Raw genomic sequence first — 113,787 nt, forward strand, 5'->3', positions numbered from 1 at the left:
GTCCGTCCGAGCGGCGAAGCCGAGGTATCCGGCCGGGACGAACTTGCCGGGGACCACCTCGCCGTTGGAGTCCTTCTCGGCCACCGAGTTCTTCTGCAGCACGGCGTGGAGGGTCTTCTCCTGGCCGTCGCGCTGGACGGTGATGGTGGCGGGGCCGATGGTCTCGCGGATCCGGTCGGAGAGGGTGGCCCAGTCGTCCACCTTCCGGCCGTCGAAGGCGACGATCTTGTCGCCCTTCTGCAGTCCGGCGGCCTGCGCGGGCGAGACCGGGTCGCTCTTCTTACAGGTGTCGCGCTTCTCGCTCTGTGCGATCACGCACTTCTGGACACCCGCGACCTCGGTGGTCTGGGTCTGGAAGCCGAAGCTCATCGCGACCCCGAGGAAGATCGCGACGGCCAGGATCAGGTTCATGAACGGTCCGGCGAACATCACGATCACGCGCTTCCACGGCTTGCGCGTGTAGAAGAGACGCTTCTCGTCACCCGGTTCGATCTCCTCGAAGGCGGCCTCTCTGGCGTCCTCGATCATGCCGCGCCACGGCGAGGTGGAGCGCGCTTCCAGCCGCCCGTCCGGACCGGGCGGGAACATGCCGATCATGCGGATGTAGCCACCGGCCGGAATCGCCTTGAACCCGTACTCGGTGTCGCCCTTCTTCCGCGACCAGACGGTCGGTCCGAAGCCGACCATGTACTGCGGGACGCGGATGCCGAAGAGCTTCGCGGTCGACAGGTGACCCAGCTCGTGCCAGGCGATCGAGAACAGCAGGCCGATGGCGAAGACGACGATGCCCAGAATCGTCAACAGGACCGTCGTAATACTCATGCGCGCGCCTCCGCTGTCGCTTTCGCCGAGAGTTCCCGAGCCCGGGCCCGCGCCCAGGTCTCCGCTTCCAGGACGTCTGCGACCGTGAGTGAAGTTCCCCTCGGCGGTGTGCCGTGTTCGGCCACCACCGCCGTGACCGTATCCATGATTCCGTTGAACGGCAGCTGTCCTGCCAGGAAAGCGTCCACGCACTCCTCGTTCGCGGCGTTGAACACCGCCGGGGCGGTGCCGCCGAGCGTGCCCACGTGCCTGGCCAGTCCCACGGACGGGAAGGCGTCGTTGTCGAGCGGGAAGAACTCCCAGGTGGAGGCCTTCGACCAGTCGAATGCGGGTGCCGCGTCCGGGACGCGCTCCGGCCAGCCGAGGCCGATGGCGATCGGTCCGCGCATGTCCGGCGGGGTGGCCTGGGCGAGGGTGGAGCCGTCGGTGAACTCCACCATGGAGTGAACGTACGACTGAGGGTGGACGACGACCTCGATCCGGTCGAACGGGATGTCGTAGAGGAGATGAGCCTCGATGACCTCCAGCCCCTTGTTGACGAGGGTGGCGGAATTGATCGTGATGACCGGGCCCATGGCCCAGGTCGGGTGCGCGAGGGCCTGCTCGCGCGTGACGTTCGCCAGCTCGCTCTTCGTCCGTCCCCGGAAGGGGCCGCCGGAGGCGGTGACGACAAGCTTGCGCACGTCGGCACGGGTGCCTGCGGCGAGCGCCTGGAAGAGCGCGGCGTGCTCGGAGTCGACCGGGATGATCTGGCCCGGCTTGGCCAGTGCCTTCACCAGCGGGCCGCCGACGATCAGCGACTCCTTGTTGGCGAGGGCGAGCGTACGGCCCGCCTCGAGCGCGGCGAGCGTGGGGGCGAGGCCGATCGAGCCGGTGATTCCGTTGAGCACGGTGTGGCAGTCGCTGCCGGCGAGCTGCGTGGCGGCGTCGGGACCCGCCAGGATCTCGGGCAGCGGCTCCCTGGCCCCGTACTGCTCGCGCAGCGCCTCGCGAAGGGCCGGCACGGCTTTCGGTGCGGCGACGGCCACAGTGCGCACCTTCAGTCGCCGCGCCTGCTCGGCGAGGAGGGCAACCCGGCCGCCTGCGGCGGAGAGCGCGGTGACGCGGAAGCGGTCGGGGTTGCGCAGCACCAGGTCGATGGCCTGGGTGCCGATGGACCCGGTGGAGCCGAGGATGACGAGATCCCGGCGGCCGTCCGCTGCGTCGAAGACGAGATGCGGGTCGGCAAGGGGGGCAGGGCTGTCGCTCATGCCCCCCATTGTTGCCGCATCGGCCCAGCGGGTTGACAGCGCGTCCCGGAGAATTCCGGGCGGAGCAGCTCCGGCGGCTTTCCTGTGAATGTCGGCAGCCGCCGGGCCACGGCCCACCGGGCCCGGTCCGCGAGGAGTTCGTCGCGCTACTGCACGAGCCGGGCCGGCCGGACAGGGGCGATCGCCTACGGGGCGTTCCGGAGCGCCTGGGCGAGCGCGCCGATCACGCTGCGCGGAACTTGGTCCACTGCGCGGTCATGATCTCCTGGGGGATGCCGCCGATGTCCTTGGTGCCGGGGATCTCGCCGCGGAAGGCGAGGGTGGTGGAGCCGGAGCGGACGACGGTGAGGTATTCGTACAGCTTCAGCTTCCCCTTCACGTCGAGGACGGTGAAGCGGTAGGCCTTGGCCTCGTCGGCCTCGGCCGCGAAGTCGGGTGCCTCGGCGGGCTCGACCTTCAGATACTTCGCGCTCGCAAGGGCCCGCTCCTCGGTGAATCCCCCGGCGCAGTCCTTGCCTGCCTTGGCGAGCGCCTTCATGACCTCGGCCGCATCGCCGTTCGGGTACGACCGGAGGGTGACATCGACGGTGATGCCGAGCATCTCGTCGGGGATGTCGACCTTGCGTTGGACCTGCGCGGCGGGGTCGTGGTCGCTGACATCGCCGGCGAGACTGACGAGCGGCTGGCAGCCGGCGGGATCTGCGGTGTAGGCGTCGCCGAGTGGACCGTCGAGGGTGTACTCGGAGGCCGTGTACTTGCCGACGGTCTGCCCGTCGGTGAACGAAGCCGCCTTCAGCTGTGCCTCGCTGAGCGCCTTGGGCCCGTGGGCCGCCGCCGAGGGCTTGTCGTCCTTCCCTGAGCCCCCGGACCCGCCCGGACCACCCGAACTGTCCTTGTCACTGCTGCACGCGGTTGCTCCCAGAGCCATCACGACTGCAATCGTCATGGCCGCGGCCCGGCGCCACTGTCCGCGCTGGATACCCACCCCGAACATCCCTGCCCCCATTTCGCTGTTGGTGATGCTGGTTCTTCTGCAGGCTCTGCAGGTCGTGCCGGAGTCCGTCGTTCTCGACCGACGCCCGATTGTGCTGCATGCCCACTGCGTGCCCGCGGTTCCGGTCCCGCCGAGCACGCCTACTTCGACATCGGGTGCGCGCACAGGGCCTTGTTCCGGGCGCTGTATTCCAGGTACAGCAGCCAGTCCTTGCCCCAGCACTTGTCTCCGTCCGAGATCCAGAACTCGGCCTCGGACGAGCTGCATCCGACCTCTTCCAGGTCCTGGTCGGGCCACTCCGCGTTGTTACGGACACAGTCTCCGGCCGTGAACGTGGGCCGGGTGTCGGGGATCAGCCCGGGTACGACGGCAGTGGCGAGCGCCAGGACCAGGACGGTCATGATGGCGAGCGCGGGCGGGCGGGCCAGGACACGGCGGCCGGGGGCGAGTTGAGGACGCAGATTCCCCACCGGGTGCGGCAGGGCGCGGATCCGGGAGCGGGCACCGATGTTCATCACCATGGTGACCGGAGCGGCGAACACGGACAGCAGGCCCCACCAGCCCTGCCACAGGGTGTCGGACGTCATCCGGCGGTAGGTCGCGGTTCCGCAGGTACGGCAGAAGGCGCCTTCCTCGGTCAGGAAGCGGAGCGTGATGACGAGACCCTGGTGTCCACGAACGACGGTGTGGACGGCGGGTATCGCACCGCAGATGTGGCACGACACGACGGATCCGAACGAAGGAAGCGGGTGGTGGGGCGGCGTGGACATGAGAACTCCCGGGGACGGCGTGGGCCCAGGAACCCTAACGGTTCGTGAGTTCCGCGAACTCGGCGAATGCCTCGTGAAACTGCGGGAACGTCTTCCGTACGCAGCCGGGATCGTCGTAGGTGATGCCGGGAACCCTCAGACCCGCGACGGCGAACGACATCACGATGCGGTGGTCGCCGTGGGTGGCGATCTCGGTGGGGCGCGGTGTACCGGGGTGGATCCGGATCCAGTCCGGACCGGTCTCGACGGTGATGCACATCCTCCGGAGGTTCTGCGCACAGGCCTCCAGCCGGTCGCACTCCTTCACCCGGGTGTTGCCGACGTCCTCGATGCGTACCGGGCCCGAGGCGAAGGGCGCGAGTGCGGCCAGCGTCGGCATGGTGTCGGAGATGTCGCGCATGTTGACCGTGAGTCCGCGGAGCGTGCCACTGGATCGGACGGTGGTGGAATCCGGGGAGCTGTGCACATCGGCGCCCATCCGGCGTAGTACGTCGACGAACCTCAGGTCGCCCTGGAGCGCGTCCTTGCCGAGGCCGGCGACGGTGACCTCGTGGCCGGTGAGGGCTGCCGCGGCGAAGAAGTAGCTCGCGGTGGATGCGTCGGGTTCGATGGCGTAGGGCGTGGCCCGGTAGCCGCCGGGCGGCACGGTGAAGACGTTGCTGTCATGGCCGCCGCGGGTCACCTCGACGCCGAAGCTGCGCATCATCGCGAGGGTGATCTCGATGTACGGAGCGGAGACCAGGTCGGTAACGGTGATCCGGAGCCCTTCCGCCGTCAGCGGCCCGAGCATCAGCAGTGCGGTGAGGTACTGGGAGGACTCCCCTGCGTCCAGGGTGAGTTCGCCGCCCTTGATCCCGGACGCGGTGACCGTCAGCGGATGGTGGCCCTCGGCTGCCTCGTGGCGCAGATCGACGCCGAGCGTGCGCAGGGCCTCGGTGAGCGGGGCAAGGGGCCGGCGGCGCATCTGCGCGGAGGCGTCGAAGCGGTACGTACCGGAGGCTGCGGCCGCGGCGAGGGTGGGCAGGAAGCGTGCCCTGGTGGCGCCGTCGCGGCAGTAGACGTCGGCCTCGGTGGCGGCAGGTCCGGCCGGGCGGCCCTCGATGTGCCAGCGGTCCGCTTCCTTCGCGACGTCGTAGCCAAGGCGCGCAAGGCCCTCGGCGAAGCCCTCGGTGTCGTCCGAGCACAGGGGACCTACGAGGGTGCTGGTGCCTTTCGCGGCAGCGGCCAGGAAGAGGGCGCGTGCGGTGACGGACTTGGAGCCGGGGATGTGGATGACGGTCACGGGTCCCCATCCTGCCGTGCGGCGCACCGCCGGGCGGGGTGCGTCCAGCGAGTGGACGCACCCCGCCCGGCCGGCCCGGCTGTCCGACGGTCAGCGGATGGTGCGGTGAACGTTTTCCCTGGTGGCCGGGCCGGGGGTGGCGTCGGCGATCCAGGGGCCTTCGCCGCTCGGGTCGACGACCCCCTCCTCCAGCCAGGTGTACGCACCGTTCAGGACGGCATCGACCACACGCCGGTCGAGGTCGTCCGTGTTGGACCAGAGACGGTTGAAGAGTTCCTCGGTCCGGATGCGGGACTGGTGACAGAAGGCATCGGCGAGTTGGTAGGCCTCTCGGCCGTGATCACCGGTGGTGCGCAGGTGTTCGGCGCGGACGCAGGCGGCGCTCATCGCGAAGAGTTCCGCTCCGATGTCGACGATCCTGCCGAGAAAGCCCTGCTTGGTCTCCATGCGGCCCTGCCAGCGCGACATCGCGTAGAAGGTGGAGCGGGCCAGCTTGCGGGCGGAGCGTTCGACGTATCGCAGATGGGTGGAGAGGTCCGGGTAACCGGACGGATGGAACTCGTTGTAGGTGCCCGGGAGTTGTCCTGGGCCCGCGATCAGTTTGGGCAGCCAGCGGGCGTAGAAGCCGGCCGCGTTCGCTCCCGCCTTCGCCTTGGCGGAGAGCGGTTTGTCGGGGTCGATCAAGTCACCCGCGACCTTCAGATGGGCGTCGACGGCCTCACGGGCGATCAGCAGATGCATGATCTCCGTCGAGCCCTCGAAGATCCGGTTGATCCGCAGGTCCCGAAGGAGTTGTTCGGCGGGGACGGCACGCTCGCCCCGGGCGGCGAGGGAATCGGCGGTTTCGAAGCCCCGGCCGCCGCGGATCTGGACCAGTTCGTCGGCCATCAGACAGCCCATCTCGGAGCCGTACAGCTTGGCCAGGGCCGCTTCGATCCGGATGTCGTTGCGGTCTTCGTCCGCCATCTGGGAGGCGAGATCGACGACGGCCTCCAGGGCGAAGGTGGTGGCGGCGATGAAGGAGATCTTGGCGCCGACTGCTTCGTGCCGGGCAACCGGCCTGCCCCACTGCTCGCGGACCGCCGACCATTCGCGGGCGATCTTCAGACACCACTTCCCGGCGCCGACACACATGGCGGGCAGGGACAGCCGTCCCGTGTTGAGGGTGGTGAGGGCGATCTTGAGCCCGGCGCCTTCGGGGCCGATGCGGTTGGCGGCGGGGACCCGGACGCGGTGGAAGCGGGTCACGCCGTTCTCGATCCCGCGCAGCCCCATGAAGGCGTTGCGGTTCTCCACGGTGATGCCCGGGGCGTTCGCCTCCACGACGAACGCGGTGATGCCGCCCTTGTGGCCGACCGACTTCGGGACACGGGCCATGACGACCAGCAGGTCGGCAACCACACCATTGGTCGTCCACAGCTTCACACCGTCGAGGATGTAGTCGGGACCGTCCGGAACGGCCGAGGTGGCGAGCCGGGCAGGGTCGGAGCCGACATCCGGTTCGGTGAGAAGGAACGCCGAGATGTCGGTACGGGCGAGCCGGGGCAGGAACGTGTCCTTCTGCTCCTGGGTGCCGAAGAGCTTCAACGGCTGCGGTACGCCGATGGACTGGTGGGCGGAGAGCAACGCGCCGATCGCCGGGTTGGCGGAGCCGACCAGGGAGAGGGCTCTGTTGTAGTAGACCTGGGTCAGTCCCAGGCCGCCGTACTTCGGGTCGATCTTCATCCCGAGGGCGCCGAGCTCCTTGAGGCCGTTGATGACCTCGTCGGGGATCTTCGCCTCACGCTCGATCAGGGCGCCGTCGATCTTGGTTTCGCAGAAGTCGCGCAACCGGGCGAGGAACGCCTCGCCGCGCCGGACGTCGTCGGCGGCCGGCTGCGGATGCGGATGGATCAGGTCCAGCCGGAAGCGGCCGAGGAAGAGTTCCTTGGCGAAACTGGGCTTGCGCCAGTCCTGCTCGCGTGCGGCTTCGGCCACTTGGCGCGCTTCACGCTCGGTGACCTTGGGCGTGTTCTTCGGAGCGGATGGTGCGGTCATGAGGAGCTCACCTCGCCGCGTTGTCGGTGGGCGGACCCGGCCGGTCCGCGCGGAGCGCGCATGCGCGCGCCTGCCGAGGCACACCAACCGGTGCTACTCGTCCGTATGTACCCGATTCCTGCCGCCCTCACCAGCCCTCGGACGCCGATCGGGTCGCGAGCCACTCCAGTGGCACGTTCAACGAGCGTCCTGCGGCCGGGCCCGGGCGAGGGAAAGGAGCCGTCCCCGGTGCGGACCACCCAGGAGTACTCCGCGCGTCCGGGGACAGCAGCCGGAACGCGTCCTGGTACCCGGCCGCACCTGGGCCGGTGCAGAACTCGCGTACTCCCAGTCCTGGAAGAAGAACCGGTGCCGCGGGGAGTGGTCGGGCTCCAGGACGTGAAGTCACCGGTGTCAGCCGAACGTGAAGGAGTGGACCTTGAGCCCTGGCGTGAGGGTCAGGGTCAGGAGACCCTGCCGAGGCTTCGTACCGCTCACCAGCCGGTGGATGTTGGGTGCTCCGGAGATGGTGTGGGTAGTGGTCTTCCCGTCGAGGGTCGCGGTGATGGTGCCGGTGCCGCCGACGTCGATGTGGACCTCGCTCGCGGAGAAGTTCAGCTTGATGCCCGCGTCGGGCCCGCTGGTCACCGACTCCCGGTCGGCGCTCCAGGTGCCGTCCAGGGCGGCCTCGCCGGACCCGATCTCCGCCGGGAAGGTGAAGGTGTCGGTGCCCTCGTCCAGGGATCCGTTGGCGACGGGGCCGCTGCGCCCGGCGCCCAGGGCGACCTCCCGGGTCTGGTTCGGGTCGGTCGGAGTGGCGTCCGGGAGACCGGTGGGGGGCGGCAGGGCGATGCCGGGGCGTGCGTCGGCCAGCAGTTTCCGGATCAGCGACTCGCGATGGCTGTAGTTGCCCTCGCCGACGGCAACGTGCCGCACCTGGCCCCTGGCGTCGATGAGGTACTCGGTCGGCCAGGCGTAGTTGTCGAAGTTCTCCCAGGTCCTGAAGTCGTTGTCCAGCGCGACCGGGTACGTGATGTCGAGCCGTTCGGCACCGGCCCTGACGTTCCCGGGCACGTGCTCGAACGCGTACTCGGGAGTGTGCACGCCGATCACCTCCAGGCCGGCCGATCGGTACTTCTCGTACCAGGCGTTGACGTGCTGGATGCTGCGGTGGCAGTTGATGCAGGAGTAGGCCCAGAAATCGACCAGGACGACCTTGCCGGCCCGTGCGCTCTCGGTCAGCGGCGCGCCCTGGGGCGTGTTGAGCCACTGTTGGATTCCGGAGATCTCCGGCGCGGTGCCGCAGTCGAGCAGCCCCGATGCCGGCTCTGCGGCGCACCGACGCAGCGACTGGTTCCGGTTCGCGTCGAGCGCCTCGGCGATCCCCGAGTCCGCGATCGCCTTGTTGACGCGGGCGGTGTAGTCGGGGACGGAGCGCTGCAGGACGTCGGTGACGTTGAAGGTGAGGCCGAAGGCCAGGAGTACGAAGGTCAGCCCGGCAACGAACCGCACGCCCCGCTGCCGGTTGCGGAACGCCCGCACCCGCTCGCCGATGCGCCGGCCAGCCAGCGCGAAGAAGAGCAGGGGAATCGCGGTGCCGATCGCGAAGGCGACGGCGAGCGCGGCCGTCCGGACCCCGATCCGCTGCGTGGCGCCCGCGACGGTGATGGCGGCGAGGACGGGTCCGGCGCAGGGCACGTACACCGCGCCCAGAGCCAGTCCCAGGACGAACCCGCTGCGCCTGCCACCGATCTGCCGTTGGCCGATGCGTGCGAACGGGCGCTCCAGCAGATCCTGCACCGCCGGGAACATCATCGCGACGCCCAGCAGGAGCAGCACCCCCAGACCGACCCACCGGATGATGTCCTGGGGCAGCGGCAGGGCCCCGAGCACCAGGGTGCCGAACAGCGTGATCAGGCTGAAGCTGACGACCAGCCCGCCCATCACCGCATAGGACCGGCCCTTGTGCGCCGGCCCTGCTGCGGTCCCGGAGGCCGGAACCCCGCCGGAGAGGAAGATCAGGGGCAGCACGGGCAGGACGCACGGCGAGACGGCGGTGACGAAGCCGCCGACCAGTCCGATGAGTATCAACGTAAGCAATACGACCTCCAGAGAACGAAGCCGCCCGAACAGCCACGGTTCGCCATTTCCTCGGGACCTACACCGGCGGCGAGGACCACCGGGCCAGGGACGTGCGCTTCGGGCCGGTTCCGCGTGCAGCTCCCGAGACGTCACCTGTCTCGCCGGTGACTCTTACATGCGGCGAGTCACCTGTCAAACCGGTGACGCAAGCTAATCGGCCGGGACGACGGGGTCTACACCCACACCCGATGGGCGTTCTGAGCGAACGGGCCGCCCCGGTGAGGGGGCGGCCCGTTCGCGTTCTGCTGTGCGTGTGCGTGTGCGTGTGCGTGTGGTCAGCCGACCGGCTCGGTCTCGACGAAGCCGTCGAGGTCACGCAGGATGGCGGCCTTCGGCTTGGCGCCGACGATGGTCCTGGCGACCTCGCCGTTCCGGTACACGTTCAGCGTCGGGATGGACATGACGCCGTACTTGGCGGCCGTGGCCGGGTTCTCGTCGATGTTGAGCTTGACGATCTCGATCTGGTCGCCGTACTCGGCTGCGATGGCCTCCAGCGACGGGGCGATCTGGCGGCAGGGGCCGCACCAGGCAGCCCAGAAGTCCACCAGGACGGGCTTGTCGCTCTGCAGAACCTCGGCGTCGAAATCTGCGTCGGTGACGTTCTTCAAGGTGCCGGCCACAGCGGCCTCCTTCTTCCGGGGGGGTGGGGTGTGGGGTGCGTCAGCTCTCGTCGGGCGTCAGCCGCAGCGAGACGCTGTTGATGCAGTACCGCTGGTCGGTCGGGGTGGGAAAGCCCTCACCTTCAAACACGTGCCCGAGATGCGATCCGCACCGGGCGCACCGGACCTCGGTCTGTACCGTGCCGTACGACCGGTCCTCGGCCAGCTCGACGGCGTCCGTGTCCTTCGGGTCGAAGAAGGACGGCCAGCCGCAGCCGGAGTGGAACTTCTCCGTGGAGGTGAAGAGCTCGGCGCCGCAGGCACGGCAGGAGTAGACGCCCTTGGTCTCGGTGTCGGTGTACTCGCCGGTGAACGGCCTCTCCGTGGCAGCGCGGCGCAGAACCTGGTATTCGTCAGGGGCCAGCTCCGCGCGCCACTGCTCGTCCGGCTTTTCGATGTCGTACGCCATGAGGCTCAGCCCCTCGTTGGTGGTGGGAAGAGGGGTGCGGGAAGGGCGGTCGCCTCGCGGAGGAGGGCACTGCAGGGCTTCAGCCGAACGATCTTCCACTGCAGGCTTGTGGTTGGGCCCGGGGACATCGTCCCTTCCCGCACCCACACATGCATGAACCTTCAATCAAACCGGAGTGTTCCCGCCACCCCGGCATGACCTGAACCACAGCGACCCCGCCCCTTGGTGTTCCCACTACTGCATGGGAATCGGCCAGGATTTGGTCCTTGGCCCAGGTCGGAGGCTGGATGAAAACGAACGGCCGGAGCCCCCGCACAGTGGGCTCCGGCCGTTCGTCCGCCGCCCGCTGTCGTGCTGTCCAGGCGGATTACAGGCGGCTGTGGTGGATCGGTTCGATCCTGCTTACGGACTACAGGGCGAGGCCGGTGAGGACCAGCACGCGCTCGTAGGTGTAGTCGTCCATGGCGTAGCGAACACCTTCGCGGCCGACGCCGGACTGCTTGGCTCCGCCGTACGGCATCTGGTCGGCGCGGTAGGACGGGACGTCACCGATGATGACGCCGCCGACCTCGAGGGCGCGGTGGGCGCGGAACGCGGTCTGTAGGTCGTGCGTGAACACACCTGCCTGCAGGCCGTACTTGGACGAGTTGACGGAGGCGAAGGCCTCGGCCTCGCCGTCCACCTTCTGAACGGTGAGCACCGGTCCGAACACCTCCTCGGAGGCGAGGGTGACGCCGTCCGGGAGCTCCGTCAGCACGGTCGGCGCGTAGGTCGCACCGTCCCGCTTGCCGCCGGTGAGGAGCTGGGCGCCGGCCTGCACGGCCTCGTCGACCCAGGACTCGACGCGCTTGGCGGCGTCCTCGTTGACCAGCGGGCCGACATCGGTCGCGGCGTCGGACGGGTCACCGGTGACTTGGGCCTCGACGGCCGCGACGATCTTCGGGACGAGCCGGTCGTAGACCGCGGCGTCCGCGATGACGCGCTGCACCGAGATGCAGGACTGGCCGCCCTGGTAGTTGGAGAAGGTCGCGATGCGGGTCGCGGCCCAGTCCAGGTCCTCGTCGGAGGCGTAGTCGCCGAGGACGACAGCCGCGCCGTTGCCGCCGAGCTCCAGGGTGCAGTGCTTGCGCGGCACCGACTCCATGATCGAGTAGCCGACCGCGGCCGACCCGGTGAAGGAGATCACGGGCAGCCGCTCGTCCTGCACGAGGGCGGGCATGCGGTCGTTGGGCACCGTGAGCACGGACCACGAACCGGCCGGAAGGTCCGTCTCGGCCAGCAGCTCGCCGAGGATCAGCGACGAGATCGGGGTGGCCGGGGCGGGCTTCAGGATGATCGGGGCGCCGACGGCGATGGCCGGGGCCACCTTGTGGGCGCTCAGGTTCAGCGGGAAGTTGAAGGGCGCGATACCGAGGATCGTGCCGCGCGGGAAACGGCGGGTCAGCCCGAGGCGACCGGTGCCACCGGCGTCGGTGTCGAGGCGCTGGGCCTCGCCGCTGTTGAACCGGCGGGCTTCCTCGGAGGCGAACCGGAACACGGAGACGGCGCGGCCGACCTCGCCGCGGGCCCACTTGATGGGCTTGCCGTTCTCGGCGGAGATCAGCTGGGCGATCTCCTCGGTGCGCTCCACGAGACGCCGTACGACGTGGTCGAGCGCGGCGGCGCGGACATGGGCGGGCGTCGCGGCGAACTCCTCCCGCACGGCGTGCGCGGCCGCGACGGCCTCCTCGATCTGCGCGTCGGTCGGCACGCTGACCGTGCCGACGAGACGACCGTCCCAGGGGTTGGTGACGTCGAAGCTGTCCTCGCCGGTGGCCTGGCGGCCGGCGAGCCAGAAGGCGTGGGTGGAAGTCATGGAGGTTCCGGCCCTTCGGAGTCGTGGGGTGTCCTGCTCCCCCACCGTAGGGCCGTACGGTCGGCCTGGCGTTTGTCCGGTGCGGAGCAGAAGCGGGAAGGCATGCGCCGGTTTGTCGGATGACCCGGACCGCTGGAACGGTTCACCACGACCGTCCGGCAAGCAGTTACGTGCCCAGCGGGCGGACGGGCTTCATCTCACGGCGTCGTCGGGGAGCTCGTGGCCTTCAGTGCCAGCCACAGCTCCATCCGCACATCCGGGTCGTCCAGGGAGCGGCCCAGGATCTCCTCCACCCGCCGCATCCGGTACCGCAGGGTGTGGCGGTGCACACCCAGGTCGGCCGCGGCGGCGTCCCACTGGCCGTGGTGGCTGAGCCACGCGCGCAGCGAGGCGACCAGGTCGCCCCGGCCCTTCGCGTCGTGTTCGCGCAGGGCGCGGAGCATGCCGTCCGCGAAGGCCCGGACCGCGTCGTCCGCGAGCAGCGGCAGGACCGAGCCGGCCGCCAGCTCCTCGTGCTCGACCATGGCCCTGCCCCTGCGGCGAGCGACCGAGAGTGCCTGTTCGGCCTGCTTGTACGCGGCGGAAACAGCGGTCGGGCCCGCCGGTGCGGACAGCCCGACGACCACCTCGGTGTCCGCCGGCGCCGCCTGGTCCTGCGGGGTTCGCTCCTCCTGGGCCTCCGCGTATGCCGCGCAGGCCGCGACGGCCGCACCGCCGTCCGCCGCGAGGACGACGAGCCGTTCTCCTTCGGGGACCATCAGCAGGGCCTCCCCGGACCGGGCGGCCGCCGACTCCATCGCCTCGCCGAGCGGTGCCGGTGTCGCCGGATCGGACGCCTCCGCGATCAGCAGGCGGAACGGGGCGTCGAGCAGCCCTCCGTACAGGTCTCCGGCAACGGCCCGCGCATGGTCCGGCTGGCCCGCGAGGAGCATCCGGAGCACCGCAGCGCCCAGCCGCTGTTCGGCGCCCTGGAGGGCGCGGGAGCGGGCGGTGGTGAGGGTCAGCAGGGCGACCGCCGAGTGCACGGCGTAACGCTCGGCGGTGCCGAGGGCGGACCCGGTGCCCACCGCCAGTGCGCCGCGGGCCCGGCGGCCCGTGCCCAGGGTCTGGAGCTCGACCCGGTCGTCGGTGTCACCGACGACGACGCTCGCCGGGGCGGGGCGGTCCCGCAGGCGTTCCACATCGGGGGTGAGCCGGGCCGCTCTGCGGGCGGCCCAGTCGGGGGCGGCGGCCACGACGGCGCCGGAGGCGTCGTACAGCGCGGCCCAGCCGTCGACCTGGGCGGCGAGCCGGCTGAGGAGTTCGCCGGGGCCCTCCCCGGCGAGTGCGGCCTTGGTGAGATCGCGCTGGGCCTCGAAGCCCGCTGTCACGGCCCGGTACTGGTCGGCGGCGATCGCCGAGGAGACGGCCTTGGCGATGGCGAGGAAGGCGGTGCGGCGCGGGACTTCGAGGAGCGGCAGTCCCACCTCCTCGGCGGCGTCGATCAGCGGCTGCGGCACCTCGTCGTAGTTGACGCCCACGGCGAAGCCGAGCCCGACGACTCCGGCGTCGGCCAGCCGGCGCACGTACCGGCGCATCGCTTCGGGGTTCTCGGCGTCGAGGTTGGTGGCGGTGATGAGGAGGAGTTCGCCACCCTCCATGTACGGGACGGGGTCGGCCAGCTCGCTGGCGTGCGCCCAGCGCACCGGCGCGTCGAGCCGGTCCGCCCCCGCACGCACCGTGAGTTTGAGTGCCGAATGCTGGACGAGCGAGGCGAGAGTAGGGGGCATGGGGACCGCGGGACCTTCGGAGTCGATTTCGCCGTCCCGTACGAACGGCTCCTCCCGATTCTGCCAGGACGGCAGGGTCCGCCGTAACCACTCTCAGTGATCCGGCACCGCCGCGGCCCACCGGATCCGCTGCGGTGGACCCGGCCCGCACGTCATGGCCGCCCGGCCCCGGTTCAGCCGTTCAGGTTCACCAGCAGGGGCGGCGCGTGCTCCCCTCGTACCGTCGTCAGGGACAGCACCGCGTGTCCGGCCGGGACGCGATGGGCCAGTTCGGAGGCCGACCAGCGTTCGCGCTCGACCTGGCGCACGGTCACCGCGTCCGTGGTCACCGCCTTGCCGGTGACCAGCTTGCGGAAGGCGTGGATGGCCCGGGTCATCGGCTGGTCGGCGAAGACCGTGCGCTGGGTGACGTCCCGGGTCTCGACCCATTCCGTACCCCATGCCTCGGCGAACCGCTTGCCGTCCCAGGTGGTGATCCCGGAGAACGCCATCCGGCAGCCGACCGCACCCAGCAGCGCGGTGTGCAGGCTCTCCGGGACGTCGTCGAGGGTGCGCAGCGTGAGCACGGCCCCGGCGTGCGCGGAGCGCAGCCGCTGGATGCCGCGGACGGTGTCGGGGGTCAGGGTGCGGGTCGCGTCGTCGAGGACCAGGCAGGCGAAGAGCGAGCGGTCGGCGCGGGCGGCGGCGCTCGCCGTGAACTGGGCGAGGACGAGACGGGCCAGCATCCGCGACGCCTCGGCGTGGCCGCGTTCGGGCAGGTCGATGCGGACCCGGAGCGGGTGCTCCAGGGCCCGCAGGGAGAAGGGGCGGGCCTTGCCCGTGGTGTCGAAGAAGTCGGCGAACGCGGGCCGGTCGAGCAGCGCGACCCGGTCGGCGAGTGCGGGCCCGGGGTCTCCGGGAGCCCCGGACTGGCGGGCACGGGCGTCGAGTTCGCGGTGCATGCTCTGCCCGCCCGCCGCGTCGACGGCCTCGCGCAGGGCCGCGAGCGCGGCCGGGACACCGTCCAGCAGCTCCCGTAGCTCGGGAACCGAGGGAAAGCGGCCGTGGGCGGCGCGGTAGGGGCCGAGGAGCTGCGCGAGGGCGGTGGCGGCTCGTCTGCTGTCCACTTCGGGGAGGTCTCCGACGAGCCCCTCGGCCAGGACGGCCGCGGCTTCGTCGGGGTCGGCGGTGCCGCCGTAGATGTCGAGATCGTGGACGGAGGCCGGATCGCCGAGCTTGACCACGACGTCGAACCCCTCGTCGGCGCCGAGCTGGGTGCCGGTGGCGCATACCGCGACTACGGCGGCCCGCCCGGCGAGCGCCTGAAGGGCGAGGGATTCGACGACGGGCCGGATCAGTGCGCGGCTCTTGCCCGCCCCCGGCGGTCCGACGGCGAGCAGCGAGGTGCCGAGCAGCCCGGGGTCGAGGGCGATTCCGCTGCCGCGGCGCGCATAGGGGTTGCGCTCGTTGTCGTCGACCGTGCCGAGCCTGACCTGGTCGACGAGCAGATCGTGCCGGGCCGAACGGACCGGGAGATCGCGCGCGCCGGAGGGATGGGTGCAGGCGGCGGCGCCGTTGCGCAGCACGGTGTCGGTGAAGGCGGGCAGCCGGGTGCTGTCGGCACGTACGGAGGTCCAGGCGCGTCGGATACGGGCGTAGTCGACGTCGTTCATCCGGCCCGACCGGGCCTCCTGGGCGAGCCTGGCGGCGGCCTGGTCCTGTCCGGCGGCGCGCAGGTCGGGCCACTCGGCCGGATCGTCCGCGCCGCCCGCCGCCCGGGCCTCCGCGTCGTGGCCTGCCTCGCGGGCCGTGCCCCGGTCCGCGGTTCCGCGCGCGCTCCCCGGGGTGCCGGCCTGTGCCGTCGGCTGCTGCGCACCTCCGGCGTTCCTGCGGCGCAGCCGGGACCATCGGCCCAGCTTCGCGAACGGCCACACGATCACCAGGGTGATCAGGGCGTACAGCGTGTACGTGACCACGGTGGTCAGGGTGCGGTCGGTGCCCATCCACGGGCCGGCCACGAAGCTGAAGGTGAGCTCCATGCCGGGCACGGTCCCCGTCCACACGAGGATCCAGACCAGCAGCGCGCCGGCAGCCGCACCCGCCGCGCGGGCGCCGGGCCCTCGGCCGGCGACCGAGCGTTCGAAAGCGGCGGGCCAGTTACCCAACCGGCCGAACCCGTAGACGATGGCTCCGATGATCAGCAGGCGGTAGACCTCGAGCGCGCGTACCGCCCCATGGGTCAGCGGCTGGTGGTCGAACGGTCCCCACCATTCGTGGGGGGTGAAGAGTGTCAGCGGGACCCGCCAGTACGGGATGTATCCGTTGCGCCAGAGCGACCAGACGAGGATGCAGGCAAGGAGCGAGATCACCGCTCCGCTGAGCAGCGTGCGGTCGGGCGTGCGCTCCGCCTCCTCTGCGGGCCGGTCGCTGTGTCCGGACCGCCAGACGCCCGGTTCCGCGAGGGGCCTGGGGATGCGCAGCCAGTCCCCGAGGGAGGGGCCGGTGGCCGGTGCGTGGCCCGGCATGGGCGGCAGTACAGGCGGTGGCGGGCCGGCCGGGCGCGGCACCGAATGACCGGAGCGGGTGCCGCGTGAGTCGTACGTGCCCTCGGTGTCCATGTGCTGTCCCTCGTCCCCTGACCAGCGCCGACCGGTAACCACGGGCGCAGGCGCCCCGATCCCCTCAATCTAGTGCCCAGTAGCACCCCGTCAGACGCTGTCCGGCGGGAAGTCCCGCCACCGGTCGCCAGGCCGTCGCTATGTCCGTGACGGACAACCGCGTCGGGCCACTTCTCCCGAACGGAACATGCCGGACCCCCGGCCTCGCCCCTAGCCTGCAGACAGAGAAGCGTCCGAAACACCCCCAGGAGCCCCTCATGACCGCAATTCCGCAGGAGCGCCGCGTCGTCACTGCCATTCCCGGCCCGAAGTCGGTGGAGCTGCAGGCCCGCCGTCTCGCGACGGTCGCCGCAGGTGTGGGCTCCACCCTGCCGGTGTTCACCGCCCGTGCAGGCGGCGGCATCATCGAGGACGTGGACGGCAACCGTCTGATCGACTTCGGCTCCGGCATCGCCGTGACGTCGGTCGGCGCCTCTGCCGAGGCCGTCGTACGCCGCGCGTCCGCGCAGCTCGCCGACTTCACCCACACCTGTTTCATGGTCACGCCGTACGAGGGGTACGTCGAGGTCTGTGAGCAGCTCGCCGAGCTGACGCCGGGCGACCACGCCAAGAAGTCCGCGCTGTTCAACTCGGGCGCCGAGGCCGTCGAGAACGCCGTGAAGATCGCCCGCGCCTACACCAAGCGCACCGCGGTCGTCGTCTTCGACCACGGCTACCACGGCCGGACGAACCTGACGATGGCGCTGACCGCCAAGAACATGCCGTACAAGCAGGGTTTCGGTCCGTTCGCGCCCGAGGTCTACCGGGTCCCGGTGGCGTACGGCTACCGCTGGCCGACCGGTGCGGAGAACGCCGGTGCCGAGGCATCCGCTCAGGCCATCGACCAGATCACGAAGCAGATCGGCGCCGACAACGTCGCCGCGATCATCATCGAGCCGGTGCTCGGCGAGGGTGGCTTCATCGAGCCGGCGAAGGGCTTCCTCCCGGCGATCGCGCAGTTCGCCAAGGACAACGGCATCGTCTTCGTCGCGGACGAGATCCAGTCCGGCTTCTGCCGTACCGGCCAGTGGTTCGCCTGTGAGGACGAGGGCATCGTCCCCGACCTGATCACCACCGCCAAGGGCATCGCGGGCGGTCTGCCGCTCTCCGCCGTGACGGGTCGCGCCGAGATCATGGACGCCGCGCACGCGGGCGGCCTCGGCGGTACGTACGGCGGAAACCCGGTGGCCTGCGCGGGCGCGCTCGGCGCCATCGAGACGATGCGCGAGCTGGACCTGAACGGGAAGGCGAAGCGCATCGAGGAGGTCATGAAGGGCCGCCTCGCCGAGATGCAGGCGAAGCTGCCGAACGGCGATGTCATCGGTGACATCCGTGGCCGTGGCGCGATGATCGCGATCGAGCTGGTGAAGGCCGGCACGAAGGACCCGCACCCGGAGGCCGCCGCGACGCTCGCGAAGGCCTGCCACGCGGAGGGCGTGCTCGTCCTCACCTGTGGCACGTACGGCAACGTGCTGCGCTTCCTGCCGCCGCTGGTGATCGGCGAGGACCTGCTCAACGAGGGCCTCGACGTCATCGAGCAGGCTTTCGCCCAGATCTGATCCGATTCCCTGGCACCGATCCTGATCGGGTCCACGTGAGGGCCTGTGAAGAACGTGTGGGGGGCCCATGGCGGGATCCGGTTCCCGCTGTCGGTCCCCCGTCGGCTGCCGTACGGTTCCTGCAGATGAGAGAACCACCCCGCTCGCAGGGGACTGCGGGTGATACCGGGTCGGAGCATCCCCAGCACCGTCCTGGTCGTGCCATCGCGCACACCACTGGAGCCTCCGGCTCCGGAACTCCTCACCGATCGGATGGCCGCTCGCCCCAAACCCCCCGGGGCGCGCGGCAAACCGATCACGGCGGCCGCCCCGGAACCACCCCCCCTGTTCCGGGGCGGCCGGCTCCTCTCCTCTTCCTCGTGCCGCCGCTTCTCGCGGTCCTCGCACTCCTCACCTGGCAGGTCGCGGCCGACGGCCCGCTGCGCAGGCTGGACGAGCGGATCGGCCGGAGCGTCGCCGGGCACGGCCCCGGCCGCCTCACCGAATTCCTCGCCGATCTCGGCAATATGCAGGTCGCGCTCCCGGTCCTGGGCTGCGCGGTCGCCTACGCCCTGGTGCGGGGCGCACGCCGGGTGCCGCTGTACGCCGTTCTCGCCATGGCCGCGGTGCCCGCACTGGTCGTCCCGCTCAAGGACTGGATCGGCCGGACGGGACCACTGACCGGCGAGACCGGTTACTACCCGTCGGGCCACGCGACGACGGCCGCGGTGGCGTACGGGGCGGCGGCGCTGCTGATCGCGTACCGCACAACGCCTGCAGAACGGTCCAAGCGGTCATGGATGATGCCCGTCGCCGCTGTCCTGCTGACAGTGGCGACGGGCATCGGTCTGGTGCTGCGCGGCTATCACTGGCCGCTGGATGTGCTCGCCGGCTGGTGCCTGAGCGGGCTGTTGCTCGTGGCGCTCAGCTGGTCGAGCGGCCGATCACGGAGACGTCAGCCGCCGAAGTAGGCGTCGAAGTTCTTCGAGAACTCCCCGTTGTTGAAGCGGTCCCAGTTGATCGACCACGTCATCAGTCCGCGCAGTCCGGGCCAGGTGCCGTGCGTCGCGTACGAACCGCAGTCGGCCTTCTTCGTCAGGCAGTTCAGCGCCTTGTCGACCTCGCTGGGTGAGGTGTAGCCGTTGCCCGCCTGGGTGGAGGCAGGAAGCCCGATGGAGACCTGGTCGGGGCGGAGCGCGGGGAAGACCCTGGTGGTGTCACCGGCCACCGGGAAGCCGGTGAGCAGCATGTCGGTCATGGCGATGTGGAAGTCGGCGCCGCCCATCGAGTGGTACTGGTTGTCCAGACCCATGATGGAACCCGAGTTGTAGTCCTGGACATGCAGCAGAGTGAGGTCGTCCCGCAGGGCGTGGATGACCGGGAGGTAGGCGCCGGCGCGCGGGTCCTGGCCGCCCCAGGGGCCCGACCCGTAGTACTGGTAGCCGAGCTGCACGAAGAACGTCTCGGGGGCCATGGTCAGCACGAACTTGTCGCCGTACTTGGCCTTGAGGGTCTTCACCGCAGAGATCAGGTTGACGATGACCGGGGTGGTCGGGCTACGGAAGTCGGTGTCGCCGGTGTTCAGCGAGAGCGAGTGGCCCTCGAAGTCGATGTCGAGACCGTCCAGACCGTAGTCGTCGATGATCTTGCTGACGGAGGAGACGAAGGTGTCACGGGCGGCCGTGGTGGAGAGCTGCACCTGACCGTTCTGGCCGCCGATGGAGATCAGCACCTTCTTGCCCGCGGCCTGCTTGGCCTTGATGGCCGCCTTGAACTCGGCCACGGACTCGACGTTCGGGCACTCGGTGACCGGGCAGAGCGAGAACCGGATGTCGCCCGAGGTGACGGAGGTCGGCTCGCCGAAGGCCAGGTCGATGACGTCCCAGGAGTCGGGGACGTCCGCCATCCGCGTGTAGCCGGAGCCGTTGGCGAAGCTGGAGTGCAGATAGCCGACGAGCGCGTGGGTGGGGAGGCCGGAGCCGCCGCCGCCTCCGCCGCCCGCCGTGGTGGTGGCGGTGACAGCTGCGGACTTGGCGGACTCACCGGCGGAGTTGGTCGCGGTGACCTGGAAGCTGTACGCGGTCGAGGCGGCCAGACCCGTCACGGTGGCGGACGTCCCGGTGACCGAGAGGACCTTCGTACCGCCCTGGTAGACGTTGTAGCCGGCGGCTCCCGTGGAGCCGGTCCAGGAGAGGGCGACGGAGGACGAGGTGATCGTGCCGGCCCTCAGTCCGGCGGGGGTCGCGGGGATCGCGACCGGGTCGCCGCCGGGGCCGACGAGGGTGAGGTCGTCGGCGTAGTAGGTGGGGGTGCCGTACCACCCGTGGGTGTAGATCTTCACGGACGTCGTGGCGGCACCGGTCCTGAACGTGGTGGTGAGCTGCGTCCAGCCGGGAGAGGACGGCGTCCAGGTCGACACATCGGTGGTGCCGGTTCCGGATGCGCCGAGGTAGACGTAGCTGCCCTGCACCCAGGCGCTCAGTGTGTACGTGGAGTCCGGCTTGACCGTGACGGTCTGGGAGCACTCGGCGTTGTCACTGCCGGCCGGCGTCGCCTTGAGTGCGGAAGTGCCGCCGTGGGTGGGTGTGCTGACGACGGCTCCGCTGCCGCCCGTACAGCTCCAGCCGTCCAGACCGGCCTCGAAACCGCCGTTGCGCGCCAGATCGGTGTCGGCAGCCGCGGCGGCCGGCGCCGAGGCTGCCAGGCCACCGACGACGAGCAGAGCCGCCGAGAGGGCGGCCAGAAGTCCGGAAAATCGGGCGGGGGGTCCCGTGCGTTCCACAACGGCCTCCGTGCAGGGGGGAATTGAGTGTGGCGCCACAACATGGTCCAGACCAATCAGGTTGTCAAGACCTCTGGCGCCATCCCCGGCCCGCCGCACCTGCTGTCAGCCCCACCGCCCCGCCCCGGCGCACCGTTCACCCAATCGTGGCCAACTGCGCCAAAGCAGCTCGCGCGCCCGGCAGTTGTGAACCCCGAGCCAGTCATGGCCGGCCTCCCGTTCCGTGTGCACCGACGGTGCGTCCACACGGCGAGAGGGGGTTCGGCCCGGATCTACGCGAGTCGGGGGCACCAGTCGGAAGTGAATCGGGTCACACCCCGACCGGCGTCTCCCGGACCCGGGTCAGCTGTCGAAGCCGAGCCCCAGCCGGTCCATCGTGCGCAGCCACAGGTTGCGCCGGCCCCCATGACTGTCCGCCCTGGCCAGGGACCTCTTCGTGAGTTCGATCCCGGCCCAGGCGAACGGCTCCGGCGGGAACGGCATCGGCTTGGTGCGCACCATCTCCAGACCGGTCCGCTCGGTCCGTTCGCCGGAGAGCAGATCGAGCGTCACATCGGCGCCGAACCGGGTGGCCCCGACCCCGAGGCCGGTGAATCCGGCGGCGTAGGCGACCCGCCCCTGGTGGGCCGTACCGAAGAAGGCGGAGAAGCGGGAACAGGTGTCGATCGCACCGCCCCAGGCGTGACTGAAACCTACCCCTGCCAGCTGCGGGAAGCAGTCGAAGAACTGGCCCGCGAGCTTGAGGAACGTCTCCGGCCGCTGGTCGAGATCGGCGCTCAGCCGGCCACCGTACGGATAGATCGCGTCATAGCCGCCCCACAGGATCCGGTTGTCCTCGGACAGCCGGAAGTAGTGGAACTGATTGGCGCTGTCGCCCAGTCCCTGCCGGTTCTTCCAGCCGATGGAGGCGAGCTGGTCGGCGGTGAGCGGCTCGGTCATCAGCGCGTAGTCGTAGACCGGGACGGTGTACGGGCGCACTCGCTTGACCAGCGACGGGAAGATGTTCGTGCCGAGTGCGACCCGGCGGGCGAGGACCTTGCCGTACGGCGTGCGGACCGCCATCCCGGTGGCGGTCCTGGCCAGTTCGAGGCCCCGGGTGTGCTCGTACACCCGTACCCCCAGATCGAGGCAGGCCCGCTTGAGGCCCCAGGCCAGCTTGGCGGGGTGCAGCATGGCGACTCCGCGCCGGTCCCAGAGTCCGCCGAGGAAAGTCGGTGAGTCGACTTCCGCGCGCAGTGCCTCCCGGTCGAGGAATTCCACTCCGGTGAAGCCGAGTTTCTCGGCTTCCTGGTGCCATTCCCGCAGCTCTTCCAGCTGATGCGGTTCGGTGGCGACATCGATTTCGCCGGTGCGCTCGAATGCGCAGTCGATGGAGTAGCGGGCGACGGCCGCCTCGATGGCGTCGAGGTTCTGCTCGCCCAGCTCCTCCAGCTTCTTGATCTCGTCCGGCCAGCGTTCCAGGCCGTTGGGGAGGCCGTGGGTGAGGGAGGCGGCGCAGAATCCGCCGTTGCGGCCCGAGGCGGCCCAGCCCACCTCGTGCCCCTCGATCAGTACGACGTCCCGTTCCGGATCGCGTTCCTTGGCGATCAGCGCGGTCCACAGTCCGCTGTATCCGCCGCCGATGACGAGCAGATCGCAGTGCTCGTCGCCGGTGAGCGCGGGAAGCGCGTCGGGCCTGCCGGGATCGTCCAGCCAGAACGAGACCGGTCGTGCGCCGGAGAGTGATTGTGCAGCAGTACGCATGGCAGCTGGGGCCATGGTTTCCAACTCCTTCAGGACTTTCAGGGTCGTGCGCTGTTTTTTCGCCGGTTCGTGATGAGTTGGCCGGCGACAACCACCAGAACGGCAATGACGAACATCGCCGTGCCGATGACGTTGATCTGCACGGGTGTGCCGCGCTGCGCCGAACCCCACACGTACATGGGGAAGGTCACGGTCGAGCCCGCGTTGAAATTGGTGATGATGAAATCGTCGAAGGAGAGCGCGAAGGCGAGCAGCGCTCCCGCGGCGATTCCGGGGGCGGCGATCGGCAGGGTCACCCGGACGAAGGTCTGCACGGGTCCCGCGTACAGATCGCGGGCCGCCTCCTCCAGTCGCGGGTCCATCGACATCACGCGCGCCTTGACCGCCGTCACGACGAAGCTCAGGCAGAACATGATGTGTGCGATGAGGATCGTCCAGAAACCCAGTTGGGCGCCCATGTTGAGGAAGAGCGTAAGCAGTGAGGCGGCCATGACGACCTCGGGCATCGCCATCGGCAGGAAGATCAGCGAGTTGATCGCGCCGCGCGCCCGGAAGCGGTAGCGGACCAGCGCGAAGGCGATCATCGTGCCGAGCGCGGTCGCGCCGATCGTCGCCCAGGTGGCGATCTGGAGGGAGAGCGAGAGCGAGCCGCACATGTCGGCGACGCCGCAGGGGTCCGTCCAGGCGTCCAGCGAGAAGCGCTGCCAGGCGTAGTTGAAGCGCCCGTTCGGCTTGTTGAAGGAGAACACCATCACGACGATGTTCGGAAGAATCATGTAGGCGAGGGTCAGCAGACCCGCGATGACGATCAGATGGCGGCGGAGCCAGCGCAGTACGGGCATCAGACCAGGTCCTCCGTCCCGGAGCGGCGGATGTAGACGGTCACCATCAGCAGGACGACCGCCATGAGGATGAAGGAGAGCGCGGCGGCCATCGGGTAGTCGAGGACGCGCAGGAACTGGGTCTGGATGACGCTGCCGACCATCTTGGTGTCGGTGGAGCCCAGCAGTTCGGCGTTGACGTAGTCACCGCTGGCCGGGATGAAGGTCAGCAGCGTGCCCGAGACGACACCCGGCATGGAGAGCGGGAACGTCACCTTGCGGAAGGTGGTGGCGGGGGTGGCGTACAGATCGCCGGCCGCCTCGTGCAGCCTGCCGTCGATCCGCTCCAGCGAGGTGTAGAGCGGCAGGATCATGAACGGCAGGAAGTTGTACGTGAGACCGCAGACGACAGCCATCGGCGTGGCCAGCACCCGGTTGTTCTCGGTCCAGCCGAGCCAGCTGGTGACATCCAGGACGTGCAGGGCGTTCAGTACGTCGACGACCGCGCCGCCGTCCGCGAGGATCGTCTTCCAGGCGAGGGTACGGATCAGGAAGCTGGTGAAGAAGGGCGCGATGACCAGCACCAGCACCAGATTGCGCCAGCGGCCCGCCTTGAACGCGATGAGATACGCGAGCGGGTAGCCGAGCAGCAGGCAGAGAATCGTCGCGGTGCCCGCGTACAGCAGGGACCGGATGAACTGCGGGTAGTACTCGGACAGCGCGACCCAGTAGGTCTGGACGTGCCAGGTGACCTCGAACCCCTTCTCCAGGGATCCGGTCTGTACGGAGGTCGATGCCTGGTAGACCATCGGCAGGGCGAAGAAGACGACCAGCCAGAGGATGCCGGGGAGCAGCAGCCAGTACGGGACGAGCCGCTTGCGGGTGGAGGCCTTGCGTACGGGGAGTTCGGCGGGGTCCTTGGGCGGCGCGGGCGGCGCTTCGGTGACGGTCACGTCGCGTCCTCCACCGTCTCCACACCGGCGTCGATGTCCTGGGCCGCGTCGAGGCCGAAGGTGTGCTCCGGGTTCCAGTGCAGGACGACCTCGGCGCCGCGGGTGAGTCCCGCGCGATGCCCGACGTTCTGCTCGTACACCTGCAGTGCCTTGCCGGCCGGGCTCTCCACCACGTACTGCGTGGAGACGCCGATGAAGCTGGAGTCGACGATCCGGCCGGTCACCCGGTTGCGTCCGGCGGCTATGGTGTCGGCTTCGCCGGCAGATGCGAGGGAGATCTTCTCCGGGCGGATGCCGACCAGGATCCTCCCGCCGAGGGCGGTGGGTGCCGAGCATCGCCCGGCGGGCAGTCGCAGAGTGCTGCCGCCCACGCCGACGAGGATGTCCGTGCCGGACTCGGTGATCTCGCCCTCGATGAGGTTGGAGGTGCCGAGGAAGTTGGCGACGAAGGTCGTCTTCGGGTTCTCGTACAGATCGGCGGGGGCACCGAGCTGCTCGACGCGGCCCGCGTTCATCACCGCGACGGTGTCGGCCATGGTCATGGCCTCCTCCTGGTCGTGGGTGACATGGATGAACGTGATGCCGACCTCCGTCTGGATGCGCTTGAGCTCGAGCTGCATCTGGCGGCGCAGCTTGAGGTCGAGGGCGCCGAGCGGCTCGTCGAGCAGGAGCACCTGCGGGTGGTTGATCAGGGCTCGGGCGACGGCTACGCGCTGCTGCTGACCGCCGGAGAGCTGGTGCGGTTTGCGCTTCGCGAAGTCGCCGAGCTGAACGAGCTCCAGCATGTCGTCGACCTGCTTCTTCACCGACTTGACGCCGCGCCGGCGCAGACCGAAGGCGACGTTCTCGGTGATGTCCAGGTGCGGGAAGAGCGCGTAGCTCTGAAAGACGGTGTTGACGGGCCGCTTGTACGGGGGCAGGTCGGTGATGTCCCGGCCGCCGAGCGAGATGGTGCCGGTGGTGGCCTCCTCCAGCCCCGCGATCATCCGCAGGGTGGTGGTCTTGCCGCAGCCGGACGCTCCGAGCAGGGCGAAGAAGGAACCCTGCGGGACGGTCAGGTCGAGCGGCTGGACGGCGGCGAAGGAACCGTACATCTTGCTGATCCCGGTGAGGCGGACGTCGCCGCCTTCTGTCTGCTGCTGTGTCATGGGTCGCAGTCCCAGTGGTGTCAGGGGGAGATCGGGCGAGGGGGAAAAGGCACGGCGGTCAGGCGCCGATGAGCTTGGCGAACTTCTCCTCGTACGCCGTCTCTTCCTTGCTTGTCAGCGAGCGGAAGGCGTGCGATCGGGCCGCCATCTCCTTGTCGGGAAGGATGAGTGTGTTGGCAGCCATCGCCTTGTCGATCTTGGTGAGTTCCTCGCGGACACCGTCGACAGGACAGACATAGTTGATGTAGGCGGCAAGCTGGGCGGCGACCGGCGGCTCGTAGTAGTAGTCGATGAGCTTCTCGGCGTTGGTCTTGTGCCGGGCCTTGGCGGGGACCAGCATGTTGTCGCTCGACGTGATGTAACCGGCGGCCGGGATCGCGTACTTGATGTCCGGGTTTCCGGACTGGAGCTGGATGATGTCGCCGGCCCACGCGATGCAGGCGGCGATGTCACCCTTGTCGAGGTCCGCGGTGTAGTCGTTGCCGGTGAAGCGGCGGATCTGCTTCTTGTCGACGCCCTTCTGGATCCGGCCGATCGCCGCGTCGAAGTCGGCGTCCGTGAACGTCCCGGGGTCCTTGCCCATGTCGAGCAGGGTCATGCCGACGGAGTCACGCATCTCGGAGAGGAACCCGACCCGGCCCTTGAGGGAGGGGTCGTCGAGCAGCTGCGTGATGGAGTCGACCTTGCGTCCGCCGGTCGCCTTGGAGTTGTAGGCGATGACGGTCGGAATGCCGGTCCAGGGGTACGAGTAGGCGCGGCCCGGGTCCCAGTCGGGGGTGCGGAACTGGGACGAGAGATTGGCGAAGGCGTGCGGCAGGTTCACCGGGTCGAGCTTCTGGGCCCAGCCGAGCCGGATGATCCGCGCGGCCAGCCAGTCGGTGACGATGATGAGGTCCCGGCCGGTGTCCTGGCCCGCGGCCAGCTGCGGCTTTATCTTGCCGAAGAATTCGACGTTGTCGTTGATGTCCTCGGTGTACTTGACCTTGATCCCGGTGCGTTTCGTGAACGCCTCCAGGGTGGGCCGGTGCTTCTCGTCCTCACTGACGTCCATGTATTCGGTCCAGTTGGAGAAGTTGATCTGCTTCTCCTTGGCCGAATGGTCGTCCGAGGCCGCTGCGGCGTCCCCTTCCCGCTTCGCGGGCGGAATACCGCATGCGCTCAGCGTCCCCAGTCCGCCGAGCGCGAGCGCGCCCAGACCGGAGGCGCGGATGAGTGAACGCCGGGTGAGGGCGCCCCTGCCGCTGGTCAGACTGCGCCGCATCGCGGCCAGCTGCGCTGCAGAGAGGTGCTCCGGCTCGTACTGCTCCATGCGCGTTGCCCTTTCGGGTGGGAATGGCCGTGGTCGGCCGGGCTATCGGTCCCCGAAGATCGTGCGGTGCCAGTCCTTGCGGGCGACCGCGGTGTTGTCATACATCACGTGCTTGACCTGCGTGTACTCCTCGAAGGAGTACGCCGACATGTCCTTGCCGAAGCCGCTGGCCTTGTATCCGCCGTGTGGCATCTCGCTGATGATCGGAATGTGGTCGTTGACCCAGACGCAGCCCGCCTTGATCTCGCGAGTGGCGCGGCCCGCCCGGTACACGTCCCGGCTCCAGGCGGAGGCGGCGAGTCCGTACGGGGTGTCGTTGGCAAGAGCGATGCCCTCGTCGTCGGTGTCGAAGGGCAGCACGACCAGGACCGGGCCGAAGATCTCCGACTGGACGATCTCGCTGTCCTGGGCGGCTCCGGCGACCAGCGTCGGCCGGTAGTAGGCGCCGTCCTCGAGGTCGCCGCCGGGCGCCTCGCCACCGGTGACGACGGTGGCGTACGCACGGGCGCGCTCGACGAATCCGGCGACCCGGTCCCGCTGGGCGTGGCTGATCAGCGGGCCGAGGTCGGTCGACGGGTCGAAGGGGTCGCCGAGCCGGACGGTCGCCATCAGCTCGGCGACCCCATTGACGAAGGCGTCGTAGAGCGGGCGCTGGACATAGGCGCGGGTGGCGGCGGTGCAGTCCTGGCCGGTGTTGATGAGCGCTCCGGCGACCGCGCCGTTGACGGCGGCGTCGAGGTCGGCGTCGTCGAACACCAGGAAGGGGGCCTTGCCGCCCAGTTCGAGGTGGAGGCGCTTGACGGTCGCGGTGGCGATCTCGGCGACCCGCTTGCCCACCGCGGTGGACCCGGTGAAGGAGGTCATCACGACGTCCGGGTGGCCGACCAGGTGCTCGCCCGCGTCCTTGCCCGCCCCGGTGACGATGTTGATCACGCCGTCCGGGATGCCTGCCTCGGTGGCCGCCTGCGCGAACATCAACGAGGTCAGCGGGGTGATCTCGGCGGGCTTCAGCACGATCGTGTTGCCTGCCGCGATCGCCGGGAGGATCTTCCAGGCGGCCATCTGGAGCGGGTAGTTCCAGGGAGCGATGGAGCCGACGACACCGATCGCCTCACGACGTACGTACGAGGTGTGGTCGCCGTCGTACTCGCCCGCGGACCTGCCCTCCAGATGGCGGGCGGCGCCCGCGAAGAAGGAGGTGTTGTCGATGGTCCCCGGCACGTCGAACTCGGTGGAGAGCTTGATCGGCTTGCCGCACTGGAGCGACTCGGCGTACGCGAAGTCGCCGGCCTGCTCGGCGAGTACGGCGGCGAAGCGGTGCATCGCCTCGGACCGCTCGGCCGGTGTGGCGCCGGACCAGCCGGGGAAGGCTTCCCGGGCGGCGGCGACGGCCGCGTCGACATCGGCGGTGCCCGCCAGCTCGTAGGTGTAGACGGTCTCGCCCGTCGCCGGGTTCACGACCGCGTGACTGCGTCCCGATGTGCCGGACCGCAGACTTCCGCCGATGTACTGCGCGCCGTCCGCGAAGCGGTCCTGCACCTGGAAGCCGTTGCCCATGACGCTCTCCTCCGCCGCTGTTCCCGTCGACCGGGGCGGCGTAGCTTCTGCTCGAATTGAGTGCCGATCCTGACAGAGGACACTGAGCCCAACAAGTGATTCCGTTGTTGCCTTTTGGTTACGCGACGGAATCTGTCGACCATGTGTCGCGTCGATACGGAATTCCCCGTACGGAGTGTCAGTGGCGGATGCCACACTCGCATGTCATGGAGCACATGAACGATCTTGTGGCGCGGACCCGTCGCGGCGAGCAGGTGAAGTACCTGCGGTTCTGGGGACACCGCCCGCTCCCGGACGGGCGGATCGGTGCGAGCTGTCTCAGTCAGTGGTGGCCGTCGCCGTTCACCGTCGACGGCGTGGCGTACGCGTCGGCCGAGCACTGGATGATGGCCGGCAAGGCGCGGCTCTTCGGCGACGAGGAGGCGGAGCACCGGGCCGTGTCCGCGAGCAGTCCCGCTGCGGCGAAGAAGACGGGCCGGCTGGTCCGCGGTTTCGACGAGTCCGTGTGGGAGCGGGAGCGGTTCGCTCTGGTGGTGGCGGGCAGCGTCCACAAGTTCGGCCAGAACGCCGAGCTGCGGGAATTCCTGGTGAACACCGGGGACCGGGTGCTCGTCGAAGCCAGCCCCGTGGACCGGATCTGGGGCATCGGGCTGGCGGCGGACGATCCGCGTGCCGAGAACCCGGCGCGCTGGCGCGGGCTGAATCTGTTGGGGTTCGCGCTGATGGACGCGCGGGCGGAGCTGCGCACGCCATGAGGCGGCCCGGATGCGCGACGGCCGGGCGGACCGGAGCCCGGCCCGCCCGGCCATCGGGTGGGATACGCGGCACCGGTCCCGCAAGGTTCCGGTACCGCCGCCCGGCATCGCCTATCGCGTGACGTCGACGACCAGGGACGAGGAGTACGGGTCGTCGTTGTAGGTGTTGTCGTCGAACTCATCGGCATGGGTGACGAACAGCCAGATGAAGAAGCCGATGATCGCCACCCCGAGAACCATGCCGATGGACCCCATGATGATCCCGGCGAGCGCCTGACCGCTGTTGGTCGCCTCGCCGCGCTGCACCCGCTTACGGCCCAGGATGCCGAAGATCAGGGCGAGTGCGCCCAGGATCAGACTGGGTATCCCGTAGATGCAGAACAGGCAGACGGCCAGGATGCCGAGCACCATGGCTGCCGTACCCATGCCGTTGGAAGGCGCACTGCCCCAGGACGTCTGGCCGTAGGCGGAATACCCCGGGTAGCTCCCGTACTGCGCGCCCGGCGCGGCCGGGTAGCCGTACTGCCCCGCGGCCGGCGGGACCTGCTGGCCCGGTCCGTTCGGTGCGATCGGCGGCGGCGGTACCTCCCCGGGGCCGGAGGCCGGCGCCGGCCCCGTCGGAGCTCCCGGACCGAACCCCGGTCCGGTGGCAGGTGCGGACCCTTCCCCCACACCCGGCATCGAGGTCACGGTCGGCTGGTCGTGCACAGCAGGCGGACGAGGATCACCGGACGGCTTCTCCAGCGGCACTCTGCTGTCCGGCGGAGCCCATGGGTCGCGTGGCTCCGCCCCGCCCCCTGGCTGCTCTGTGTTGTCTGACATGGGCCTCCCCCATCGTGGTCCCGTCATGCTACGGCCCGCTCCCGCCGGTCCGGCCCCGGCCTACGATGATCCCCGTCCCGCCCCGGGCCGCAATGCGCCCGGACCGCTCGAACCGCACGTTCCGGAGGATCCGATGACCGATCTGCACCCCTTCATCGCGGGGCTGCCCAAGGCCGAACTGCATGTCCACCATGTCGGATCCGCCTCGCCCCGCATCGTCGCCGAACTGGCCGCCCACCACCCGGACTCCAAGGTCCCCACAGACCCCGAGGCGCTGGCCGACTACTTCTCCTTCACCGACTTCGCTCACTTCATCGATGTCTATCTCTCCGTCGTGGACCTGATCCGCACCCCGGAGGACGTCCGGCTGCTGACCTTCGAGGTCGCCCGTGACATGGCCCGCCAGAACATCCGGTACGCGGAGCTGACCGTCACCCCGTTCAGCTCGACCCGGCGGGGGATCCCGGAGCAGGGCTTCATGGAGGCCATCGAGGACGCCCGCAAGGCCGCCGAGGCCGAGCTCGGGGTCGTACTGCGCTGGACGTTCGACATCCCCGGCGAGGCCGGACTGGAAGCCGCCGAGGAGACCACCCGGCTCGCGGTCGGACTGCGGCCCGAGGGGCTCGTCGCGTTCGGGCTCGGCGGTCCGGAGATCGGCGTGCCCCGCCCGCAATTCAAGCCCTACTTCGACCGGGCGATCGCCGAGGGCCTGCACTCCGTCCCGCACGCCGGGGAGACCACGGGCCCGCAGACCATCTGGGACGCCCTCACCGAGCTGCGCGCCGAGCGCATCGGCCACGGCACCAGCGCCACCCGGGACCCGAGGCTCCTGGACCACCTCGCCGAGCACCGGATTCCGCTGGAGGTCTGCCCGACCTCGAACATCGCGACCCGCGCCGTCACCGACCTCGACCGGCACCCGGTCAAGGAGATGGTGGACGCCGGCGTTCTGGTCACCATCAACAGCGACGACCCGCCGATGTTCGGCACAGACCTCAACAACGAGTACGGGGTGGCGGCCCGTCTCCTCGGCCTGGACGAGCGGGGTCTCGCCGCACTCGCGAAGAACGCGGTGGAGGCCTCGTACCTCGACCCGGCCGGCAAGCGGACGCTGGCCGCCGAGATCGACACGTACACGACGAGCTGGCTGGAGCGCACCGGCCGGTGACCGGAGGCGGTGACAATGGCCCCATGGCCACCTCTGTCACCGCCGTGGCTCACCGCGGCGATCCGTACCGTGTCCGCGAGAACACCCTCCCGTCGATCCGCTCCGCGATCGAACGGGGGGCGGACGCGGTCGAGATCGATGTCCGGGTCACCCGCGACGGGGTGCCCGTCCTGCTGCACGACTCCACGCTGGAACGGCTGTGGGGCCACGATCGCAGGCTGGACGGGCTCACCCATCAGGAGCTCACCGAAGTGACCGGGGGCGGTGTGCCCACGCTGCGCGAGGCGCTGCTCGCCGCCGGAACGCATCGCCTCATGGTCGACCTGCCCGGCTCCACCGACGATTCGGTACGCAGGACAGTCGGTGTGGTCCGCGAGTGCGGGGCCGGGGAGCGTACGTACTACTGCGCGGGCCCCGAGGCCATGCTCCGGGTGCGCGCAGCCGATCCGTCCGCCGAGATCGCCCTGACCTGGACGTCGCTCGCCCCGCCCCGTGCCGGTCTGCTGGAGGCGGTGAAGCCGCGCTGGCTGAACTACCGGTTCGGTCTGGTGAGCCAGGAGTTGACGGACCGTGTCCACCGGGACGGGCTGCTGGTCTCGGCCTGGACAGCCGATACCAGGCGCACCATGCGCCGCCTGATCGCGCACGGCGTCGACTCGATCACCACCAACCGGGTCGACGCCCTGCACGGCCTGCTCGCCAACTCGACTGTCACTGAGCTCCCTTGATCGATCCGGCATGATGGACGGTGCCTCATCGATCGCGATGTCGCCCCCGGCGCCGGAGGAGCAGATGTGACTGATGTGACCGATCCGCGGAGCAACCCTCTTTCCCCCCGTGTCCGTTCCGACATCGCGCACAACGCCCGGGTCTGGAACCACTGGCTGGGCGGCAAGGACAACTACCCCGTCGACCGTGCGGTCGGCGATCAGGTCACCGGCATGTACCCGAGCATCGGCGAAGTGGCCCGCGCCGACCGGGCCTTCCTGGGGCGGGCGGTGCGCCATCTGGCCGGCGACGCGGGAATCGGCCAGTTCCTGGACATCGGCACCGGCCTGCCGACGGCGGACAACACCCATGAGATCGCGCAGCACACCGCGCCGGACGCGCGCATCGTGTACGTCGACAACGACCCGATCGTGCTGGCGCACGCCCGCGCGCTGCTCACCAGCTCGCCGGAGGGTGCGACCACCTACATCGACGCGGACGCCCGTCACCCGGAACGGATCCTGCAGGCGGTCGAACCGACCCTGGACCTGAAGAAGCCGGTCGCGGTGATGATGCTCGGCATCCTGAACTTCGTTCTCGACACGGACGAGGCGCGGGGCATCGTACGGAAGCTGATGGCCGCGATGCCGTCCGGCAGCTATCTGGTGCTCACCCACCCCACGCTCGAGCTGGGCGGCGAGGGCAACGAAGCGGCGATGCGGTTCTGGAACGAGAACGCCACACCCCCGATCACCGCCCGCAGTCGCACCGAGTTCGCCTCGTTCCTGGAGGGCCTGGAGCTCATCGGTCCCGGCATCGTGTCGTGCGCCCGCTGGCGCACCGGCCCGGCCGCAGTGGGGGCCGAGGTCGCCCAGTTCGGCGCAGTGGCCCGGAAGCCGTAGTGGGCATACAGAGGGTGTGGGCGCGCGCACGCGCACTCAGGGGGGCCGGTCCCCGGGCGACGGACATCGGAGTCGCTCTGCTGGTGCAGGGCGCGGTTTCGGTGCCGTGGATCCTTCCCCGGGACCCGCGTCTGGAACCGGCGACCCTGGCGGCGTATCTGCTGACCACCCTCACGGTGCTGCCGCTCGTGTGGCGCCGTCGGGCGCCCGGCCGCGTGCTCCTTGCCGTCATGGCAGCGCAGGCGCTGTACGGACTCGCCGTCGACGGCCCGGGGCAGACCCTTCCGTACACCGGTCTCGTCGCCCTGTACACGGTGGCCGCGCTCTCGCCGTCGCCCACCCGTCAGCTCCTCGGCGCGCTGACCCTCGCGGTCGTCTTCCCGTCGGCGGCACTGAACACGGGCGAGGCCCGTGAGCTGGTGTTCTCGTTGATGGTCTTCACCGCGGCGTACTCCTTCGGCCGATTCACGCATACCCGGCAGGCGTACACCCGCGCGGTGGAGGACCGGGCCCGGCAGCTGGAACGGACGCGCCTGATCGAGGCCGAGCAGGCGGCGGCCCGCGAACGGGCCCGGATCGCACGGGAGATGCACGACGTCCTCTCCCACGCGGTGAGCCTCATGATCGTGCAGGCGGAGGCCGGTCCGGTGGCGGTGCGTACGGCGCCGGAGCGGGCCGAGGCGGCGTTCGACGCGATCTCGGAGGCGGGGCGGGACGCCATGGCACAACTGCGCCGGATGCTAGGCGTGCTGCGCGACAACGAGACCGGCCGGGCTGCTCCGCGCGAACCGCAGCCCGGCCTGGCGGAGCTGCCGGGGCTGGTCGAGCGGGTGCGCCGCAGCGGACTGGGGATCACGTACGCGGCCACCGGGTCGGCCCGGACGCTGCCGCTGGACACCGGGGCGGCCGTGTACCGCATCGTGCAGGAGGCACTGACGAACGTCGTCAGACATGCGGCCGCGCACACCGTCTCCGTACGACTCGCCTACGGCCCGGACGAGTTGACGCTGACAGTGACCGACGACGGGCGCGGTCCGGGAAGCGGGCATCGCAGCGGGCACGGACTGGCCGGTATCCGTGAACGCGCCACCGCCCACGGCGGAACCGCCCGAACCGGCCCGGGCCCTGGCGGCCGCGGGTTTCAGGTCCGCGTCACCATCCCTCATGTCATATCGACGGTGGAGGTGGGGAGTTGACGATCCGCGTAGTGGTGGCCGACGACCAGGAACTGGTCCGCAGCGGCTTCGCGATGATTCTGGACGCGCAGCCGGACATCGAGGTCGTGGCCGAGGCGGGTGACGGGGCAACGGCGGTCGACGCGGTGCGCCGGCTGGATCCCGAAGTGGTGCTGCTGGACATTCGCATGCCCGTGATGGACGGCATCGAGGCATGCCGGGCGATCAGCGCACAGACGTCCTGCCGGACGGTCATGCTTACCACGTTCGACTCCGACGAGTACGTCTACGAGGCACTGCACGCCGGCGCGAGCGGCTTTCTGCTCAAGGACGTCCGCCGCGACGATCTGGTGCATGCGGTACGGGTGGTGGCGGCCGGCGACTCGCTGCTCGCACCGTCCGTGGCCCGCCGCCTGATCGCCGAGTACACCGCACGCCCGGTCGCCTCGGTCGCCGTGTCGTCCGCACGGCTCGACATCCTGACCGCCCGCGAGCGCGAGACTCTGCTGCATCTGGCGCGCGGCCTGTCGAACGCGGAGATCGCAGCAGCGCTGGTCGTCAGCGAGCACACGGTGAAGACGCATGTCGGCCATGTGCTGTCCAAGCTGGGCCTGCGCGACCGCATCCAGGCAGTCATCTGCGCCTACGAGGCGGGGCTCGTCGCTCCCTCGCCCGGGGGAGAGCCCGCGCTCCTCTCCCCCGCGCAGGCGAGAGAAACACCCGACGAGGACCGCTCGCTCCGGTGATCCGCCGGCGCCGCGTGATCAACAAGATGGAGTCCATCGGAAAGCGACGGCCGGAATCCGACCGGCTGTCACGGATTCCACGCCCCGGAGGCACCACGATGAACGTCCGCGCCCGTACCGTCCTCGCCGCCGCCCTGGTCCTCGGTATCGCTGCCGGTCCAGCGGCCCCGGCTCTCGCCGCCGCCCGCACGGCTGCGGCCGCCCCGATGTACGACGTCCCGGACGCCGAGACGCTGAAAGCAGTCATGTCGGGGCTGCCGAGCAAGGACGCAACGGCCGCTCTGGTACGGATCGGGGGCACCGACGGCAGCTGGCGAGGCAGTTCCGGCGTCCACGACCTCAGGTCGAACCGCCCGGCCGATCCGGATGCCCGGTTCCGGGCGGGCTCGGTGACCAAGGTCTTCACCGCGGCCACGGTCCTACAGCTCGCCGCCGAGAAGAAGGTCGATCTGGACCGGCCGGTCCGCGCCTATCTGCCCGGGCTGATCCCGGCGGCGTACGCGAAGGTGACGGTGCGCCACCTGCTGAACCACACCAGCGGCCTGCCCGCACCCGACTTCCCCGGCACGACCGTGGAGGAGTGGTACGAGAACCGCTTCCGGATCCACACGCCGCGCGGCATGGTCACCTCGGCGACGGCGAAACCGGCCGAGTTCCCGGCCGGGACGCGACAGCATTACCTCAACATCAATTACACCGTGGCCGGACTGCTGGTCGAGCAGGTGACGGGCCGCACCTACGAGAGCGAGGTCGGCCGCCGCATCCTGCGCCCACTGGGGCTGCACGGCACGTCGTTCCCCGGAAGTGACCCGCGCATCCACGGACCGCACAACCACGGCTACCAGACCATGACGTCGGCGGACGGCTCCATCGGGCTGCGCGACGTCAGCGTCTGGGGCGCGACCGACGGCTGGGCGGCGGGCGACATCATCTCGACCACCGCCGACCTGGAGCGCTTCGTCACCGCCCTGTTCCGCGGTCGGGTGGTGCGCGGCCCGTGGCTGGAGGAGATGTTCACACTGCCCAGCCCTTCGGTGCGCGACTACCTGACGGGCCAGCCCGCCGCCTACAGCGCGGGACTGACCTCGTGGGAACTGGGCGGCCACCAGGTCTGGGGCAAGACCGGTGGCCGCTGGGGCTACAACGCGGGGATCGGGGCCTCACGGGATCTCTCCCGCACCATGGTCTACAGCGTCAATTCCACGGACGCGAAGGGTGCGGACACGAACGATGTGGTGATGGGGCTGGTCGTCGCCGCGTTCGGCCGTCCGTCGGAGAGCTGAATCAGCCGGCCGATGCAAGTTCCGGGGCCCCCGCCGGCTCCGGCACCTGCGGCAGGGTCTCCAGCCGCTTGATCATCCGGCGGACGACGAGCAGCGGGATCACCCCGATGACACCGAACGACATGTCGATGACCGACCACCAGAAGGGGATCCCCCGGACCGGTCCGCAGATCAGCGCGAGCGGGATGATCCCGGCGCACGCGATCATGCCGAACTCGATGACCCAGATGTTGCGGACCGGGTCGCGGTACGGACCGTAGAAGGCGACGGCGATGACGAGATGCGCGAAGGCCAGCCAGTCGGTGCCGTACAGCACGAAGGGGTACTTCGCGTCGGCCTCGTCCAGACCGGTCCGGACCCGGGTGATCCACTCCATCAGAGCCGGGAAGTGCTCGGGAACGGGCGAGGCCGAGGACTTCAGCAGGTCCTCGGTCCAGTGGAGTTCATGGACGAGCGGGAAGGCAGTGAGCCCGCTCAGCACCAGGCAGACAATAAAGACGACCAACCACACGCGTATGCGCCTCAGCAGGGCTCTTCGCTCGCTCATGCCCGCAGCGTAAGCCCGGGTTTACGCGCCCTTTACGCCGCCCCGGCACCTCGCTCAGAGACCGACGATGGAGTTCCATTTCTTCGCGAACTCGGTGCGTTCCTCGGACGTGATGTCGCGGGCGATCGCCAGCCGTGCGCGCATCGCGTCGTCGGGGAAGATCAGTGGATCCTCGGCGAGGGCGGCGGTCTCCTCGTCCTTGGCCGAGGCCAGCACCTCGCGGGCGGCCGGGACGGGACAGACGTAGTTGACCCAGGTGGCGAGTTCCGCGGCGACCTCGGGCTCGTAGTAGTAGTCGATCAGTTTCTCGGCATTGTGCTTGTGACGGGCGAGGTTGGGGATCATGAGCGATTCCGCCCAGAGCTCGGCCCCCTCCTCGGGCACCACGAACTCGATCTCCGGGTTGTCCGCCTGGAGTTGGATGACATCGCCCGAGTAGGCCTGGCAGGCGAGCACATCGCCGGTGGACAGATCCTTGATGTAGTCGTTGCCGGTGAAGCGGCGGATGTGCTTCTTCCTCACCAGCTTCTCCACCTGGTCGCACGTCGTGTAGAAGTCGTCCCGCGTCCAGCGGGTGATGTCGACGCCGTTGCCCTGCATCAGCAGGGCGAACGACTCGTCGAGCCCGGACAGCAGCGTCACCTTGCCACGCAGGTCGTCCGCCCAGAGATCGCTCGTGTGCTTGATCTCGCGGCCGAGCTTCTTGCGGTTGTACGCGATGCCGGTGATCCCGGACTGCCAGGGGACGCTGTGCATCCGCCCCCGGTCGAAAGCGGGCGAACGCAGCTGCGGGTCCAGGTACTTGGCGACGTTGGGCTGCTCGGTCCGGGCCATCTCCTGCACCCAGCCGAGCCGTACGAACCGGGCGGCCATCCAGTCGCTGATGACGATCAGGTCCCGGCCGGTCTGCTGGTGGTTCATCAGCGCCGGGCTGATCTTCCCGAAGAACTCGTCGTTGTCGTTGATCTCCTCGGTGTACCCGACGGAGATCCCGGTGCGCTCGGTGAACGTGTCGAGGGTGGGCCGCTTGGACTCGTCCTCGTCGTCGGTGTCGATGTACAGCGGCCAGTTGGCGAACCGCAGCGTGTGGTCGGTGGAGGAGAAGTCGCGTCCGGCGCGGTCACCGGGCTGCACATACGCGGCGGGCACTCCGCAGCCGGCCAGCGTGGCACCGGCCGCTCCCGCCCCGAAGGCGCGCAGCAGGGACCGGCGGGACATGGGGTGGTTCGGGATCGCTCGCACCTGCGCAGGATGCCGGTCGGCGGGTTCGGCGGACAATGGACCATTCGTCCAGCGGCATGCACTCCATCCGCACACCCTGTCGATGCCCCGTCAGAAGCGGGGCACGGAAACGGCCCCGGGCCGGAGCCCGGGGCCGCCACCGCATGCACGGAAGGTCAGTCGTCGAGAGACGTCATGACGTGCTTGATGCGCGTGTAGTCCTCGAAGCCGTACGCGGAGAGGTCCTTGCCGTAGCCGGACTTCTTGAATCCGCCGTGCGGCATCTCGGCGACGAGCGGGATGTGGGTGTTGATCCACACGCAGCCGAAGTCGAGGTTCTTGGACATCCGCATCGCCCGGGAGTGGTCCTTGGTCCATACGGAGGAGGCGAGGGCGTACTCGACGCCGTTCGCGTACTCCACGGCCTGCGTCTCGTCGGTGAACGACTGGACGGTGATGACCGGACCGAAGACCTCGTTCTGGATGATCTCGTCGTCCTGGCGCAGGCCGGAGACGACGGTCGGGGCGTAGAAGTAGCCCTTGTCGCCGACCCGGTGGCCGCCCGCCTCGACCTTCGCGTGGGCGGGGAGCCGCTCGATGAAGCCGCTGACCTGCTTCAGCTGGTTGGCGTTGTTCAGCGGGCCGTACAGCACGTCCTCGTCGTCCGGCTGCCCCGTCTTCGTGTCGGCGGCGGCCTTGGCGAGCGCGGTGACGAACTCGTCGTGGATCGACTCGTGGACGAGGACGCGGGTCGCGGCCGTACAGTCCTGGCCGGCGTTGAAGAAGCCCGCGACGGAGATGCCCTCGACGGCCTTGGCGATGTCGGAGTCCTCGAAGACGACGGCGGGCGCCTTGCCGCCGAGCTCCAGGTGGACGCGCTTGACGTCCTTGGCGGCGGACTCGGCGACCTGCATGCCGGCCCGTACCGAACCGGTGATGGAGGCCATCGCCGGCGTCGGGTGCTCGACCATCGCGCGGCCGGTGTCCCGGTCGCCGCAGATGACGTTGAAGACGCCCTTGGGCAGGATCTGGCCGATGATCTCGGCGATCAGCACGGTCGACGCCGGGGTGGTGTCGGACGGCTTGATGACGACGGTGTTGCCGGCGGCGAGCGCCGGGGCGAACTTCCAGACGGCCATCATCATCGGGTAGTTCCACGGCGCGACCTGTGCGCAGACGCCGACCGGCTCGCGGCGGATGATGGAGGTCAGGCCCTCCATGTACTCACCGGCCGAGCGGCCTTCGAGCATCCGCGCCGCACCCGCGAAGAAGCGGATCTGGTCCACCATCGGCGGGATCTCTTCGGTACGGGTGAGTTCGAGCGGCTTGCCGGTGTTCTCGGACTCGGCGGCGATCAGGTCCTCAGCGCGCTCCTCGAAGGCGTCCGCGATCTTCAGCAGGGCCTTCTGGCGCTCGGCGGGCGTAGCGTCGCGCCAGGCGGGGAAGGCGGCGGCCGCGGCGGCCATGGCGGCATCGACATCGGCCTGGCCGGAGAGCGGCGAGGTCGCGTAGACCTCTTCCGTCGCCGGGTTGACCACGTCGATGGTCCGCCCGTCCGCGGCGTCCCGGAACTCTCCGTTGATGTAGTTGCGCAGACGGCGCACCTCGGTGGTCACAACCACCCCTCCTGTCGACACGTCCAATGGGTGAGATGTCCAGCCTAGTCGCTGGGGTAACGCTTTCGACATACCCAACCGCCGTGAACTTCGGATTCAGTTAGATCAAGGCCTTAAAACAACGAATTTCATCGATTCGGGGTTGCCAGACAGACGAGTCCCGGTGCACAGTGTGTCCGTGGCCAGTCGCAGCGCAGACTCCAGGACCGGGAACGGATCGTCACCAGCGGTCGATGCCGTGTCCCTCGCAATCATCGAGCAGCTCCAGGAGGACGGGCGTCGTCCGTACGCCGCGATCGGCAAGGCCGTGGGCCTCTCCGAGGCGGCTGTACGGCAGCGCGTTCAGAAGCTGCTCGACCAGGGCGTGATGCAGATCGTCGCCGTCACGGACCCGCTCACCGTGGGGTTCCGGCGGCAGGCGATGGTCGGCATCAATGTCGAAGGCGATCTCGATCCCGTCGCGGAGGCGCTGTCGGCCATGGCCGAGTGCGAGTACGTGGTGATGACCGCGGGCTCCTTCGACCTGATGGTGGAGATCGTCTGTGAGGACGACGACCACCTGCTGGAAACGATCAACAAACGCATCCGGGCCATCCCCGGCGTGCGCTCCACCGAGAGTTTCGTCTACCTGAAGCTCAAGAAGCAGACCTATATGTGGGGAACCCGATAGCCGTGAGCAAGGACCTCAGCCGAACCGCGTACGACCACCTGTGGATGCACTTCACCCGCATGTCGGACTACGAGAACGCGCCCGTTCCCACCATCGTGCGTGGCGAGGGCACCTACATCTACGACGATCAGGGCAAGCGCTACCTCGACGGCCTGTCCGGCCTGTTCGTGGTCAACGCAGGTCACGGCCGTCACGAGCTCGCCGAGGCGGCGTACAAGCAGGGCCAGGAGCTGGGCTTCTTCCCGGTGTGGTCCTACGCTCACCCGAAGGCGGTCGAGCTGGCCGAGCGCCTCGCCGACTACGCGCCGGGTGACCTCAACAAGGTCTTCTTCACCACCGGTGGCGGCGAGGCCGTCGAGACGGCCTGGAAGCTCGCCAAGCAGTACTTCAAGCTCAAGGGCAAGCCGACCAAGTACAAGGTCATCTCGCGCGCCGTGGCCTACCACGGCACCCCGCAGGGCGCCCTGTCGATCACCGGTCTGCCGGCCCTGAAGGCCCCGTTCGAGCCGCTGGTCCCCGGCGCGCACAAGGTGCCGAACACCAACATCTACCGCGCCCCGATCCACGGCGACGACCCGGAGGCCTTCGGCCGCTGGGCCGCCGACCAGATCGAGCAGGAGATCCTGTTCGAGGGCGCGGAAACGGTTGCCGCGGTCTTCCTGGAGCCCGTGCAGAACGCCGGTGGCTGCTTCCCGCCGCCGCCCGGGTACTTCCAGCGCGTGCGCGAGATCTGCGACAAGTACGACGTGCTGCTCGTCTCCGACGAGGTCATCTGCGCCTTCGGCCGCCTCGGCACGATGTTCGCCTGCGACAAGTTCGGCTACGTGCCGGACATGATCACCTGCGCCAAGGGCATGACGTCGGGCTACTCCCCGATCGGCGCCTGCATAGTCTCGGACCGCATCGCCGAGCCGTTCTACGAGGGCGGCAACACCTTCCTGCACGGCTACACCTTCGGTGGCCACCCGGTCTCCGCGGCGGTCGGCCTCGCCAACCTCGACATCTTCGAGCGCGAGGGTCTCAACCAGCACGTCCTGGACAACGAGAACGCGTTCTTCACGACGCTGCAGAAGCTGCACGACCTGCCGATCGTCGGCGACGTCCGCGGCAACGGCTTCTTCTACGGGATCGAGCTGGTGAAGGACAAGGTCACCAAGGAGACCTTCACCGACGAGGAGACCGAGCGCGTCCTGTACGGCTTCCTCTCCAAGGCGCTGTACGAGAACGGTCTGTACTGCCGGGCCGACGACCGCGGCGACCCGGTCGTCCAGCTCGCCCCGCCGCTGATCTCCGACCAGTCGACGTTCGACGAGATCGAGTCCATCCTGCGGTCGGTGCTGACGGAGGCCTGGACGAAGCTCTGATCCGAACTGTGATCCGGCTCGTGAGTCGATCGGCCGATCGACCACGGATCGACTGACCGATTGACCACGGCCGGATCATCGCTCACCCCTGCTTCCAGCAGTCATTTCATACGGTTCACGCGGCCCGGATGCGCCCATTCGAGTGGGAAGGAGCGCACCCGGGCCGCGTGGTGCCGTGATGCCGTGGTTCGAATCCTTACGGTGCCCAGTGACCGATCGGCCCCCTCTTCGTTCCCCCGTACAGGGGACGGGAACTCTGATCTGAACCGAGGTGTACGCCATGGTGGCTCCGCCGGACAACGATGTGATCTGGGCGCGTTCCCTGCACCACTCCCACAACGGCTCACCCGCGCTCGGCGGGGTCTCCCTGGGCGTCCGCGACGGTGAGATCCTCGCCGTGACCGGACCGCGCGGCAGCGGCAAGACGACTCTGCTGCACTGCCTCTCCGGTCAACTGGTGCCCCAGCAGGGCGAGGTGTGGTTCAACAGTGTCCCGGTACACACCATGGGGCCGCGGCTGCGCGAGCGGCTGCGCCGGGACCGGTTCGGCTGGATCGCGCCCGAACCCCAGCTCGTACCGGAGCTGAACACCTGGGAGAACGCGGCGCTTCCCCTGCTGCTGCGCGGCGCCTCGCACCGGGCCGCGAAGAAGGCCGCCATGGAGTGGCTGGAGCGCCTCGACATCGGCATGTGCGCCAAGAAGCGGCCGCACACGCTGCTCCAGGGGCAGCGCCAGCGGATCGCCGTGGCCCGCGCGCTGGCCGGCACGCCCACGGTGATCTTCGCCGACGAGCCGACCGCGACACTGCACCGCGCAGACCGCTCCCATGTGCTGCGAACGCTCATGAGCGCGGCCCGCTCGCACGGCATCACGGTCGTGCTCGCCACCCATGACGCGGAGGTCGCCTCGCTCGCCGACCGCACGGTCCCGCTGCTGGACGGCCGCCTTGTCACCACCGTCGCCCTGCCCTCCGTGTCCGATACGGAAGGCCACGCGGCGTGCTCGCTCTCCGTCTAGCCCGCGGCACCCATCCGCTGGTCCAGGTGCGGCGGCTGCTGGTCGCAGCCGCCTCCGCCGGGGTCGGCTTCCTGCTGCTGTGCACCCTGGGGTACGCGTCCACGCATCCGGCATACTCGACCACCGCGGCGCTGCGGCTGCTGTGGTGCTTCGTACCGCTGGCCGCCACCGTGCAGTTCGCTGTCGCGGTGGCCCGCACGGATCCCAGTACGCGCCCGCGTCCGGGACTGTCCGCCGTCGGTCTCGGACCGTTCCGGCTCAGCGTGCTGGCCGCGGTCTCCACCGCGGTGTCCTGCACCCTCGGGTCGATGGTGGCACTGCTCCTCTTCCTGCATCTGCGCGGCGATCTGACCGGGCTGCCGTTCGACGGGGCGGCGGCCGACCTGCTCGGCGCAGGCGCCCCGTTGCCGGTGGCCGCGGCCCTCATGCTGCTGGCGCTGGCACCGGTGTCCGCGGCGACGGCAAGTGCGATGGCGCTGCGCACCCGGCCGGTGCAGGCGACGGTGCCGGACGACGACGAGCAGGACATCTCGCCGGACGAGCAGATGCCGGCTCCGGCACCGGCGCCGACCGGACTGCCGTGGGGTGTGGCGCTGACAGCGGTCGGTCTCGCGGTCGAGGCGTACTCGAGCCGTGATGGCTCGGGCAGTGCGTTCCCCCTGCCGGGGAAGCTCGACACCACCCCGGCGTGGGTACTGGCGGGATGGTCGCTGACCGCGATCGGTCTGGCCGTGGCAGGCCCCGGACTGACGCACTTCGCCGGACGGCTACTGCAGGCGATGCGCCCAGGAGCCGTACGCCTGCTGGCCGGAAGGGTGCTGATGGACGAGGCGCACCGGATCGGCCGGCCGCTGGGTGCGGTCTGCGCGGTGCTCTCCGCGGTGATCGCGGCCTTCGCGCTGTACGGGACGGGACCGCGTCCCTTCGGGCCGCTCACCGCGCTCGGCGCCGTACTGGTCCTGGGCTGTACGACGGCGACGCTGCTGACCTCCGCCCTCGAGGCGAAGCAGGCCCGCGCCCACATGGTTCGGATGCTGCTGCGTCTCGGTGCGCCGGCCTCGGCGCTGCGGGCCGCGACGGCCCTGCGCGTCGCCGTCCTGCTGGTCGTGTTCACCCCGGTCACATGGGCGATCGCCGAATTGGCCGCGCTGCCGCTGACCGGCTGAGGGACCGTCGGCCGGCCGTAAGGCGGTCGACGGTCAGCCGAGGTGCCGGAAGGCGGGCCAGATCTCCGGCCAGGGCTCGCGCAGGCCCCGGCAGATCCAGACCTCCGCGCCCTGTTCCTCGTTGTCGACCCCGTACCCGTTGTCGATCCGGGCGGCGGGTTCCACCTCACGCCAGTAGCGCCGCAGTTCGCCCGCGCTCCGGGCCCCGACGAAGAGCGTCACGGCGCTGCGGTCCGAGGGCGGCGGCCCCCACCGGTGGTAGGCGTTGTGCCCGCTGTACGCGGTCGGCAGCCCGTACCCGTCGCCGTACCGCGCGAGTGCCCCCGCCTCGCCGTAGTTGCGGGTCACGATCGTCGTCGCCCCGCGCTCCGCGGGCGGCAGCGTCCGGTACACCCGGCCCACGGTCGCGGCGAGTTGCGGCCAGCCGACCGTCTCGGCGCTGTCGCCGTTGACGGCCGGCTGCGGACTGTCGGCGAACGCGGCGAGCGGCACGACAGGCAGCCCGATGAGTACGGTGACCGCACCACTGACCGCCACGATCCCGGTACGCACTCCGCGCCAGGCTCTGCGGCCCACGCGTGCGAGCCACTCCTCGACGGTGAGCGCGCCCGCGGCCAGCAGTACCGGATAAGCGCCGCCCTGGTAGTAGGCCTTGCCGCCGGTGACCAGGAACACGAGGGCCAGTGCCCCGTACGCCCGGACGAACAGCCGGTACGGACGCAGCCGTTCCACCCGGCCCAGCTGCCACAGTCCCACCGCCCACAGGGGCGCCATCAGCGGTCCGGTCAGCAGAAGTTGGAACGGCAGGAAGCCCGCCCTGCCCCCCTGGTCACCGTCCTGCGCGATCGCTCGCGCCAGATCGAACTGCGGCCAGCCGTGCGCCGCCTGCCACAGCAGATCGGGCAGGGAGATCAGGAGCGCGAGCGCCGCGCCCGCCGGCAGCCAGGGGGTACGCAGGACCGTGCGCGGACCTGCCGCGAACATCCCGGCGAGCAGGGCGACGACGAAGAACGCCACCAAGTACTTGTTGAGCAGACCGACCCCGGTGACCAGCCCGATCATCAGCCACAGCCGGTGCGCACGGGTACGCACCAGACGGACCACGAGCCAGCTGATGAGCGTCCAGACCAGCAGGTCGAGGGTGGTCGTGGAGAGCAGGTGCCCGGAGATGACAGTGAGCGGGGCGACCGCCCAGGCAAGGGCGGCGAGCGTCTGCGCGCGGGCGCCACCGCCGAGTTCCCGGGCGATCAGTCCGACGAGCAGCACGGTCAGGGCGACCGCGACGGCCGAGGCGGTGCGCAGCGCGGTCGGTGAATCCCCGAAGAGCGCGGTCTCGGCGCGGGCCAGCAGGACGACGAGCGGCGGCTGGTCGTCGTATCCCCAGGCCAGATGGTCGCCTGCGGCCCGGTAGCACAGCTCGTCGCGGTGGTAGCCGTAGCGGGCACCGAGGACGAGAAGGAGTGCCCCGGTCCCTGCGGAGACGGCGGCGATGCGACGCAGTGCGAGGAGAGGCGGGACCGGTGCTACGGGGGTCCGCACCACTTGGTCCCGGTCCGCCCCAGGAGTCACGTCCGTCACGGTGCCACCTCCCGACTCGGGGGCATATGACCGTACGAAAGGAGCTGTACCCCCGGCCGGTACGTAGCATGACAGCGTGGACAACCCGGACGACAGCATTCCTGCACCCGGCATCGAGATCGAGTCGGTCGCCGAGTTCGACGCCGCGGTCGCCGCAGGGACACTGGCCGGACATCGCATCCAGTCCCTCGACCTGACGGACCGCAGCGCCGCGCTGCTCGCCGCCGACACGTCCGGCGCCGTCTTCCTCGGCTGCCGAATGACGCCCGAAGCGGCCGCGAAGGTGCGAGCCGAAGGGGCGTTCGTCTTCCCGCCCGTGCCGGGACTGCCCTTCGACCCGTACCGCGGCCTGCTCTACTCCCCCGACGCGCTCTACGCAGGACTCGCGGACGGAGGCTACGAGGCGACGCCCGACGCCCGCGCGTACCGATGGTTCCGGCAGACCCGGGCGAACGGCGACACCTTCGCCTCGATGCTGCGTGCGCTTCACGACGACGCGGTCTCCGACGCGCTGGACGAACTTCTCACCGGAGCCCGGGTGGTCGGGGTGATGGGCGGCCACGCAACGCCCCGCGGCAGCGCCGCGTACGCGGCCGCTGCCCGGCTGGGCAGAACGCTGGCCCGCAGCGGACTGATGGTGGCCACCGGCGGTGGCCCCGGCGCGATGGAGGCGGCGAACCTCGGCGCCTACACGGCTCCGCACCCCGATCCGATGCTGGACAAGGCCTGCGAACTCCTGGCGGCCGTGCCCTCGTTCACCCCGTCGATCACCGAATGGGCGCTGGCCGCCTTCACCGTACGGCAGCGATGGCCGGACGGCAGCGGCTCGGTCTCGGTCCCCACCTGGTTCTACGGTCACGAGCCGCCGAATCCGTTCGCTGACCACATCGCCAAGTACTTCGCCAACGCGCTGCGCGAGGACGGGCTGCTCGCCCGCTCCACCGCGGGCGTGATCTTCCTGCCGGGTGCCGCCGGAACCGTGCAGGAGATCTTCGACAGCACGACGCCGAACTACTACGGCTCACGCGGCACACCGACGCCGATGGTGCTGGTCGGCAGCGCCCACTGGACGGACGAACTGCCCACCTGGCCGCTGCTCCGGGCGCTCGCCGCGGGCCGGCCGATGGAGTCCCGTATCGCACTGGTCGACACGGTGGACGAGGCCCCCGAGGCACTCGCCCGGCTGACCGGCTGAGGGGCCGGCCGAGAGCCTGTCCGGTTCAGATCGCCGCGAGCCGGTTGACCAACGCGTCGAAGAAGGCCTCCCAGCCGTCCTCGGCCGCCGCGTACTGCTCGGGCGTGAGGTTGCCGCCGCGCTGCTGAAAGACCATCTCGGTGGTCCTGCGGCCGCGCTCGGCGAAGGTGACCGTGACGATCTCGCCTTCGATGTCGGCAGGCGCGGCGGCGTCCTTCAGCGTGAAGACCAGCCGCTCCGGCGCGACCACCTCGCGGTAGACCCCGTGGAACGGCATCTCGGTGCCCGGCACCACGATGACCAGGCTCCACGTGCCCCCCGGCCTGACGTCCATCGACACCCGGTCGAGCGGCACATCGGCATCGCCGCCGTACCAGGCGGCGAAGTGCTCGGGGGTCGTCCAGGCCGCGAAGACCTGTTCCCGTGGGGCGTCGAAGACGCGCGTGATGTCGATGCCCTCGCGTGCCGTTCCAGTCATAGTCCCTGCCCTTTCGGAGTCGTTCCGGATCTTCCCCGGTCGCATGAGGTGTTCCCCGAAACGGCCGAAACCGCTCTTCCGGAACACCCGGTAGTGGTTCCCGCCCTGTGGCCTCGCGAGCGGCGCCCGCGATCAGCCCGACGCGGGCAGCACCACCGTCTCCGACGCGTCGAACGTCACGCCGACCTTCGCACCCTCCTGGGGGGTGTCCCGCAGCGGGCACTCCGCCTCCAGGAGCGGACCGCTGTCGGGGTGCAGCGTCACGGCGACATGGTTGCCCCGGAAGGTGCGGGCTCCGACCGTACACGGCAGGCCGTCCGCCGGGTCGCCGATCCGTACGCCCGCCGGACGCACCAGCAGGGCGCACGGGCCCTGTGGCGCCCCGTCCGGCACCGGCACCCTGCCCCACCTCGTCGCCGCGGCCGCCCCGGTCACCGTCGCATCCACCACATTGTCGAAACCCAGGAACCGGGCGACGAACGCGGAGGCGGGGCGTTGCCAGACCTCCAGCGGAGTGCCCACCTGGGCGATGTGTCCGTCGCGCATCACGACGACCCGGTCCGCGAGGGCGAACGCCTCGCCCTGGTCATGGGTGACGGCGAGCACCGTCGTACCCAACCGGGCGAACAGTGTGCGCAGTTCGACGACGAGGCGTTCGCGCAGGCTGCGGTCGAGCTGGCCGAGCGGTTCGTCGAGCATCAGCAGTTTCGGGCGCGGGGCGAGCGCCCGCGCGAGAGCGACGCGCTGCTGCTCGCCGCCGGACAGCGAGGCAACAGCCCGACGTTCGCTGCCGGGCAGGCCCACCAGTTCGAGGAGTTCGGCGACCCTGCGGTCCTGGTCGCCACTGGTCACTCCGTGCATCCGCAGCCCGAAGGCGACGTTGGCGCCGACGTCCCGGTGCGGGAAGAGCTGATGATCCTGGAACATCAGCCCCAGACCGCGCCGGTGCACCGGTACGTCGGTCTGGTCGACGCCGTCGAGGAGCACCCGGCCGCCGTCCGGCGGGTGCAGTCCGGCGACCACCCGCAGCAGTGTCGACTTGCCGCTGCCGCTCGGTCCCAGCACACAGACGATCTCGTGGTCCGCGACCTCCAGATCCACCGCGTCGAGCGCCGCCCGCCTCCCGAAGAGGACGGTGGCGGCTTCCAGTGTCAGCATGTCCAGAACACCCCGAGCATCTTCAGAACTCCCCGGACCGATCCGGGCGGATACGTTCGAGCAGCAGCAGCGACACCGCGCACACCAGCATCAAAATCGTGCTGAGGGCCATCGCCTGGCCGTAGTTGAGCTCGCCGGACCGCCCGAGCAACCGGGCCACGGCGACCGGCAGCGTCGGGTTGTCGGGCCGCGCGATGAACACCGTCGCCCCGAACTCGCCGAGCGAGACGGCGAACGCGAAGCCCGCCGCGACCAGCAGCGCCCGCCGCACCAGCGGCAGGTCGACCTCGCGCCAGGCCCGCAACGGTGACGCGCCGAGCACCGTCGCCGCCTCGCGCAGCCGACCGTCCACCGCCCGCAGGACAGGCAGCATCGTGCGTACGACGAACGGCACACCGACGAGTGCCTGAGCCAGCGGCACCAGGATCCAGGTGGTCCGCAGATCCAGCGGAGGCCTGTCCAGCGTGATCAGGAAACCGAAGCCGACGGTGACCGCGGACACTCCGAGCGGCAGCATCAGCAGTGCGTCGAAGCCACGGACGAGCCGTCCGGCCCGCCTCGTCAGCGCCGCCGCCGCGAGCCCGCCGACGACCAGCGCGATCACGGTCGCGACCACGGCGTACTGCAGTGAGTTCCAGACCGCCTCGAGCGGCGCGACCAGGAAGGTGCTGCCGCTCGCGTCCGCGGACCGCAGGGCGCGGTAGTAGTCGAAGCCGTGTCCGCCGGGCACGTCCAGCGAGCGCTCCACCAGCACACCGAGCGGCAGCAGGATCAGCACCAGCACGGTCAGCAGGACCCCGCTGAGCAGTGCCCACTGCCCGGCGCCGCGCGGCCTGCGGGCGGTCTGCGCCGGGTCGACCAGCTTCAGCGCCGTCTCCCTGCGCCGCACGGTCCACGCGTGTACGGCCAGGATCGCGCCGACGGCGGCGAACTGCACCATCGTCAGCACGGCGGCCGTGGGGAGGTCGAGCAACTGGGCGGTCTGCCGGTAGATCTCCACCTCCAGCGTGGAGTACGCCGGGCCGCCGAGGATCTGCACGACCCCGAAGGAGGTGAACGTGAAGAGGAAGACCATCAGCGCCGCGGCGGCCACGGCGGGCGCGAGGGCCGGCAGCGTCACCCGCCGCCACGCCGCGAACCGTCCGGCGCCCAGCACCCGGGCGGCCTCCTCCTGCCGTGGGTCGAGCTGCGACCACAGCCCACCGACAGTCCGTACGACCACCGCGTAGTTGAAGAAGACATGGGCGAGCAGGATCGCCCACACGGTGGTGTCGAGCCGTACGCCCGCCAGTTCGTCGAGGAAGCCGCCGCGCCCCAGCAGCGCCAGGAAGGCCGTCCCGACGACGACGGTCGGCAGGACGAACGGCACGGTGACGACCGCCCGCAGCAGTTGTCTGCCGGGAAAGTCGAAGCGGGCGAAGACATAGGCGCCGGGCAGCGCGATCAGCAGGGTCAGCGCGGTCGAGGCGAGCGCCTGCCAGGTGGTGAACCAGAGGACGTCCAGGATGTCCGGCCGGCTCAGCACCTCGCCTATCCGGCCGAACTGCCAGACGCCGTCGGCCTTCAGCCCGCGGCCGACTATCGCGACGACGGGGTAGGCGAAGAACACCGCGAAGAACGCGACGGGCACGGCCATCAGGCCGAGCCGCACCGCGCTCCCGCGCCACGCCCTCGGGCGCGCGGCGCTCGCGCGCCCCGGCCGGGCGCCCGCACCCTCCTCGCGCGCGCCCGGGCCGGGTGCGGGCGTCTTCGCTACTTCACTACGAGCGAGGACCACGACTGGACCCACTGCTCACGGTTCTTGGCGATGGTGTCAGGGGCCACGGTGGTCGGCTTGTCGACCGTCGCGCCGAACTCGGTGAAGATCTCCGGCAGCTTCGCGTCCTCGGTGACCGGGCTCACGAACATGTTGAGCGGCATGTCCTCCTGGAACTTCTTGCTGATCAGGAAGTCCAGCAGAGCCTTGCCCCCCGCCTCGTTCTTCGCGCCGTTCAGCAGCCCCGCGAACTCGATCTGGCGGAAGCAGGTGCCGGTCGCGACCCCCGTCGGGGCCTCGGTCGGCTGCGGCTTCGCGTACAGCACCTCGGCCGGCGGGCTGGAGGCGTACGACACGACGAGCGGACGGTCGGCCTTGGCCTTCTTGCCGCCCGCGGAGCCGGAGAACTCCTCGTTGTACGCCTGCTCCCAGCCGTCGACGACCTTGACGCCGTTGCTCTTCAGCTTCTTCCAGTAATCCTGGTAGCCGCTCTCGCCGTAGGTGGCGACGGTGCCCAGCAGGAAGCCGAGCCCGGGCGACGAGGTCGCGGCGTTCTCCGTGACGAGGAGGTTCTTGTATGCGGGCTTCACCAGGTCGTCGAAGGTCGTCGGCGGCGCGAGCTTCCTGTCGGCGAAGTACTTCTTGTCGTAGTTGATGCAGATGTCGCCGGTGTCGATCGGCGTGACCCGGTGCTTGGTCGCGTCCAGCTGGGTGTCGGCCGCGACCCGGTCGCTGCCCTTCGCCTCGTACGGCGTGAACAGACCGTTGTCGAGGGCGCGGGAGAGCAGCGTGTTGTCGACGCCGAAGAACACATCGCCGCGCGGGGAGCCCTTGGTCAGGATCTCCTGATTGAGTGCGGCGCCGGCGTCACCGCTCTTGAGCACCTTGACGGTGTAGCCGGTCTCCTCGGTGAACGCCTTCAGTACGTCCTTGGAGGCGTTGAAGGAGTCATGGCTGACCAGGGTCACGGTTTTGGACCCGGAGCCCTTCGTGCCGCCCGACCCGGAGGCCGAGCCGTCGGAACTGCCGCAGCCGGCGAGTGCCGTGACGCCGAGCGCGGCGGCGACGGCCGTCGCCGCAAGCTGCTTGGTGCGGCGCGTGGTACTGGTGGTGCTCATTGTTGATTCCTCCTGGGTTTGACCAGGAAGAGACGCGGCCCTGCCCGCCGGGAGGCGGGCAGGGCGCAACAGCATGAGTTGATGACCGAACTTCCTACCCGGAATGACCCGGGCGAGGTTCAGAGGGTCTGCGGCCAGCCTGTCGTCGGTGCCGCACTCTCAGCGCTGTGGCGCTCCCCTGTCGGAATATGAAATTAATTTCGGCCCAGATTACACGGGCTGTTTTCAGCGCTCGGATGCCGCCAGCTGTCCGCACGCCCCGTCGATCTCCTGACCGCGGGTGTCCCGCACGGTCACGGGCACCCCGTGGGCGGCGATCGCCTCGACGAACGCCTTCTCGTCCTCGGGCCGCGAGGCCGTCCACTTCGAGCCGGGCGTCGGGTTCAACGGAATCAGGTTGACATGCACGCGCTTACCCTTGAGGAGCCGGCCGAGCAGGTCACCACGCCAGGCCTGGTCGTTGATGTCGCGGATCAGCGCGTACTCGATGGAGATCCGGCGGCCGGACTTCTCCGCGTACTCCCAGGCCGCGTCGAGCACCTCGCGCACCTTCCAGCGCGTGTTCACCGGCACGAGCGTGTCCCGCAGCTCGTCGTCCGGCGCATGCAGCGAGACCGCGAGCCGGCACTTGAAGCCCTCGTCGGCGAAGCGCAGCATGGCCGGCACCAGGCCCACGGTGGAGACGGTGATCCCGCGCTGCGACAGACCGAGACCGTCCGGCTCGGGGTCGGTCAGCCGGCGGATCGCGCCGACCACCCGCTTGTAGTTGGCCAGGGGCTCGCCCATGCCCATGAAGACGATGTTGGAGAGCCGCGCGGGCCCGCCCGGCACCTCTCCGTCGCGCAGCGCCCGCATGCCGTCCACGATCTGGTGGACGATCTCGGCGGTCGACAGATTGCGGTCCAGACCGGCCTGCCCCGTCGCGCAGAACGGGCAGTTCATCCCGCATCCGGCCTGCGACGAGATGCACATCGTCACCCGCTCCGGGTACCGCATGAGGACGGACTCGACCAGCGTCCCGTCATGCAGCTTCCACAGCGTCTTACGGGTGGTGTCGTCGTCACAGCTGATGTGCCGGACAACGGACATCAGGTCGGGGAACATCGCCTCGGCGAGCTTGTCCCGTGAACCGGCCGGGATGTTGGTCCACTCCGCCGGGTCGTGCGCGTACCGCGCGAAGTAGTGCTGCGACAGCTGCTGCGCGCGGAAAGGCTTCTCGCCGATCGCGGCGACGGCTTCCTTGCGCTCGGCGGGCGTGAGGTCGGCGAGGTGCCGCGGCGGCTTCTTGGCTCCGCGGGGCGCGACGAAAGTGAGTTCTCCGGGCTTAGGCATGGTTCCTCCAGTGTTGCAGACACGCCGTGGTGGCAGAGGCCTTCGCCAGGTCAGGAAGGGTGCGGTGCATAGACGACCGGTCGTCGTTGGTCGTCATTAGTCGACGTCGGCGGCCCTTTGACGGCCCACAGACGGCCCAGAGACGGCCCAGCCGCCCCAAGGGACAGTGACCGATTGCACTACAAAGAGGGCGTGCGCACCGCACCTCACCGAGACCTAGAATCGAATACGTGTCCGAAAACCTCTCTCGTCTGGATCGCCTGCGCATCGTGCGCGAGTGGCAGGCGTACCAGCTCGGCCGAACCGATCGGACGATCGCCGAGCTGGAAGAACGCGAGGCCGCAGCCGCCCGGGCAGCACGCACCCTGCCGCCGCCGGCACCCGACTGGAAACTCTCCCTGCAGCGCGCCGGCGGCACGTCCCATGCCGACGCCGTCCACACAGGCGACTGCGGCATGGGCGGCAAGAGAACGAAGCCGATGACCCGGGAGCAGGCCCTGCGTGCGGTCACGGAAGACGGCATCACGGCCTGCCCCTACTGCCGGCCGGACAGAGAGCTTGGAGTGCTGTGAACCGAAGACCGTCAGAACCTGAGGACACGCCTGAGGACATGAGCGGAGCACCCATCGTCATCCACCGCCCAGCCGGAACGGGTGGCCGTCGGGTGACCATCCGCGCCCAGGGCGCGGGCCTCGCCCGCAGCGACGACGACGTGATCGAGTTCCTACGCCGCGCCGGCCTGCCCGACGCCGGTGACGTGCTGGACGATCCACGATGGGTGCAATGGCAGGGCGGCCGCCCACACGACTACGGCGCACCCTAAGGCAGCGTTCCGCTGCCCCCTGAAGCGCTGGTATTGAACCGCCCCTCCGGCAGGGTGCGGCATCGCTCTGCAACATGCCGGAGAGCTGCGTGGTTGTGGGCGTCCTTGGTCGTTGTCGGTCATGGTCGGGCCCCCTCGGACGGCCCACAGACGGCCCGGAAGAAGGCCGAGCAAGCCAGTCGGCGCTTGCGGCGTGACGCCGCCTCTGCCCCGCTGCCGATCTGCCAGATCAGCGGTAACAAGGTCGACAGGCTGGCAGGCTGGCAGGCTGGCAGGCTGGCAGGCTGGCAGGCTGGCAGGCTGGCAGGCTGGCAGGCTGGCAGGCTGGCAGGAGTATCCGCTTGTTGGTACCCGGCGGCGAGGAGCACGGTGATCACTCAAGGAGTAAAGGTCACCGCGCGATGCGACGACTGCGGTGGCGTGCTGATAGTCGACGCTGGCCAGTACATCGACCATGGGCAGTTGTGGTGGGGCACCGAAGGCGCATGCACCGCCTGTCCCAATAGGTGGTGCGAGCAAGACACGGGCGGAGCGACTCCTGAAGAGATCAGGAATGCCGTGCTGGTAGAGCATGGGCCCGCCCAGCTTCGCCTTGCGGACGGCACGTCGAGCCTCGTCCCCGTCTTGCGAGTCCTGCGCGAGATACTCCGTCTGCCCCTGGGCCAGGCCCGTGTGATGGCCAGAGTGCTCCAAGAGATTGGCCTGGTTGGCACGCTGGTTGAGATGGAGCTCATTGCCGACGCGCTGCAACGCCGATCGGTCGCTACAACGATCGAGGCATTGGCCGACTGAACCCTCACGCACCCAGAACCGGATCGGTCGACCATCGAGACCGCAAATGAGACCGGCGCGCGGGCGTCACCGAGTCGATCGGGCAGTGTGACCAGTACAGCCCGCCGCTTGGTTAAGACATCGAGTACTGCGCATCACACTGCTCTATGGTGGGCCAACTGGCAGCGCCACGAAGGGGACTGGGATGCTGACTGAGGCCTTGACAGCCGCGGCTGCGGCAGGTGGGACTGCCGTAGTGCAGGCAGTCGGAACAGATGTGTGGGTGGCTGTGCGGAGCAGGGTCGCCTCGCTGCTAGGGCGAGACGATGAGACCCGGCAGCAAGCAGTACTGATGCGACTGGACCGCACCGTCGCCGAGCTTGAACCGGCCTCCGAAGGTGACAGAGAACCCACCACCCGTCTCGAAGAATCCTGGCGTACGCGATTTGAGGACTTCCTCGATGACCTGCCTGTAGACGCACAGGGTGAGGCGGCGGCACGCCTCCAGGAGATCGCCACTCTCGGAACCCTGGGCCGGGGTAGCTCAAGGGCTGGCGACCAAGGCTTGGCGGTGGCTGGAGATCTGCACGTACAGGCAGAACGAGGGTCGTTGGCAGGTGGCGTTCTCAACATTGACGGGGGCGTCCATCTGGGAAACCCTCAGCGGCCGGCAGCGGAATAGGGCTAACTGCTCCCGGCGACACCCCAGGCCTCCATATCTCCGCAGGTACATCCGCTTATGCAGCGACAGGGGGACTAGCTGCTGGGTACGTCCACCAACTCGTAATGGGCACCCCGCACGACCCACTTGCCGACGGCCCTATTCTGGTCGGCAATCTCCCACGAGAGGCGGACTTTTTTCAACATCGTGAACAAGTCGAGCAACTAGAAGGCGCCGACGGCATACAGGTACTCGTAGGCGCAGGGGGTGTGGGTAAATCACAACTTGCCTCTCACTTCACCCGGCGGATTCTGGCGACCAAGGCCGTCGATGTCGTCGTCTGGGTACCTGCCATAAGCCGCGAGGCAATACAGTCGACGTACGCACAAGCCATCGGTGCAATTACTGGTGCGGAGACTAGCGACCCCGAGGCTGCAGCCACGAGATTCTTAGCCTGGGCTCAAACCACAACGCGTAGGTGGCTCATCATCCTGGATGATCTGACAGCACCTTCCGTATTGAATGACCTGTGGCCTCCCAAGAATCCAAACGGACGGGTTTTGGTGACAACCCGCCGACGAGATTCGGCACTTTCTAGCGCTGGTCGACAGCAGATATCCGTCGGGCTCTTCACGGCATCCGAAGCAATAAACTACTTCACGAAAAAATTTACCTCATTTGGTCGGGTCGAAGAACCCAAAGAAATGGCCGCCCTGGCCAAGGATCTAGACTATCTTCCGCTGGCCTTGGCGCAGTCTTCTGCATACTTGATTGATTCAGGAATAAGCTGCGCCCGGTATCGCTCTCTTCTTGCCGACCGTCTACGCACACTCGGTCAGTTACTTCCCGACGTTGCAAGCTTGCCAGACGATCACCGGGCCACCGTTATGGCTGCGTGGTCACTTTCTATAGAGCAAGCCAATTTGCTTCAGCCAATTGGATTGGCTGCCCCTACACTTCAACTCGCTGCCATGTTGGACCCCTACGGGATCCCTGAGAGTGTCTTCACGAGCCAGCCGACACTAAAATATCTACAGGACTACAGAGAGCTAACTGAAGAAGGCGATGCCACTCTGGAGCGCGACGCTATCGACCCGTCCGATGCCGTCGCCGCTTTGCGCATCCTGCATCGCTTGAATCTGGTAGATATCAACTCCTCCGCCAATAATTTCTCAGTCAGCATGCATTCCTTGGTGCAACGAGTGGTGATCGAGCATCTCCCCCTCGACGCATACCAGAACACGGTTTCCGCAGCCGCCACCACCCTGCTCGAGGTTTGGCCCGAGGGGCCAGTTCAATCACCTCTAGTCCAAAAACTCCGCTCAAGCGCGGAGACCTTGCGGCAACACTCAGGTGCCATGCTGATCGGCAACTTCTGTCACGAACTCCTTTTCCGCCATGGCGAAAGCCTCCTCGAAGCGGGATTGGCATCAGCGGCTATCGAGCATTTCACCGGCATGCGAGCAGCCGCAGAGGGAATCAACCCAAACCGTCCGGACCTTTGGTCTATACGGCTTTCCCTAGGTGGCGCCCGGGAACAAGCTGGGGACCTAATGGGCACCTTGCGGGAGTATAGATCGCTCATCCTGGATGAAACCCAGCGCCAGGGCGAAGATGCGGAAGATGTGCTGCATGTGCGTAGCGTACTAGCCGAAGCGATCGGGTATACCGGAGACTCTCAGGCCTCTGTTCAGGCTTTTGAAGAACTATGGCGTGACAGGGTTCGAATCCAAGGACCTAACCACGAGTTGACACGGGATACGCGGCGTCGGCTAGTAGCAGCACGAAGTCATGCCGATGACTTGGCAGGCGCCATCGCGACGTGCGAGGAGCTACTCGCAGACGAGATTCGGCTCTTCGGTCGGGATCATCCAAGCACTCGTCACACACGCCTACACTTGGCCGAAGAGATAGGACGTTCTGGCGACATTGCCACCGCCATAAGGATACTAGAGGAACTCACACACGACGAAATAAGGACTCACGGACAAAATCACCAGGCAACATTTTCAGCTCGCCACAACCTAGGCGTCTGGTACCTCGAAGACGGGCGATTCTCTAAATCCATTGACACTTTTCAATCACTCCTCAAAGATCAAATCAATACTTTCGGCGAAGCGAGTCTGAACGTAATAGAAATACGAACCCACCTGGCTGACGCTTTCGGGTCATCCGACGACACAGCGACCGCCATACAACTCAGCGAAGAGATTTTGGCGAGCAATTTGTCCGAACGTGGACCTTTCCACCCAGAAACCCTAGACTCCCGAGGATTGGTTGCGCACTGGAAAGGGCGTTCAGGTGATGCCGCAGCGGCAGTGCGAGGCTTCTCTGCACTCCTAGCTGATTGCGAAAATATTCTGGGTTTGGACCATCCAATGACCGTCGCTACCGTATCGCGAGTGGCCAAATGGACTCAGAATCTTGGCGATTGGGACAATGCTCTACTTGCTTATAGGCGGCTTGTCTCGGATCGGATTAGGATCCATGGTGAGAACGACAGTCGCGTTCTGCAAGCTCGTGACTCCCTGGCATACCACATGCTCGTCATGGGAGAGTCCGAGGACGCCCTAGAATCCTTCCGCCAACTCCACGCAGATCAGGTCCGCCTATTGGGTGAAGACCATCCGGACGCGGTACACACCCTGGAACACATAGAGGAGCTATGTGTTCAATGGGACGACGAGGAATAAAAGCCAAGGGCTGAGGCGAGTTCTCCCAGTTTGGCCGCGAAGCGCTTGATGAAGTAGAGAAAGTTCTACCGCGCTCGCTGACGCCGATGGTGAGCCGCTGTGGGTGAGTTGTTCACAGCACCCCCAGCTCGGTGTCAGGCCGGCAGTGGATGCATGCCCGGATCCCGTCGGCGAGGGCGGCGAGGGCCTGTTCGCGAGTGATGGTGCGGTGGCGCTTCCCGGCGGCGCAGCACCCGCCGACGTGAACCTCGATGGGACGGGCTCCGACCCCGATGCTGAGCTCAATGATCCAGTCCGGGGTGGGCGGTCGCCGCTCCTCGCCCTGCTGCCGCTCTCTCCCGCTGCTCCGCCGCCGCGATCGCCTCGTCGATGCGCTCCATCCACATGGCATGCCAGGTCCGCAACGTGCGGAGCCGCGGCAGGTCGCTCGAGAGGAGATCGGACACGTGTTCGAGTCTACGTCGGGCGCTTGAGCGTCATAAGCGGGCGTATCGTTCGGAAGCCGACGAGAGGAGCCGCACGCATGACCGACGCTGACCTGCTGCGATCCCTCGGAGTCGACCCGTCGCAGCTGGACCCCGCCCCACCATGGGCACCCAGGGCCGGCGCCGAGCGGCTCGACGGCAGCCATCCGTGCGCGCTCTGCGGCAAGCCCGCCGGAGCGACCGTGGGCGTCGACACGCCCGGGCATGGTCGACGCTGGTTGGACCGGTGCATGCCCTGCCTCATCGCCACCGCCCCACGCGGTGGTCCCCGCGCGCCGCTCGCGGACACGCTGGCCGTTCTGCGGGAGGCAGCCCGAGAGGTGGGCGCCACCGTGACCATCAGGACCGACGAGTCGTGGCGGCCCTGATCCAGCTGCGTGAAAAACGAGTGGCCGCCGTTGCACCTTCGTTCGGTGCAACGGCGGCCGCGTCGGCAGGGCCGTTACTGCAGCTTCCGCTCGATCCGGTTCTCGGGTACCTGCTCTGTCATCTTGTTCTGCTCGTTCTTGATGGTGTAGCTAGCCTGCTGTCCGCTGGCTTCGGCACGCTCGATCTTGCCCTGCGACTGCTGGTCTTGCTGGTTCCGGTACTCCACACGATCACCCTGCTTGAACTGCGGCATGGACTCTCCAAGTCTCGTCGGTGGGAGGCTGGCCCCGCTCGTTCGGCGGGGGACGCCTCTCCTTGCGCCCGTGACCATCGCTGGGCGCACTGACAGCTCACCCCCGCCTCCACACCACAGCAACCACTGCGGGCCGAATGGAGGACGTCGTAATCTGCCGCCGTGGACCGCTATCGCGTGACCCTGTCGATCGAAGCCCGCATCATCATGCGCGGCTGGTGGTCCGACGAGGCGGTGGCCGAGCGAAAATACACGCGCTGGATAGGCGAACGTGGCGGCGTCGACGGCGCCCGGATCACGCTCACCGACGAGCAGGGCGGCGGGCGCGTGATGCAGTCCTGGCCACCCGAGAACCCCTGATGCTGCCCGGCCCGGTCGTCCTGCCGTCCCGCTACCATTGAACCGTCCCTATCCCGCTTGCTGGCTGCTTGTTGCGACTCGGACCTGCCCCGCCCGTTCAGCGCTAGCGAGGCTTCGCACTGGCCGCGCTAGTCGTCTTCCGGCTCCGGATGCAGGACGGCCCGCTTCACGGCCATCTCCAGCTCGTACCGGGACACCCCGGCCGCCTCGGCATGCGCGGTCACCGCGGCCTGGAACGCTGCAGCACCCTCGCGCCAGGGCTCCCACGCCTCCTCGGTGTACGGCTCGGGGAGGGCCTTGCGCTGCTCCTCAAGGGCGGAACGCTCCAGCACGATCAGATCTTCAGGGATGTCGATTGCCACGGCCGGATCGTAAACGGGGCCACCGACAACCGGCCGGAGCCGCGCAGCTCGCGTATGACCTGGGGAGCTCCGCCTCAGGTCAATCCGCCGGGGTGTGCTGAGACGGGATCGGCGCCGTCCTGCCCTCGTGAGGCGGGCCCACTATCAGCGGGAAGTCGGGGAGGCTAAGCGCGGTAGTCGGCCGTTGAGCGAGCCACCCTGAGAGCCGGCAGCTCGGAAGCACCACTGATGTGGGGACGGACGCCATGGGACGCTTGGCATCATTAGGGCTGGAGACGTGAGAGGAGCCCACGTGTCGGAGGCGAGTCCGCGCGGAACCTACCTGGTCATCTCGGAGGCACTGCGGAAGGGAATCGAAGAGGGCGAGTTCGTCGATGGCCTGCCCTCCGAAGCAGAACTTGCGGACGCCCATGGCGTCTCGCGGAACACGATTCGTCGTGCGCTCAAGGCCCTCGAAGCCGAAGGTGCACTTGAGTCTCTGCCCGGGGTCGGCTGGCGTGTCCCGCGTGGCGGCGATCGGCGGCCACTCGTGGAACGAATGATCGCCGTGATCGAAGACGACTCACTCGGAGTGGGGGACGCCTACCCGTCGGAGGCGAGGCTCTGTGAGCGGTTCGGCGTCTCCCGCACCGCTGTGCGCCGCGGCTTGGCTCAGATGGAGGGGACGGGGTTGCTCCTCACGGTTCACGGCAGGGGGCGTACGGTGCGTGCCTTCCCGGCTTCCACCGGCCGGCCGTAGTCTTGGCCGCCATGGGACTGAATGAGTGGGCGCACTCGCTATCGGAATCGCTGCTGTCCGACCCGCTGCCGCGGAGGTGGGCGCATTCCCTCGGGGTCGCCAAGCGCGCTCGGGCCCTTGCCCCAGTTCTCGGCGAGGATGCGGAGCTCTTGGAAGCCGCCGCAGTGCTCCATGACATCGGGTATTCGCCCGAGCTGGCCGTCACAGGCTTTCACCCGCTCGACGGCGCCCGGTTCCTCCGCACGCAAGGGGCGGACGAGCGGGTCGTTCGCCTTGTGGCCCATCACTCCTGCGCCATCCTCGAGGCTGAGGAACGTGGACTCCGAGAGGAGCTTGAGCGCGAGTTCGAGCTTGAGCGCCCCGAGCTCGTTGACGCACTCGTGTTCTGCGACATGACGACGACGCCGGACGGCGTAGAGACCACGCCATCCGAGCGACTGGACGAGATCGTGAGGCGGTACGGCCCGGACACCACCGTGGGTCGCTTCATCCAACGAGCGGCCCCAGAAATCCATGCAGCCGCAAGGCGAGTCGAGGGGCGCCTCGCGCTAGTCAAGGCCGCCGATCAGCCGATGTAGGGCTCACGCCGCGAGCCGTCCAGGCCGTGCATGATGCGCAGCCGCATGGACGGGTGAATGTCCAGGCCATCGAGGTCCGCAGGATCTATCCAGCGGACCTCTTTCGACTCGCTGCTCGTACGGAGCGAACCGCCGATTGGGTGGGCACGAAAGCAGATCGAGAATTGCTGCCGGACCTCGCCGTCGTCGTACTCGATCACGTGATGCGGGTTGGTATAGAGGCCCACGATGCTGTCAACCTCAACGGCTATCCCGGTCTCTTCCGCCACTTCCCGGATGACGGTCTCGGCCACGCTCTCGCCAATGTCGTGACCACCTCCCGGCAGCGCCCACAGATCGTTGTCCGTCTTGTGGATGAGGAGCAGCCGTCCCGAGCCATCGCAGACGATGGCCGTAACCGAAGGAACGACGGAGTTCGCCATGGGGGCGGTCGGGTCGTTGTAGTGGTCGATTCGGCTCATGTGCGCTGGCCTCCGACGTCGTCGGGGCTGGAGATGGGCCGGGCGTTCTCCCAGACTCGTTCGAGGCTCTCAGCGTACGCGTCGAACAGCTCTCCCCCTGGCACACGTTGGATGTGCAGGACAGGCGCCATGTACGCGCCGACGCCGTACAAGTGGCCGTTTGCCAGCATCTCGTCGTCCGCCCTGTAGATCGAGTTGTAGAGCGTCGTGGAGTGGAGACGGAACTCAACGCCAGGAAGCCCGAACAGCGAGCTGTAGTTGAGCAGGGCGTTGCGAATCTTGCTCGACATGGCGGGGCCAATGCCCTCGTCCAAACCGCGCGCCTCGACGGCGGCACAACCTGGATCGCCCAGCATGAATCGAATCGAGACGCCGACCGCGGACTTCTCCTTCACCACGCGGTGAAACGCAGCGTCCTCGGTGAGCCAGAACCCGGAGTACACGAGCACGTCGAAGTGGTCCTTCGCCTGCGCATACAGCTGCGGCCAAAGGCGGTTCGGCACGACGGACCGATGCGGGTACAGCTGGACAAGTTCTGCTGCTCCGGCCTCAGTCACCTCGGCCGACGTCCGCTCTTCCTGCCACAGGTAAGACACCTCGGATTGCAGTAGCGATGCGGTGGCGTACTGGAATCGTCGGTAAGGCTTGCGGTTCGGCTCGCTGATCCAGCGATCGACGGTCTTGGCCGATACACCGAGCCTCGCAGCCACTTGATCAAGCGTCAGTCCGCTCTCAATGATCGCTCCGCGCAACCTCTCGTTTGCCATGTCGCGCTCTCCCCCAGTGGGACGACTTGGGACGACTTCACCGTAGCGAAGTCGTCAACCAGTCGTACATGCGCGGGGTCGATCGTCTTCGGCGTTGGCGCCAGTCTTGAAGCACATCGAGGGAGAAGGGCTCGCAGAGCCGGACGGCCGAAGGGCTTGACGGCGCGAACTCTCCTCCGCATGATGAGGAACAGGTAATACATGTTCCTCATGGCTGCCACATTGGCATCTCTGATGCGAACGCGCAGTTCTGCCACGCCGTTTAACAACTCCACAGCGTGATCCACCGCAGCACGACGGCCGTGACCGATCCAGCCGAGGCGAGTGGAGACCAGCCGATCGAGACCGGACCCGGTGTCACAACCGGGCCCCACCCCTCCGTGTGGGGGACACGCCATCGGCTCTAAAGAACCGCTACGGCACACCTTGAAGCTGCGACGACTTCCGGGATCTCGGAACTCCCCGGAACGAGCAGCGCCGTGCGAGCAGGAGAACCGAACCCGTACCAGCGCTCACGGTGCCCGACATACGCCCTGCCCCTCCGGCGGGCTGCGGTGTCGGGTCGCCGCGGTCGCTCGTACCCACGAACGACCCACCCAACGGCGCGCGGCCCCGGTGCTCGAACACCAGGGCCGCTGTTTTGGGCCGTTCCACCATGAAGGAGCACACGACCCATGAAGAACATTGTGGCCGGTCACATCGCGGCCAGCACTGCAGAGTTTGTAGAACTGGCCCTGGGCACCCCGGTTGAGCTGTGGCTCGGGGTGGAGGGCGAGAGCGAGATGGAGCGGGCGGCCCGCATGGACGCGGCCCGCGACATCCTCGCCGACAACCCCGACTTCCCCGACCGCGTGAGCCAGGTCGCCGCCGAGGCGATCGAGGCGTTCGCGCCGGAGCTGTTCAACGTCGTCGCGCTGTCGCGGCCCGTCGGCCGCCGTCTGCCGTCCCGGAAGGCAGCAGCATGACGACCACCACGCAGACGACGGATCGGCCGGCGGTTCCGCCGCTGACCCGCCCGGAAATGGGACTGGCCGGGTTAGGCGCTCTTGCCGCGGCCGGTGTCGGCGCGCTGGGCCTCATCTCCTCCTTCGACGCGGTGTCCGCCGCGGCGTTGCGGTGGGGATTCGGTGAGCCGTGGATGGTGCCGGTCGGCATGGACGTTTCCATCCCGGTGTTCTCCGTGGCGAACCTGCTGCTGATCCGGATGGACATGGCGCTGGCCTGGGTGCGGTTCGTTCCCTGGGTCCTCACCCTGGTGACCTGCGGTCTGAACATCTCGGCAGGCCACGACACATGGGCGAAGGTCGCGCACGGGACGATGCCGCTGCTGTGGGTGGTGTTCTCCGAGATCGGCGCCCACATCTACGCGGTACGCATCGGTGCGGTGACCGGCCGGCGCATGGACAAGATCCGCGCCTCCCGCTGGCTGCTCGCCTTTCCCTCCACATTCGCCCTGTGGCGCCGGATGACGCTGTGGGAGATCACCTCCTACGCCGATGCGCTGGCCCGCGAGCGGGAACGTCAGCTGGCCCGTGCCGAGCTGCGCGAGCGCCACGGCCGCCTGTGGCGGTCGAAGACACCCCGTCCGGAACGGGTGCTGATGAAGCTCGGGGAGCTCAACCCTCCGAGTGAAGCAGAGCTGCCCACCGAGAAGCCGGAGCAGGACGGCGGCCGCGAGACCAAGCCGAAGCCGACCGCCAAGCGGCCCGCGCGCCGTACCCCGAGCAAGGCGAAGGGGAAGCGGACCCCGGACGAGATCCTTTCCGAGGCACGGGAGGTCACCGCGGCCTGGCCGGATACGGCACTGACCGCGGATGGCATCCGTACCGCGGTGCACGTCTCCCAGGCCACCGCCCGCACCCTGCGCGACACCCTCAAGGCCGAACGAGCCGCAGCCCACCCGCTGCACAGCATCGTCACCGAGCAGGACAACGACGGCGACGGCACCGGGGCGGTGGCGGCGTGAACACCGTCTTAACCACCCTCGCGGCCGCTGGTCCGCTCGCTGCCGGATGGTCCGCCCACACCATGTGGTTTCGCCGCCGCCTGCACACCGCCCGCCGCGACCCGCTCACCGGGCTCCGCACCCGCGACGGCTTCACCCGTCGCGCCACCGCCCTGCTCAAGAGTCCGCAGGCGGTCGTGGTCCTCGCGGACGTCGACAGGTTCAAGCAGATCAACGACACCCACGGCCACGCCGCAGGCGATGCTCTGCTCAAGGCGACCGCTGACCGGCTGGCCCACTACGTCGGCCGGCACGGGGTCGCCGGACGGCTCGGGGGCGATGAGTTCGCCGCGGTCGTCATCGACAACCACGGCACCGCCGCCGACCTCCTCGCGGTCCTGCACGGAGTGCTCGCCCGCCCCGCGGACGGCCTTGACCCGGCCGTGCACACCACGGTGTCGCTCGGCTGGGTCCGCGCCGCCGACCACCCCGGCGAAGACCTGTCCGGGCTGCTCCGCCGAGCCGATGAAGCGATGTACGCAGCGAAGCAGGGCCGGGCCGGTGTTCGCCGCGCCGGGCTCGGCAGGCTGTTCGCCACGTGGTCCGGACGCCGTGCCGGCCGACGCGGTGCAGGCGCCGATTCGGCACCGGGGGTGGCGGCCTGATGTCCCCGACGTTCGGCAAGTGCTACGACCCGACGGGCGCCCTTCACGGGATACCAACCTTCCCGTGGAAGTACGCCCCCGACGGCTACGCCACTCGCCGCCAACTCCGCGACCGCGGACTGCGCCCCGGTGGCCAGCCGGTCGCCGCGCAGGTGATGCGCCGCTCCCGCCGCCGCAAAGCGGGTGTGTCGGTCGCCTACCTCTACCGCGTCGACATGGCCAAGCCCGTACGCCCGATGACACCGGGCCGGGCCGCGGCACTCGCCAAAGCGATGCGAGCACGCCGGACCTGCCCCAAGTGCCGCACGGACGCTGGCTATTGCATCCCGACCTCGCTCGGCATGTGCCCCGCCTGCGCCTATCCCGAAGAACAGCGCGCCGCTTGAACTGCACAGCAACTGCCATGCGGGGTCCGGACGGTAGGCCGTCCAAAGCGCCGTCCGGACCCCTTCCAACCCCTGTAGTCCGGGAAGGACTGTCAGTGAATCACGACGACGAGAGCGAACTGTTCAACCGACTCGAAGCCGACATGAAGGCCGCCACCGCACCAGACTCGGGCGGGGACGTGGTCGATCTCGACAAGGCACGGTCGGCCCGATCCGAGTCGGCCGACCGGTCGGCCAACCCACACGCCACACGGTCGGGCAGCGGGTCGGATGCTGGGTCGGGCGACCCGACCGAGCCCGTGATGGTGGATGGTCCAGCGGAAGTCGGGCCTGGGTTCATGGGCCGCATCATGGGCGCCAAACGCAGGGCGATCGTTCCGCTGTGGCTGTGTTCCGGAACCGAGTTCAAGACCGCCACCCGCTGGGCCGCAGGCCACTACGGGCACCTGGCCGGGTATCACGCGCTGCGGTCCCCGTACTACGCGGCCCGGCTCGCCTTTCAGTCGCCGCGCGGTGCGGCAAAGTTCGTGGGCGGCACGATGCGGTGGGTTGCCGACCGCGAGGGCGAGCCGGTCCGACTCGCTTCCGTCCGCCGCGAGGACGCGGCCGAGTATCTGAAGCTCTCCCGCCAGCGTGACGGCCGGGTCCGGCTGCGGACCCTGATCACGGTGCTCGCCATGTTCGTCGGGCTCGGTGCCGCACTCGCCATCTACGTCCTCGCCCCCGGCTGGCTCCAAGCCCTGTCGGTCGGGGCGGTGCTGCTCGCGCTCGGGTCGGCCGGCACGCAGGCAGACGCACCGGTCATCACCCGGGCCGTGGAGATGACCAAGGCACCCAAGCTCACGTCCGACATCGTGCTGCGGGCCCTCGGTGCACTGGGCATCACGGCGATCAATCAGGTGCAGAGCAAGGGGCGGGACGGGTTCACGTTCACCGCCCCGATCACCCGCGACGGCCCAGGCTGGCGTGCGGAGGGCGACCTCCCGTACGGCGTGACCGTCACCGACGTGATCGAACGGCGAGACAAGCTCGCCTCCGGCCTGCGCCGCCCGCTCGGCTGCGTGTGGCCCGAAGCCGTGCCGGACGAGCACACCGGGCGCCTGGTCCTGTGGGTCGGGGACCAGGACATGTCGACCGCCACCAAGCCCGCATGGCCCCTGATCAAGGGTGGCTCCGTCGACCTGTTCAAGCCGGTCTCCTTCGGCACTGACCAGCGCGGACGCTGGGTCGACATCACCCTGATGTACATCGCCGGAGTCATCGGCGCCATCCCGCGGATGGGCAAGACGTTCCTCCTGCGCCTGCTCCTGCTCATCGCCGCCCTCGACACCCGGGCCGAGCTGCACACCTACGACCTCAAGGGCACCGGCGACCTCGACCCCGTCGGCGAGCGCGTCTCGCACCGACACCGGGCCGGAGACGACGACGAGGACATCGAATACGCCCTCGCTGACCTGCGAGAACTGCGCACCGAACTCCGCAGGCGCGCGAAGATGATCCGGTCCCTGCCGCGGGACATCTGCCCCGAGTCGAAGGTGACGTCCGAGCTGGCCAACAAGCCCAAGCTCGGACTGCACCCGATCGTGATCGGCGTGGACGAGTGCCAGGTGTGGTTCGAGCACCCCAAGCACGGCGGGGAGTTCGAGGAAATCTGCACCGACCTGGTCAAGCGCGGCCCCGCCACCGGCATCGTCCTGCTCCTCGCCACGCAGCGCCCGGACGCGAAGGCCCTGCCCACCGGGATCAGCGCGAACGCGTCGGCCCGGTGGTGCCTGAAGGTCATGGGGCAGCTGGAGAACGACATGGTCCTCGGCACGTCCAGCTACAAGCGGGGCATCCGGGCCACGATGTTCTCGTGGAAGGACAAGGGCATCCACTACTTCGTCGGTGAAGGCGCCGACGCAAGGATCGTCTCGTCCGTCTACGTCGACGCCCCCACCGCCGAGGTGATCGGGCTGCGGGCCCGCCGCCTGCGCGAAGCCGCCGGAACCCTGTCCGGGCACGCGCTCGGGGAGACGTTCGAGGCCAGTCAGGGCGCCGCGGACTCGCTGCTGCCGGACATCCTCGCGGTCATCCCCGCGGACGAGTCAAAGGTGTGGAACGAGACCGTCGTCGAACGCCTCGCAGACCTGCGGCCCGAACGGTACGGCGACTGGGTCCGCATGTCCGGTGAGGAGCAGACCGCGCACCTGACCGCAGCGCTCAAGCCGTACGGCATCGCGGCCGGGCAGGTGGGCCGCCGCATCGACGGCAAGTTCGTCAACAAGCGCGGCATCAAGCGCGATGACATCGCCGCTTCGGTTGCGGAGCGTAACGGAAATCGGGACGCGGGCTGACGCGCGGGTGCTGCTATCGATAGCGCCACACCCTGCTATCGATAGCAGCCCTGATAGCGGCCCATCGTGCATCTGATCAGGCCGCTAGCACATAGCGGTCCACCTGCACGAACCCCTGAAAACAGGCCTGGAGGCCCCGTCATGACCCCTGCCCTGCTCGCTAGCGCACTCCTTCTGTTTGTCACGCTCGGTTACACATACCTGTGTGCGGCCTCGCCGTTCGGGAACTGCCGCAAATGCCGCGGGATGGGCCACGCCACCAAGACCGACCGCAAGGGCCGCACCAAGCGCGGCAAGGACTGCCGCCGCTGCAAGGCCACCGGCAAGCGCATACGCGTCGGCCGCCACCTCTACAACGTCGCCGCCCGCCTCCACCGCGACGGCACCCGCTAACCCACCTCGGCACCACCACACCGGAAAGGGGCCCGTCGTGGCCGTCACCGTCTCGCTGGTCCTGCTGTTCGGACTGGTCCTGTTCTTCCTGCTCCGCTCCAACACTCTCGGCTACGGCTCCGCGTTCATCGCCGTCATGTTCGGGTTCTTCCTCGCCTCCACCGGCGCATCCGGACCCATCAACGAACTCACCACCGCCGTCATCGACGCCATCCCCAACCTGTAGGAGGACCCCGCCATGAACGAACCGCTCGTTCAACACCACTGGGTCGCGCTCGCGGCCCCGAAGGTGGCCCCAGCTGTTGCCACGTCCACCGTGCTCATCCTCGGACGGATCTGGAACGCCAACGGCGCCGAACACTCCGTCGGCAACGCCGCGTTGATGGTCGTCCTCGCCGCAGGGGCCGCAATGGCCGGCGCCTTCGCCGCCGCCGGACGGGGTGGCGGTGACGGCGTCCTCGCGGCGACCGCGTTCGCGACCTCCGGCGGGCTGGCGCTGGCCGGGGTCACCGGATACGCCGACGGGCTATCGCTTCCACTGCTGCTGTGGGTCCTGGCCACCGCCGTGGCGTACGGGATCGCTGCCCGGTACTGGCGTACCGACCGCCGCGCCACCGTCGCCTACGACAGACAGACCACGGTGCGCCGTGAAGAGCACGCCCACACCGAACGCGTCGAAGCCCTGCGCGCCGGAGCACAGATCGAGGTCGCTCGCGAAGGCGCCGCGTACGCCACTGCTCTTGCCCAAGCCCTCATCCACCGCGAGGCCCTGCCCGGCTTCGACCCCGCCGCGCTCACCCGCGCCGGACTGCCCGAACTCCCCGCCCTCGACAGCACCAAGGAGCACTGACATGGAGCAGCTGCACCCGAGCACCGAGCACCGCCCGGAACCAGACAACTGGCCGACACCGGAGACCGCCTACTCGCTCGCCCCGAGCGTCATCCGCGAGATCGGATGGACCGCGCAGACCACGGCCGACAAGCCGTTTGGCACGACGCTGGGCCGGGAGTTCTGGCTGCGCAAGGCCGCCGTTCTCGACCGCATCGCTCTCGACGACGAGCGCGCCGGGGTCCCGGGCGGCGCGAGCGAGGTGGCAACCCAGGCAGCCCGACGCCTGATGGAACTGGACGACACCACCGTCATCTGCGACCCCCGCCACTACGTCCGGCAGCAGTACGCCCGCTGGAAGCACCACCGATAGCTGCGCCGAGGGCGGCCCCCGTCTCACGCCAATGAATCGGGGCCGCCCTCGTCCAGCACCTCACACAAGAGAACTGGAGACATCCAGCATGACTCAACCTGTACCAATCCGGCGAGAGCGCGCCTTACGGCCTTGCCTACGGATCGCACTGGAGCTTGCAACAGCAGGCGTGCCAGTACTGCCCCTGCGGGAAGGGAAGGTGCCATTCGGCAACTGCCGTGCGTGCGACGGCAACGCCTGCGGTGGGCGGCCTCACATGAAGCACGCGGGAGAGTGCCGCTGCCCCGGTGTGTGCCACGGCTGGGCCGCCGCCACCACCAACACCGCCCTGCTCGCTTCCCCCGCGTGGGCTGCGGCGTGGCGTGAAGCCCAAGCCGTTGCCTACCACCCGGGCGGCGCCGGACTGACCGTCGTGGACCTCGACAACGCGCAAGCCGTCTCCTGGGCACGTCAGACCCTGCCCGCCACCAGGACTGTCCCCACAACCCGCGGGGAGCACTGGATTTACCTGGGGGCCACGCGGTCTGCGAACTCGGTACGGCCGGGCGTGGACATCAAGTCGCTCATGGCCTACGCCCGGTGGCTCGGCCCCGGTACCGGCACCATGACGCACCTGCCGTCTGCCGTCCGCGCCCTGGTCGAGAGGGAAGAGACCACCCCCGCCCGTGGGGAGGTGGTCTCTTCCACCCCTGTACGCGCCACATGGGATGCGACCACGGCCACCGGCTGCCGGCACACCGAGCGGTACATCCGCACCGGCCTGGAACGAGGTCTGGCCATGGTGCGATCCCGCACCGAATCGGGCGCCGGATCACAGGCGTTCGGGGTGGCCCAATTCCTGGGCAAGCAGCACGCCCAGTGCCCCGGACCGTGCGGCCTGGACGCCCTGGGGCAGCAGATCGTCGCCGCAGCCGTCTCCGTCGGCGTCCCCGAGACGTACGCGGAACGCGCCGTCACCAACGGCCTCAACGCGATGACGGGGAGGGCTGCATGAGCAACCGAACCGTCGCCCTCCCGATGGGCGAGCAGCTCGGGTTGACAGGCCTGCCGGACGCCCCTGAACAGCAGCCCCTTCCCGGGCGTGCGGCTGTTGCCCGGAAGTCGTCGGCCGAAGGCCGTCCGCTTCGTCTTGTCCGCCCTGACCAGCACCCGCCCACGGGCACCGAGCAACCCCATCGTGCGATCCGGTGGCTGCACATCGTCGCCCCGCCGTCCTACTCCGCGACCCCGTCCGCCCGCACCTGGTGCGCGTGCGGATACGACCGGAAGGCCACAGGCCGAGCCGGGGTCCTCGCACTCATCGAAGCCCACACCGACCACCCCGAACACTGCCCGCTGCTCGGCAACACGGAAGGGAGCAAGGCCGCATGACCGCCGATCTGTGGGAGGGCTTCGACGCCCTCGACCCCGAGTCCATCACCGGCCCGATGTGGGACGAACCGGTACCCCTCAACCACCGCCGCACGCTCCCCGCCTTCCCCGTCCACACCCTGCCCTCCTGGCTCGGGGACATGGTCACCGCCGTCGCCGAGGAGACGCAAACACCGGCCGATCTCGCCGGGTGCCTAGCCCTGGGCGTCATCGCCACGGCGGCCGGCGGCCGTGCCACCGTCTGCGTGCGAGGGCACTGGCGTGAGCCGGTGAACCTCTACACCGCCGTCGCCCTGCCACCCGGCAACCGCAAATCCGCCGTGTTCGCCCTCATGACCGGCCCGCTACTCGCGGTCGAGAAGACACTCGTGGAACTCTCCGGACCGCAGCGGGCCGAGGCCGAGACCACCGCCCGCCTCGCCAAAGCAGCGGCGGACAAGGCCGCACAGAAAGCAGCAGCGGCCGAACCCGGGCTGCGGGACCAGCTCACCGCCGAAGCCGTCCACCTGGCCCAGCAGGCAGACGAACTGACCGTGCCGTGCAAGCCTCAACTGGTCGCGGACGACGTCACCCCGGAAAGCCTCGCCACCCTGCTGGCAGAGCAGGGCGGCCGGATCAGCGTCATGTCCGCCGAAGGCGAGATCTTCGACATCATCGCCGGACGCTACTCCGGCGCCCCGAACATGGGCGTCTTCCTCAAGGGCCACGCCGGAGACATGACCCGCGTCAACCGACAGGGCCGCGACGCCCAGCACATCGAGAACCCCGCCGTCACCATGGCCCTGGCCATCCAGCCCGAAGTCCTGGACTCGATCGGCCGGGTCAAGGGCGCCGACGGGCGCGGCCTGCTCGCACGGTTCCTCTACGCCAAACCCGTCTCTCTCGTCGGGTCCCGCAACCTCACCCCCGACCTCATCACCGAAGAGACCACCGCCACCTACGCCCAGCGCCTCGGTGGCCTGACGATGGCGCTCGCGGACTGGACCGACCCCGCCCTGCTCACCCTCACCCCCGAGGCCGACGCGGTCATGCTGGCCTACCAGAAGGTCACCGAGTCCCGTATCGGCAAGGGCGGTTCACTCGCCCCGATCGTGAAGTGGGCGTCCAAGCGGGACGGGGCCGTGGCCCGCATAGCCGCCCTGCTTCACCTGGCCACCCACCCCGACAACGGATGGGCGCTCCCGATCGAAGCGGCCACCATGGCGGCCGCCACCGAGCTGGGCGACTACTTCACCGCCCACGCCCTCGAAGTCTTCGACGACATGGGCGCCGACCCCGCACAGGAAGCCGCCCACCAGCTCCTGACCCACCTCAAGGAACAGCGCCTGTCCGGCTTCACCAAGCGCGACCTGTTCCGGGGCCTGGCGCGCGGGGACTTCCCCGTCATGACCGATCTGGACCCCGCCCTGGCCCTGCTCGAAGAACACGGATGGGTCCGCCAACAGCCCCTGCCCCCTCGCACCGGCCGCGGCGGCCGGCCACCCTCGCCCCGCTACGACACCCACCCCAGCATCACCCCGCCGCTCACCGGCGCCTGACAGAACCCCCAATCCGCTGACAGAACTGACACAACCCCCGCTCTAACCCGCTGACCTGCACAAACGTCCTTGATCACGGGCGTGACAAAACCTCCGAAAACTCTGACAGAACCTCCCCGCCCCAAAACGAGCGCTCTGACAGAACCCCCCGCCCGGAGGTTCTGTCAGAGTTTTTCGAGGTTTTGTCAGAGCACTCAGAACCGGAGAAACACCAGGTCAGCGGCCCGACGGCGAGGTTCTGTCAGTTCTGTCAGCGATCCCAGCCCCTCAGCACCACCCGACCCGTCCGAGGAGCCACGGTGACCACCACCCGCCCCGAGCAGCCTGGCGCGCTCACCACCCTGCGCGCCGGACTCCCTGACCACTACCTGACCCCGGAAGACCTCACCGCCATGTTCCGCCTGCCGAGCGTCGAAACCGTCTACGCCTGGCGCAAGAAGCGCACCGGCCCACCGGCCATACGCATCGGCAAGCACCTGCGCTACGACCCCGCCGCCGTCCGCGCCTGGGCCGACAGCCTCATCGAGACGGACGCGGCCTAACCGACAGACCATCACACCAGCAGGGGCACGACCCACACGGGCCGTGCCCCTGTCCCATGCCCACCCAGGAGCAGCCACTCATGGCAGGCCACATCCAAGACCGCTGGTACAGGACCGAAACCACCAGCGACGGCAAGACCATCCGGGTCAAGACAGACCGCCACGGAACCGGCACGCGCTACCGCGCCCGCTACGTCGGCCCCGACGGCACCGAGAAGTCCAAGTCCTTCCCCGACCGGCAAAAGCGCCTCGCTGATCAGTGGCTCGCGCAGATCGAAGCCGACATGGCTCGGGGCCACTACATCGATCCAGCCGCCAGCCGGACCACCTTCCGGCAATACGCGGAACGCTGGATCGCCGCTCAGACCACGAACGTGGCCTCGCGGGCGACGACGGAGACACAGCTTCGGCTGCACGCCTTCCCGTACCTCGGATCCCGTCCGCTCGCGTCCTTCCGACCGAGCCACATCCGTACGTGGACGCGCCAGTTGGAAGACGCGGGATTGGCATCGTCCTACCGGCGGAGCATCTTCGCGACGGTCTCGGCTGTGCTGACCGCAGCCGTTGACGACACCTTCATTCCTCGGAACCCCTGCCGATCCAGCTCCGTCAACGCACCGAAGCCGAGCGGAGAGCGCGTCACACCTTGGACCAGGGAGCAAACGTTCGCCGTACGGGAGGCACTTCCCCAGCGGTACCAAGCCATGGTGGATGTCGGTGCGGGATGCGGTCTGCGGCAGGGCGAGATCTTCGGGCTCCCAGTTGACGCGGTGGGCTTCCTTACGGGCTGGCTGCACGTTGGTTTGCAAATCAAGGTGGTGAAGGGCCGGTCGTTCTTCGCCCTGCCAAAGGGAGAGAAGACCCGCGATGTGCCGCTACCTGACCAGGTAGGGCAGGTGCTGGCGCAGCACATCAAGCGATACCCACCGGTCAGCGTGACTCTCCCCTGGCTGAAGCCTGACGGACCGCCCCTCACCCGATCTCTTGTCTTCACGGGCCCGCGCGGCAACCACGTCTACCGAAGCAACTTCAACATCAGTCCATGGAAACCCGCCCTTGCTACAGCAGGGCTCATCACGAAACCGGAGGGGAAGGGGCAGCCTCTGCCCTCGGCTCGCGAGCACGGAATGCACGCACTACGGCACTTCTACGCGTCCGTGCTCCTGGACGCGGGAGAGAACATCAAGGCTCTGAGCAACTACCTCGGTCACACGGACCCTGGCTTCACTCTGAGGGTGTACACGCACCTCATGCCGAGCAGTGAAGGCCGTACGCGGAAGGCCGTGAACAGGCTCTACGAGAGCACCAGCAAGAGTGATAACGGCCCAGGTACGGCCCAAGCCGCATAGAACACAGGCGAGGTAGCGGGACAGCGGCCAGGCCCACGGCCTCTGACGCGGTATCCGGTGTGAGCGACAACCGACACCGACTCCTACCGCCTCGCCACCACCCGCGCCCAAGCGGAACGAGCAGCCGTCTGAGCCCAGTCCGCCTGCTCTATCGAACTGGCCCGCACTCATCGACGATCACAGTCGGCTCCGACAGGAAGACATCCCGGTCGACGGGGCCATAAGCGATGTTGAACGTGTCGAGCCAGTACGACCACCCGCGGATTCCCAGCGCGCTGGTGAACCGGTAGTTCAACTGCCAGCGGACCCACTGCCCGGGAAGCAGTCGAACTGCCGGCGGCCTGCGCGGCCGAGGAGGCAAGCCGAAGAGCGGCTCCACACGAGCTAGCACTCGGAGCCGATCGCCTTCGTCCCGCAGGCTGACACCGACCTCGCGAAGGTCCTTCTGGCTCGAACGCAGCTCGAAGCCGTCACGCTCGGACATCTGGACGAAGTGGGCAAACCCAGGGGGCACCTGAGGCAACGAGAAGCCGACCGGCGCCGCGTTCCTGCGGGCAGCGGCCTCCCCGCCCCGAGACTGCTTCGTCCAGGACGTCTTGATCCACTGCACCGTGATGTCCACTGCACCCTGCCTTTCACCCAGAGCCTACGGTCAACATTTGCTTGACGTCACTCAGGTTCCGACGCAACTGCCTGCTGCCAGTTCTCAGCAACATTCCAGAGGGTCAAAGACCCAGACCGCTCTCCGAAACCGCCTACAAGCGCTCTCCGGTCTCACCTCCGCAGCCAGGCTTAGCCAGCGCAGCCGCGCAACTCGGCGGCGGATGGGAAGGAACTTGCGAGAGGTTAGCAATGGGCGGAGCGTGGAGTTACGGGGGATCAGCAGAACTCGGGGGTCGCCACAAGACAAGGACCATCATGACCAGAAATCCGCGTAGGCGAATCCCCAGGTTGGCGTGTGCGTCTCTTTTGGCCTCGGCGCTTGCCTTTTCAATAGCTGCACCCGTAGCCCAGGCGGCACCAAAGGTGCCAGCACAGACCACCGCATCAAAGACCACCGCATCAGTACCAAGCAACTGGTGGTGCGACCAACACCCACGCAAGTGTGGTCGGCCCAGTGGGGGCGGCGGCAAGGTCTGCACCACCACCAAGGAGCGGGTCTACAACTCCCGCACGCGGACATGGGTGTATACGGTCAGGCAGGTCTGCACACGACGTGGCTGGTAGGTGCGGTCCCGGCGTGAGCACCCTCGTTCGAGAGTCAGGGTAGAGCTCCCGCAGCGGCAGCACCGAGAAGTTCATTTCGCCCTTCCCCACTCCGGCATTTGCGGATACAGCCAGGAGGAGAAGGATGATATGTGCGACGTGGCGGCGGCGTCCAATTCCGGTTCGGACGCCATGAGTTGTCACCGCTTCAATGAACTGACCCCCGGGGGTAAAGGTCACCGCACTCAAACGCATCCTCTACGCGCACAAGGACATCATCATGACCACCAGCGTCCGGCGGAAAATTCCCGTGCTTATCTGCGCATCCTGTCTCACCACTGGGCTCCTCGCCACCACAGGAGTCACCACTGCCGTTGCAGCCCCCCAGTCGCCCACGGAGGTAACGGCCGCGGCACCCGCGGAGGACGGCGACTGGGGTGGGGGCGGCGGTGGCGGTGACTGGCCCGGTGGCGGTGGCCATGACGGTGGTGGTGACTGGCCCGGTGGCGGCGGTGGTGACTGGCCCGGTGGCGGTGGCGGTGGCCATGACGGTGGTGGTGACTGGCCCGGTGGCGGTGGCGGTGGTGACTGGCCCGGCGGTGGAGACGGCGGCCACCGCGTCCCCAAGGTGCCCGGTGACTGGCCCGGCGGTGGAGACGGCGGCCACCGCGTCCCCAAGGTGCCCGGTGACTGGCCCGGCGGTGGAGACGGCGGCCACCGCGTCCCCAAGGTGCCCGGTGACTGGCCCGGCGGTGGAGACGGCGGCCACCGCGTCCCCAAGGTGCCCGGTGACTGGCCCGGCGGTGGAGACGGCGGCCACCGCGTCCCGGGTGGCGGAGATGGCGGCCACCGCGTCCCCAGCAGGCCCGGTGACGCTGGCCGGCCTGACCAGACCGGCGACGTCCTCGGCTCCAAGACTTCAAACCCTCCCGACGTAGTTGCACCGCCTGAAGGCAATGACTACGTAGGGATCGTCGGTGCCGGTGGCCACCAGGATACGAGTTTCGACGGAACTCGATCGCCTGCCGCCACGGGCACTGCACCGAAGTACAACGAGGACCAAGCAGACCTACAGATGGCGTTGGACTTCGTTAATTCCACCTGCCTGAACGCCGGGTCACTGGTGGCGCTCCCTGCCCATCCATTCGATTGCCTGGTGGACGCAGCTTCACAACTCACGAACGGCTGGTATCCCAAGGATGCGGCTGACCGCGTTAACCAGAAGTACATAACCTTCATCAAGGAGGGGCCAGTCAACCCGAACGCTAAGAAGAGTATCGACTGCGAGAAGTATTCCGGCTCGACAACGCTCCCCGATGAGTGCTTCGTGGGGTCGTCCAAGCAGAAATAGCGCACACACAAAGCCAATACGATGGTGCCCGCGCGTTCCCAACTCGTGTGCTTGGTGCGGGAGACCGAAACCCGAGAGCTTGGGCACCAGGGCCCCGGGGAGAGGGGGAGAGTCGGCTGAGTCCCGGTTCGGCCGGTTGATCACCAGGGTCCGGGTATGAGGCGAGCACGGCTGTTGTGGATCATGGAGTTCTCTACGCTCCCAGAAGCGCAAGGTGAAATGTGTGCGACGTGGCGTGCCGAACTCCTGGACCCGACGCCTACGATGACATGCGTCAGGCTGGGCGCCATGATCCATGAGGCGACGCCCCCGTCCGTCGTCCCTTGTTCGGATCTAACGGACCCGGGTTCAGCGACGCTCCCGACGGACGCGGAACGTAAGAAGAAGGCCGGAGCTCGGCTCGACGAGTCGGTGACTTCCTGGAACGCGAGCATGGCCCAGGACGGGACGATCACCGTCCGCTAGCGGCACGAGCGGGGCGAGGAGGCTTCTTCGTCCCGCGCACCGTGTCGAGCACCTCCTGCTGGAACTTCAGCTCGGGCGGCTCCTGGCGCAGCTCGGGGTCCAGGTGGGCCGCGATCCGGGCGAGGGTGTAGGCGTCGGCGACGTCGTGGTTCGGCGCCTCGAACTGCCAGCGCATGTACACCGCGAGCATCATCTTGTCCTTGTCGGCCCGGCCGGAGCCGGTGACGAACTTCTTGACGGACGTCGGCGCGACCGCGTGCAGCAGGCCCGGGTGCCACGTCTGCACCAGCGCCAGGCGCACCACACCGCCCAGCTCACCCAGCTCCTCACGCTTGAACTTCGAGCCGTAGGCGTACCCCTCGAAGCAGATGGCCCCGACGGTGCCGGCCAGCCGCTGCGCCTGGAAGTACTCGCGCAGCACCCAGTGGACGTGGGCCAGGCGCCGGGCGCCGGTGCCGGCCGCGTCGGGGGAGAAGTTGAACCGCTCGACGCCGCTGTGGCCGGCGGCCGGGGCGTAGGTGACGATGGCGCAGCCGCTGTAGGACTGGTCGATGCCGAGGTAGCTGCGGGGCATCAGACTCCCCAGCGGTGGGCGCGGGGCTCGGTGTCGCGGGAGTTCTGCGGGCGTGAGAGGTCGCGCGAGCAGAAGCTGGCGCGGGCCTCGGCGTTGCTGTGGACCATGTCGAGGGCCTCGCACAGGCTCAGCGCGGCGACGTGCTTCTCCTCGTCGGCCTGGACCTGGGAGTCCGCTGCGGCTGCCGCCTTCCGGCCGGCGACCGTCTTCTCCATGCTGGCGTTGAGGGAGGCGGTGGCGATGGAGTGGCTCAGATTCTGCTTGGCGGCCTTCTCGACGGCTCGGGCGTCGACCAGCCGCATGGCCGCGTAGGCGACCCAGCTGACGAACTTCCCGTACAGGACCATCAGCTCCTGTTCGGTCAGCGCGGTGATGTCGTGGGGCAGCGCCGGCAGGTAGCCGTCGGGCCGCTCCTCCCTTTCGAAGCCCATGCCTTCGAGTTCGTCCCACAGTCGGTCGGCGGCAGTGGTCACTTCGGCTCCCCGTGTTCAGCGGTGGGCGCGGTCACGCGGCTGCTGCCGATGTACGTGCTCGGGAACTCGTGCACGGTGAAGTCGCCCCTCGCGCTCCCGGACCAGGACCCTCCGCAGTCGCACTCGTGGGTCCCGTTGCAGTACTTGAGCGGCAGCACGCAGAAGCAGGAGAACTCGGCGGTGCCGCAGAGTTCGGTGTCGGAGCTGGCGTTCACTTCGTGCCCTCCTTGAATTCCAGGCAGGACGAACAGCCGACCCGGCCGTTGATGTTGCAGTGGGGTGCGATGTCGGCGGCGACGCAGTCGCAGATGGCGGCAGCGGCGTCGATGAGGGGCTCGGAGAACGACTCGTCGTAGGTGGCGACGAAGCTCTTGGTCTCCTGGGTGGATTTGAAGTCGTAGAAGAACACCGTGCGGTCGACTTCGAGATCCTCGAAGTGCACGCCGAGGTACATGTAGAGCTGGGTCTGGCGCACGGCGGACGGCAGCGGCCGGCGGAAGTCACGCCACATGCGGGTGAGGTCGGGGAGCTTGCCGAACTCGTCGGTGTCGACGGTGTAGCGCTCCAGGAATTCGGGTCGCTCGTAGCGCAGGGAGCCGAGCCCGAGGGTTTTGATTTCGATAAGCGAGTTGTCGTGCGGGCTGTAGCCGTCGGCGTTGCCGCCGACGGCCCAGAGACGGCCCAGCCACCAGAAGCAGACCCCTCAGGTGCACCAAACGCGCAGGTAGGGGGCCTGCTCTTGTCCGTTCGCTGCCAGTTCTCCGGGCTTAGGCATGGTTCCTCCAGTGTTGCAGACACGCCGTGGTACCAGCGGCCGTCGCCGGCTCAGGCGGACCAAAGCCCAACCGCGACCGGTCGGCATCGGTCGTTGTCGGCGGCCGTTGGCGGCTCCGCGACGGCCCACAGACGGCCCGGGCCGCGCGCACGACAGTGACCGATCGCACCAAGGGCGAGTGGTACGCACAGCGGCCCACCGAGACCTAGAATCGAATATGTGTCCGAAAACCTCTCTCGTCTGGATCGCCTGCGCATCGTGCGCGAGTGGCAGGCGTACCAGCTCGGCCGAACCGATCGGACCATCGCCGAGCTGGAAGAACGCGAGGCCGCAGCCGCCCGGGCAGCACGCACCCTGCCGCCGCCTGCACCCGACTGGAAACTCTCCCTGCAGCGCGCCGGCGGCACGTCCCATGCAGACGCCGTCCACACGGGCGACTGCGGCATGGGCGGCAAAAGAACCAAGCCGATGACCCGGGAGCAGGCCCTGCGTGCGCTCACGGAAGACGGCATCACGGCCTGTGCATACTGCCGGCCGGACAGAGAGCTGGGAGTGCTGTGAACCGCGGACCATCGGAACCTGAGGACATGAGCGAAGCACCCATCGTCATCCACCGCACAGCCGGAACCGGTGGCCGTCGGGTGACGATCCACGCCCAGGTCGCGGGCCTCGCCCGCAGCGACAACGACGTGATCGAGTTCCTGCGCCGCGCAGGCCTGCCTGACGCCGGTGACATTCTGGACGACCCACGATGGGTGCAGTGGCAGGGCGGCCGCCCACACGAGTACGGCGCGGCCTCTGTCGATTGTCGATGAGACTGCCGGCCCTCTCGGCCCGCAGCCGTAGGTAGACCCCGCAGCAACGTCCGAGGCGGGACAGGCGGGCCGACACCGGCTTCAGGAGTTCGATCGCCGGTCGGCTACTTCTGAGTCCCCGCGCTCAGGCATGGTTCTTGCGGTTTCGCAGACGGAAGAGTGAGGGCCCGTCGCCCACAGGGCGACGGGCCCTCACTCGGAAAAACGCAGGTCAGGACGGGTTGCGACGCGACTGTTCAGCCGGAGCCGACGAAAAGCACCAGCAGCAGCCAGACCACCGGAGCCGTCGGCAGCAGCGAGTCCAGCCGGTCCATGATCCCGCCGTGTCCCGGCAGCAGCGTGCCCATGTCCTTGATCCCGAGATCCCGCTTGATCATGGACTCGCCCAAGTCGCCGAGAGTGGCGCTGGCGGCGACGGCGAGACCGAGCAGCAGACCCTGCCACCAGGTGCCACCGTCGATCAGGAACTGCATGCACAGCGCACCGGCGACCATCGCGAAGGCGACCGCCCCGAACAGGCCCTCGCGGGTCTTGCCCGGGCTGATCCGCGGCGCGAGCTTGTGCTTGCCGAAGCGCCAGCCGACGGCATACGCCCCCGTGTCACTGACCACGGTCAGCAGCAGGAAGGTGAGGACCCGCTGCGGCCCGTCGTCCGCGCTCAGCAGCATCGCGACGAAGGTGGCCAGGAACGGTACGTAGAACGCGGCGAAGACCCCTGCCGTGACGTCCTTGAGGTACCCCTCCGGCGGTTCGGTCATCCGCCAGACGAGCACCGCCAGGGCGGTCAGCGCCATCGCGACCCACGCGCCCTCGGCGCCCCGGACATAGCCGGCCACGATCATCGCCGCGCCGCCGACCGCGAGCGGCACGAGCGGCGCCTTGATGCCCTTGCGCTCCTCGAGCCGGGAAGTGAGCTCCCAGAGGCCGACGACGACGGCGATCGCTATCACGCCGATGAAGACGGCCTTGACGATGAAGAGCGAGGCGACGATGACGGCACCGAGCCCCACGCCGACCCCTATGGCGGCTCGCAGATCACGGCCCGCACGTTTCTTCTGCGGGGGCGGCGGGGTGGACATGGGCTCCTGCGGCTTCTCGTCACGGAACAGGGGACCACCGCCCCGGCGGGCGGCTCCCCCGTCCCGCTCGTCACGGTCGTCACGGTCGTCAGCGTCTCTACCTGCGTCGGGAACGTCAGGCACGATGGGCATGGGCCGAGTGTGCTGGGCGTCATGCACATCGTATGCAGGAGCCGCCGGAGCAGCCTGCATCTCGGGCGCACCCCAGTAGCCGGCCTGCGGGGCGCCCCAGGAAGAGTCGTTCATCAGACTTCGAGCAGCTCGGCTTCCTTGTGCTTGAGCAGCTCGTCGACCTGCGCGACGTACTTCGCGGTGGTGTCGTCGAGCTCCTTCTCGGCGCGGCGCACCTCGTCCTCGCCGGACTCCTTGTCCTTGACCAGCTTGTCCAGGGTCTCCTTGGCCTTGCGGCGGACGGCCCGGATCGAGATCTTGGAGTCCTCGGCCTTCGTCTTCGCGACCTTGATGTAATCGCGGCGACGCTCCTCGGTGAGGTCCGGGAAGTTCACCCGGATGATATTGCCGTCGTTGCTCGGGTTGACGCCGAGGTCGGAGTCGCGGATCGCCTGCTCGATGTTGCGCAGAGCGGTCTTGTCGAACGGCGTCACGACGGCCATCCGCGGCTCGGGAACCGAGAAAGAGGCCAGCTGGTTGATCGGGGTCAGCGCGCCGTAGTAGTCGGCGACGATCTTGTTGAACATCGCCGGGTGCGCACGGCCGGTCCGGATCGCGGCGAAGTCCTCTTTCGCGACCACGACGGCCTTCTCCATCTTCTCCTCGGCCTCGAGGAGGGTTTCTTCGATCACCACGTGCTCCTGCGTGTCTAGAGTGGGCCCGGCTTGCTCCGGCCCGGCGGGTCCTGCGTCGCGTCCTCACCTGCACGGTGTCCGACCGGCAGGCCGTTGTCCATCCTTCGGGACCCCTCCAGGAGTGTTCCCGGAGAGCCCCGGGACTGCACCGGGATCCCCCGGAACCGTCCCCCCGGTTCTCAGGCCCGGGTGCCCTGGTCGCTCACGAGCGTGCCGATCTTCTCACCCTTGACGGCACGGGCGATATTGCCGGCCGCGGTGAGCTCGAAGACAAGGATCGGCAGCCGGTTGTCACGGCAGAGCGTGATGGCGGTGGCGTCGGCAATCTTGAGATCGCGGGCGAGCACCTCGCTGTACTCCAGAGCGTCGAACTTCACCGCGTCGGGGTTGGTCTTGGGGTCGGAGTCGTAGACACCGTCCACACCGTTCTTGCCCATCAGCAGACCCTCGGCGTCGATCTCCAGGGCGCGCTGGGCGGCAGTGGTGTCGGTGGAGAAGTACGGCATGCCCATACCGGCACCGAAGATGACGACGCGGCCCTTCTCCAGGTGGCGCACGGCGCGCAGCGGGATGTACGGCTCCGCGACCTGGCCCATGGTGATGGCGGTCTGGACCCGGGAGTCGATGCCCTCCTTCTCCAGGAAGTCCTGGAGAGCGAGGCAGTTCATGACCGTGCCGAGCATGCCCATGTAGTCGGAGCGCGCCCGGTCCATGCCGCGCTGCTGGAGCTCGGCACCGCGGAAGAAGTTGCCGCCGCCGATGACGACCGCGATTTCGGCACCGCCCCGGACGACCGCCGCGATTTCCCGGGCGATGGCGTGTACGACATCGGGGTCGACACCGAGCCCCCCGCCGCCGGCGAACGCCTCGCCGGACAGCTTCAGCATGAAGCGCCCGGGCACCTTGCCGTCCTCGCGCTTGTGGTCACCTTTTGCGGCGTCCGCGCCCTTGTTCATGGAGTTTCTCCTCGTGCACATACGAAGAAGGCCATTGCCGGTGGGTCTGGTGTCCCTCAGCGGCAATGGCCTCCTCGTCAGATCTGCGGTCGTACGGCAGGTGTGCGGCCGTACGACTGCACTAGACCCTATCGGGGTCCACCGTTTTTCGCGGACGGACTCAGATGCCGACCTTGATGCGCGAGAAGCGCTTCAGGGTGACACCGGCCTCGTCCAGGACCTTCTGGACAGACTTCTTGTTGTCCTTGGCGAAAGCCTGCTCCAGGACGACGACGTCCTTGAAGAAGCCGTTGACGCGACCCTCGACGATCTTCGGAAGGGCGGCCTCGGGCTTGCCCTCCTCGCGAGAGGTGGCCTCGGCGACCCGACGCTCGTTCTCGACCGTCTCGGCAGGGACCTCGTCGCGGTTGAGGTACTTCGGGGCGAAGGCGGCGATGTGCTGCGCAACGTCCTTGGCGACCTCGGCGTTCTCCTTGTCCAGCTCGACGAGCACGCCGACCTGCGGCGGGAGGTCGGGCATGGTGCGGTGCATGTACGCAGCCACGTAACCGCCGGTGAACTGCGCGAAGCGGTCCAGGACGATCTTCTCACCGAGGTTGGCGTTGGCCTCGTCGACGTACGCCTGGACGGTCTTGCCGGCCTCGATCTCGGAGGCGAGCAGCGCAGCCAGGTCGGCCGGCGAGGTCGCGGCGACGTGGGCGGCGAGCGCGTCGGCGACGGCGAGGAACTTCTCGCCCTTGGCGACGAAGTCCGTCTCGCACTTGAGCTCGAGCAGGACGCCGGAGGTCTTGTCCTCGGAGATGAGGGAGACAACGGCGCCGTTCTCGGCAGAACGGCCCTCGCGCTTGGCGACGCCCTTCTGGCCCTTGATACGAAGGGCCTCGACGGCCTTGTCGACGCTGCCGTCGGCCTCGTCGAGCGCCTTCTTGCAGTCCATCATGCCGGCGCCGGTGAGCTCACGGAGCTTCTTGACGTCAGCGGCGGTGTAGTTCGCCATGAGTCTGTGTTTCTCTCTCGAAGTCTGAAAGATCTACGGGTGAACGGCGGGGGCGGTGCTTGTGGCACCGGCCCCCGCCGTCATTCAGCCGTGACGCAGTGGTCAGGCCTGCTCGGCGTCCGCGGCCGGAGCCTCGGCAGCGGCCGGAGCCTCAGCAGCGGCCTCGGCCTCGGCCGGCGTCTCGGCGGCGTCCGCGACCTTCTCGGTCTCGGCGGACGTCTGCACCTCGGCGTCGTCCTTCTTCTCGCCCTCGAGCAGGTCGCGCTCCCACTCGGCGAGCGGCTCACCGGCAGCCTTCTCGCCCGGCTTCGAGTCGCCGGTCGCGGCACCGGAACGGGCGATGAGACCCTCGGCGACGGCGTCGGCGATCACGCGGGTGAGCAGGGTGACGGAGCGGATCGCGTCGTCGTTGCCCGGGATCTTGTAGTCGACCTCGTCGGGGTCGCAGTTGGTGTCGAGGATCGCGACGACCGGGATGTGGAGCTTGCGCGCCTCACCGACGGCGATGTGCTCCTTCTTGGTGTCGACGATCCAGACGGCGCTGGGCACCTTCTGCATCTCGCGGATACCACCGAGGGTCTTCTCCAGCTTGGCCTTCTCGCGAGAGAGAACCAGGAGCTCCTTCTTGGTGAGGCCGGAGGCGGCCACGTCCTCGAAGTCGATCTGCTCGAGCTCCTTCAGACGCTGAAGGCGCTTGTACACGGTGGAGAAGTTGGTGAGCATGCCACCGAGCCAACGCTGGTTGACGTACGGCATGCCGACGCGCGTCGCCTGCTCGGCGATGGCCTCCTGGGCCTGCTTCTTCGTACCCACGAACATGATGGAGCCGCCGTGCGCGACGGTCTCCTTGACGAACTCGTAGGCGCGGTCGATGTACGACAGCGACTGGAGCAGGTCGATGATGTAGATGCCGTTGCGCTCGGTGAAGATGAAGCGCTTCATCTTCGGGTTCCAGCGACGGGTCTGGTGACCGAAGTGGACGCCGCTTTCCAGCAGCTCCCGCATCGTGACGACGGCCATGGCCGTACTCCTTGAGGTGCTCGGTTGTCGCGACCGCAGGATTGCTGTCGCGCCTGACGCCCCGACGCGCCGTGCCACAAGGGACCGAGGAGCGCGGCCACCGTCCGCAGAGAGGGAGGTGGCGGGGCGTGCGAAGTCGACCCGGTGACCCGGATCGCCACAAGAAGTGTACGGGACCCATCGAGTGCCGGGTGACGGCGATGTCCACAACCGGCCGGTAGTCCACAGATCCGCTCCATGATCCCCATGGATCCGCCGGGTGCGGGACGGTTCCGGTCATGCGACACACACCTGAACCGCCTGCTGCCCGACGCGGTGAGCCGGGCCGTCCCCGTCGGGCGCGGACCCTGCTCGCGGCGGTGGCCCTGGCCGCATTCACTCTGCTGTGCAGTGCGCACGCCGCCACCGCTGCCGATGGATCCGGGCCCGGCGCCGAGCGCGTGTGGCCGCTCGCGGGGCGCCCTGCGGTCGTACGGGGGTGGGAACCGCCGGCCAGTGCCTATGGACGGGGACACCGTGGCGTCGATCTCGCCGCCGGGCCCGGTGCGCCGGTGCGCGCCGCCGCCTCCGGCCGGGTCTCGTTCGCAGGGCGCGTCGCGGGGCGCGGGGTCGTCGCGATCGAGGTGGCGGGGACGGGTGATCCGCCGCTGCGCACGACTTACGAGCCGGTGCGCGCGCTGGTCGAGAAGGGCGAGGAGGCCGTCGCGGGGCAGGTGGTCGCGGTCCTGGAGGCCGGGCCGTTCCACTGTGCGTCCGGGTGCCTGCACTGGGGACTGCGGCGCGGTGACGCGTATCTGGACCCGCTGACTCTGCTGCCGCCGTCACTGCTTCGACGGGGCCCGTCCCGGCTGCTGCCGGTCGTCGGCGTACCTGAACCGAGGCCGGACACGCCGGGCGCCATCGGATACGCGGCCCCTGCCGCGCTGCTCGCCACGGCGACGGCCCTCCGGTCCGGGCGTCAGCCCCGAACGCCCCGCAGGATCATGGCGACAGCGGTGTCCGCGATCACGTCCGGCGTCTCCGCCACGCTCAGCTCGATACGGCGCACGGCGGCGTCCACCGAGCCCTGCAGCAGCATCGCCGCGAGCCTCGGCTGCTCGTGGCCCAGGTCGCCGAGCGCCTCGACGATCATGGCGATCAGCCCGCCGTGCGCGGCCCGGATCTTCTCGCGTGCGCCCGCGTCCAGCTCGCTCGCGGAGATGGCGACAACCGCCCGGTGCCGCCGGTCCCCGACCAGGTCGAGCTGGCGGCGCACATACGCCTCGATCTTTCCCTCAGGGGTCGCGGCCCGCTCCATGGCGTGCTCGACCTCGGCCGCCCAGACGGGGAAGTCGACGGCACACAGCTCCTCGACGACGGCCGCGCGGGAACGGAAGTACTCGTAGACGGAGGACCTGGCGAGGCCTGTGCGCTCGGCGAGAGCGGGGAAGGTCAATGCCTCCGTACCCCCCTCGGACAGCAGGGATCGGGCGGCGTCCAGGAGGGCGCCGCGCTGCATGGTCCGGTGCTCGGCCACGGAGGCCGCTCGAATCCTGGGCACGGCTCCACTGTACGGCGGCACCTGTGGGAGAGGGGGCCGGGCGGCACCGATTGCCGGCCGGGGCAGTGCCTCAGCGTCCGGCGTCGGCCAGTTTCGCGCGAAGCTGCAGCACCGATTTGGTGTGGATCTGGCTGACCCGGCTCTCGGTCACCCCGAGCACGTTGCCGATCTCGGCGAGCGTGAGGCCCTCGTAGTAGTAGAGGGTGACGACCGTCTTCTCGCGGTCCGGGAGTGTGTTGATCGCCCGGGCCAGCAGCCGTCTGAGCTCACGGCCCTCGGCGACCTCCACGGGATTGTCGGCGGCGGTGTCCTCCAGCGTGTCCATCAGGCTCAGCCGGTCACCACCCTCGCCACCGACATGCAGGAGTTCCTCCAGCGCGACCACGTTCGCCAGCGACAACTGGCTGAAAACCGCGTGCAGTTCTTCCAGCGTGATACCCATCTCGGCGGCGACCTCCGGCTCGGAGGGAGTGCGCCGCAACTGCGCCTCCAGCGTGGCGTAGGCGCGCTCCACGGCCCGCGCCTTCTGCCGCACGGAGCGCGGGATCCAGTCCAGCGCCCGGAGTTCGTCGATCATCGCGCCACGGATGCGGGTGATTGCGTACGTCTCGAACTTGATGGCCCGTTCGATGTCGAACTTCTCGATCGCGTCGATCAGTCCGAAGACTCCCGAGGAGACGAAGTCCGCCTGCTCGACGTTGGACGGCAGCCCCACGCTCACCCGGCCCGCGACGTACTTCACCAACGGCGAGTAGTGCAGGATCAGCTGCTCCCGCAGCCGCTCGTCGCCCGTGGACTTGTACGAACGCCACAACTCGTCGAGCGAGGAAGGGGCAGGGGGGCGCACAGTGCCACGCGCAGCCGGTGGTACTGGCGCACGGTCAGACCCGGAGGTGTGCTGGGGCATGTGGTGCCTTGAGCCGTTCTGCTGTGGACTGCTGGGGGACTTGTGTCTGGGCCGGAATCCTTGTGAGCGTAGCGTGACTGAAGTGTTGCGGTGCGCGAAGGATAGAGGATCTGTGCCGGGCACTTCCGGACGAATGGACATGACTACGCTCCGGGACCGTCACCGCGTGGGTCGGTCCCGGAGGCGTCGTTGAAGGATCTGCCGAGGTCATCGGCATCACCTTTTCACCCGAATGCTCCAGGTCAAGGACCGCCTCGCCGCGGGCCGCCCATGCGTGTCGGGCGCGGCGTCAACTGCCAGCCTTCGCCAGCGCGTTCGACGAACCCCAGTGAGTGCAGTTCGTACAATCTGCCGAGTGCTTCGTCGGCGCTGGTTCCGGCGGTGCGGGCGATGTCCCTTCCGCTGACGGAGCCGTGGGAGGGCAGGGCGTCGAGCACCCGGGCGGAGGCGGCGTCCAACAGGTCCCTGGGGAGCACGGGGCCGCGCCGGGCCGGGGCGAGATCGCCGATCTCCCCCACCAGTTCGGCGACTTCCGCGGCGTCGGTGACCAGGACTCCCTCGCCCCTCAGGAGTTCGTGGACCCCGGCCGACAGACCGCTGGTGGCAGGACCCGGCACCCCCATGGTGAACCGGCCCAGCCGTTGCGCACTGCGTGCGGTGACCAGTGAGCCGCTGCGGTACTCGGCCTCGACCACGACCGTGCCCCGGGTCAGCGCGGCAATCACCCGGTTCCGGAGGATGAATCTGCTGCGCGTCGGATGATCGGCCGGTGGCAGCTCTCCGATGACCAGCCCCTGTTCCGCCACACGCCCGATCAGCTCGGCATGCCCTCGGGGATAGGCGACGTCCACCCCGCAGGCCAGGACCGCCATGGTCGCCCCGCCGGCCGAGAGCGCGCCGCGATGGGCCGCCCCGTCCACCCCGAACGCGGCGCCCGACACCACCACCCAGCCCAGCTCGGCCAGCCCCGCCCCGAGGCTCGCCGCCATATGCGCCCCGTACGGGGTACAGGCCCGGGCGCCGACCACCGCGACCGAGCGCAGCGCCCAGAGCCGCAGATCGGGCCGCCCCCGAACCCAGAGGCCGGTCGGCCGGGAGTCGCCCAGGTCGTCGAGTTGGCTGGGCCACTCACGGTCGCCGGGGCAGACGAAGCGGCCGCCCACGGCGGCGACCGACACCAGGTCCCGCTCGGGGTCGACGGCCTCGGCCCGTAGCCGGTAGCCGGCCAGCCGCTTCGGCGTCATGCCCCGAAGTTGTTCCGCGGTCCCGTCCCGGTCCGTGATCCGCCGTATCAGTTCGGCGGCGCCGACTTCGCGCAGCCAGCGGCCCCCGCATTCGTCGCCCGGCTCGAGGACGCGGGTCAGGGCGGCCCGCGCCAGCCGCTCCCGGTCACCCACCGCCGGTCGCGCCCACCCCGCTTTCCGGCTCCTCTCCCGGACGCCCGGCGCGCTGATGCCCCGTCCCTCCTCAAGACCCTCCGGCGCCCTGATGCCCGGTCCGGCGTCGAGTCCGCCCGGCGTCATGAAGCCCGGTCCAGCACCGAGGCCCCGCGCGAAATCCCGGTCCGCAACTCCAGGGCCACCGCGATGTCGAACGCCTCCGGGCGATCGGCGCCGCGCAGGTCGGCGAGGGTCCATGCCACCCGCAGGACCCGGTCGAGTCCCCGCGCGGTGAGCAGTCCGCGCTCCATGTCCCGTTCCGCCTCCATGAGTGCCCCCGGAGCCGCGAGCAGCCTGGTCCGCAGCTCGTGGCCGGGGACCTCGCTGTTGGTGGTCCAGGGTGTGCCCGTGAGCCGGTCCGCAGCCCGTGACCTGGCCTCCCGCACCCGGGCGGCGACATCGGCCGTCGACTCGCCCCGGCCGCCCCGCCCCATCAGGTCCTCACGGGTGACCGGAGCGACGACCACGCGCAGATCCACCCGGTCGAGCAGGGGCCCGGAGAGTCTCGCCTGATAGCGACGCACCGACGAGGGCGGGCATTCGCAGGCGGCGCCGGTGAGGGTGTGGCGTCCGCACGGGCACGGGTTGGCGGCCAGCACCATCAGGAAGCGGGCGGGCAGCCGCACCACGCCGGCACTGCGCGCCACCACCACATGCCCCGACTCCAGGGGCTGGCGCAGCGCGTCCAGGGCCCGCACGGAGAACTCCGGTGCCTCGTCCAGAAAGAGCACACCTCGATGGGCCAGCGAGACCGCACCGGGCCGCGGCAGTCCATTGCCCCCGCCGACCAGCGACTGCATGGTCGCGGAGTGGTGCGGTGCGCAGTACGGCGCCCGGGAGACCAGCGGTTCGCCGGGCGGCAGGATGCCCGCCACCGAGTGCACCGCGGTCACTTCGAGGGATTCCTGCCTGGTCAGCGGGGGAAGGATCGCGGACAGCCGCTCGGCCAGCATGGTCTTGCCGGCGCCCGGCGGCCCGGAGAGCAGCAGATGGTGACCGCCCGCCGCGGCGACCTCCAGGGCCTTTCGCGGCGTCTCCTGGCCTGCGACGTCCGCCAGGTCCGGCCGGTGTCCGTCGCTCTGCGCGGAGCCCAGCGCCAGTCCGGTGCCGATGCCCGCGCCTGGCACCATCAGCCCCGCGAGCATGGTGTCGGGGCGCCCTTCCTCGCGCATCTCCGGCTCATCGGGCACCGGTTCGTCGCTGAGTACGGCGATCAGCTGCCGCAGGCTCCGCACCCCGAGGACCGACACCCCCGGCACCAGCGCCGCTTCGCCCGCGGTCTGTTCGGGCACGACGACCTTGCGGTACCCCGCCTCCGCCGCGGCGAGTACGGCGGGCAGCACTCCGCGCACGGGCCGCACCCGGCCGTCGAGCCCGAGCTCCCCGATCATCACGACATCCGCGATGGCCGCAGGGGCGATCCGCTCGGCCGCACCCAGCACGGCGCACGCCACGGCCAGGTCGAATCCGCTGCCGCCCTTGGGCACGGAGGCCGGGGAGAGCCCGACCGTGAGTTTCTTCTGCGGCCAATCCGCCCCGGAGTTGACCACTTCCCTATTTAATCAACGTGTTGAAGCCGTACAGGAGGGGTGCAAGCTGATGGGTTGGCGCGTGTTCTGGGTGCCGTCAGAGAGGTCCCGGGGAGGGGTGAGGGCCGGGGTGCTGGAGGGGTGGGCGGACCTGCCAGCACGGGAGACCTCGGCAGGGGTTCGGGCGGGCGACCCGATCTTCTTGTCGCCGGATTACCGCGTTGATCGAGCGCTGAGTCTGTACGTCCAGTCTTCGAAGTTCCGTAAGTACGAGCCCGAGACCAAGAGGAATTACGCGACGGACATCGTGTTGCTCTTGATGTTTTTGTGGGATCGCGGGAAGTCGTGGCCGGAGACGACTGGCCGCGATCTTGACGATTACGAGGATTGGAGGCGGTTCGCGCCAGAGAATTCCGAGCAGATCGGCGGTTCGAAGTGGGACCGGGAACTGGCGGCATTCGTGGGCCTGTTCAAGTGGGCGAAGGCCGAGGGTCTGATCTCCACGAACCCGGTGGCGATGCGGCAGGTGGTGACTCCGCGGGGCGAGGTGGTGGAGTCCGCGGAGGCGCGAGCCAAGGACGCCCGGCCGTCGAACGTGCACTGGCTGACGCCTCGGACGTGGCGGCTCTGGGTGGACGTCGGTCTGCGGGGCCATACCTGTGAGGGGATACCGGAGCGCGGTTGGGTTGGCCGGCTCGAGGAACGGAACGTCGCGTTCGTTCGCCTGCTGACGTCGTCGGGCTTGCGGCTGCAGGAGGGCGGCTCGCTGCTGACGTTCGAGATCCCCACAATGCGACTGCCGGGGGGCCGGTACTGCCACGGCAAGGTCGCGGCCCGGGTGACCCGCTCGAAGAAGGAGCGGACGTACTACGCCTCGGCCGGTTCTGTCGGCGATATCGAGAGCTACATGGCGTCGTCGCGAGCCTGGGCGATCCGAAAGGCTCAGAAGGCGGGCCGCTACGAACGGCTCCCGGGGATGAAACTGGTCATTGAGGTCACACGCGGGCTGAAGCCGAAGGTCCGTTGGTGCGACCAGGACGGAGTCATCGGCGAGCGGGATCTGAACAAGCTGACATGGCAGGAGCGCATGCTGCTGTTCGAGGAGGGGCCGAACGGGCCGGAGCCGCTGTGGTTGTGGCTGAACGAGCGGGGTCTGCCGTTCCAGCCGCACTCGTGGGAGAACGTCTTCCGCACGGCGAACAAACGTTGTGAGCGGATACTGACCCCGCCTAAGCACCTGCGGAGGGATCCGCACAAGGTCTACGCGCCCTATGCGACCGCCCATTCCGCACGCCATTCGTTCGCTCTGTTCATGCTGGTGGTGCTGAACGAAGTGATGGACCGGAAGTACGGGCTGACGCCGGAGGAGCGTCGGGACTTCCGGCTGCTCTACGGAGACCCGTGGTTCATGGTCCAGGGGCTGTTGGGACATGCCTCGCGGGAAACGACGGTCAAGCACTACTTGGCCCCGGTGAGGAATCTGCAGCTGGAGTCGATGCTGGCCACCTCGGAGGAGCCGGTGGATGCGCCGATGCCGGACCTGGACCGGTTGTTCGCACGGGTGGCCCGGGACGCGGAGGGCATCCAAGACATCGATACCCGTCTGACGCCCCGGGCAGATGCCGCGTGAGCCGCAGGGGACGCAAGGCGTCGTTGCCGCCGGCGGACCATGCACGGCCTGAGCCGCTGAGTCCTGACGGCTTGATCGTCCATCACTACAACCAGGAAGGCCGGCTCAAGGACTACGACTTCTCAACGCTCCCAGTCGCTGAGCCGATGCAGCACTCGCTCGCTGCCTTGTTCGCCGCCTGCTGCAATCCCCACCAGTGGACCGCTCATCTCAGTTCCAATCAGCAGTGGGTCTACGTGGGGAGGTTCGCGAAGTACCTGTCCTCGCAGGAACGGCCTCCCCGCAGTCTGGATGGGCTCACGGGCGCCCTGATCGACCGCTGGTGGGACGTCATGCGCATGACTCCCAGCGGCCGCTCAGCATTCAGAGCTGTGGCTACTCTGCTTCGAAAGGACGCCTGCCTGCAGGCCGGGCCGGTGGCAGACGCACTGGCCCGACGCGTTCCCGGTTCGAAGAGCACGACGCAGTCGTACAGTCCGACGGACTTCACCGCGATCAAGACTGCTGCCCGGCAGATGTTCCGGTCTGCTCTTTTGCGCATCGAGGACAACGCCCGGCACTTGGAGCGCTGGCAAGCCGGGGAGATCCCGGAAGGCGGCAGCGATTGGGTTGTCGGCGAGGCTTTGGACATGCTCGCCCGGACAGGTGACCTGCCGAGGTACACCAACAAAGATGGCCGGCCGACCAGTGTCACGAGGCGCTACCAGCGCGCATTGGGCGGGCGGGACGCCGAGGCGACCTGGCAGCGACTGTTTCTCTCACGCATGGAGATGGTGTCGCTCGGAGTGCTGCTGATGGCCGAGTACGGGTGGAATCTGTCGGTGATAAACCGGGCCGTCGTGCCGCGGGCGACCCCGGACCCAGGCCAGGACGGACACCCGACTTACCGCATTCCAGTGGAGAAGCGTCGACGCGGAGGCGGCCGCTGGTTCGAGACCGAGAATGTTTCCGACCACGGGGCAGACTCCCCCGGCCGGCTGATCACCCAGGCCCTGCAGGCCACACGGTTCGCCCGCACAGCGGTCGAGAACATGGAGCCGGGGACCGACCTCCTCATCGTCTGGAGAACAAGCAACCCGTCCCAGGTCAGTCAGCACGGCGACCGCCATCCTCCCGTGGGCCCGTTCCACTTCGGCTTCCAGACTGAGGACGCCGGCGAGTGGGCGAAGGCCAGAGGACTGGGCGGATCCCCCTTTCGCCGAGGGCGTCGGACGGTGAACGCGGTCGAGCGACGAGAGCCGGCCCAGCACTCGCAGGAGAGTCACGACCGCAATTACGTGCTGCCCGACGAACATGTCCGGGCTGCCGCGATCCCCGTGATCGCGGCCGGAGCCGAGGCCGCAGTCGAGAGGGCACGCAAGGCGGTGCTGGTCGCCGAACTGCGTGACACCCGTGATCCCAGTGATGCCGAGACTGCGACCGCGGACTGTCATGACGAGGACAGCAGTCCCTTTCCCGCTCCGGACGGAGGCTGCGGCGCTTCGTTCCTGCTCTGTCTGGCCTGCCCGAACGCACGCGTCCATACCGATCACCACCCACGGCTCGCCCACCTGCACGAGGCGCTGGGCAATGCCCGGTCCGTGCTGCCGCCGCCCGTCTGGGAACGGGACTGGGGCGATGCGCAAGCACGCCTGGAGGACCTCAAAGGCCGCGTCGGCGACGGTGGGTGGACCCATGCCCTGGCCCGGGTGACCGCCACCGACCGCGAACTCATCGACTATTTGCTGACCGGAGACCTCAACGCATGAGCACGGCCCCAGAACCGGACCGTTTCCGGCTGCCTCTGCCCAACCCCACCACTCCCGTGGTCCCCGCGCACCGCGTCGTTGCCCAGCACGCTCACCTCAACGCCCGCTACGACGCTGCCGTCTGGCCGCTGGCGCCGCTGATCAGCAACCCCAGCACGAGCCTGGCTGCGATCCGCTGGCGAAACTGTTCGCCCGCATTGGAAGCGGAGATGCGGCTCGCCGTCTGGACGATGATCAATGGTGAACTGCGGCCCACCTTCCTCAAGGAACGCGCCGTCCGTCTGAGATCCCGCCTCTCGCCCGAAGGCATGGGCGACGCAGTGCAGCAGTGGATGCTCCTCACGATCTGGCTGGAAGCTCGAGGCATACACACCCTCGCAGACTGTGACGGCCAGGTCCTCAGGGACTACGGTCACCACCTGCGCGACTCCGGCAGCGGTCGCCCACACGTCCAGCGAGTCCTGGGGTGGTTGACGCGCCTGTGGGCATTCGACCAGCTCAGCGCACGGCCTGCGGGGATCGGGCGCCCACCATGGGATGAGTTCGGTGCGGACGACTTCCTGCCAGCAGCAACGGTTGTCGGCGGTGAGAACTCGAGGGAGCCACTGGCCGAGGCGACGATGGGCCCCCTGCTCGTCTGGGCGATCCGCATGATTGACGACCTCTCCGACGACATCCTCGCCGCCTGGGACGAGGCCACACGTCTCATCAACATCGCCAAGACGAACACCGCGACAGCCGAAAGCAAGGCCGCTCTGGACGCCTATCTCGGCCCACTGATCAGGTCGCAGGCCGCGCTTCCCTCGACCGAGCACCACGGCAAGCCGGCTCTTGCCCGGCAATACATCATGGGCATCACCGGCGCGTCCGGCCGGCAGGTCGACACATTGAACGAACGCCACGGTCTGACGAAAGCAGCTGCCGAGCGCCCAGGGCCCTGCCCGCTGAATGTTCCCGTGACAGGACGGATCGCCGGGGCGCCCTGGCGAGAGGTCCTCGACTTCAACGAAGCCTCCTCCTTGATGAGGCACCTGGCCACGGCCGCCTTCATCGTGTGTTCGTACCTGACGGGCATGCGTCCCGAAGAGGCTCTCGGCATGGTCTCCGGGTGCTGCCCGGACCCTCAACCCGATGAGCGGGGTGAAGTCGGGCGCCACCTGATCCACAGCCACGAGTGGAAGACCGCCACCGACGAGGAGGGCAACCACACATCCGCCGGCGCCGAACGCGAAGTGCCGTGGGTGGCCATCACACCCGTTGTCAACGCTATCCGCGTGCTGGAACGCATGGTCCCTCCCGGGAGCCTCCTGTTCGACCACCTCGCCCACGACCTGCGTTTCGCACGTCAGGGCACCGGCTCCCTGAAGCCGGGCGCGCTGCGGACGCGGATCGAGGAATTCGTGGACTGGGCGAATACGGAGGCCGCCGCCCAAGGGCTGCCGGGCGAGGCCATCGCATCTGACCCGCACGGCGCGATCGGCACTGCGCGGTTTCGCAGGTCCCTGGCCTGGCATATCGCGCGACGGCCCGGCGGCCTGGTCGCCCTCGCCATTCAGTACGGCCATATGCGCACGGCGTTGACCACCGACGTCTCCGGCGGATACGGCACACGCAGCCGCGACGGCATCCACAACGTCATAGCCCTGGAGACCGCCCTGGCGACCGCAGAGACGGCTGCCGAGCTCCACGAGCACTTCGAAGAAGGCGGCGGCGTCTCAGGGCCCGCTGCCCGGCGAGCCCTGCTCGAGGCCGCTACCGGACCGCGGTTCGAAGGACGCGAGGTCAAGACGGACTTCGTGCGCAAGTACGAAGAAGCACGCAAGTATCTCGCCCGCGACGGCGCCGTCATCTATGAGAATCCGCACGCCCTCCTGCTCTGCCTCTACAAGCAGGATCGGGCCCTCTGCGCCCGTGATGGCATCAAGGACGCCCCCACACTCGACGCGTGTGTTCCAGGCTGCGGGAACGCCGTCCGCACCGATCAGCACGCCGCCCAGCTCCGCCTCCGCGCCAACACCCTCGACGTTCGTGCCGCCCATGCACCCCAACCGGTCGGCGACCGCTTGCGCGCGAACGCCAACAAGCTCCGCTCCTTCGCCACCGAACACGACCGCACTCGCATCACCCGCCAGGAGGCCACCGCATGACCCCCGCCATCGACGAACGCGAGCGCATCCGAGCCGCGATGGACCGCATCCTGGACGGCACCCCGCAGACATCCAACGGCGCCCTCACGATCGTCGCCCTCGCGCAGGAAGCCGACGTTCCGAGAAACGCACTTACCCAGCGACACCTCGATCTCAAGAACGACTTCTACGAACGGGTCAAGGAACGCGGGGCAACCCCAGACGCCGAGGCCCGCCTCCGCAAAACCATCGTGAAACTCAAGGAAACGATCGCCAACAAGAACGAAGAACTCGATCAGCTCCGCGCCGACGTTCCCGCCCTCGTCCGAACCGTCAATCAGCTCACACTGGAGAACCAACTACTTCGCGAGGCACTCGCGCAGCCTGCGTCAAACGTTCTGGCCTTCCGCAACCGCCAATCACCTCACCCAAACGACTGACAGCACAACAACCGCGTTCCGAGACTGAGCCCTCGGGGGCCTCCACAACCCGTCTCAATAGACCAGAACCGGCAGGGCCCTCCGGGCCCTCAAAGATCTCAACACGCTGACTTGACAGGGAAGACCACCGCGGCCCTGACCCGGTCCCGGCTCTCCACCAGGCTCTTGTCCGGCAGCCCGACCAGGGTGAACGCCGCCACCCCGGGCTCCAGGTCCGCCTGGACCTCCACCACCACGCCGTCGACGCCGACCAGCGCCACCGAGCACGCCCGCGCGAACCCCATCAGGACACCCCCCGCGCGTGCTCGGCGACCGGCGCTCCGCGCCTCGGCACCACCACGCCGACCAGGTCGATCCGCACCCCGCCCGGCGGCGGGCCGCCGTTCCGGTCGAGCCAGATCTCGGCCAGCCGTCGCAGCCGGTCCGCCTTGACCGGGGTGACGGCCGCCATCGGATGCTCGAACGCCCCCGCCCTGCGGGTCTTCACCTCGCAGACGACCAACGCGTCGCCGTCCTTGGCGACGATGTCGATCTCACCGGCCCGACAGCGCCAGTTCCGTGCCAGTACGGCCATGCCGGCGTCGGTCAGCAGCCGCGCCGCCAGATCCTCGCCGTACCGCCCGAGTGCCCCCCGTGCGTTCATATCGGCACCACCTCCGGCACCGACTCTGACCTGTCCGACCCCGACCTGTGGATCTTGGTGGACAACTCGGCGACTGTGGATAACCCGGCCACCCGTGAGGGGGACCGACCGGAGGGGCGCCCTCGGCGGCTCAGCCGCCCGGCAGTTCGAGGTCGCTCTTGTTGAGCTCCTCGATGTTGACGTCCTTGAACGTCAGAACGCGTACCTGCTTGACGAATCGGGCGGGCCGGTACATGTCCCAGACCCAGGCATCCGCCATGGACACCTCGAAAAACACCTCACCCTGGACCGAGTGCACCTGCATCTCGTAGTCATTGGTGAGGTAGAAGCGCCGTTCGGTCTCGATCACATATTTGAACAGACCGACGACATCGCGGTACTCCCGGTAGAGCTTCAGCTCCATCTCGGTCTCGTACTTCTCGAGGTCCTCGGCGCTCATTGGCATGTTCCCCTTCAGCCGTGCGTCCACCTATTGTGCGCCAGGCACCGGCACCCCTGGACGCTTAGACGATTTCGGGGGCCAGAACCAGTGGCGTACGCGGCGGACCCTCTTCGAGCAGCGTGCGCAGCAGCTCGGCGAGTCTGGTCGGATACACCGTCTCACGCGCCACCGACAGTTCGACGGAGGTCCACCACCTCAGACCCACGACACTGCGCTGTTCCAGCCCGGTCAGCCCGCTCAGGTCCGTCGCGGTCTGCGTCGTACGTGCCAGGAAGTACCACTCGTCCTGGTCCCAGCGCCGCCCGTCGAACGGGAAGGAGCAGATCCGCTGCCAGAGCACCGGACCCAGCTCGACATCGGTGATCCCGGTCTCCTCGGCCAGCTCGCGCAGGGCCGCCTGCTCCCGGCTCTCGTCGCCCTCGAGACCACCGCCGGGGGTGAACCACCAGGTTCTCGTGGGGTCCTCCGGTTCATATCCGTGCATCAGCAGAATGCGGTCGTCGGCGTCCAGCAGGACCACCCGGGCCACCTTCCGCTTCTCAGTGGGCACCGGCAGGCACCCTCCGGTCCTGCCCATTCCTCCTGCGTGCGGACCGCGCGGCGATCGGACCGTACGCGGTGCCTCCGAAGATGAGCACCACGCCCGCCACCACGGCCCCGAGCTGAAGCTTCAGGGGGCCGGGGGCCGACACCCCGCCGGGGAGAGCGGCAAACGCCTGCGGTCGCTCGATCATGCCGTCCATCGGCCAGGCGATGGCGTCCACCCGGGCCTGTACGTCGCTGCGCGGCACCGACCCCTGTCCCGGGTCGTTCAGGTGAACCCGGGAGTCCAGGGAGCCGCTGCGCTCGTCCCCGAGGAGGAAGAGCTGCCCCTTGGGCACTTCCGCCGTGAAGTTCTTCACCGAGGCGAGGCCCTCTGTCTGCAGATACGGCTCCTCGATGGGCTTGCCGTTGACGGTGAGCCGGCCGCTCTTCTCGCAGCAGGCGATCCTGTCGCCGCCGATTCCGACGACCCGCTTGACCATCGGCATGTTGTTGTCCCAGGCCGGGTCCGTGAAGACCACCACGTCACCCCGGCGCACCTCGCTGCCGTCCACGCGCTCCGCGAGGACCCGGTCTCCCGCATTCACCGTCGGCGTCATCGACTCGGTCGGCACGATGTACGGCTTGTACACCAGCGCACCCCAGGCGAACCCGCCGAGGAAGAGCACAAGGCCGACAGCCACGGCCAGCCCCGACAGCATGCTGCCGAGCCGGCCGTGGCCGTCACCCGTACGTCCTGTTCCACTCATCCCAGCGTCCCCCACCTCGGAGATCGACAATCGCTGATCCGAGTCGGCACCCTACCCGGCGGTACGCCCGTTGGTCAGCCTCTTGCGGCGCCACAACACGAGGGGCAGCGCTCCGGCTACGCCGAGTGCTCCCGGCACCAGCCCCGTCGCCGCGTTGATCCCCGGCTGGTCGAACGTGCTCGGGATCGGCAGGGTCGCCCAGCGGTTGATCGGCCATGCGACCACGATGGCCCGGCCGACGACCTCGTCCGTGGAGACCGTGCCCTGACCGGGCAGCTCCTGGTGGTAGCGGGAGTCGAGGGAGTTCTGTCGGTGGTCGCCCATCACCCAGATACGGCCCTCGGGCACCTTGATCGGGCCGAACGGCTCGTCATTGCAGGGGGTGTTGCCCGGGTAGATGAACGACGTCTCGTTCAGCGCCACGCCATTGACCGTGACCGGCCCGTTCTCCTTGCACTCCACCGTGTCGCCGCCGATCGCGATGACCCGCTTGATCAGGTCCTTCTCCTCGGCGGACGGCATCAGCCCGATGAAGCTGAGGAACTTCTGCGCCACATTCGGTGTCGGTGTCTGGGCGCTCTCCAGCCAGCCGCCCGGGTCGTGGAAGACCACGACCTCGCCCCGCTGAGGCTCCGAGCCGAACCACGGGGTCAGCTTGTCGACCAGCACCCGGTCGCCCCGCTGGAGCGTGTCCTGCATCGAGTCCGAGGGAATCGAGAACGCCTGCACCAGGAACGTCTTGATCAGCAGCGCCAGAATCAACGCGATGCCGATGAGCAGGGGCAGCTCCTTCCAGAAGGAGCGTGGGTTCCTCGGAGCCGTATCGCCGCTGTCCGGGGAGTCGCCGTCACTCTCCGTCCGGCCCGCCACCTCGGAGGATTCACCGTTCTCCGGATGCTCCGCCCGGTCCTCGGGTTCGTCGTGTCCGGATCGTGCGCCGACCGCCAAATCCCCCACATCCACTCCTCACTCCGTGCCACCGCCCGCGACCCATTCGGCGCAGGCCCACCACTCCCATAACGAGCGGGAGTTCCGCAGGGGTCGGGAGCCGGACCATTCCATTGAGGTCCTGGGACGACACACTATTCGACTGTCCGTACGCAGCCGCCGTCCCGGCGCGCGCGTCCGGCACCGAGGCAAATGTCTGCGGCTCCTCCAGCCTCCGCCAGTGGCCGAAGGGCCAGGCGATGACGACGGCCCGTCCCACGACCTCGTTCTCGGAGACCGTGCCGTGATCGGGCTCGTCCAGATGGAAGCGCGAATCGGCGGAATTCGAGCGATGGTCACCCATTACGAAGATTCGGCCGGCCGGAACCTTTACCTCGAATTTGAGTGTGGAGGGCGGATTGCCCGGATGCAGATAGGGCTCATCGAGCGGAACACCGTTGACGGTGACCTTGCCGTCCTTGTCGCAGCACTTCACGGTGTCGCCGCCGACGGCGACGACACGCTTGATCAGATCCTGTTCGTCGTCGGACGGCAGCAGCCCTATGAAGGTCAGTCCTTCCTTCACCTGCTTGACGACAACGGGCGGATCCTTCTTGTCGACGTTCTCCTGCCGAAGCCAGCCGCCCGGATCCTTGAAGACGACGACATCGCCGCGCCGGGGCTTTGCACCGAACCAGGGCGTCAGCTTGTCGACGAGTACCCGGTCGCCGATCCGGATGGTCTGCTCCATCGATCCGGACGGAATCACGAAGGCCTGCACCAGGAAGGTCTTGAGAACGAGCGCGATGAGCAGCGCCACGGTGATCAGGAGGGGTATCTCCTTCACGGCCGACCTGCGCCGCCGCCGTTTCACCTTGCGGGCCAGCTTGCGCCGCTCCGCCCGGGTCGGCAGCGAGCGTGCGACCGTCGGCCTGCTGCCGGTCGGCAGCGGCGTGCCGGGGTCGGAGGCGCGGCTGCCGCGCCCGCGGTTACCCATGGGTCCCGTCCGGTATCCGTACGCCGGCGAAGGCACCGGTGTCCGGCAGCGGGCCCAGCCGGCCCAGCGGCCAGCCGATCCAGTCCACCCGGCCGATCACCCGGTCGACCGGCACCATGCCGCCGCCGGGCTCGCCCAGATGGTCGCGGGAGTCGCGGGAGTTGCTGCGGTGGTCGCCCATCATCCACAGCCTGCCGTCGGGGACCACGATGTCGAACGCCGCCCTGGACGGGGCGTCGCCCGGATACAGGTATTCCTCGTCCAGCGGCCGGCCGTTCACCTCGACCCTGCCCCGCTTGTCGCAGCAGACCACCCGGTCGCCACCCACGCCCACCACCCGCTTCACGAAGTCGGTCTCGGCGGGCTCCGCCAGCCCCAGGGATGCCGCCACGCCGTGCGCCAGCGCGGTGACGGGGTTCTCCTCGGGCTTCTCCTGTACGAAGGATCCGGTGCCGTCGAAGACCACCACATCGCCGCGCTGGGGTACGGAGCCGAAACGGTACGCCAGTTTGTTCACAAGCACCCGGTCCCCCACCCGCAGCGTGGACTCCATCGAGCCACTGGGGATCAGGAAGGGCTGCAGCACATAGGTGCTGAACAGCAGCAGGAAGACCGCGCAGCCGGCGCCGAGCGCGGCTGTCCGCCGCCACGACATCGTGGCGAACCGGTCCGGGATACGCGAAGAGCGCGACCTCTCCTCCGACCCTGCTTCGGGTGCGGAGGAGCGGTCGCGCTCCGTGGTCTTTGCTTCCGTGTCCATCGCAGCCAGAGCTTAACCGGCTGTGCTGTGGACCTGGGAGCTAGCTCACCTGTCGCGCTTCTCCTTGATCTTCGCGGCCTTGCCGCGCAGCTCACGGAGGAAGTACAGCTTCGCGCGGCGGACGTCACCGCGGGTGACGAGCTCGATCTTCTCGAAGATCGGGCTGTGCACCGGGAAGGTGCGCTCGACACCGACGCTGAAGGAGACCTTGCGGACCGTGAAGGTCTCGCTGACGCCAGAGCCCTGGCGGCGGATGACTACGCCCTTGAACTGCTGGATACGGGAGCGGTTGCCCTCGATCACTCGCACGTGGACGTTGACGGTGTCACCGGGGCGGAACGCCGGGACGTCCGTACGCAGGGAGGCGGCATTGACGCCATCGAGCAGGGAAGCCATGTTGTCTGCTTTCTTCGCCGATGCCACAGGTCATCGACGGGAGATCGTAAGGAATCAGGGTGCTGATCGCGTCGGGTGGGCGTCGTTCCCCCTGTGGCAGGGGCGCACACCGGACGTACAGCAGCGGCTTATTCTTCCATGCCTTCGGGCCTGCGCCAAAATCGGCCGCCGGGCTCCGGCGACCAGCCGAGGATGGAGAGGATCTCACGGTCCTTCTTGTCGAAGGCGCTCGCCTCGCAACGCTCGATGAGATCGGGCCGGTTGACCGCGGTACGGCGGAACGCCTCGTCCCGTCGCCAGCGCGCGATCTTCCCGTGGTGACCGCTGAGCAGGACGTCCGGGATGCCTCTGCCACGCCACTCGGGCGGCTTGGTGAAGACCGGGCCCTCCAGCAGGTTGGCCATGGCGCCGGGTGCGAAGGAGTCGTCGCGGTGCGACTCGACGTTGCCGAGCACACCGGGCAGCAGCCGGGCCACCGCCTCGGTGATGACCAGCACGGCAGCCTCCCCGCCGGCCAGCACATAGTCCCCGATGGAGACCTCGACGACCGGTATGCGGGTGGCGTACTCGTCCATCACCCGGCGGTCGATGCCCTCGTAGCGGGCCGGGGTGAAGATCAGCCACGGCCGCTCGGAGAGCTCCACAGCGAGCTCCTGGGTGAAGGGACGGCCGCTGGGTGTGGGTACCACGAGCACCGGGGAGTGCGCCCCGGCCTCGTACCCGTCCGCCAGGGTCTCGTCCAGAGCGTCACCCCACGGCCCGGTCTTCATCACCATGCCGGGACCGCCGCCGTACGGCGTGTCGTCGACCGTGTTGTGCCGGTCGTACGTCCAGTCCCGGAGATCGTGCACGTGCACATCGAGGCGGCCCCGGGCGCGGGCCTTGCCGACGAGCGAGACGTTCAGCGGTTCCAGGTACTCGGGGAAGATCGTGACGACGTCGAGCCGCATCAGGCGTCGTTCCCCGGCTCGGAGGCCTCTTCGTCCCGCGAGGAGACGATCACGGCCTGGCTGTCGTCGATCAGGCCGGGCGGCGGGGTGATGACCGCGCGCTGCTCCTCCAGATCGATCTCGGTGACGATCTCCTCGACGAACGGGATCATCACCTCGCTGCCGTCCGGGCGCTCCACGATGAAGAGGTCCTGGGACGGCAGATGCGAGATCTCGGTGATCCGGCCGATCTCGGTGCCGTCGGCGAGGACCACATCGAGGTCGATGAGCTGGTGGTCGTAGAACTCCTCGGGGTCCTCTGGGAGCTCCGCCGGGTCGACGTCGGCGATCAGCAGGGTGTTCCGGAGGGCCTCGGCCGCCGTACGGTCGCGTACGCCCTCGAAACGCAGCAGCAGCCTGCCGCTGTGCACCCGTCCGGTCTCGATGGTCAGCGGCCCGTTCGCTGCCGGTTCGGTGGCCAGGCGGGCCCCGGGGCCGAGCCTCAGCTCCGGCTCGTCCGTACGCACCTCGACGGTGACCTCGCCCTTGATGCCGTGGGCGCGGCCGATCCGCGCAACTACCAGCTGCACCTTGTGTCTCTCCTGTCATACGACGACGGGCCGGGGCGGGCGCATGGCCCTCCCCGGCCCGTGCCGGTGTTCAACTCTGTCAGCGAACCTGGTCCACGTCGACGAGGTCGACGCGGATGCCACGGCCGCCGATGGCGCCCACGACGGTTCGCAGCGCGCGTGCGGTGCGGCCGTTGCGGCCGATCACCTTGCCGAGGTCATCGGGATGGACCCGGACCTCGAGCACACGACCACGGCGCAGGTTGCGCGAGGCGACCTGCACATCGTCGGGGTTGTCGACGATGCCCTTCACGAGGTGCTCGAGAGCCTCCTCGAGCATACTCAGGCCTCGGTCGACTCGGCGGGCGCGGCAGCGTCAGCCGCCTCGTCCGCCTTCTTGTCGACCTTCTTCGCCTTCTGCGTGATGGCCTCGCCCTTGGACTCCTCGCCGGTGTCCTTGGCCAGGGCCTCGAACAGGGCGCGCTTGTCGGCCTTGGGCTCCGGCTGCAGCAGCGGCGCGGGGGCGGGGAGACCCTTGTGGGCCTGCCAGTCACCGGTGAGCTTCAGGATCGCGAGAACCGGCTCGGTCGGCTGGGCGCCGACGGACAGCCAGTACTGCGCGCGCTCCGAGTTGACCTCGATGCGCGAGGGGTTCTGCACCGGGTGGTACAGGCCGATCTCCTCGATGGCCCGGCCGTCACGGCGGGTACGGGAGTCGGCGACGACGATGCGGTAGTGAGGCGAACGGATCTTGCCCAGACGCTTCAGCTTGATCTTGACTGCCACGGAAGTGGTGTCTCCTGGTCTATGACGTGGTTGGGCACAACGAAGATGCCACGTGGGGTTGCGGTACTCGGGTGCCCGATGGACGCGTCAGCCGGAGGCGAGAGGGTTCCTGTGCGGCTGTCGAGTACAGCTAGCCATTGTGCCACACCACATCGGGTCACCCCACCGCGACCGCCGCTTCCGGGATGCGGAAGGGCTTTCCGCAGCCACCGCAGACGATCGGCGCCTGGGCGAGGACCGACGGAACGACCCGGACGTTGCGTCCGCAGTCGCAGACGGCCTTGACGCGCACGCCGCCTCCGGAGGAGCCGTGCCGGGCGGCCGGCCCGCGGAAGGAGCGTTTGGTGTCGGCGGCGGTGGCGACCGTGTGCGCCTTGAGGGCGCGTTGCAGTCGCTCCATCGTCGGGCGGTAACGGCGCTTGGCCTCGGGGTTGAGCGTGACCAGCGAGAAGCCACTGCTGGGGTGGGGCTCCTCGGCATGGTCGAGACCCAACTCCTCGGCGATCGCGAGGAATCGTCTGTTGTGGTAGCGGCCGGCGCGGGAGGTGTCACGGACACCTCGGGCGGCGGCGATGCCATGGACTGCCTCATGCAGCAGTCGCTCGAAGGAGAGCTCGGCGCCACAGGCGGACGAGGACTCTCCGATCAGGGACTCGGGCGCGGCAAGATCGGGCAGCTCGGAGTGGTACCGCTGAATGTCGGCCCACGCCTGCGCCAGCTCTGCGGCAAGTACAGGTGGTGTCGTGCTCACGTCGTGACAACGAGCCTGAGTGCCCCGGTGTTCCGATTCCGGGCCATCCCAAATATTTTGCACGTACCAGTCAGTTGCCATTCATGCGTCCTGACGAGGACAGGTGCGCTGATCTGCGGAGAACTCTCACAGCTCGCACGAAGCCGGTACGTAGTGACGCGTACGCCGTGACGCGTACGCCCCGGCGCGTGGACAGCGCCTGCGCGCCGGTTCCGGACGGTTCCGGGGACACCGTCGGGCGTCAGTAGGCGCGGGCCACGACGGCGACAGTACCCGGGGCGTCGTCGGACTGCGGAACCGACCCGTCCTCGGCCACCAGACACCGTACCGAGGCGCCCTGCTCCCCGAGCCGGGCCTCCCCTGCCGGGCCGAGGACGTCCCACGGAATGCAGGCCCAGCCGCCCGCGGCCGCTGCTTCTGCGGCCTCCTCGACGGTGGCCACCTCGCTGGTGCGGGAGGCGCGGCGGGCCCGGGACTCCCGCAGCAGGGTCGCCTGGTCCTCCTCCAGGACGGCCGGCAGCAGGGCTGCCAGCGCCTCGATCGGGACCGGTTCCTTTCCGCCGGGGATGCGGCGGGCCAGCATCGCCGTGCCGTTCTCCAGATCGCGCGGGCCGACCTCGATCCGTACGGGTACGCCCTTCAGCTCCCAGTCGACCGCGCGCCGGCCGAACGGGGTGTCCGTGCGGTCGTCGACGTGGACCCTGATCCCGGCGGCGCGCAGCCGGTCGCCGATGGAGCGGACCGCGGTGAGTACCGCCTCGTCCTCCTTGATCGCGAGGACGACCGCCTGGACGGCGGCCAGCCGCGGCGGGACGCGGAGCCCCTGGTCGTCGCCGTGCGACATGATCAGGCCGCCGACCATCCGGGTCGAGGTGCCCCAGGAGGTCTGCCAGACCAGCTCCTGCCTGCCCTCCTTCGACAGGTACTCGGTGTGGAAGGCCTTGGCGAAATTGGTGCCGAGCTCATGGCTCGTACCCATCTGCAAGGCCTTGCCGTCGCCCATCATCGCTTCGAGGGTGAGCGTGTTGACGGCGCCCGCGAACCGCTCGCTCGGGGTCTTGCGGCCGAGCACCACATCGATGCCGAGGACCTCGGTCATGAAGTCCGCGTAGACGTCCCGGTGGATGCGGGCGGCGTACTCCCGGGCGTCCTCGAACGTGGCGTGGGCGGTGTGGCCCTCCTGCCAGAGGAACTCCGTCGTACGGAGAAAGACCCGCGGGCGCATCTCCCAGCGGACGACGTTGGCCCACTGGTTGATCAGGAGGGGCAGATCCCGGTAGCTCTGGACCCATTTCGAGAAGTACTCATTGATGATCGTTTCGGACGTCGGCCGCACCACCACGGGCTCTTCGAGGTCCTTGCCACCGCCGTGGGTGACGATGGCGAGCTCGGGTGCGAAGCCCTCGACGTGCTCCGCTTCGCGTGTCAGGTAAGACTGGGGGATGAAGAGTGGGAAGTAGGCGTTCTGGGCGCCCGCATCCTTGATGCGGGCATCCATCTCCTGCTGCATCCGCTCCCACAGGCCGTATCCGTACGGTCGGATGACCATGGTGCCGCGCACCGGACCGTTGTCCGCGAGTTCGGCCTTGTTGATCAGATCCTGGTACCAGCGGGGAAAGTCCTCGGCCTGGGGTGTGAGAACGGGTGCCTTTGCCATGGCGCGCATCGTACGGCGACATCTCGCTCCGCACGGAGTGACGGGACCGGCCTTCGTGGCCGGTATCCGGGGGCGCACGACGTGTCCCCCGGGGCGCACGACCGTAGCGCGCAACCATTGCCCTCCGACCCCTGGACGAAGCCGCGGATGCGGAGTTCTCTGACTTACGGGGGAGTGCGGGCGCGCAGACACACGGGGGCCGTCCACTCGGGTACAACCGATTTCTCGGCGGATTGGGGCGCTTTCATGACACCAACGCTCGTCCGGCACCACAGGCAGGCGGATGCATCCGCCCCGGTGGACCCCGGAACCCGTGCCCGCGACTGGGCCGAGATCCAGGAGCGCATGCTCGCACCGCTGTACGAAGCGGTGTACGAGCGGCTCGAAATCGGAGCCGGTACGCGGATGCTCTCCCTCGGCTGCGGCTCCGGGCTCGCGCTGCTGATGGCCGCCGCCCGTGCGGCGCACGTCACCGGCGTCGACACCGACCGTGAACGTCTTGCTCTGGCCCGCGAACGGCTGCTGCCCGATCCCGGACCCGAGCGGGCCGGGGACGGCCTGCCGGTGCTCCTCGACGGTGATCCGTCCGTCGCCGCCCGGCCCGAAGGCCCCCCGTACAACCTGCTCACCGTGTTCACCCCGATCGGTTGCTCGGCGGGCGACTCCGAAGGGCTGAAGCCGGAGCTGGAGACCGCTGTTCCGCTGGTCGCGCGGGGCAGCTCGGTGGTACTGACCGGATGGGGTCCGCCCGAGCGATGTGCCACTGCGGCGGTGCTGCGGGTGGCGACGCGGCTCGGTGACGAGGTGCGTGCGCCCCGCGCGGGAGGCTGGCGCCCGGCGCGCCGGGACGATCTGGAGGAGGTCGCGTTCCGGGTCGGGCTCAATCCGAACGGCTCGGGGCGGGTGGCATGCCCGTTCGGGTACGCGGACATGGACAGCGCGGTGCGCGGGCTGCTGTCGACCCGGCTGTTCGACGCGGCGGTACGGGCGACGGACCGGTCCCAGGTGGAGAAGGAGGTCGCGGAGGCACTGCATCCGCACCGGCGCCGGGACGGCACGGTCTGGATGCCGAATGTCTTCCGCTATCTCGTCTGCACCACTCCTTAGAAGGGCGCTCCACACACCGGAAGGGTGTTCCGCAGAAGGGCGTTCCGTGCCCGGCCGGGCGGCTCTCAGTGCTTGGCCAGGCGCGCGACGCCCGCCGCCCGGTAGGCCGCCTCCTCGTCCAGCGTCTCGTTCTGCAGCAGCGCGGACGCCAGCGCATCCAGCTTCTCCCGGTGCTCGCGCAGCAGCTGCTGCGCCTCGATGTAGCACTCGTCGACGATGCGCCGCATCTCGTGGTCCACCACGTCCAGCGTGGCGGGCGCCGCCGAGAGTCCGTACGCCTGCTGGGCGTCGCCCGGGATCGCCGTCAGCCTGCCGACCCTTTCGCTCATCCCCCAGCGCCCGACCATTCCACGCGCCAGGCTGGTGACCTGTTCCAGGTCGCTCTCCGAGCCCGTGGTGACCACTCCGTAGACCAGCTGTTCCGCGGCCATGCCACCGAGGGCGCCGATGATGCGGCCGCGCAGATAGTCCTCGGTGTACGCGTACTTGTCGGCCTCCGGCGTCGAGAGGGTGACGCCGAGAGCCCGGCCGCGCGGCACGATGGTGACCTTGCGGACCGGATCGGCGCCGGGCTGGAGCATCCCGAGGAGGGCGTGGCCGCTCTCGTGGTACGCGGTCCTGCGGCGCTCCTCCTCCGGCATGACCAGCGGTCGTTCGGCTCCGAGCTGGACCTTCTCCAGGGCGTCCGACAGGTCGGCCTGGTTGACCTCGGACTTCTTGCGCTTGACGGCGAGCAGGGCGGCCTCGTTGGCGAGGTTGGCGAGGTCCGCACCGGTCATGCCGGGGGTCGTGCGGGCCACCTGGCCGAGGCTCACATCCTCGGAGAGCGGGATCTGCCGGGTGTGGATCTTCAAGATCGCCTCCCGGCCGCCCCGGTCCGGTGGACTCACCTGGACGATCCGGTCGAAGCGGCCGGGCCTGGTGAGCGCCGGGTCGAGGACATCGGCCCGGTTGGTCGCGGCGAGGACGACGACGCCTTCCGATCCGGAGAAGCCGTCCATCTCGGTGAGGATCTGGTTCAGCGTCTGTTCGCGCTCGTCGTGGCCGCCCATGCCGGAGCCGCCGCCGCGGGCCCGGCCGATGGTGTCGATCTCGTCGATGAAGACGATGGCGGGGGCAACCTTGCGGGCCTCGGCGAAGAGTTCCCGTACCCGGCTCGCGCCGACGCCGACGATCATCTCGATGAACTCGGAGGCGGAGGCGGAGAAGAACGGCACCCCGGCCTCGCCCGCGACGGCCCGTGCGAGCAGCGTCTTGCCGGTGCCGGGCGGGCCCGCGAGCAGCACTCCCCCGGGCATCCGGGCGCCCATCTTCCGGTACTCCTGCGGGTTCTTCAGGAAGTCGACGACATCGTTGAGTTCGCCCTCGACCTCGTCGATCCCGGCCACGTCCTCGAAAGTGGTGCGCTTGGCGCCCTCCAGTTCGACCGGTCTGGGCGGGGCCTTGCGCCCCAGTGCGCCGACGCCGCCGAGCCCGCCGGACATCCTGCGGGCGATGAAGACCCAGAGCAGGACGAGCAGCAGGATCGGGGCCAGGGAGATCAGCAGATTGGCGAGGAAGCTGCGCTGCTGGACGACCGGTTCCGCGGTGACGGTGACATCGTCCTTGATCAGCTCGGCCCAGAGGGTGTCGTCGGTGAAGGCGGGCCGCTGGGTGACGAACTTGGTGTACGTCTTGTCGCTGCCGGGGACCTTCGCCTCCTTCCTCAGCTGCCCCTGGATGGCGTCGCCCTTGGAGTAGATCTTGGAGACGTTGCCCGCCGTGACCTGCTTGGTGAACTCCGTGTAGGCGATGGTCGGCTCGTTCCTGCCGTTGAAGAAGGAGAGCACCAGGTTGGTGATCAGATAGACGGCCAGCGCGGTCAGCAGCAGTCCGCCCCAGCCGCCAGGCATCTTCCGACGCGGCGGAGGGGGCGGTGGGGCGCCCTCGGAGCGCCACGGCTGGTCGGTCCGATCGCGTGGCGGTACAGGACTGGTCACGCGCGCTCCTCTGCCGACGACCTTGAGGCGACATTAAGCACCAGAGCCTCCGGGGGCCCGTCCGGTGGGCCCATGGGGGGACATCGGCGCGCGGACGCGTGAAGCCCGGGCAATATCCAGAACCCTGTTCGGGGCCGGCCGACGGGACGACGCTGCGGCCGGGGCGGCACACGGCCCGAGCAGGCGGGGCGCACACGAAAGGGGCGCCCGCCGGGAAGGCGGGCGCCCCTCTCGCGCATGGGCCGAGAACGTCAGCCCATGAACTTCTTGAACTCGTCCGGCAGCTCGAAGTTCTTGTCCTCCTGGGCCGGCAGACCGAACGCGCCGCCCTGCGCCGCAGCCTGCTCGCGGCGGGCCGCCGCAGCCTGCTCCTCGGCCTTGCGCTTCATCGGGTTGCCGCTCTTGCGCTTGCCCTTGGCCTGCTTGATCTGCTTCTTCTGGCGACCGGGACCGCCACCCATGCCGGGCATCCCCGGCATGCCCGGCATGCCGCCGCCCTGCGCCATCTTCGACATCATCTTGCGCGCCTCGAAGAACCGCTCCACCAGGTTCTTCACGGCGGACACCTCGACACCCGAGCCCTTGGCGATACGGGCCCGGCGCGAGCCGTTGATGATCGTCGGTTCCTGCCGCTCGTGCGGCGTCATCGACTTGATGATCGCGGCGGTACGATCCACGTCCCGCTCGTCGATGCTGTTGATCTGGTCCTTGATCTGCCCCATGCCGGGCAGCATCCCGAGCAGCTTGGAGATGGAGCCCATCTTCCTGACCTGCTCCATCTGCGCCAGGAAGTCGTCGAGCGTGAAGTCCTTGCCCTTGCTGGACGCCAGCTTGGAGGCCATTTTGGCGGCCTCTTCCTGGGTGAAGGTCTTCTCCGCCTGCTCGATCAGGGTGAGCAGGTCACCCATGTCGAGGATGCGCGACGCCATGCGGTCGGGGTGGAAGGCGTCGAAGTCCTCGAGCTTCTCACCGTTCGACGCGAACATGATCTGCTTGCCCGTGACATGGGCGATCGACAGGGCGGCACCACCGCGGGCGTCACCGTCGAGCTTGGAGAGCACCACGCCGTCGAAGCCGACACCGTCGCGGAAGGCCTCGGCGGTGTTGACCGCGTCCTGGCCGATCATCGCGTCGACGACGAAGAGGATCTCGTCGGGGCTGACGGCGTCGCGGATGTCCGCGGCCTGCTGCATCAGCTCCTGGTCGATACCGAGGCGGCCCGCGGTGTCGACGATCACCACGTCGAACTGCTTGGAGCGGGCGTGCTCGATGGAGTCCTTGGCGACCTGGACCGGGTCACCGACGCCGTTGCCCGGCTGCGGGGCGTACACCGCGACACCGGCGCGGTCGGCGACGACGCTCAGCTGGTTGACGGCGTTGGGGCGCTGGAGGTCACAGGCGACGAGCAGCGGCGAGTGACCCTGCCCCTTGAGCCAGACACCGAGCTTTCCGGCCAGGGTGGTCTTACCGGCACCCTGCAGACCGGCCAGCATGATCACGGTGGGCGGGTTCTTGGCGAACCGCACCCGCCGGGTCTCGCCGCCGAGGATGCCGACGAGCTCCTCGTTGACGATCTTGACGACCTGCTGGGCAGGGTTCAGCGCCTGGGAGACCTCGACGCCGCGCGCCCGCTCCTTGACATTGGCGATGAAGGCGCGGACCACGGGAAGCGCGACATCGGCCTCGAGCAGGGCGATACGGATCTCGCGTGCCGTGGCGTCGATGTCCGCCTCGGACAAGCGGCCCTTGCCCCGGAGGTTCTTGAAAGTCGCGGCAAGGCGGTCGGAGAGAGTATCGAACACGGCGCTCGTCGGTCCTCAGGGTCGGGGTCGGGTGCAGGTCAGTCGTCCCCCAGGGTATCCGGACGCCGGGAAACGCAAAGCCCTCGCCCGCATACTCGTGACGGACGAGGGCCTCTTCACGTGATCGCGGAAGCTCAGCTCAGGGCCCGCTGCACCTCTCCGGCCAGCTCGGCGGCCCGTACATCGGCCAACGGCTCGCCGTCCGCCCCTGTGACATAGAACGCGTCCACCGCGTTCGCCCCCAGCGTCGACACATGCGCGCTGCGCACCCGTACCGCGCTCTGCTCCAGCGCCCGGCCGATCCGGTGCAGCAGCCCCGGAGCGTCCTGGGCCCTCACCTCGATCACCGTCGCCAGCCGGGAACCGGCCGGTGCGACCGTCACCCGGGGCGGCGGGGCCTTCACCCCGCGGCGCCGCGGATAGGCGGCCTCGCGTTCGGCGAGGCGGGCCTGGATGTCGAGGGAGCCGTCCAGGGCGCGTACGAGATCGGCGCGGAGCCGGGTGGCCTGTGGCAGGGAGCCGTATTCGGCCGCCACCCGCCAGCTGAGCAGCAGGACGTCGACACACTCGCCGAGCTCGGTGGGGAGCTCGACGGCCCGCAGGTCGGCGGCGCGGACGGTGAGGCGGTGCAGGGCGAGTACTCCGGCGGCGGCGGGCAGGACGCCTGGGCGGTCAGGGACGGCGATGAGGAGTTCGACACCGACGGGTTCCGGCTCGCCGTCCCCGTTCGCGGGTTCGGCCTGAGCGTGCAGGGCGAGGACGGGTTCGCCGGTGCGCAGTGCCTCGATGGCGAGGCGTTCCTGCTCGGCGCTGGGTTCGGCCGGTTCGGGTTCGTCCGGGGCCTCACCCGCGAGGACGGCGCCGACGCGCTTGACCAGGTCGGTCACGAGGGAGGCGCGCCAGGTGGACCAGGCGGCGGGCCCGGTGGCCAGCGCGTCGGCCTCGGTGAGGGCGTGCAGGAGTTCCAGCGTGGACGTGGTCCCGACGGCGGTGGCGACGGACCGGACGGTCGCCGGGTCGTCGAGGTCGCGGCGGGTGGCGGTCTCGACGAGCAGCAGATGGTGACGTACGAGCGTGGCGATGACGCCCACGTCGTGCTGGTCGAAGCCGATCCGGGCGGCGACGTCGCGGGCGATGACTTCTCCGGCGACGGAGTGGTCGCCGGGCCAGCCCTTGCCGATGTCGTGCAGCAGGGCGGCGACGAGGAGGAGGTCGGGGCGGCCGACGCGGCGGGTGAGGGAGGAGGCCCGGACGGCTGCCTCGACGAGGTGGCGGTCGACGGTCCAGGTGTGCACGGGGTTGCGCTGGGGCCGGCAGTGGACGCGTTCCCAGTCGGGCAGCAGCCGGGTGATCAGCCCTTCCGCTTCGAGGGCTTCCCAGACGGGCACGGTGGCCTCGCCCGCGCCGAGCAGGGTGACGAGTTCCTCACGGGCCTCGGCGGGCCAGGGCACGGGCAGTGGGCGCGCGGCGGTGGCGAGGTGGCGTACGACATGCCGGGAGATCGGCAGTTCGGACTGGGCGGCCGCGGCGGCCGCGCGCAGCACGAGCACCGGGTCGCGTTCGGGGCGGGCGGTGCGGGCGAGGACGACTTCGCCGTCGGCCTCGACGACGCCGTCGGCGAGCGGGGTGCGCTCCGGGGCGGCCGCCTTGCCACCGCCCAGCATGGCGCGCAGCCGGGGGCGCACGGACCGGGCGCGGAGCACGCGGTTGACCTCGCGCCAGGTGACGTCGGTGGCGTACGAGACGGTGCGCGCGGCCTCGTACACCTGGCGCAGCAGTGCGTCGGCGTCGAGGAGGCCGAGCGCGGTGGCGACCTGGTCCTGTTCCTGGAGGGCGAGACGGTCGGTGGCACGGCCGGTGGTCAGGTGCAGGGCGTCGCGGGCGTCGAGGAGTACGCGCCGGGCCTCGGCGAGGCCTTCGCGGGGCGCGTCGGCGACCCAGGAGGCGGCGACGGCGCGCAGGGCGGTGGCGTCGCGCAGTCCGCCGCGGGCCTCCTTGAGGTCGGGTTCGAGGAGGAACTGGAGCTCGCCCTGGCGTTCGGCCCGTTCGCGGCAGAGTTCGTCGAGGGCCGGGAGGCGTTTGGGGGCGAGGTTGCGCCAGTCGGCGAGGATCGTGGTGCGCATCGCGGCGACCAGGCCGAGGTCTCCGGCGACGGGCCGGGCGTCGAGCAGTCCGAGCTGCACCTTGAGGTCCTCGCCCGCCGTCTTCCTGGCCTCGGCGGGGGTGCGTACGGAGTGGTCGAGCGCGAGGCCGAGGTCCCAGACGGGGTACCAGATGCGGTCGGCGAGGGAGGCGATGGCGCCGGCGTCGGCATTGCCGTCGTGCAGCAGCAGGAGGTCGAGGTCGCTGCGCGGGGAGAGTTCGCCGCGGCCGTAGCCGCCGACGGCGACCAGGGCTGCGCCGCGGACGCCGGTCGCCTCTACGGCGGTGGCGAACAGGGCGGTCAGCCAGTCGTCGGTGAGGGAGGCGAGGGCCGCACGGCGCGGCGGCCCGGACTGCGCCTTCTCCTGGAGGAGGCGCAGTCGGGCCGCCGCGTAGCCGCTGGGTCCCGAGTCTTCGGAATCGGTGGTCACTTCAGTGCTCGTCACCCAGCTGCCTTTCAGTTTGCGAGACCGTCGGTCAGAGTGCGTCCGGGCCGCGTTCACCCGTGCGGACCCGTACGGCTGTCTCGACGGGGACGCTCCAGACCTTGCCGTCTCCGATCTTGCCGGTTCGGGCGGCCTTCACCACGACATCAACGAGCTGTTCGGCGTCCTCGTCCTCGACCAGTACCTCGATACGGATCTTGGGGACGAGGTCGACGGTGTACTCGGCGCCCCGGTAGACCTCGGTGTGGCCGCGCTGGCGACCGTATCCGCTGGCCTCCGTGACCGTGAGGCCCTGAACGCCGAAGGCCTGCAGGGCCTCCTTGATCTCGTCGAGCCGGTGCGGCTTCACGACCGCCGTGATGAGCTTCATGCGTCCACCTTCTTGGTCTGCGCTGCTGCCGTCGAGTCCGGTGCGGAGCCCGTGGTGCGCGGGGCCGCACCGCCGCCGGCGCCGCTGAAGTCGTACGCGGTCTCGGCGTGTTCGACCTGGTCGATGCCGGAGATCTCGTCGTCCTCGTCGACCCGCATGCCGATCGTCTTGTCGAGGAGGAAGGCGAGGACCGCGGAGACGACCAGAGAGTACGCGAGGACCGCGAAGACACCGACGGCCTGCTTGCCGAGCTGGTCGAGACCGCCGCCGTAGAAGAGGCCCTTGGCGTCGGACTGGACGCCGCCGGTGGCGAAGAAACCGATGAGCAGGGAGCCCGCGACACCGCCGACGAGGTGGACGCCGACGACATCGAGGGAGTCGTCGTAGCCGAACTTGTACTTGAGGCCGACCGCCATGGCGCAGAGCACACCGGCGATGGCACCGACGGCGATGGCACCGAGCGGGCTGATCGCGCCGCCGGACGGGGTGATGGCGACGAGGCCCGCGACCGCGCCGGAGGCGGCGCCGAGGGTGGTGAAGGAGCCGTGGCGGAGCTTCTCGTATCCGAGCCACGCGAGCATCGCGGCGGCGGTGGCGACCTGCGTGTTGACGAACATCACCGCGCCGACGCCGTCG

The 113,787-nt window shown here is 68.9% G+C and carries 112 protein-coding genes, 2 pseudogenes and 1 riboswitch (2 of these 115 only partly in view); of the genes and pseudogenes, 45 read left to right on the forward strand and 69 right to left on the reverse strand.

Annotated elements, in window-relative coordinates; genetic code table 11:
* From OHA03_RS05125 to OHA03_RS05180, 12 genes are all read right to left on the reverse strand, one after another.
* Positions 1-822, reverse strand: partial view of an RIP metalloprotease gene (locus OHA03_RS05125; RefSeq protein WP_267001182.1) — the 5' portion only. It extends 489 nt beyond the left edge of the window; the window shows 822 of its 1,311 coding nt (coding positions 1-822); it begins with the start codon at positions 820-822; its stop codon lies off the left edge, out of view.
* Positions 819-2,072 (reverse strand): 1-deoxy-D-xylulose-5-phosphate reductoisomerase, encoded by a 1,254-nt coding sequence (gene dxr, locus OHA03_RS05130; protein WP_267001185.1) that lies wholly within the window; start codon positions 2,070-2,072, stop codon positions 819-821. The genes OHA03_RS05125 and dxr overlap by 4 nt, the downstream gene beginning before the upstream one ends.
* Positions 2,073-2,295: 223 nt before the next feature.
* Positions 2,296-3,057: a hypothetical protein gene (locus OHA03_RS05135; RefSeq protein WP_267001187.1), complete on the reverse strand. Its 762-nt coding sequence runs from the start codon at positions 3,055-3,057 to the stop codon at positions 2,296-2,298.
* 149 nt (positions 3,058-3,206) lie between these two features.
* Positions 3,207-3,836: a hypothetical protein gene (locus tag OHA03_RS05140; RefSeq protein WP_267001189.1), complete on the reverse strand. Its 630-nt coding sequence runs from the start codon at positions 3,834-3,836 to the stop codon at positions 3,207-3,209.
* Positions 3,837-3,870: 34 nt separating this feature from the next.
* Complete coding sequence (gene aroA / locus OHA03_RS05145) at positions 3,871-5,118, reverse strand: 3-phosphoshikimate 1-carboxyvinyltransferase (protein WP_267001191.1); 1,248 nt, start codon at positions 5,116-5,118, stop codon at positions 3,871-3,873.
* A gap of 90 nt (positions 5,119-5,208) precedes the next feature.
* The gene (locus OHA03_RS05150; RefSeq protein WP_267001193.1) at positions 5,209-7,155 is read right to left on the reverse strand and encodes an acyl-CoA dehydrogenase family protein; all 1,947 of its coding nucleotides are present in this window, start codon (positions 7,153-7,155) and stop codon (positions 5,209-5,211) included.
* Between the two features lie 393 nt (positions 7,156-7,548).
* Positions 7,549-9,234 carry a cytochrome c biogenesis protein CcdA gene (locus tag OHA03_RS05155; RefSeq protein ID WP_267001195.1) on the reverse strand — a complete coding sequence of 562 codons (1,686 nt, stop codon included), beginning with the start codon at positions 9,232-9,234 and terminating at the stop codon, positions 7,549-7,551.
* A 317-nt stretch (positions 9,235-9,551) separates the two neighbouring features.
* The gene (trxA, locus tag OHA03_RS05160; RefSeq protein ID WP_323181151.1) at positions 9,552-9,896 is read right to left on the reverse strand and encodes a thioredoxin; all 345 of its coding nucleotides are present in this window, start codon (positions 9,894-9,896) and stop codon (positions 9,552-9,554) included.
* Positions 9,897-9,936: 40 nt separating this feature from the next.
* A complete protein-coding gene (gene msrB, locus OHA03_RS05165; RefSeq protein WP_267001197.1) occupies positions 9,937-10,344 on the reverse strand; it encodes a peptide-methionine (R)-S-oxide reductase MsrB in 408 nt (135 codons plus the stop codon).
* Positions 10,345-10,753: 409 nt separating this feature from the next.
* A complete protein-coding gene (locus OHA03_RS05170) occupies positions 10,754-12,199 on the reverse strand; it encodes an aldehyde dehydrogenase family protein (RefSeq protein WP_267001199.1) in 1,446 nt (481 codons plus the stop codon).
* Positions 12,200-12,396: 197 nt separating this feature from the next.
* Entirely contained in the window at positions 12,397-13,968 is a 1,572-nt protein-coding gene (locus tag OHA03_RS05175; protein ID WP_267001201.1) for a PucR family transcriptional regulator, read from the reverse strand.
* 173 nt (positions 13,969-14,141) lie between these two features.
* Complete coding sequence (locus OHA03_RS05180; protein ID WP_267001203.1) at positions 14,142-16,565, reverse strand: ATP/GTP-binding protein; 2,424 nt, start codon at positions 16,563-16,565, stop codon at positions 14,142-14,144.
* Positions 16,566-16,822: 257 nt separating this feature from the next.
* Between OHA03_RS05180 and gabT the strand changes: the two genes are divergently transcribed.
* Together gabT and OHA03_RS05190 are read left to right on the forward strand one after the other, a co-directional pair.
* Positions 16,823-18,163 carry a 4-aminobutyrate--2-oxoglutarate transaminase gene (gabT, locus tag OHA03_RS05185; RefSeq protein WP_267001205.1) on the forward strand — a complete coding sequence of 447 codons (1,341 nt, stop codon included), beginning with the start codon at positions 16,823-16,825 and terminating at the stop codon, positions 18,161-18,163.
* A gap of 359 nt (positions 18,164-18,522) precedes the next feature.
* Complete coding sequence (locus OHA03_RS05190; protein ID WP_323181152.1) at positions 18,523-19,113, forward strand: phosphatase PAP2 family protein; 591 nt, start codon at positions 18,523-18,525, stop codon at positions 19,111-19,113.
* Here the strand turns inward: OHA03_RS05190 and OHA03_RS05195 are convergent.
* The 7 genes from OHA03_RS05195 to OHA03_RS05225 form a co-directional block, all read right to left on the reverse strand.
* Positions 19,098-20,924 (reverse strand): chitinase, encoded by a 1,827-nt coding sequence (locus tag OHA03_RS05195; RefSeq protein WP_267001209.1) that lies wholly within the window; start codon positions 20,922-20,924, stop codon positions 19,098-19,100. The two genes, OHA03_RS05190 and OHA03_RS05195, sit on opposite strands and share 16 nt — an antisense overlap.
* A 342-nt stretch (positions 20,925-21,266) precedes the next feature.
* Positions 21,267-22,682: an FAD-binding oxidoreductase gene (locus OHA03_RS05200; protein ID WP_267001211.1), complete on the reverse strand. Its 1,416-nt coding sequence runs from the start codon at positions 22,680-22,682 to the stop codon at positions 21,267-21,269.
* Between the two features lie 23 nt (positions 22,683-22,705).
* Positions 22,706-23,509 (reverse strand): ABC transporter permease, encoded by an 804-nt coding sequence (locus tag OHA03_RS05205; protein ID WP_267001213.1) that lies wholly within the window; start codon positions 23,507-23,509, stop codon positions 22,706-22,708.
* Positions 23,509-24,441 carry an ABC transporter permease gene (locus OHA03_RS05210; RefSeq protein ID WP_267001215.1) on the reverse strand — a complete coding sequence of 311 codons (933 nt, stop codon included), beginning with the start codon at positions 24,439-24,441 and terminating at the stop codon, positions 23,509-23,511. Before OHA03_RS05210 ends, OHA03_RS05205 begins: the two co-directional genes overlap by 1 nt.
* The gene (locus OHA03_RS05215; protein ID WP_267001217.1) at positions 24,438-25,589 is read right to left on the reverse strand and encodes an ABC transporter ATP-binding protein; all 1,152 of its coding nucleotides are present in this window, start codon (positions 25,587-25,589) and stop codon (positions 24,438-24,440) included. The genes OHA03_RS05210 and OHA03_RS05215 overlap by 4 nt, the downstream gene beginning before the upstream one ends.
* Before the next feature lie 58 nt (positions 25,590-25,647).
* A complete protein-coding gene (locus OHA03_RS05220) occupies positions 25,648-26,898 on the reverse strand; it encodes a spermidine/putrescine ABC transporter substrate-binding protein (RefSeq protein ID WP_267001219.1) in 1,251 nt (416 codons plus the stop codon).
* Positions 26,899-26,940: 42 nt separating this feature from the next.
* Positions 26,941-28,455, reverse strand: coding sequence for a gamma-aminobutyraldehyde dehydrogenase (locus OHA03_RS05225; RefSeq protein ID WP_267001221.1), 1,515 nt, complete (start codon positions 28,453-28,455; stop codon positions 26,941-26,943).
* A gap of 206 nt (positions 28,456-28,661) precedes the next feature.
* Here OHA03_RS05225 and OHA03_RS05230 point away from each other — a divergent pair, with 206 nt between their 5' ends.
* Positions 28,662-29,210 carry an NADAR family protein gene (locus tag OHA03_RS05230; protein WP_267001223.1) on the forward strand — a complete coding sequence of 183 codons (549 nt, stop codon included), beginning with the start codon at positions 28,662-28,664 and terminating at the stop codon, positions 29,208-29,210.
* 111 nt (positions 29,211-29,321) lie between these two features.
* On the opposite strand, the gene OHA03_RS05235 is transcribed toward OHA03_RS05230, so the two are convergent.
* On the reverse strand, positions 29,322-30,032 hold the full coding sequence (locus tag OHA03_RS05235; protein ID WP_267001225.1) for a DUF4190 domain-containing protein: 711 nt from the start codon (positions 30,030-30,032) through the stop codon (positions 29,322-29,324).
* A gap of 133 nt (positions 30,033-30,165) precedes the next feature.
* On the opposite strand from OHA03_RS05235, the gene OHA03_RS05240 reads away from it, so the two are divergent.
* The 6 genes from OHA03_RS05240 to OHA03_RS05265 all read left to right on the forward strand — a co-directional run bounded on the left by OHA03_RS05240 (position 30,166) and on the right by OHA03_RS05265 (position 36,014).
* The gene (locus OHA03_RS05240; protein WP_267001227.1) at positions 30,166-31,200 is read left to right on the forward strand and encodes an adenosine deaminase; all 1,035 of its coding nucleotides are present in this window, start codon (positions 30,166-30,168) and stop codon (positions 31,198-31,200) included.
* A gap of 23 nt (positions 31,201-31,223) precedes the next feature.
* Positions 31,224-31,928: a glycerophosphodiester phosphodiesterase gene (locus tag OHA03_RS05245; protein ID WP_267001229.1), complete on the forward strand. Its 705-nt coding sequence runs from the start codon at positions 31,224-31,226 to the stop codon at positions 31,926-31,928.
* A gap of 75 nt (positions 31,929-32,003) precedes the next feature.
* A complete protein-coding gene (locus OHA03_RS05250; RefSeq protein ID WP_267007931.1) occupies positions 32,004-32,810 on the forward strand; it encodes an SAM-dependent methyltransferase in 807 nt (268 codons plus the stop codon).
* 5 nt (positions 32,811-32,815) lie between these two features.
* Positions 32,816-34,006, forward strand: coding sequence for a sensor histidine kinase (locus tag OHA03_RS05255; RefSeq protein ID WP_267007932.1), 1,191 nt, complete (start codon positions 32,816-32,818; stop codon positions 34,004-34,006).
* The gene (locus OHA03_RS05260) at positions 34,003-34,731 is read left to right on the forward strand and encodes a response regulator transcription factor (RefSeq protein WP_267001231.1); all 729 of its coding nucleotides are present in this window, start codon (positions 34,003-34,005) and stop codon (positions 34,729-34,731) included. Before OHA03_RS05255 ends, OHA03_RS05260 begins: the two co-directional genes overlap by 4 nt.
* A gap of 98 nt (positions 34,732-34,829) precedes the next feature.
* Positions 34,830-36,014, forward strand: a complete 1,185-nt coding sequence (locus tag OHA03_RS05265; RefSeq protein ID WP_267001233.1) for a serine hydrolase — start codon at positions 34,830-34,832, stop codon at positions 36,012-36,014.
* Position 36,015: 1 nt separating this feature from the next.
* Here the strand turns inward: OHA03_RS05265 and OHA03_RS05270 are convergent, their stop codons facing one another.
* From OHA03_RS05270 to OHA03_RS05280, 3 genes are all read right to left on the reverse strand, one after another.
* Positions 36,016-36,561 (reverse strand): hypothetical protein, encoded by a 546-nt coding sequence (locus tag OHA03_RS05270; RefSeq protein ID WP_267001235.1) that lies wholly within the window; start codon positions 36,559-36,561, stop codon positions 36,016-36,018.
* Between the two features lie 54 nt (positions 36,562-36,615).
* A complete protein-coding gene (locus OHA03_RS05275; protein ID WP_267007933.1) occupies positions 36,616-37,779 on the reverse strand; it encodes a spermidine/putrescine ABC transporter substrate-binding protein in 1,164 nt (387 codons plus the stop codon).
* Positions 37,780-37,958: 179 nt separating this feature from the next.
* The gene (locus tag OHA03_RS05280) at positions 37,959-39,398 is read right to left on the reverse strand and encodes a gamma-aminobutyraldehyde dehydrogenase (RefSeq protein WP_267001237.1); all 1,440 of its coding nucleotides are present in this window, start codon (positions 39,396-39,398) and stop codon (positions 37,959-37,961) included.
* A gap of 163 nt (positions 39,399-39,561) precedes the next feature.
* On the opposite strand from OHA03_RS05280, the gene OHA03_RS05285 reads away from it, so the two are divergent.
* From OHA03_RS05285 to OHA03_RS05300, 4 genes are all read left to right on the forward strand, one after another.
* Positions 39,562-40,068 (forward strand): Lrp/AsnC family transcriptional regulator, encoded by a 507-nt coding sequence (locus tag OHA03_RS05285; RefSeq protein WP_267001239.1) that lies wholly within the window; start codon positions 39,562-39,564, stop codon positions 40,066-40,068.
* The gene (locus OHA03_RS05290) at positions 40,053-41,432 is read left to right on the forward strand and encodes an aspartate aminotransferase family protein (RefSeq protein ID WP_037853716.1); all 1,380 of its coding nucleotides are present in this window, start codon (positions 40,053-40,055) and stop codon (positions 41,430-41,432) included. Before OHA03_RS05285 ends, OHA03_RS05290 begins: the two co-directional genes overlap by 16 nt.
* A 280-nt stretch (positions 41,433-41,712) precedes the next feature.
* Positions 41,713-42,450, forward strand: a complete 738-nt coding sequence (locus OHA03_RS05295) for an ABC transporter ATP-binding protein (protein WP_267001244.1) — start codon at positions 41,713-41,715, stop codon at positions 42,448-42,450.
* Positions 42,432-43,616, forward strand: coding sequence for a hypothetical protein (locus OHA03_RS05300; protein ID WP_267001246.1), 1,185 nt, complete (start codon positions 42,432-42,434; stop codon positions 43,614-43,616). Before OHA03_RS05295 ends, OHA03_RS05300 begins: the two co-directional genes overlap by 19 nt.
* A 33-nt stretch (positions 43,617-43,649) precedes the next feature.
* Here OHA03_RS05300 and OHA03_RS05305 read toward each other — a convergent pair whose 3' ends face one another.
* Complete coding sequence (locus OHA03_RS05305) at positions 43,650-45,194, reverse strand: glycosyltransferase family 39 protein (protein WP_267001248.1); 1,545 nt, start codon at positions 45,192-45,194, stop codon at positions 43,650-43,652.
* Between the two features lie 76 nt (positions 45,195-45,270).
* On the opposite strand from OHA03_RS05305, the gene OHA03_RS05310 reads away from it, so the two are divergent.
* Positions 45,271-46,389 carry an LOG family protein gene (locus tag OHA03_RS05310; protein ID WP_267001250.1) on the forward strand — a complete coding sequence of 373 codons (1,119 nt, stop codon included), beginning with the start codon at positions 45,271-45,273 and terminating at the stop codon, positions 46,387-46,389.
* A gap of 25 nt (positions 46,390-46,414) precedes the next feature.
* Here OHA03_RS05310 and OHA03_RS05315 read toward each other — a convergent pair whose 3' ends face one another.
* From OHA03_RS05315 to rlmN, 5 genes are all read right to left on the reverse strand, one after another.
* Positions 46,415-46,867 (reverse strand): SRPBCC domain-containing protein, encoded by a 453-nt coding sequence (locus tag OHA03_RS05315; protein ID WP_267001252.1) that lies wholly within the window; start codon positions 46,865-46,867, stop codon positions 46,415-46,417.
* Positions 46,868-46,999: 132 nt separating this feature from the next.
* Positions 47,000-48,025 carry an ABC transporter ATP-binding protein gene (locus tag OHA03_RS05320; protein ID WP_267001254.1) on the reverse strand — a complete coding sequence of 342 codons (1,026 nt, stop codon included), beginning with the start codon at positions 48,023-48,025 and terminating at the stop codon, positions 47,000-47,002.
* A gap of 22 nt (positions 48,026-48,047) precedes the next feature.
* The gene (locus OHA03_RS05325; protein ID WP_267007934.1) at positions 48,048-49,661 is read right to left on the reverse strand and encodes an iron ABC transporter permease; all 1,614 of its coding nucleotides are present in this window, start codon (positions 49,659-49,661) and stop codon (positions 48,048-48,050) included.
* Positions 49,662-49,777: 116 nt separating this feature from the next.
* Positions 49,778-50,899, reverse strand: coding sequence for a thiamine ABC transporter substrate binding subunit (locus tag OHA03_RS05330; RefSeq protein WP_267001256.1), 1,122 nt, complete (start codon positions 50,897-50,899; stop codon positions 49,778-49,780).
* 73 nt (positions 50,900-50,972) lie between these two features.
* Positions 50,973-51,089, reverse strand: a riboswitch (TPP riboswitch).
* Between the two features lie 35 nt (positions 51,090-51,124).
* Positions 51,125-52,231 (reverse strand): 23S rRNA (adenine(2503)-C(2))-methyltransferase RlmN, encoded by a 1,107-nt coding sequence (gene rlmN, locus OHA03_RS05335; protein ID WP_030928354.1) that lies wholly within the window; start codon positions 52,229-52,231, stop codon positions 51,125-51,127.
* Positions 52,232-52,461: 230 nt separating this feature from the next.
* Here rlmN and OHA03_RS05340 point away from each other — a divergent pair, with 230 nt between their 5' ends.
* The 4 genes from OHA03_RS05340 to OHA03_RS05355 all read left to right on the forward strand — a co-directional run bounded on the left by OHA03_RS05340 (position 52,462) and on the right by OHA03_RS05355 (position 57,179).
* Positions 52,462-52,803 carry a DUF6233 domain-containing protein gene (locus OHA03_RS05340; RefSeq protein WP_267001260.1) on the forward strand — a complete coding sequence of 114 codons (342 nt, stop codon included), beginning with the start codon at positions 52,462-52,464 and terminating at the stop codon, positions 52,801-52,803.
* Between the two features lie 38 nt (positions 52,804-52,841).
* On the forward strand, positions 52,842-53,054 hold the full coding sequence (locus OHA03_RS05345) for a hypothetical protein (protein ID WP_267001262.1): 213 nt from the start codon (positions 52,842-52,844) through the stop codon (positions 53,052-53,054).
* Positions 53,055-53,240: 186 nt separating this feature from the next.
* Positions 53,241-53,846, forward strand: coding sequence for a hypothetical protein (locus OHA03_RS05350; RefSeq protein WP_267001264.1), 606 nt, complete (start codon positions 53,241-53,243; stop codon positions 53,844-53,846).
* Positions 53,847-54,611: 765 nt separating this feature from the next.
* Complete coding sequence (locus tag OHA03_RS05355) at positions 54,612-57,179, forward strand: NB-ARC domain-containing protein (protein ID WP_267001266.1); 2,568 nt, start codon at positions 54,612-54,614, stop codon at positions 57,177-57,179.
* Positions 57,180-57,291: 112 nt separating this feature from the next.
* Here the strand turns inward: OHA03_RS05355 and OHA03_RS47785 are convergent, their stop codons facing one another.
* A complete protein-coding gene (locus tag OHA03_RS47785; protein WP_323181326.1) occupies positions 57,292-57,468 on the reverse strand; it encodes a DUF6233 domain-containing protein in 177 nt (58 codons plus the stop codon).
* On the reverse strand, positions 57,461-57,625 hold the full coding sequence (locus tag OHA03_RS47790) for a hypothetical protein (RefSeq protein ID WP_323181346.1): 165 nt from the start codon (positions 57,623-57,625) through the stop codon (positions 57,461-57,463). The genes OHA03_RS47785 and OHA03_RS47790 overlap by 8 nt, the downstream gene beginning before the upstream one ends.
* A 77-nt stretch (positions 57,626-57,702) precedes the next feature.
* Here OHA03_RS47790 and OHA03_RS05365 point away from each other — a divergent pair, with 77 nt between their 5' ends.
* The gene (locus tag OHA03_RS05365) at positions 57,703-58,032 is read left to right on the forward strand and encodes a hypothetical protein (RefSeq protein ID WP_267001268.1); all 330 of its coding nucleotides are present in this window, start codon (positions 57,703-57,705) and stop codon (positions 58,030-58,032) included.
* Positions 58,033-58,106: 74 nt separating this feature from the next.
* Here OHA03_RS05365 and OHA03_RS05370 read toward each other — a convergent pair whose 3' ends face one another.
* On the reverse strand, positions 58,107-58,286 hold the full coding sequence (locus OHA03_RS05370) for a hypothetical protein (protein WP_267001270.1): 180 nt from the start codon (positions 58,284-58,286) through the stop codon (positions 58,107-58,109).
* A 162-nt stretch (positions 58,287-58,448) separates the two neighbouring features.
* On the opposite strand from OHA03_RS05370, the gene OHA03_RS05375 reads away from it, so the two are divergent.
* Positions 58,449-58,646 carry a hypothetical protein gene (locus OHA03_RS05375; protein ID WP_267001272.1) on the forward strand — a complete coding sequence of 66 codons (198 nt, stop codon included), beginning with the start codon at positions 58,449-58,451 and terminating at the stop codon, positions 58,644-58,646.
* 128 nt (positions 58,647-58,774) lie between these two features.
* Here OHA03_RS05375 and OHA03_RS05380 read toward each other — a convergent pair whose 3' ends face one another.
* Positions 58,775-59,008: a hypothetical protein gene (locus OHA03_RS05380; protein WP_267001274.1), complete on the reverse strand. Its 234-nt coding sequence runs from the start codon at positions 59,006-59,008 to the stop codon at positions 58,775-58,777.
* Positions 59,009-59,300: 292 nt separating this feature from the next.
* Between OHA03_RS05380 and OHA03_RS05385 the strand changes: the two genes are divergently transcribed.
* Complete coding sequence (locus OHA03_RS05385) at positions 59,301-59,747, forward strand: GntR family transcriptional regulator (protein WP_267001276.1); 447 nt, start codon at positions 59,301-59,303, stop codon at positions 59,745-59,747.
* 11 nt (positions 59,748-59,758) lie between these two features.
* Positions 59,759-60,325 (forward strand): HD domain-containing protein, encoded by a 567-nt coding sequence (locus OHA03_RS05390; RefSeq protein WP_267001278.1) that lies wholly within the window; start codon positions 59,759-59,761, stop codon positions 60,323-60,325.
* On the opposite strand, the gene OHA03_RS05395 is transcribed toward OHA03_RS05390, so the two are convergent.
* Together OHA03_RS05395 and OHA03_RS05400 are read right to left on the reverse strand one after the other, a co-directional pair.
* Positions 60,313-60,786, reverse strand: coding sequence for an NUDIX hydrolase (locus OHA03_RS05395; RefSeq protein ID WP_267001280.1), 474 nt, complete (start codon positions 60,784-60,786; stop codon positions 60,313-60,315). The two genes, OHA03_RS05390 and OHA03_RS05395, sit on opposite strands and share 13 nt — an antisense overlap.
* A complete protein-coding gene (locus OHA03_RS05400) occupies positions 60,783-61,553 on the reverse strand; it encodes a helix-turn-helix domain-containing protein (RefSeq protein WP_267001282.1) in 771 nt (256 codons plus the stop codon). The genes OHA03_RS05395 and OHA03_RS05400 overlap by 4 nt, the downstream gene beginning before the upstream one ends.
* A gap of 674 nt (positions 61,554-62,227) precedes the next feature.
* On the opposite strand from OHA03_RS05400, the gene OHA03_RS05405 reads away from it, so the two are divergent.
* From OHA03_RS05405 to OHA03_RS05470, 14 genes are all read left to right on the forward strand, one after another.
* Positions 62,228-62,518 (forward strand): hypothetical protein, encoded by a 291-nt coding sequence (locus OHA03_RS05405; protein ID WP_267001284.1) that lies wholly within the window; start codon positions 62,228-62,230, stop codon positions 62,516-62,518.
* A complete protein-coding gene (locus OHA03_RS05410) occupies positions 62,515-63,519 on the forward strand; it encodes a DUF2637 domain-containing protein (protein ID WP_267001286.1) in 1,005 nt (334 codons plus the stop codon). The genes OHA03_RS05405 and OHA03_RS05410 overlap by 4 nt, the downstream gene beginning before the upstream one ends.
* A complete protein-coding gene (locus OHA03_RS05415; RefSeq protein WP_267001288.1) occupies positions 63,516-64,163 on the forward strand; it encodes a GGDEF domain-containing protein in 648 nt (215 codons plus the stop codon). The genes OHA03_RS05410 and OHA03_RS05415 overlap by 4 nt, the downstream gene beginning before the upstream one ends.
* Positions 64,163-64,549, forward strand: a complete 387-nt coding sequence (locus tag OHA03_RS05420) for an RRQRL motif-containing zinc-binding protein (RefSeq protein ID WP_267001290.1) — start codon at positions 64,163-64,165, stop codon at positions 64,547-64,549. The genes OHA03_RS05415 and OHA03_RS05420 overlap by 1 nt, the downstream gene beginning before the upstream one ends.
* A gap of 95 nt (positions 64,550-64,644) precedes the next feature.
* Positions 64,645-66,885 carry a cell division protein FtsK gene (locus OHA03_RS05425; RefSeq protein ID WP_267001292.1) on the forward strand — a complete coding sequence of 747 codons (2,241 nt, stop codon included), beginning with the start codon at positions 64,645-64,647 and terminating at the stop codon, positions 66,883-66,885.
* A 141-nt stretch (positions 66,886-67,026) separates the two neighbouring features.
* Complete coding sequence (locus tag OHA03_RS05430; protein WP_267001294.1) at positions 67,027-67,278, forward strand: hypothetical protein; 252 nt, start codon at positions 67,027-67,029, stop codon at positions 67,276-67,278.
* A 37-nt stretch (positions 67,279-67,315) separates the two neighbouring features.
* Positions 67,316-67,504, forward strand: a complete 189-nt coding sequence (locus OHA03_RS05435) for a hypothetical protein (protein WP_266980323.1) — start codon at positions 67,316-67,318, stop codon at positions 67,502-67,504.
* Between the two features lie 12 nt (positions 67,505-67,516).
* Entirely contained in the window at positions 67,517-68,128 is a 612-nt protein-coding gene (locus OHA03_RS05440) for a hypothetical protein (RefSeq protein WP_267001297.1), read from the forward strand.
* Position 68,129: 1 nt separating this feature from the next.
* Positions 68,130-68,480, forward strand: coding sequence for a hypothetical protein (locus OHA03_RS05445; protein WP_267001299.1), 351 nt, complete (start codon positions 68,130-68,132; stop codon positions 68,478-68,480).
* A gap of 88 nt (positions 68,481-68,568) precedes the next feature.
* Positions 68,569-69,474 carry a bifunctional DNA primase/polymerase gene (locus tag OHA03_RS05450; RefSeq protein WP_267001301.1) on the forward strand — a complete coding sequence of 302 codons (906 nt, stop codon included), beginning with the start codon at positions 68,569-68,571 and terminating at the stop codon, positions 69,472-69,474.
* Positions 69,471-69,851 (forward strand): hypothetical protein, encoded by a 381-nt coding sequence (locus OHA03_RS05455; RefSeq protein WP_267001303.1) that lies wholly within the window; start codon positions 69,471-69,473, stop codon positions 69,849-69,851. Before OHA03_RS05450 ends, OHA03_RS05455 begins: the two co-directional genes overlap by 4 nt.
* The gene (locus OHA03_RS05460; protein ID WP_267001305.1) at positions 69,848-71,389 is read left to right on the forward strand and encodes a YfjI family protein; all 1,542 of its coding nucleotides are present in this window, start codon (positions 69,848-69,850) and stop codon (positions 71,387-71,389) included. The genes OHA03_RS05455 and OHA03_RS05460 overlap by 4 nt, the downstream gene beginning before the upstream one ends.
* Positions 71,390-71,688: 299 nt before the next feature.
* Complete coding sequence (locus OHA03_RS05465) at positions 71,689-71,931, forward strand: AlpA family transcriptional regulator (protein WP_267001307.1); 243 nt, start codon at positions 71,689-71,691, stop codon at positions 71,929-71,931.
* 80 nt (positions 71,932-72,011) lie between these two features.
* Positions 72,012-73,280, forward strand: a complete 1,269-nt coding sequence (locus tag OHA03_RS05470) for a site-specific integrase (RefSeq protein WP_267001309.1) — start codon at positions 72,012-72,014, stop codon at positions 73,278-73,280.
* Positions 73,281-73,428: 148 nt separating this feature from the next.
* On the opposite strand, the gene OHA03_RS05475 is transcribed toward OHA03_RS05470, so the two are convergent.
* Positions 73,429-73,902, reverse strand: a complete 474-nt coding sequence (locus OHA03_RS05475; RefSeq protein ID WP_267001311.1) for a hypothetical protein — start codon at positions 73,900-73,902, stop codon at positions 73,429-73,431.
* Between the two features lie 864 nt (positions 73,903-74,766).
* Here OHA03_RS05475 and OHA03_RS05480 point away from each other — a divergent pair.
* A complete protein-coding gene (locus tag OHA03_RS05480; RefSeq protein ID WP_267001313.1) occupies positions 74,767-75,837 on the forward strand; it encodes a hypothetical protein in 1,071 nt (356 codons plus the stop codon).
* A gap of 451 nt (positions 75,838-76,288) precedes the next feature.
* Here OHA03_RS05480 and OHA03_RS05485 read toward each other — a convergent pair whose 3' ends face one another.
* Genes OHA03_RS05485 through OHA03_RS05500 form a run of 4 tightly spaced genes read right to left on the reverse strand, consistent with a single transcriptional unit; the run spans position 76,289 to position 77,860 of the window.
* A complete protein-coding gene (locus tag OHA03_RS05485; protein WP_267001315.1) occupies positions 76,289-76,876 on the reverse strand; it encodes a crossover junction endodeoxyribonuclease RuvC in 588 nt (195 codons plus the stop codon).
* Positions 76,876-77,349 (reverse strand): hypothetical protein, encoded by a 474-nt coding sequence (locus tag OHA03_RS05490; RefSeq protein ID WP_267001317.1) that lies wholly within the window; start codon positions 77,347-77,349, stop codon positions 76,876-76,878. Before OHA03_RS05490 ends, OHA03_RS05485 begins: the two co-directional genes overlap by 1 nt.
* Complete coding sequence (locus tag OHA03_RS05495; protein ID WP_267001319.1) at positions 77,346-77,564, reverse strand: hypothetical protein; 219 nt, start codon at positions 77,562-77,564, stop codon at positions 77,346-77,348. Before OHA03_RS05495 ends, OHA03_RS05490 begins: the two co-directional genes overlap by 4 nt.
* Complete coding sequence (locus tag OHA03_RS05500) at positions 77,561-77,860, reverse strand: hypothetical protein (RefSeq protein ID WP_267001321.1); 300 nt, start codon at positions 77,858-77,860, stop codon at positions 77,561-77,563. Before OHA03_RS05500 ends, OHA03_RS05495 begins: the two co-directional genes overlap by 4 nt.
* Before the next feature lie 483 nt (positions 77,861-78,343).
* Here OHA03_RS05500 and OHA03_RS05505 point away from each other — a divergent pair, with 483 nt between their 5' ends.
* A complete protein-coding gene (locus tag OHA03_RS05505; protein WP_267001323.1) occupies positions 78,344-78,685 on the forward strand; it encodes a DUF6233 domain-containing protein in 342 nt (113 codons plus the stop codon).
* 26 nt (positions 78,686-78,711) lie between these two features.
* Positions 78,712-78,939, forward strand: coding sequence for a hypothetical protein (locus tag OHA03_RS05510; protein WP_267001325.1), 228 nt, complete (start codon positions 78,712-78,714; stop codon positions 78,937-78,939).
* A gap of 236 nt (positions 78,940-79,175) precedes the next feature.
* Here OHA03_RS05510 and OHA03_RS05515 read toward each other — a convergent pair whose 3' ends face one another.
* The 5 genes from OHA03_RS05515 to rpsB form a co-directional block, all read right to left on the reverse strand.
* On the reverse strand, positions 79,176-80,264 hold the full coding sequence (locus tag OHA03_RS05515; RefSeq protein ID WP_267001327.1) for a phosphatidate cytidylyltransferase: 1,089 nt from the start codon (positions 80,262-80,264) through the stop codon (positions 79,176-79,178).
* Positions 80,264-80,821 carry a ribosome recycling factor gene (gene frr, locus OHA03_RS05520; protein WP_024488459.1) on the reverse strand — a complete coding sequence of 186 codons (558 nt, stop codon included), beginning with the start codon at positions 80,819-80,821 and terminating at the stop codon, positions 80,264-80,266. The genes OHA03_RS05515 and frr overlap by 1 nt, the downstream gene beginning before the upstream one ends.
* 182 nt (positions 80,822-81,003) lie before the next feature.
* The gene (gene pyrH, locus OHA03_RS05525) at positions 81,004-81,780 is read right to left on the reverse strand and encodes a UMP kinase (RefSeq protein WP_267001329.1); all 777 of its coding nucleotides are present in this window, start codon (positions 81,778-81,780) and stop codon (positions 81,004-81,006) included.
* Between the two features lie 160 nt (positions 81,781-81,940).
* On the reverse strand, positions 81,941-82,777 hold the full coding sequence (gene tsf, locus OHA03_RS05530) for a translation elongation factor Ts (RefSeq protein ID WP_030928372.1): 837 nt from the start codon (positions 82,775-82,777) through the stop codon (positions 81,941-81,943).
* Positions 82,778-82,879: 102 nt separating this feature from the next.
* Positions 82,880-83,797: a 30S ribosomal protein S2 gene (gene rpsB / locus OHA03_RS05535; protein WP_267001332.1), complete on the reverse strand. Its 918-nt coding sequence runs from the start codon at positions 83,795-83,797 to the stop codon at positions 82,880-82,882.
* A gap of 437 nt (positions 83,798-84,234) precedes the next feature.
* On the opposite strand from rpsB, the pseudogene OHA03_RS05540 reads away from it, so the two are divergent.
* A pseudogene (locus tag OHA03_RS05540) lies at positions 84,235-84,675 on the forward strand (peptidoglycan DD-metalloendopeptidase family protein); the annotation flags it as partial.
* Between the two features lie 80 nt (positions 84,676-84,755).
* On the opposite strand, the gene OHA03_RS05545 reads toward OHA03_RS05540, so the two are convergent.
* The 4 genes from OHA03_RS05545 to OHA03_RS05560 all read right to left on the reverse strand — a co-directional run bounded on the left by OHA03_RS05545 (position 84,756) and on the right by OHA03_RS05560 (position 89,233).
* The gene (locus OHA03_RS05545) at positions 84,756-85,313 is read right to left on the reverse strand and encodes a TetR/AcrR family transcriptional regulator (RefSeq protein WP_267007935.1); all 558 of its coding nucleotides are present in this window, start codon (positions 85,311-85,313) and stop codon (positions 84,756-84,758) included.
* A gap of 94 nt (positions 85,314-85,407) precedes the next feature.
* The gene (whiG, locus tag OHA03_RS05550; RefSeq protein ID WP_030978833.1) at positions 85,408-86,244 is read right to left on the reverse strand and encodes an RNA polymerase sigma factor WhiG; all 837 of its coding nucleotides are present in this window, start codon (positions 86,242-86,244) and stop codon (positions 85,408-85,410) included.
* Positions 86,245-86,486: 242 nt separating this feature from the next.
* Positions 86,487-87,767, reverse strand: a complete 1,281-nt coding sequence (dprA, locus tag OHA03_RS05555; RefSeq protein ID WP_267001335.1) for a DNA-processing protein DprA — start codon at positions 87,765-87,767, stop codon at positions 86,487-86,489.
* Positions 87,764-89,233, reverse strand: coding sequence for a YifB family Mg chelatase-like AAA ATPase (locus tag OHA03_RS05560; RefSeq protein ID WP_267001337.1), 1,470 nt, complete (start codon positions 89,231-89,233; stop codon positions 87,764-87,766). The genes dprA and OHA03_RS05560 overlap by 4 nt, the downstream gene beginning before the upstream one ends.
* Positions 89,234-89,342: 109 nt before the next feature.
* Between OHA03_RS05560 and OHA03_RS05565 the strand changes: the two genes are divergently transcribed.
* From OHA03_RS05565 to OHA03_RS05580, 4 genes are all read left to right on the forward strand, one after another.
* On the forward strand, positions 89,343-90,842 hold the full coding sequence (locus OHA03_RS05565; protein WP_267001339.1) for an integrase: 1,500 nt from the start codon (positions 89,343-89,345) through the stop codon (positions 90,840-90,842).
* Positions 90,843-91,213: 371 nt separating this feature from the next.
* Complete coding sequence (locus tag OHA03_RS05570) at positions 91,214-92,590, forward strand: hypothetical protein (RefSeq protein ID WP_267001341.1); 1,377 nt, start codon at positions 91,214-91,216, stop codon at positions 92,588-92,590.
* A complete protein-coding gene (locus OHA03_RS05575; RefSeq protein ID WP_267001343.1) occupies positions 92,587-94,737 on the forward strand; it encodes an integrase in 2,151 nt (716 codons plus the stop codon). Before OHA03_RS05570 ends, OHA03_RS05575 begins: the two co-directional genes overlap by 4 nt.
* Positions 94,734-95,156 carry a hypothetical protein gene (locus OHA03_RS05580; protein WP_267001345.1) on the forward strand — a complete coding sequence of 141 codons (423 nt, stop codon included), beginning with the start codon at positions 94,734-94,736 and terminating at the stop codon, positions 95,154-95,156. Before OHA03_RS05575 ends, OHA03_RS05580 begins: the two co-directional genes overlap by 4 nt.
* A 122-nt stretch (positions 95,157-95,278) precedes the next feature.
* Here OHA03_RS05580 and OHA03_RS05585 read toward each other — a convergent pair.
* The 15 genes and pseudogenes from OHA03_RS05585 to proS all read right to left on the reverse strand — a co-directional run.
* Positions 95,279-95,440 (reverse strand): annotated as a pseudogene (locus tag OHA03_RS05585) (magnesium chelatase domain-containing protein); the annotation flags it as partial.
* Positions 95,440-95,799: a YraN family protein gene (locus OHA03_RS05590; RefSeq protein WP_267001347.1), complete on the reverse strand. Its 360-nt coding sequence runs from the start codon at positions 95,797-95,799 to the stop codon at positions 95,440-95,442. The pseudogene OHA03_RS05585 and the gene OHA03_RS05590, both read right to left, overlap by 1 nt.
* A gap of 130 nt (positions 95,800-95,929) precedes the next feature.
* Complete coding sequence (locus OHA03_RS05595) at positions 95,930-96,238, reverse strand: DUF2469 domain-containing protein (protein WP_003965949.1); 309 nt, start codon at positions 96,236-96,238, stop codon at positions 95,930-95,932.
* Between the two features lie 64 nt (positions 96,239-96,302).
* A complete protein-coding gene (locus tag OHA03_RS05600) occupies positions 96,303-96,791 on the reverse strand; it encodes an NUDIX hydrolase (protein ID WP_267001349.1) in 489 nt (162 codons plus the stop codon).
* Positions 96,781-97,533 (reverse strand): signal peptidase I, encoded by a 753-nt coding sequence (lepB, locus tag OHA03_RS05605; protein ID WP_267001351.1) that lies wholly within the window; start codon positions 97,531-97,533, stop codon positions 96,781-96,783. The genes OHA03_RS05600 and lepB (OHA03_RS05605) overlap by 11 nt, the downstream gene beginning before the upstream one ends.
* 51 nt (positions 97,534-97,584) lie before the next feature.
* Positions 97,585-98,481, reverse strand: a complete 897-nt coding sequence (gene lepB, locus OHA03_RS05610; protein ID WP_267007936.1) for a signal peptidase I — start codon at positions 98,479-98,481, stop codon at positions 97,585-97,587.
* Positions 98,414-99,457 (reverse strand): signal peptidase I, encoded by a 1,044-nt coding sequence (gene lepB, locus OHA03_RS05615; protein WP_267001353.1) that lies wholly within the window; start codon positions 99,455-99,457, stop codon positions 98,414-98,416. Before lepB (OHA03_RS05615) ends, lepB (OHA03_RS05610) begins: the two co-directional genes overlap by 68 nt.
* On the reverse strand, positions 99,450-100,217 hold the full coding sequence (lepB, locus tag OHA03_RS05620) for a signal peptidase I (RefSeq protein ID WP_267001355.1): 768 nt from the start codon (positions 100,215-100,217) through the stop codon (positions 99,450-99,452). Before lepB (OHA03_RS05620) ends, lepB (OHA03_RS05615) begins: the two co-directional genes overlap by 8 nt.
* A 45-nt stretch (positions 100,218-100,262) precedes the next feature.
* Positions 100,263-100,613: a 50S ribosomal protein L19 gene (gene rplS / locus OHA03_RS05625; protein WP_267001357.1), complete on the reverse strand. Its 351-nt coding sequence runs from the start codon at positions 100,611-100,613 to the stop codon at positions 100,263-100,265.
* A gap of 128 nt (positions 100,614-100,741) precedes the next feature.
* Complete coding sequence (gene trmD / locus OHA03_RS05630; protein ID WP_267001359.1) at positions 100,742-101,563, reverse strand: tRNA (guanosine(37)-N1)-methyltransferase TrmD; 822 nt, start codon at positions 101,561-101,563, stop codon at positions 100,742-100,744.
* A complete protein-coding gene (gene rimM / locus OHA03_RS05635; protein ID WP_267001361.1) occupies positions 101,563-102,132 on the reverse strand; it encodes a ribosome maturation factor RimM in 570 nt (189 codons plus the stop codon). The genes trmD and rimM overlap by 1 nt, the downstream gene beginning before the upstream one ends.
* Before the next feature lie 79 nt (positions 102,133-102,211).
* The gene (locus OHA03_RS05640; RefSeq protein WP_005311361.1) at positions 102,212-102,451 is read right to left on the reverse strand and encodes an RNA-binding protein; all 240 of its coding nucleotides are present in this window, start codon (positions 102,449-102,451) and stop codon (positions 102,212-102,214) included.
* A gap of 2 nt (positions 102,452-102,453) precedes the next feature.
* Positions 102,454-102,897: a 30S ribosomal protein S16 gene (gene rpsP, locus OHA03_RS05645; protein ID WP_267001364.1), complete on the reverse strand. Its 444-nt coding sequence runs from the start codon at positions 102,895-102,897 to the stop codon at positions 102,454-102,456.
* Positions 102,898-103,054: 157 nt separating this feature from the next.
* Positions 103,055-103,648 (reverse strand): hypothetical protein, encoded by a 594-nt coding sequence (locus OHA03_RS05650; protein ID WP_267001366.1) that lies wholly within the window; start codon positions 103,646-103,648, stop codon positions 103,055-103,057.
* A gap of 241 nt (positions 103,649-103,889) precedes the next feature.
* On the reverse strand, positions 103,890-105,305 hold the full coding sequence (gene proS / locus OHA03_RS05655; RefSeq protein WP_267001368.1) for a proline--tRNA ligase: 1,416 nt from the start codon (positions 105,303-105,305) through the stop codon (positions 103,890-103,892).
* Positions 105,306-105,551: 246 nt separating this feature from the next.
* Between proS and OHA03_RS05660 the strand changes: the two genes are divergently transcribed.
* Positions 105,552-106,412: a class I SAM-dependent methyltransferase gene (locus tag OHA03_RS05660; RefSeq protein WP_267001370.1), complete on the forward strand. Its 861-nt coding sequence runs from the start codon at positions 105,552-105,554 to the stop codon at positions 106,410-106,412.
* 65 nt (positions 106,413-106,477) lie between these two features.
* Here OHA03_RS05660 and ftsH read toward each other — a convergent pair whose 3' ends face one another.
* The 5 genes from ftsH to OHA03_RS05685 all read right to left on the reverse strand — a co-directional run.
* Positions 106,478-108,391, reverse strand: coding sequence for an ATP-dependent zinc metalloprotease FtsH (gene ftsH, locus OHA03_RS05665; RefSeq protein ID WP_267001372.1), 1,914 nt, complete (start codon positions 108,389-108,391; stop codon positions 106,478-106,480).
* Between the two features lie 251 nt (positions 108,392-108,642).
* On the reverse strand, positions 108,643-110,193 hold the full coding sequence (gene ffh, locus OHA03_RS05670) for a signal recognition particle protein (protein WP_267001374.1): 1,551 nt from the start codon (positions 110,191-110,193) through the stop codon (positions 108,643-108,645).
* Positions 110,194-110,327: 134 nt separating this feature from the next.
* Positions 110,328-112,781, reverse strand: a complete 2,454-nt coding sequence (locus OHA03_RS05675; protein WP_267001376.1) for a [protein-PII] uridylyltransferase — start codon at positions 112,779-112,781, stop codon at positions 110,328-110,330.
* A 31-nt stretch (positions 112,782-112,812) separates the two neighbouring features.
* Positions 112,813-113,151 carry a P-II family nitrogen regulator gene (locus tag OHA03_RS05680; protein ID WP_150487428.1) on the reverse strand — a complete coding sequence of 113 codons (339 nt, stop codon included), beginning with the start codon at positions 113,149-113,151 and terminating at the stop codon, positions 112,813-112,815.
* Positions 113,148-113,787 carry the end of an ammonium transporter gene (locus tag OHA03_RS05685; RefSeq protein WP_267001380.1) on the reverse strand. Its footprint extends 713 nt past the window's final position, so only the last 640 of its 1,353 coding nucleotides appear in the window; its start codon lies off the right edge, out of view; the stop codon is at positions 113,148-113,150. The genes OHA03_RS05680 and OHA03_RS05685 overlap by 4 nt, the downstream gene beginning before the upstream one ends.

Origin of the sequence: Streptomyces sp. NBC_00154 (assembly GCF_026342835.1) — a bacterium.
Taxonomy (GTDB): Bacteria; Actinomycetota; Actinomycetes; order Streptomycetales; family Streptomycetaceae; genus Streptomyces.

Coding starts and splice junctions, on each gene's coding strand:
- dxr (WP_267001185.1), bottom strand. CDS start 2,072: ATGAGCGACAGCCCTGCCCCCCTTGCCGACCCGCATCTCGTCTTCGAC.
- OHA03_RS05140 (WP_267001189.1), bottom strand. CDS start 3,836: ATGTCCACGCCGCCCCACCACCCGCTTCCTTCGTTCGGATCCGTCGTG.
- OHA03_RS05150 (WP_267001193.1), bottom strand. CDS start 7,155: ATGACCGCACCATCCGCTCCGAAGAACACGCCCAAGGTCACCGAGCGT.
- msrB (WP_267001197.1), bottom strand. CDS start 10,344: ATGGCGTACGACATCGAAAAGCCGGACGAGCAGTGGCGCGCGGAGCTG.
- OHA03_RS05170 (WP_267001199.1), bottom strand. CDS start 12,199: ATGACTTCCACCCACGCCTTCTGGCTCGCCGGCCGCCAGGCCACCGGC.
- OHA03_RS05175 (WP_267001201.1), bottom strand. CDS start 13,968: ATGCCCCCTACTCTCGCCTCGCTCGTCCAGCATTCGGCACTCAAACTC.
- OHA03_RS05180 (WP_267001203.1), bottom strand. CDS start 16,565: ATGGACACCGAGGGCACGTACGACTCACGCGGCACCCGCTCCGGTCAT.
- gabT (WP_267001205.1), top strand. CDS start 16,823: ATGACCGCAATTCCGCAGGAGCGCCGCGTCGTCACTGCCATTCCCGGC.
- OHA03_RS05200 (WP_267001211.1), bottom strand. CDS start 22,682: ATGGCCCCAGCTGCCATGCGTACTGCTGCACAATCACTCTCCGGCGCA.
- OHA03_RS05205 (WP_267001213.1), bottom strand. CDS start 23,509: ATGCCCGTACTGCGCTGGCTCCGCCGCCATCTGATCGTCATCGCGGGT.
- OHA03_RS05215 (WP_267001217.1), bottom strand. CDS start 25,589: ATGACACAGCAGCAGACAGAAGGCGGCGACGTCCGCCTCACCGGGATC.
- OHA03_RS05220 (WP_267001219.1), bottom strand. CDS start 26,898: ATGGAGCAGTACGAGCCGGAGCACCTCTCTGCAGCGCAGCTGGCCGCG.
- OHA03_RS05225 (WP_267001221.1), bottom strand. CDS start 28,455: ATGGGCAACGGCTTCCAGGTGCAGGACCGCTTCGCGGACGGCGCGCAG.
- OHA03_RS05230 (WP_267001223.1), top strand. CDS start 28,662: ATGGAGCACATGAACGATCTTGTGGCGCGGACCCGTCGCGGCGAGCAG.
- OHA03_RS05235 (WP_267001225.1), bottom strand. CDS start 30,032: ATGTCAGACAACACAGAGCAGCCAGGGGGCGGGGCGGAGCCACGCGAC.
- OHA03_RS05240 (WP_267001227.1), top strand. CDS start 30,166: ATGACCGATCTGCACCCCTTCATCGCGGGGCTGCCCAAGGCCGAACTG.
- OHA03_RS05245 (WP_267001229.1), top strand. CDS start 31,224: ATGGCCACCTCTGTCACCGCCGTGGCTCACCGCGGCGATCCGTACCGT.
- OHA03_RS05265 (WP_267001233.1), top strand. CDS start 34,830: ATGAACGTCCGCGCCCGTACCGTCCTCGCCGCCGCCCTGGTCCTCGGT.
- OHA03_RS05270 (WP_267001235.1), bottom strand. CDS start 36,561: ATGAGCGAGCGAAGAGCCCTGCTGAGGCGCATACGCGTGTGGTTGGTC.
- OHA03_RS05275 (WP_267007933.1), bottom strand. CDS start 37,779: ATGTCCCGCCGGTCCCTGCTGCGCGCCTTCGGGGCGGGAGCGGCCGGT.
- OHA03_RS05295 (WP_267001244.1), top strand. CDS start 41,713: ATGGTGGCTCCGCCGGACAACGATGTGATCTGGGCGCGTTCCCTGCAC.
- OHA03_RS05315 (WP_267001252.1), bottom strand. CDS start 46,867: ATGACTGGAACGGCACGCGAGGGCATCGACATCACGCGCGTCTTCGAC.
- OHA03_RS05320 (WP_267001254.1), bottom strand. CDS start 48,025: ATGCTGACACTGGAAGCCGCCACCGTCCTCTTCGGGAGGCGGGCGGCG.
- OHA03_RS05325 (WP_267007934.1), bottom strand. CDS start 49,661: ATGGCCGTGCCCGTCGCGTTCTTCGCGGTGTTCTTCGCCTACCCCGTC.
- OHA03_RS05330 (WP_267001256.1), bottom strand. CDS start 50,899: ATGAGCACCACCAGTACCACGCGCCGCACCAAGCAGCTTGCGGCGACG.
- rlmN (WP_030928354.1), bottom strand. CDS start 52,231: ATGCCTAAGCCCGGAGAACTCACTTTCGTCGCGCCCCGCGGAGCCAAG.
- OHA03_RS05345 (WP_267001262.1), top strand. CDS start 52,842: ATGAGCGGAGCACCCATCGTCATCCACCGCCCAGCCGGAACGGGTGGC.
- OHA03_RS05355 (WP_267001266.1), top strand. CDS start 54,612: ATGGGCACCCCGCACGACCCACTTGCCGACGGCCCTATTCTGGTCGGC.
- OHA03_RS05365 (WP_267001268.1), top strand. CDS start 57,703: ATGACCGACGCTGACCTGCTGCGATCCCTCGGAGTCGACCCGTCGCAG.
- OHA03_RS05370 (WP_267001270.1), bottom strand. CDS start 58,286: ATGCCGCAGTTCAAGCAGGGTGATCGTGTGGAGTACCGGAACCAGCAA.
- OHA03_RS05390 (WP_267001278.1), top strand. CDS start 59,759: ATGGGACTGAATGAGTGGGCGCACTCGCTATCGGAATCGCTGCTGTCC.
- OHA03_RS05395 (WP_267001280.1), bottom strand. CDS start 60,786: ATGAGCCGAATCGACCACTACAACGACCCGACCGCCCCCATGGCGAAC.
- OHA03_RS05400 (WP_267001282.1), bottom strand. CDS start 61,553: ATGGCAAACGAGAGGTTGCGCGGAGCGATCATTGAGAGCGGACTGACG.
- OHA03_RS05405 (WP_267001284.1), top strand. CDS start 62,228: ATGAAGAACATTGTGGCCGGTCACATCGCGGCCAGCACTGCAGAGTTT.
- OHA03_RS05410 (WP_267001286.1), top strand. CDS start 62,515: ATGACGACCACCACGCAGACGACGGATCGGCCGGCGGTTCCGCCGCTG.
- OHA03_RS05420 (WP_267001290.1), top strand. CDS start 64,163: ATGTCCCCGACGTTCGGCAAGTGCTACGACCCGACGGGCGCCCTTCAC.
- OHA03_RS05430 (WP_267001294.1), top strand. CDS start 67,027: ATGACCCCTGCCCTGCTCGCTAGCGCACTCCTTCTGTTTGTCACGCTC.
- OHA03_RS05440 (WP_267001297.1), top strand. CDS start 67,517: ATGAACGAACCGCTCGTTCAACACCACTGGGTCGCGCTCGCGGCCCCG.
- OHA03_RS05445 (WP_267001299.1), top strand. CDS start 68,130: ATGGAGCAGCTGCACCCGAGCACCGAGCACCGCCCGGAACCAGACAAC.
- OHA03_RS05450 (WP_267001301.1), top strand. CDS start 68,569: ATGACTCAACCTGTACCAATCCGGCGAGAGCGCGCCTTACGGCCTTGC.
- OHA03_RS05455 (WP_267001303.1), top strand. CDS start 69,471: ATGAGCAACCGAACCGTCGCCCTCCCGATGGGCGAGCAGCTCGGGTTG.
- OHA03_RS05460 (WP_267001305.1), top strand. CDS start 69,848: ATGACCGCCGATCTGTGGGAGGGCTTCGACGCCCTCGACCCCGAGTCC.
- OHA03_RS05470 (WP_267001309.1), top strand. CDS start 72,012: ATGGCAGGCCACATCCAAGACCGCTGGTACAGGACCGAAACCACCAGC.
- OHA03_RS05480 (WP_267001313.1), top strand. CDS start 74,767: ATGACCACCAGCGTCCGGCGGAAAATTCCCGTGCTTATCTGCGCATCC.
- OHA03_RS05485 (WP_267001315.1), bottom strand. CDS start 76,876: ATGCCCCGCAGCTACCTCGGCATCGACCAGTCCTACAGCGGCTGCGCC.
- OHA03_RS05500 (WP_267001321.1), bottom strand. CDS start 77,860: ATGTGGCGTGACTTCCGCCGGCCGCTGCCGTCCGCCGTGCGCCAGACC.
- OHA03_RS05510 (WP_267001325.1), top strand. CDS start 78,712: ATGAGCGAAGCACCCATCGTCATCCACCGCACAGCCGGAACCGGTGGC.
- OHA03_RS05515 (WP_267001327.1), bottom strand. CDS start 80,264: ATGAACGACTCTTCCTGGGGCGCCCCGCAGGCCGGCTACTGGGGTGCG.
- pyrH (WP_267001329.1), bottom strand. CDS start 81,780: ATGAACAAGGGCGCGGACGCCGCAAAAGGTGACCACAAGCGCGAGGAC.
- tsf (WP_030928372.1), bottom strand. CDS start 82,777: ATGGCGAACTACACCGCCGCTGACGTCAAGAAGCTCCGTGAGCTCACC.
- rpsB (WP_267001332.1), bottom strand. CDS start 83,797: ATGGCCGTCGTCACGATGCGGGAGCTGCTGGAAAGCGGCGTCCACTTC.
- whiG (WP_030978833.1), bottom strand. CDS start 86,244: ATGCCCCAGCACACCTCCGGGTCTGACCGTGCGCCAGTACCACCGGCT.
- dprA (WP_267001335.1), bottom strand. CDS start 87,767: ATGACGCCGGGCGGACTCGACGCCGGACCGGGCATCAGGGCGCCGGAG.
- OHA03_RS05575 (WP_267001343.1), top strand. CDS start 92,587: ATGAGCACGGCCCCAGAACCGGACCGTTTCCGGCTGCCTCTGCCCAAC.
- OHA03_RS05580 (WP_267001345.1), top strand. CDS start 94,734: ATGACCCCCGCCATCGACGAACGCGAGCGCATCCGAGCCGCGATGGAC.
- OHA03_RS05590 (WP_267001347.1), bottom strand. CDS start 95,799: ATGAACGCACGGGGGGCACTCGGGCGGTACGGCGAGGATCTGGCGGCG.
- OHA03_RS05595 (WP_003965949.1), bottom strand. CDS start 96,238: ATGAGCGCCGAGGACCTCGAGAAGTACGAGACCGAGATGGAGCTGAAG.
- lepB (WP_267001351.1), bottom strand. CDS start 97,533: ATGAGTGGAACAGGACGTACGGGTGACGGCCACGGCCGGCTCGGCAGC.
- lepB (WP_267001353.1), bottom strand. CDS start 99,457: ATGGGTAACCGCGGGCGCGGCAGCCGCGCCTCCGACCCCGGCACGCCG.
- lepB (WP_267001355.1), bottom strand. CDS start 100,217: ATGGACACGGAAGCAAAGACCACGGAGCGCGACCGCTCCTCCGCACCC.
- rplS (WP_267001357.1), bottom strand. CDS start 100,613: ATGGCTTCCCTGCTCGATGGCGTCAATGCCGCCTCCCTGCGTACGGAC.
- trmD (WP_267001359.1), bottom strand. CDS start 101,563: ATGCGGCTCGACGTCGTCACGATCTTCCCCGAGTACCTGGAACCGCTG.
- OHA03_RS05640 (WP_005311361.1), bottom strand. CDS start 102,451: ATGCTCGAGGAGGCTCTCGAGCACCTCGTGAAGGGCATCGTCGACAAC.
- proS (WP_267001368.1), bottom strand. CDS start 105,305: ATGGCAAAGGCACCCGTTCTCACACCCCAGGCCGAGGACTTTCCCCGC.
- OHA03_RS05660 (WP_267001370.1), top strand. CDS start 105,552: ATGACACCAACGCTCGTCCGGCACCACAGGCAGGCGGATGCATCCGCC.
- OHA03_RS05680 (WP_150487428.1), bottom strand. CDS start 113,151: ATGAAGCTCATCACGGCGGTCGTGAAGCCGCACCGGCTCGACGAGATC.